The sequence below is a fragment of the Lactonifactor longoviformis DSM 17459 genome, from assembly GCF_900129135.1.
GTDB classification, from domain to species: domain Bacteria; phylum Bacillota; class Clostridia; order Lachnospirales; family Lachnospiraceae; genus Lactonifactor; species Lactonifactor longoviformis.
Genome location: NZ_FQVI01000005.1, coordinates 9437 through 124779, shown reverse-complemented (window position 1 = coordinate 124779; position 115343 = coordinate 9437). Strand labels below are relative to the sequence as shown.

The 115343-nt window shown below is 45.9% G+C and carries 105 protein-coding genes, 1 pseudogene and 2 other annotated features (1 of these 108 cut by a window edge); of the genes and pseudogenes, 11 read left to right on the top strand and 95 right to left on the bottom strand.

Translation table 11 applies throughout. The annotated features are described in order from the left end of the window. The 4 genes in view from BUA56_RS07210 to BUA56_RS07195 are tightly spaced (each overlapping or abutting the next) and all read right to left on the bottom strand, a layout consistent with a single transcriptional unit that may run on beyond the window. Window positions 1–640, bottom strand: partial view of a hypothetical protein gene (locus tag BUA56_RS07210; protein ID WP_072850386.1) — the 5' portion only. 590 nt of this gene lie to the left of the window's left edge; only the first 640 of its 1230 coding nucleotides appear in the window; the start codon lies at window positions 638–640; its stop codon lies beyond the left edge, outside the window. Further along, window positions 627–1520: an ABC transporter ATP-binding protein gene (locus BUA56_RS07205; protein WP_072850384.1), complete on the bottom strand. Its 894-nt coding sequence runs from the start codon at window positions 1518–1520 to the stop codon at window positions 627–629. The genes BUA56_RS07210 and BUA56_RS07205 overlap by 14 nt, the downstream gene beginning before the upstream one ends. Next, window positions 1505–2272 (bottom strand): hypothetical protein, encoded by a 768-nt coding sequence (locus tag BUA56_RS07200; RefSeq protein WP_072850382.1) that lies wholly within the window; start codon window positions 2270–2272, stop codon window positions 1505–1507. Before BUA56_RS07200 ends, BUA56_RS07205 begins: the two co-directional genes overlap by 16 nt. After that, complete coding sequence (locus BUA56_RS07195; RefSeq protein ID WP_072850380.1) at window positions 2269–2787, bottom strand: RNA polymerase sigma factor; 519 nt, start codon at window positions 2785–2787, stop codon at window positions 2269–2271. The genes BUA56_RS07200 and BUA56_RS07195 overlap by 4 nt, the downstream gene beginning before the upstream one ends. 178 nt (window positions 2788–2965) lie before the next feature. On the opposite strand from BUA56_RS07195, the gene BUA56_RS07190 reads away from it, so the two are divergent. Next, window positions 2966–3730: a DUF3784 domain-containing protein gene (locus BUA56_RS07190; RefSeq protein WP_072850378.1), complete on the top strand. Its 765-nt coding sequence runs from the start codon at window positions 2966–2968 to the stop codon at window positions 3728–3730. Window positions 3731–3819: 89 nt separating this feature from the next. Here BUA56_RS07190 and BUA56_RS07185 read toward each other — a convergent pair whose 3' ends face one another. The 7 genes from BUA56_RS07185 to BUA56_RS07155 form a co-directional block, all read right to left on the bottom strand. Beyond that, on the bottom strand, window positions 3820–4869 hold the full coding sequence (locus BUA56_RS07185; protein ID WP_072850376.1) for a DUF4179 domain-containing protein: 1050 nt from the start codon (window positions 4867–4869) through the stop codon (window positions 3820–3822). 11 nt (window positions 4870–4880) lie between these two features. Then, on the bottom strand, window positions 4881–5378 hold the full coding sequence (locus BUA56_RS07180) for an RNA polymerase sigma factor (protein ID WP_072850374.1): 498 nt from the start codon (window positions 5376–5378) through the stop codon (window positions 4881–4883). 151 nt (window positions 5379–5529) lie between these two features. Next, a complete protein-coding gene (locus BUA56_RS07175) occupies window positions 5530–6417 on the bottom strand; it encodes a DUF445 domain-containing protein (RefSeq protein WP_072850372.1) in 888 nt (295 codons plus the stop codon). Window positions 6418–6568: 151 nt separating this feature from the next. Continuing rightward, complete coding sequence (locus BUA56_RS07170; RefSeq protein WP_072850370.1) at window positions 6569–7744, bottom strand: iron-containing alcohol dehydrogenase; 1176 nt, start codon at window positions 7742–7744, stop codon at window positions 6569–6571. Between the two features lie 109 nt (window positions 7745–7853). Then, window positions 7854–8204 carry a winged helix-turn-helix transcriptional regulator gene (locus BUA56_RS07165; protein WP_072850368.1) on the bottom strand — a complete coding sequence of 117 codons (351 nt, stop codon included), beginning with the start codon at window positions 8202–8204 and terminating at the stop codon, window positions 7854–7856. Beyond that, entirely contained in the window at window positions 8176–9273 is a 1098-nt protein-coding gene (locus tag BUA56_RS07160) for a GGDEF domain-containing protein (protein WP_207650919.1), read from the bottom strand. The genes BUA56_RS07165 and BUA56_RS07160 overlap by 29 nt, the downstream gene beginning before the upstream one ends. 97 nt (window positions 9274–9370) lie before the next feature. Beyond that, window positions 9371–11479 (bottom strand): EAL domain-containing protein, encoded by a 2109-nt coding sequence (locus BUA56_RS07155; protein ID WP_072850364.1) that lies wholly within the window; start codon window positions 11477–11479, stop codon window positions 9371–9373. Window positions 11480–11715: 236 nt separating this feature from the next. Between BUA56_RS07155 and BUA56_RS07150 the strand changes: the two genes are divergently transcribed. Genes BUA56_RS07150 through BUA56_RS07140 form a run of 3 tightly spaced genes read left to right on the top strand, consistent with a single transcriptional unit; the run spans window position 11716 to window position 13349 of the window. Further along, a complete protein-coding gene (locus BUA56_RS07150; RefSeq protein WP_072850362.1) occupies window positions 11716–12333 on the top strand; it encodes a GNAT family N-acetyltransferase in 618 nt (205 codons plus the stop codon). A 42-nt stretch (window positions 12334–12375) separates the two neighbouring features. Further along, window positions 12376–12600, top strand: a complete 225-nt coding sequence (locus tag BUA56_RS07145; protein ID WP_072850484.1) for a nucleic acid-binding protein — start codon at window positions 12376–12378, stop codon at window positions 12598–12600. 44 nt (window positions 12601–12644) lie between these two features. Further along, on the top strand, window positions 12645–13349 hold the full coding sequence (locus BUA56_RS07140; RefSeq protein ID WP_072850360.1) for a DUF5714 domain-containing protein: 705 nt from the start codon (window positions 12645–12647) through the stop codon (window positions 13347–13349). Window positions 13350–13430: 81 nt separating this feature from the next. On the opposite strand, the gene BUA56_RS07135 is transcribed toward BUA56_RS07140, so the two are convergent. The 13 genes from BUA56_RS07135 to BUA56_RS07075 all read right to left on the bottom strand — a co-directional run bounded on the left by BUA56_RS07135 (window position 13431) and on the right by BUA56_RS07075 (window position 27646). Further along, window positions 13431–14852: an aldose epimerase family protein gene (locus BUA56_RS07135; protein ID WP_072850358.1), complete on the bottom strand. Its 1422-nt coding sequence runs from the start codon at window positions 14850–14852 to the stop codon at window positions 13431–13433. Then, window positions 14849–15727, bottom strand: a complete 879-nt coding sequence (locus tag BUA56_RS07130) for a dihydrodipicolinate synthase family protein (protein ID WP_072850356.1) — start codon at window positions 15725–15727, stop codon at window positions 14849–14851. Before BUA56_RS07130 ends, BUA56_RS07135 begins: the two co-directional genes overlap by 4 nt. 12 nt (window positions 15728–15739) lie before the next feature. Further along, window positions 15740–17176, bottom strand: coding sequence for an aldehyde dehydrogenase family protein (locus BUA56_RS07125; protein ID WP_072850354.1), 1437 nt, complete (start codon window positions 17174–17176; stop codon window positions 15740–15742). Between the two features lie 18 nt (window positions 17177–17194). Next, on the bottom strand, window positions 17195–18199 hold the full coding sequence (locus BUA56_RS07120) for an NHL repeat-containing protein (protein ID WP_072850352.1): 1005 nt from the start codon (window positions 18197–18199) through the stop codon (window positions 17195–17197). A 10-nt stretch (window positions 18200–18209) separates the two neighbouring features. After that, on the bottom strand, window positions 18210–19055 hold the full coding sequence (locus tag BUA56_RS07115) for an SDR family NAD(P)-dependent oxidoreductase (protein ID WP_072850349.1): 846 nt from the start codon (window positions 19053–19055) through the stop codon (window positions 18210–18212). Between the two features lie 14 nt (window positions 19056–19069). Then, window positions 19070–20128, bottom strand: coding sequence for a lactonase family protein (locus BUA56_RS07110; protein ID WP_072850347.1), 1059 nt, complete (start codon window positions 20126–20128; stop codon window positions 19070–19072). Window positions 20129–20139: 11 nt separating this feature from the next. Next, window positions 20140–21093 carry an ABC transporter permease gene (locus tag BUA56_RS07105; RefSeq protein WP_072850345.1) on the bottom strand — a complete coding sequence of 318 codons (954 nt, stop codon included), beginning with the start codon at window positions 21091–21093 and terminating at the stop codon, window positions 20140–20142. Beyond that, complete coding sequence (locus tag BUA56_RS07100) at window positions 21086–22597, bottom strand: sugar ABC transporter ATP-binding protein (protein ID WP_072850343.1); 1512 nt, start codon at window positions 22595–22597, stop codon at window positions 21086–21088. Before BUA56_RS07100 ends, BUA56_RS07105 begins: the two co-directional genes overlap by 8 nt. A 2-nt stretch (window positions 22598–22599) precedes the next feature. Continuing rightward, window positions 22600–23580 carry an ABC transporter permease gene (locus tag BUA56_RS07095; protein WP_072850341.1) on the bottom strand — a complete coding sequence of 327 codons (981 nt, stop codon included), beginning with the start codon at window positions 23578–23580 and terminating at the stop codon, window positions 22600–22602. A gap of 59 nt (window positions 23581–23639) precedes the next feature. Continuing rightward, complete coding sequence (locus BUA56_RS07090; protein ID WP_158640989.1) at window positions 23640–24752, bottom strand: sugar ABC transporter substrate-binding protein; 1113 nt, start codon at window positions 24750–24752, stop codon at window positions 23640–23642. Between the two features lie 99 nt (window positions 24753–24851). Then, window positions 24852–25526, bottom strand: coding sequence for a dihydroxyacetone kinase subunit DhaL (gene dhaL / locus BUA56_RS07085; protein WP_072850337.1), 675 nt, complete (start codon window positions 25524–25526; stop codon window positions 24852–24854). A gap of 21 nt (window positions 25527–25547) precedes the next feature. Next, window positions 25548–26540 (bottom strand): dihydroxyacetone kinase subunit DhaK, encoded by a 993-nt coding sequence (dhaK, locus tag BUA56_RS07080; RefSeq protein ID WP_072850335.1) that lies wholly within the window; start codon window positions 26538–26540, stop codon window positions 25548–25550. A 98-nt stretch (window positions 26541–26638) separates the two neighbouring features. Continuing rightward, the gene (locus tag BUA56_RS07075; RefSeq protein WP_158640988.1) at window positions 26639–27646 is read right to left on the bottom strand and encodes a LacI family DNA-binding transcriptional regulator; all 1008 of its coding nucleotides are present in this window, start codon (window positions 27644–27646) and stop codon (window positions 26639–26641) included. 268 nt (window positions 27647–27914) lie between these two features. Here BUA56_RS07075 and BUA56_RS07070 point away from each other — a divergent pair, with 268 nt between their 5' ends. Continuing rightward, window positions 27915–28721, top strand: coding sequence for an SDR family NAD(P)-dependent oxidoreductase (locus tag BUA56_RS07070; protein ID WP_072850333.1), 807 nt, complete (start codon window positions 27915–27917; stop codon window positions 28719–28721). 305 nt (window positions 28722–29026) lie between these two features. Here BUA56_RS07070 and BUA56_RS07065 read toward each other — a convergent pair whose 3' ends face one another. The 8 genes from BUA56_RS07065 to BUA56_RS07030 all read right to left on the bottom strand — a co-directional run bounded on the left by BUA56_RS07065 (window position 29027) and on the right by BUA56_RS07030 (window position 38435). Continuing rightward, on the bottom strand, window positions 29027–30361 hold the full coding sequence (locus BUA56_RS07065; protein ID WP_072850331.1) for a hypothetical protein: 1335 nt from the start codon (window positions 30359–30361) through the stop codon (window positions 29027–29029). A 35-nt stretch (window positions 30362–30396) separates the two neighbouring features. Continuing rightward, the gene (locus tag BUA56_RS07060; RefSeq protein WP_072850329.1) at window positions 30397–30804 is read right to left on the bottom strand and encodes a VOC family protein; all 408 of its coding nucleotides are present in this window, start codon (window positions 30802–30804) and stop codon (window positions 30397–30399) included. 8 nt (window positions 30805–30812) lie between these two features. Further along, window positions 30813–31640 carry a carbohydrate ABC transporter permease gene (locus BUA56_RS07055; RefSeq protein ID WP_072850327.1) on the bottom strand — a complete coding sequence of 276 codons (828 nt, stop codon included), beginning with the start codon at window positions 31638–31640 and terminating at the stop codon, window positions 30813–30815. An 8-nt stretch (window positions 31641–31648) separates the two neighbouring features. Further along, window positions 31649–32539 carry a carbohydrate ABC transporter permease gene (locus tag BUA56_RS07050; RefSeq protein ID WP_084067732.1) on the bottom strand — a complete coding sequence of 297 codons (891 nt, stop codon included), beginning with the start codon at window positions 32537–32539 and terminating at the stop codon, window positions 31649–31651. 60 nt (window positions 32540–32599) lie between these two features. Then, complete coding sequence (locus BUA56_RS07045; RefSeq protein WP_072850325.1) at window positions 32600–33958, bottom strand: ABC transporter substrate-binding protein; 1359 nt, start codon at window positions 33956–33958, stop codon at window positions 32600–32602. 126 nt (window positions 33959–34084) lie between these two features. Further along, window positions 34085–35722 (bottom strand): response regulator, encoded by a 1638-nt coding sequence (locus BUA56_RS07040; protein ID WP_139249473.1) that lies wholly within the window; start codon window positions 35720–35722, stop codon window positions 34085–34087. Window positions 35723–35741: 19 nt separating this feature from the next. Next, window positions 35742–37559, bottom strand: a complete 1818-nt coding sequence (locus tag BUA56_RS07035; protein WP_072850320.1) for a sensor histidine kinase — start codon at window positions 37557–37559, stop codon at window positions 35742–35744. A 15-nt stretch (window positions 37560–37574) separates the two neighbouring features. Then, a complete protein-coding gene (locus BUA56_RS07030; protein ID WP_072850318.1) occupies window positions 37575–38435 on the bottom strand; it encodes an AraC family transcriptional regulator in 861 nt (286 codons plus the stop codon). A 224-nt stretch (window positions 38436–38659) separates the two neighbouring features. Here BUA56_RS07030 and BUA56_RS07025 point away from each other — a divergent pair, with 224 nt between their 5' ends. Next, window positions 38660–39928: a uroporphyrinogen decarboxylase family protein gene (locus BUA56_RS07025; protein WP_072850316.1), complete on the top strand. Its 1269-nt coding sequence runs from the start codon at window positions 38660–38662 to the stop codon at window positions 39926–39928. Window positions 39929–40061: 133 nt separating this feature from the next. On the opposite strand, the gene BUA56_RS07020 is transcribed toward BUA56_RS07025, so the two are convergent. The 7 genes from BUA56_RS07020 to rpsL all read right to left on the bottom strand — a co-directional run bounded on the left by BUA56_RS07020 (window position 40062) and on the right by rpsL (window position 47969). Then, a complete protein-coding gene (locus BUA56_RS07020; RefSeq protein ID WP_072850314.1) occupies window positions 40062–41279 on the bottom strand; it encodes a diaminopimelate decarboxylase family protein in 1218 nt (405 codons plus the stop codon). Between the two features lie 14 nt (window positions 41280–41293). Further along, window positions 41294–42946 (bottom strand): ribonuclease J, encoded by a 1653-nt coding sequence (locus BUA56_RS07015; RefSeq protein ID WP_072850479.1) that lies wholly within the window; start codon window positions 42944–42946, stop codon window positions 41294–41296. Further along, window positions 42903–43076 (bottom strand): hypothetical protein, encoded by a 174-nt coding sequence (locus BUA56_RS23295; protein ID WP_207650918.1) that lies wholly within the window; start codon window positions 43074–43076, stop codon window positions 42903–42905. The genes BUA56_RS07015 and BUA56_RS23295 overlap by 44 nt, the downstream gene beginning before the upstream one ends. A 287-nt stretch (window positions 43077–43363) precedes the next feature. Beyond that, window positions 43364–44557, bottom strand: a complete 1194-nt coding sequence (gene tuf, locus BUA56_RS07010) for an elongation factor Tu (protein WP_072850312.1) — start codon at window positions 44555–44557, stop codon at window positions 43364–43366. Window positions 44558–44703: 146 nt separating this feature from the next. After that, complete coding sequence (gene fusA / locus BUA56_RS07005) at window positions 44704–46821, bottom strand: elongation factor G (protein WP_072850310.1); 2118 nt, start codon at window positions 46819–46821, stop codon at window positions 44704–44706. Between the two features lie 14 nt (window positions 46822–46835). Beyond that, the gene (gene rpsG, locus BUA56_RS07000) at window positions 46836–47306 is read right to left on the bottom strand and encodes a 30S ribosomal protein S7 (protein WP_207650920.1); all 471 of its coding nucleotides are present in this window, start codon (window positions 47304–47306) and stop codon (window positions 46836–46838) included. Window positions 47307–47552: 246 nt separating this feature from the next. Continuing rightward, window positions 47553–47969 (bottom strand): 30S ribosomal protein S12, encoded by a 417-nt coding sequence (gene rpsL, locus BUA56_RS06995; protein WP_072850306.1) that lies wholly within the window; start codon window positions 47967–47969, stop codon window positions 47553–47555. Between the two features lie 273 nt (window positions 47970–48242). On the opposite strand from rpsL, the gene BUA56_RS06985 reads away from it, so the two are divergent. Continuing rightward, window positions 48243–49241 carry an N-acetylmuramoyl-L-alanine amidase family protein gene (locus tag BUA56_RS06985; RefSeq protein ID WP_072850302.1) on the top strand — a complete coding sequence of 333 codons (999 nt, stop codon included), beginning with the start codon at window positions 48243–48245 and terminating at the stop codon, window positions 49239–49241. 56 nt (window positions 49242–49297) lie between these two features. Here the strand turns inward: BUA56_RS06985 and BUA56_RS22935 are convergent, their stop codons facing one another. The 35 genes from BUA56_RS22935 to BUA56_RS06805 form a co-directional block, all read right to left on the bottom strand. Further along, entirely contained in the window at window positions 49298–49438 is a 141-nt protein-coding gene (locus tag BUA56_RS22935) for a hypothetical protein (RefSeq protein ID WP_158640986.1), read from the bottom strand. Between the two features lie 28 nt (window positions 49439–49466). Further along, window positions 49467–51560, bottom strand: a complete 2094-nt coding sequence (locus BUA56_RS06980; RefSeq protein WP_084067730.1) for a serine/threonine-protein kinase — start codon at window positions 51558–51560, stop codon at window positions 49467–49469. A 14-nt stretch (window positions 51561–51574) separates the two neighbouring features. After that, on the bottom strand, window positions 51575–53530 hold the full coding sequence (locus BUA56_RS06975) for a lysozyme inhibitor LprI family protein (RefSeq protein ID WP_072850299.1): 1956 nt from the start codon (window positions 53528–53530) through the stop codon (window positions 51575–51577). Window positions 53531–53624: 94 nt separating this feature from the next. After that, window positions 53625–54326, bottom strand: a complete 702-nt coding sequence (locus BUA56_RS06970; RefSeq protein ID WP_072850297.1) for a LytR/AlgR family response regulator transcription factor — start codon at window positions 54324–54326, stop codon at window positions 53625–53627. 13 nt (window positions 54327–54339) lie between these two features. Further along, on the bottom strand, window positions 54340–56034 hold the full coding sequence (locus tag BUA56_RS06965; RefSeq protein ID WP_072850295.1) for an ATP-binding protein: 1695 nt from the start codon (window positions 56032–56034) through the stop codon (window positions 54340–54342). Between the two features lie 97 nt (window positions 56035–56131). Further along, the gene (gene rpoC / locus BUA56_RS06960; RefSeq protein ID WP_072850293.1) at window positions 56132–59836 is read right to left on the bottom strand and encodes a DNA-directed RNA polymerase subunit beta'; all 3705 of its coding nucleotides are present in this window, start codon (window positions 59834–59836) and stop codon (window positions 56132–56134) included. 14 nt (window positions 59837–59850) lie between these two features. Beyond that, window positions 59851–63693: a DNA-directed RNA polymerase subunit beta gene (rpoB, locus tag BUA56_RS06955; RefSeq protein ID WP_072850291.1), complete on the bottom strand. Its 3843-nt coding sequence runs from the start codon at window positions 63691–63693 to the stop codon at window positions 59851–59853. A gap of 270 nt (window positions 63694–63963) precedes the next feature. Further along, window positions 63964–64464 carry a signal peptidase I gene (locus tag BUA56_RS06950; protein ID WP_158640985.1) on the bottom strand — a complete coding sequence of 167 codons (501 nt, stop codon included), beginning with the start codon at window positions 64462–64464 and terminating at the stop codon, window positions 63964–63966. Then, window positions 64461–64673, bottom strand: a complete 213-nt coding sequence (locus BUA56_RS06945; protein WP_072850287.1) for a hypothetical protein — start codon at window positions 64671–64673, stop codon at window positions 64461–64463. Before BUA56_RS06945 ends, BUA56_RS06950 begins: the two co-directional genes overlap by 4 nt. An 81-nt stretch (window positions 64674–64754) precedes the next feature. Continuing rightward, window positions 64755–65378, bottom strand: a complete 624-nt coding sequence (locus BUA56_RS06940) for a TasA family protein (protein WP_207650917.1) — start codon at window positions 65376–65378, stop codon at window positions 64755–64757. Window positions 65379–65429: 51 nt separating this feature from the next. Then, window positions 65430–66128 carry a SipW-dependent-type signal peptide-containing protein gene (locus BUA56_RS06935; protein WP_072850282.1) on the bottom strand — a complete coding sequence of 233 codons (699 nt, stop codon included), beginning with the start codon at window positions 66126–66128 and terminating at the stop codon, window positions 65430–65432. A 30-nt stretch (window positions 66129–66158) separates the two neighbouring features. After that, the gene (locus BUA56_RS06930; protein ID WP_072850280.1) at window positions 66159–66965 is read right to left on the bottom strand and encodes a SipW-dependent-type signal peptide-containing protein; all 807 of its coding nucleotides are present in this window, start codon (window positions 66963–66965) and stop codon (window positions 66159–66161) included. A 74-nt stretch (window positions 66966–67039) separates the two neighbouring features. Next, a complete protein-coding gene (locus tag BUA56_RS06925) occupies window positions 67040–67747 on the bottom strand; it encodes a hypothetical protein (RefSeq protein ID WP_072850278.1) in 708 nt (235 codons plus the stop codon). A gap of 305 nt (window positions 67748–68052) precedes the next feature. Beyond that, window positions 68053–68724 carry a hypothetical protein gene (locus BUA56_RS06915; RefSeq protein WP_072850274.1) on the bottom strand — a complete coding sequence of 224 codons (672 nt, stop codon included), beginning with the start codon at window positions 68722–68724 and terminating at the stop codon, window positions 68053–68055. Next, entirely contained in the window at window positions 68721–69224 is a 504-nt protein-coding gene (locus BUA56_RS06910) for a signal peptidase I (protein WP_072850272.1), read from the bottom strand. Before BUA56_RS06910 ends, BUA56_RS06915 begins: the two co-directional genes overlap by 4 nt. Before the next feature lie 63 nt (window positions 69225–69287). Further along, window positions 69288–75353, bottom strand: coding sequence for a VWA domain-containing protein (locus tag BUA56_RS06905; RefSeq protein WP_072850270.1), 6066 nt, complete (start codon window positions 75351–75353; stop codon window positions 69288–69290). A gap of 234 nt (window positions 75354–75587) precedes the next feature. Next, complete coding sequence (locus BUA56_RS06900) at window positions 75588–76808, bottom strand: AfsR/SARP family transcriptional regulator (RefSeq protein WP_072850268.1); 1221 nt, start codon at window positions 76806–76808, stop codon at window positions 75588–75590. Window positions 76809–76883: 75 nt separating this feature from the next. Next, window positions 76884–77318 carry a hypothetical protein gene (locus tag BUA56_RS06895; RefSeq protein WP_072850266.1) on the bottom strand — a complete coding sequence of 145 codons (435 nt, stop codon included), beginning with the start codon at window positions 77316–77318 and terminating at the stop codon, window positions 76884–76886. Window positions 77319–77335: 17 nt separating this feature from the next. Beyond that, window positions 77336–78571: an AfsR/SARP family transcriptional regulator gene (locus BUA56_RS06890; RefSeq protein ID WP_072850264.1), complete on the bottom strand. Its 1236-nt coding sequence runs from the start codon at window positions 78569–78571 to the stop codon at window positions 77336–77338. 214 nt (window positions 78572–78785) lie between these two features. Further along, entirely contained in the window at window positions 78786–79718 is a 933-nt protein-coding gene (locus BUA56_RS06885) for a MucBP domain-containing protein (RefSeq protein ID WP_207650916.1), read from the bottom strand. A 15-nt stretch (window positions 79719–79733) separates the two neighbouring features. Beyond that, a complete protein-coding gene (locus BUA56_RS06880) occupies window positions 79734–80474 on the bottom strand; it encodes a hypothetical protein (protein WP_072850260.1) in 741 nt (246 codons plus the stop codon). A gap of 11 nt (window positions 80475–80485) precedes the next feature. Next, window positions 80486–81184: a hypothetical protein gene (locus tag BUA56_RS06875; RefSeq protein ID WP_072850258.1), complete on the bottom strand. Its 699-nt coding sequence runs from the start codon at window positions 81182–81184 to the stop codon at window positions 80486–80488. Between the two features lie 210 nt (window positions 81185–81394). After that, window positions 81395–82516, bottom strand: coding sequence for a GH25 family lysozyme (locus BUA56_RS06870; RefSeq protein ID WP_072850256.1), 1122 nt, complete (start codon window positions 82514–82516; stop codon window positions 81395–81397). Next, window positions 82513–82977 carry a phage holin family protein gene (locus BUA56_RS06865; RefSeq protein ID WP_072850254.1) on the bottom strand — a complete coding sequence of 155 codons (465 nt, stop codon included), beginning with the start codon at window positions 82975–82977 and terminating at the stop codon, window positions 82513–82515. The genes BUA56_RS06870 and BUA56_RS06865 overlap by 4 nt, the downstream gene beginning before the upstream one ends. Before the next feature lie 143 nt (window positions 82978–83120). After that, a complete protein-coding gene (locus BUA56_RS06860) occupies window positions 83121–84434 on the bottom strand; it encodes a hypothetical protein (protein ID WP_072850252.1) in 1314 nt (437 codons plus the stop codon). Beyond that, on the bottom strand, window positions 84434–84739 hold the full coding sequence (locus tag BUA56_RS06855; protein ID WP_072850249.1) for a hypothetical protein: 306 nt from the start codon (window positions 84737–84739) through the stop codon (window positions 84434–84436). The genes BUA56_RS06860 and BUA56_RS06855 overlap by 1 nt, the downstream gene beginning before the upstream one ends. Then, window positions 84732–84920 (bottom strand): hypothetical protein, encoded by a 189-nt coding sequence (locus BUA56_RS06850; RefSeq protein WP_072850247.1) that lies wholly within the window; start codon window positions 84918–84920, stop codon window positions 84732–84734. The genes BUA56_RS06855 and BUA56_RS06850 overlap by 8 nt, the downstream gene beginning before the upstream one ends. A 13-nt stretch (window positions 84921–84933) precedes the next feature. Then, complete coding sequence (locus BUA56_RS06845) at window positions 84934–87648, bottom strand: hypothetical protein (protein WP_072850244.1); 2715 nt, start codon at window positions 87646–87648, stop codon at window positions 84934–84936. Between the two features lie 43 nt (window positions 87649–87691). After that, window positions 87692–88048 carry a DUF6711 family protein gene (locus BUA56_RS06840; RefSeq protein ID WP_072850242.1) on the bottom strand — a complete coding sequence of 119 codons (357 nt, stop codon included), beginning with the start codon at window positions 88046–88048 and terminating at the stop codon, window positions 87692–87694. 30 nt (window positions 88049–88078) lie between these two features. Continuing rightward, window positions 88079–89746, bottom strand: coding sequence for a phage tail protein (locus BUA56_RS06835; RefSeq protein ID WP_072850240.1), 1668 nt, complete (start codon window positions 89744–89746; stop codon window positions 88079–88081). A gap of 44 nt (window positions 89747–89790) precedes the next feature. Then, window positions 89791–90129: a hypothetical protein gene (locus tag BUA56_RS06830; protein ID WP_072850238.1), complete on the bottom strand. Its 339-nt coding sequence runs from the start codon at window positions 90127–90129 to the stop codon at window positions 89791–89793. 47 nt (window positions 90130–90176) lie between these two features. Next, entirely contained in the window at window positions 90177–90479 is a 303-nt protein-coding gene (locus tag BUA56_RS06825; protein WP_072850237.1) for a hypothetical protein, read from the bottom strand. A gap of 37 nt (window positions 90480–90516) precedes the next feature. Next, window positions 90517–90942 (bottom strand): hypothetical protein, encoded by a 426-nt coding sequence (locus BUA56_RS06820; protein ID WP_072850235.1) that lies wholly within the window; start codon window positions 90940–90942, stop codon window positions 90517–90519. Window positions 90943–90983: 41 nt separating this feature from the next. Next, entirely contained in the window at window positions 90984–91382 is a 399-nt protein-coding gene (locus tag BUA56_RS06815) for a hypothetical protein (RefSeq protein WP_207650915.1), read from the bottom strand. Between the two features lie 353 nt (window positions 91383–91735). After that, the gene (locus tag BUA56_RS06805) at window positions 91736–92089 is read right to left on the bottom strand and encodes a hypothetical protein (RefSeq protein ID WP_084067723.1); all 354 of its coding nucleotides are present in this window, start codon (window positions 92087–92089) and stop codon (window positions 91736–91738) included. Window positions 92090–92272: 183 nt separating this feature from the next. Between BUA56_RS06805 and BUA56_RS06800 the strand changes: the two genes are divergently transcribed. Together BUA56_RS06800 and BUA56_RS06795 are read left to right on the top strand one after the other, a co-directional pair. Next, entirely contained in the window at window positions 92273–92710 is a 438-nt protein-coding gene (locus BUA56_RS06800; RefSeq protein ID WP_084067722.1) for a helix-turn-helix domain-containing protein, read from the top strand. A 20-nt stretch (window positions 92711–92730) separates the two neighbouring features. Further along, complete coding sequence (locus BUA56_RS06795) at window positions 92731–93153, top strand: ImmA/IrrE family metallo-endopeptidase (RefSeq protein ID WP_341443405.1); 423 nt, start codon at window positions 92731–92733, stop codon at window positions 93151–93153. A 54-nt stretch (window positions 93154–93207) separates the two neighbouring features. Here the strand turns inward: BUA56_RS06795 and rplL are convergent, their stop codons facing one another. The 14 genes from rplL to BUA56_RS06725 all read right to left on the bottom strand — a co-directional run bounded on the left by rplL (window position 93208) and on the right by BUA56_RS06725 (window position 105405). Further along, window positions 93208–93585 carry a 50S ribosomal protein L7/L12 gene (rplL, locus tag BUA56_RS06790; RefSeq protein WP_072850226.1) on the bottom strand — a complete coding sequence of 126 codons (378 nt, stop codon included), beginning with the start codon at window positions 93583–93585 and terminating at the stop codon, window positions 93208–93210. Window positions 93586–93617: 32 nt separating this feature from the next. Then, window positions 93618–94112, bottom strand: a complete 495-nt coding sequence (gene rplJ, locus BUA56_RS06785) for a 50S ribosomal protein L10 (RefSeq protein WP_072850224.1) — start codon at window positions 94110–94112, stop codon at window positions 93618–93620. Window positions 94113–94164: 52 nt separating this feature from the next. After that, window positions 94165–94307: a sequence feature (ribosomal protein L10 leader region), on the bottom strand. A gap of 65 nt (window positions 94308–94372) precedes the next feature. Next, window positions 94373–95065: a 50S ribosomal protein L1 gene (gene rplA, locus BUA56_RS06780; RefSeq protein WP_072850222.1), complete on the bottom strand. Its 693-nt coding sequence runs from the start codon at window positions 95063–95065 to the stop codon at window positions 94373–94375. Window positions 95066–95190: 125 nt separating this feature from the next. Next, complete coding sequence (gene rplK / locus BUA56_RS06775) at window positions 95191–95616, bottom strand: 50S ribosomal protein L11 (RefSeq protein WP_072850220.1); 426 nt, start codon at window positions 95614–95616, stop codon at window positions 95191–95193. 75 nt (window positions 95617–95691) lie between these two features. Next, entirely contained in the window at window positions 95692–96207 is a 516-nt protein-coding gene (nusG, locus tag BUA56_RS06770) for a transcription termination/antitermination protein NusG (protein ID WP_072850219.1), read from the bottom strand. A 16-nt stretch (window positions 96208–96223) separates the two neighbouring features. Next, window positions 96224–96430, bottom strand: a complete 207-nt coding sequence (secE, locus tag BUA56_RS06765) for a preprotein translocase subunit SecE (RefSeq protein ID WP_072850218.1) — start codon at window positions 96428–96430, stop codon at window positions 96224–96226. A 23-nt stretch (window positions 96431–96453) separates the two neighbouring features. Further along, the gene (gene rpmG / locus BUA56_RS06760; RefSeq protein WP_072850217.1) at window positions 96454–96618 is read right to left on the bottom strand and encodes a 50S ribosomal protein L33; all 165 of its coding nucleotides are present in this window, start codon (window positions 96616–96618) and stop codon (window positions 96454–96456) included. 220 nt (window positions 96619–96838) lie between these two features. After that, window positions 96839–97444: a hypothetical protein gene (locus BUA56_RS06755; RefSeq protein WP_072850216.1), complete on the bottom strand. Its 606-nt coding sequence runs from the start codon at window positions 97442–97444 to the stop codon at window positions 96839–96841. Further along, a complete protein-coding gene (locus BUA56_RS06750) occupies window positions 97404–98777 on the bottom strand; it encodes an ABC transporter permease (protein ID WP_072850215.1) in 1374 nt (457 codons plus the stop codon). The genes BUA56_RS06755 and BUA56_RS06750 overlap by 41 nt, the downstream gene beginning before the upstream one ends. Then, window positions 98774–99652 (bottom strand): ABC transporter ATP-binding protein, encoded by an 879-nt coding sequence (locus BUA56_RS06745; RefSeq protein WP_072850214.1) that lies wholly within the window; start codon window positions 99650–99652, stop codon window positions 98774–98776. Before BUA56_RS06745 ends, BUA56_RS06750 begins: the two co-directional genes overlap by 4 nt. A 71-nt stretch (window positions 99653–99723) precedes the next feature. Beyond that, window positions 99724–100962: a HAMP domain-containing sensor histidine kinase gene (locus BUA56_RS06740; protein WP_072850213.1), complete on the bottom strand. Its 1239-nt coding sequence runs from the start codon at window positions 100960–100962 to the stop codon at window positions 99724–99726. Then, on the bottom strand, window positions 100950–101645 hold the full coding sequence (locus tag BUA56_RS06735; protein ID WP_278320847.1) for a response regulator transcription factor: 696 nt from the start codon (window positions 101643–101645) through the stop codon (window positions 100950–100952). Before BUA56_RS06735 ends, BUA56_RS06740 begins: the two co-directional genes overlap by 13 nt. Window positions 101646–101709: 64 nt before the next feature. Further along, a complete protein-coding gene (locus tag BUA56_RS06730; protein ID WP_072850212.1) occupies window positions 101710–102723 on the bottom strand; it encodes a bile acid:sodium symporter family protein in 1014 nt (337 codons plus the stop codon). Window positions 102724–102822: 99 nt separating this feature from the next. Beyond that, window positions 102823–103063, bottom strand: a binding site (T-box leader). Window positions 103064–103146: 83 nt separating this feature from the next. Beyond that, window positions 103147–105405, bottom strand: coding sequence for a glycogen/starch/alpha-glucan phosphorylase (locus BUA56_RS06725; protein WP_072850211.1), 2259 nt, complete (start codon window positions 105403–105405; stop codon window positions 103147–103149). 157 nt (window positions 105406–105562) lie between these two features. On the opposite strand from BUA56_RS06725, the gene BUA56_RS06720 reads away from it, so the two are divergent. After that, window positions 105563–106438 carry a helix-turn-helix transcriptional regulator gene (locus BUA56_RS06720; protein WP_072850209.1) on the top strand — a complete coding sequence of 292 codons (876 nt, stop codon included), beginning with the start codon at window positions 105563–105565 and terminating at the stop codon, window positions 106436–106438. A gap of 48 nt (window positions 106439–106486) precedes the next feature. On the opposite strand, the gene BUA56_RS06715 is transcribed toward BUA56_RS06720, so the two are convergent. From BUA56_RS06715 to BUA56_RS06690, 6 genes are all read right to left on the bottom strand, one after another. Beyond that, the gene (locus BUA56_RS06715) at window positions 106487–107566 is read right to left on the bottom strand and encodes a LacI family DNA-binding transcriptional regulator (protein ID WP_341443404.1); all 1080 of its coding nucleotides are present in this window, start codon (window positions 107564–107566) and stop codon (window positions 106487–106489) included. Beyond that, window positions 107547–109034 carry a 4-alpha-glucanotransferase gene (gene malQ, locus BUA56_RS06710; RefSeq protein ID WP_072850204.1) on the bottom strand — a complete coding sequence of 496 codons (1488 nt, stop codon included), beginning with the start codon at window positions 109032–109034 and terminating at the stop codon, window positions 107547–107549. The genes BUA56_RS06715 and malQ overlap by 20 nt, the downstream gene beginning before the upstream one ends. Before the next feature lie 11 nt (window positions 109035–109045). After that, complete coding sequence (locus BUA56_RS06705; protein ID WP_072850202.1) at window positions 109046–109885, bottom strand: carbohydrate ABC transporter permease; 840 nt, start codon at window positions 109883–109885, stop codon at window positions 109046–109048. Beyond that, complete coding sequence (locus tag BUA56_RS06700; RefSeq protein WP_072850200.1) at window positions 109885–110727, bottom strand: carbohydrate ABC transporter permease; 843 nt, start codon at window positions 110725–110727, stop codon at window positions 109885–109887. Before BUA56_RS06700 ends, BUA56_RS06705 begins: the two co-directional genes overlap by 1 nt. 56 nt (window positions 110728–110783) lie before the next feature. Further along, on the bottom strand, window positions 110784–112115 hold the full coding sequence (locus BUA56_RS06695) for an ABC transporter substrate-binding protein (RefSeq protein WP_072850198.1): 1332 nt from the start codon (window positions 112113–112115) through the stop codon (window positions 110784–110786). A 203-nt stretch (window positions 112116–112318) separates the two neighbouring features. Then, a complete protein-coding gene (locus tag BUA56_RS06690; RefSeq protein WP_072850196.1) occupies window positions 112319–113992 on the bottom strand; it encodes an alpha-glucosidase in 1674 nt (557 codons plus the stop codon). Window positions 113993–114120: 128 nt separating this feature from the next. Here BUA56_RS06690 and BUA56_RS06685 point away from each other — a divergent pair, with 128 nt between their 5' ends. Then, entirely contained in the window at window positions 114121–114987 is an 867-nt protein-coding gene (locus BUA56_RS06685; RefSeq protein ID WP_072850194.1) for an AraC family transcriptional regulator, read from the top strand. Window positions 114988–115048: 61 nt separating this feature from the next. Here BUA56_RS06685 and BUA56_RS06680 read toward each other — a convergent pair. Further along, window positions 115049–115343, bottom strand: a pseudogene (locus BUA56_RS06680) (N-acetylmuramoyl-L-alanine amidase family protein); the annotation flags it as partial.

Below are 115343 nucleotides of genomic sequence, written 5' to 3'. Positions count from 1 at the left end.
GAAATACAGATGCCACAAGAATGCACACAACAATTGCGGCACCCATGATTACCACCATTGTAAACTCTATAGTTTTGCTCCATCCTGTCTGGTATCTGTATTCCAGCGGAATCTCCATTTTCTCAAACTGTTGTATATAATAAGCCTTTTCCTTATCGCTGAAGCTGCTGCTGTACTCCCCATACAGCCACTCCCTCAGATGTTCTGTCCGGTTGACATAAAACTGTTGTGCATCCTCGGGACCCAAACGGTCCGCCATATAATAATCATTTTCCCGAAAACTGCAAAAAGACTGGTTAATCAAATCCCTGATGTCTGCGAACCCCTGTCTTTTGGCATACCCTGTATTGCTGAGCCCTCCGCCTTCCAGGGCATATTCGGGGTCCGACGTGATGCGGGCATTGGCCTCGAGCACCCGGGCAATTTTTTCCTCTGTGACAGGGCCTTCCCACTCCTTTTTCATTTCTTTCAGATTATGAATGGCATGAATGCCCCGTTCTTCTTCCCCCCGGGGATTTACCCACACCTCACTTCTAATATAAAAGGCACCCAGCATCCAGATAAGGTAGACGCAGAATACTCCCAGCGTCACTTTTGTGCTGAGCCTGCCGGTTACCTTTTTCAGCTCATACTTGTACATGTTCCTCACCTGCTTTCTCTCCGAAATAGTATAAAAATGCATCCTCCAGACTCAGAGGGCTCTGTACAGCCTGGGGGCAGGGCTGTACCTCTGATAAAATCCGTAGTCTTGCCCCTTCTGCCTCTATTTTCAGATTGGATACGCAATAGCGTTTTCTATAGATTTCTGCCTCCTGTTTCCCCATCACACACTCCCATACTTTTACTCTTCGGGAGATGCCCTCTATCAGTTCAGCAGGGGAACCGGAGTCTATAATCTGTCCTTCTCTCATAAAAAGGATCTCATTGGCGATGGATTCCACGTCAGAAACGATATGTGTGGACAACAGGATAATGCCTTCCTCTGCCAGTTCGCTGATCAGATTCCGGAAACGAATCCTTTCTTTGGGATCCAGGCCGGAAGTAGGCTCATCCAGAATCAGAAGCCTGGGACGGTTCAGCATGGCCTGCGCTATGCCCAGGCGGCGTTTCATTCCTCCGGAAAACTTTTTAATTTTCTTCTTTCTGACGTTTTCCAGTCCCACCTGGCGAAGCAGGTCCTCAATCCTTCTTTTCGCTGCTACAGGTTTTATCCCTTTGAGGGCGGATATATATCTGAGATAATCCTCCGGGGTAAATTCCGGATAATATCCGAAATCCTGGGGCAGATACCCGATCACTCTGCGGTACTCCTCTCCCATGGAAAAGATATCTCTGCCCCCCCAAAGGATCGTTCCGCTTGTGGGATTCAGCAGAGTGCAGATCATTCGCATCAGTGTCGTCTTCCCTGCCCCGTTTACCCCCAAAAGCCCGTATACTCCCCGATCCATAGTAAAAGACACGTGATTTACGGCCTTCATATCTTTAAACTCTTTCGTCAGATTTTTTATTTGTAATTCCATATCCACTCTCCTTCACAATACCGCGCGGTAACTCTTACCGCCCGCATAATCACATAAACAAGAAAAATCATAGAAACCGCAACCAGCAGCAGCCACACCGGCAGAGCAATGGCCCGGTACAGCCTTTCCATAATAACCACCCGGTACCAGAGAAAGGACCATATGGTGCAGAGACCTACAGCCATCAGCTGGGAATTCATTTTCACACTGCACAGGACAGCAAAGCAGATACAGCAGGTCACATTAAACGGCACAAGGAAATTAATAACAGCTTCATAAAGGGAAATTCTTATAGTTGCAGCCGTGAAAATAAAAAATATACTTGCCAGTATAAGCTCTGCCATCCCTATGAGCAGCACCCTTGCTATATAAACCTTCTTCAGTCCGTAATACGTAGCATTTTCTATCTCTATGGTTCTGGTTCTCAGGTTCTTCCATAGCTCCGGAATCAGTGTCATGCCCAGAAGGGGAACCCATACACTGAAGCCGCTGTACGGAAGCGCCCCATGTTTCTGCCAGTGCAGAGTCAGCCACAGCAAAAAGTAGATACCAATCTGCAGAACCCACATGCTTTTATTGATAAACCGGAGCTGAACTGCTAAAAACTCTGCTGGCGTTATGCTCTCTTCTTCTGCATACCGGTAAAATGCCTGTTTTGACAGAAGACAAGTCTCCTCTATTTTTTCTGTCCGAACCTCCGGTCCTTCCGGCTGCCGGATCGTCATATAGTCCCGCTTCTTTCCCTCTTTCATAACAGTTCCTCCTTTCCCAAAATCTCCCTCAGGCGTTCCTTGCCAGCCTTTATTCTATATTTCACCAGAGGAAGTCCGATTTCCTGAATCTTCGCGATTTCCTTTAGCTTCAAATCCTGATAATAGTGAAGGATAAGGACATCCCTCATCTCCTCCGGCAGCTGGAGCAGGGCCTGTTCCATGGCAAGGGAATTAATTACTCTGTCTAAGGGCCAAACAGACTCTTCCGGAACAGATTCCAGAGGTTCCTCCTTCTTTTTTCTGTATGTGTTTTTGCATAAATTTCCTGCAATGACGTAGAGATAATTTTTAGCCTTTCCGTAGTGCCGGTAGTCCGAGAAAGAACGGAAAAACCGTTCAAATGTATCCTGGGCAATATCCTCTGCTTTACCCTGATCATTTACATGGTAATAGGAATATTTGAGAATAGCAGGGTAATATTTTTTCACAAACTCTTCTACAGCCGATTCATCACCGGATTTCATTTTCTGCAGGAGAAAAAAGTCCTGGTCCAACGCTGCACCTCCTTTCAGGATTTTTTAGAAAGCGCTCTCTATTAGGTATAACACCATAGAGGTAAAAAAAGATAGGATACTAATGAATTTACATGCCTCTTATGTTACAATCAATTTAACATGCAGACTCAGGGACCACAAGCTGTGCCCTGTATACAAAGAAAGGATATGGAGCTCTATGTTATGGCCTATTATCATACTGTTCGCTGTACTCTCAGCTGTTCTGCTCTCGGGAAGAGGGGGCTTTCTGATTGCGGGATACAATACTTCAAGTGCCAAAGAAAAGGCAAAATATGATGAAAAAAAGCTCTGCCGTGTTACCGGGACAGGGACAGCACTCATTACCGCCCTGCTTTTGCTCTCCGCTTTGGAGGGATTTGGATATTCCCGTGTGTTTCCTATCATTTTGGGTGTGGGAATTCCTGTCATAATCATTGGAATGCTCATTGCCATGAATACCATATGCAAGAACAAATCTCCCGTCTCCGTGCCTCCCAAACCCAGAGATCTAAAAAAAGAAAAGCGCTCTAAGGCGCTTATTCTGGGATTTGTTGCAGTCACTTTTTTGCTGGTGGGTATCACTATGTTTACCGGTTCACTTACCATTACTCTGGATAACAGCGGAATCTCCCTCCACACATCCGGGTGGGAGGATAAGGAAATCCTGTACAGCGATATCCAGTCTATTGAATACACGGATCAGCTGACACCGGGGCGGAGAGTATTCGGGCTGGGAAATTATGTGCTGCGGGCCGGGGACTTTAAAAATGACCGGTTCGGCAAGTATGTGCTCTATTCCTATAACCGGTGTAAAGAATATATTATTTTGGAAACACCGGAAGGCACAGTGGTATTCAACGGCAAAGACAGCGGAAAAACAAAAGAAGTGTATCAGGAAATTCTGAACCGGATTCCCGGTATCGTGCCGGCTGCCGATAACTAAATAATCCTGAAACTTTCTTTTTGTAAAATACATAAGCAAAAAGGCAGCGTTTCCCCACTCAGAACCGCTGCCTTTTTGCTTATACCTTACTATTCCAGAGCTATCTCAACCATATCTGACTCTGTCAATTCTTTCTCTCCTGTATCAGCATAATCCGCCCGGATGAAGAAGATTCCTGTGATGTCATCTGCATCCACTACCTTTGCAAACCCCTCGCTGGATTTGAAAATACCATCCTCTTCTGACGACATTCCCGGGCCGCCTCTAAAATCTGTCACAATACTCCCGTCTCTCATACGGAATCCCGCCAGTACCGGCGTCTCTTCCTCCGGATCTCCCTCCCAGGATCCAAAATAGGCAGTGCAGGAAATAGGGGACACTTCCAGACGGTCAAGGGTTACCGGCCCATAACCCGGAACTTCTTTGTTCACCTCAATCTTTCTGGTTGCCGCACCTACCTGGACATCCCATTCCAGGTTCCAGGTCCCCTGGCAGGTCTCAGTCTCCTGCAAATGGTTATCGTAGGCGCTGATGCCGTTAAAATCCGCCTTTACCCTTATAGCTCCAGGATCCATCTCTCTGTCAAAGCTCCCGTAATAGCTGCACAGATACACACCCTCTTCCTCCGTTTCCTCGAAGCTTCTGCCGCTGATGCCAAATCCCGCGTCCTGGCCCTCCACCCGGATATCAAACTCACGGAAGGTATCGTCCTCCGTCAGCTTGATTTTGGGATTCTCATTTATCACCTTAAACCAGAAGTAAATATAGCGGCTGTCCGCTATGGTCTGTATACTCTCCACAGTAATGCCGTTATCCGCAGCAGATGACGCCCCGTCAGTTACCATCCCCTCCCCGGAGAGCTTCGTTTGCTGTTCCTCAGAAGCCTGCATCTCATCCGCCACATTTTGATGCCATCCGGCCAGAGACATCGCTCCCACGGTTACAGTTCCCAATACCAGGGTAGCGGCTATGGCAGCCGCAGCCGCCCTTCCTGCAGTCCATCTCCTGAAAACAGTCCGTTTTTTCTTCCCCTGCTGCTGGATCTGTTCCAGCGCATCCTCCGCCTTTTGCCATACGATGTCCGGCACCTCTACCTTCCGTTTCAAATTTTCCATATAATCTTTCTCTCTATGTTCCATACTCCGTCCTCCTATTTCACCTGGGGATATTCCTGCCTCAGCTTCCCTCTTGCCCGCGCAAGTCTGGACTGGACAGTACTTTCCTTCACATCCAGAATCTCACTGATTTCCCGAATCTTAAAGCCTTCTACATAGTATAAAAGCACCGCGATCCTGTACTCCTCAGGAAGCATATACAGCAGTTCCCGCCACTCTACCATAGAAAAGTCTTCTTCCACCGGAATCTCAGACAACTCATCTTCGAGGTAATAAACCTTCCTCTTTCTCAGCATATCTTTACACTTATTGATGAGAATCCTGGTAAGCCAGGTTCTGAAATATCCGTCTGTTTTTAATGTATCCAGCTTCTCGTAACAGGTCAGAATAGCTTCCTGTATGGCATCCGCCGCGTCCTCATCATTTTTCAAATAGGATATGGCTGTCTTATACATATTTTCCATCTGAGAACGGATGAGGTGATCGAATGCTTTTTTATCCCCATTCCTTGCTTTTTCTACCAAATCCTTCATAGGTTTCCTTTCTGCTGCTGCAGCAGTCTCTTGTAAGCGCTTATACTCATTAGACGGACCATGTACGCAAATAATCCCCGCTTATTTATTTTTCCCAAACATTTATACAGCAGATATCTGGATTTCTTCCCAAGGTGAACCTGGAGTCAATCTATAGGAGAATGTTCAGCAGCCCTATCACAAACCCGATCAGGGCACCCAGATTAACAATCATATTCAGCTCATTTTTCATAACAGACAGCACCAGTTCTTCCAATTCTTTGACTCCCATATTCTGAATTTTCTCGCGGATGGTCTCGGCAATATGGAATTCCTTTACAATATCATCGGCTTTGCTGTCGATCATCCTGGTATATGCCTGTTCTATAATTTGTTTTATATCAATCTGCTCATACTTTCGGCCCAGTTCCCTGAGATCCTTTTCCTCCCCTTTGCATACCTCCTCATAGATATAGGTACGGATCTTATCCCGTCCCTCTCTCTTTATATACTCTGTTATCTTATCCCCCATGGGCTTCGCAAATGCGGCAATGGTATTGTCATTAATAAACATGGCCATCACGCCAAGATCCATGCCTTTTAATGCCCCGGCGCCTTGGGTTGCGATAACATTGCCCAGCTCTATCTTATCTATCCCTTCTGCTGCCTTGTCAGTGATATAATCTACCAGCTGTGCTTTATAGACCTCATAAGTCTCACTGCTCATACAAGAGGCCGCAAGGTTCCTTACCGTTACCTCCTCTTTGCCGCCTGACAAAGCACTGAGGGCACCTCCCGATACAGCCTCCTTTACTCCTCTGGAAAGAAGGATCTGCTTTATCTCGCCCTCCCCCAGCAGAGAACTGCCCACCGCTCTCCCCACGGCTTCGGCCAGCGCATTCTTTCTTCTGGGGATAATCCCCGGGGTAAAGGGCAGAGTAAACCGTCCTGCCTTTATGGGATAGTACGGACGAAACAACATCTTTACCGCTATATAGTTTGTAAAATATCCGATCGCTGCTCCTATGACAGGGCCTGAAATTATATGAATCACACTCATTTTTGTAACCTCCAATTCTGTTTCTTCTCCGATGTAACAACACCGCTGTCAATTTTACTCATATAGGAATGCCCTGTCAAGACCGGTGGAGAGATCAAAAAACACCGCCTTATAGAGCGGTGTTTCCAAGTTTCTTGTTCCAGACAAGTGCCTACAGCATAAGCCGGTAGATATTAGCAACGTCTTCCTCGTTCAGCTTCACAAAGCCGCCCAGATTTCCTTTTCTAACATCGCCCCAGCAGGCAGCATGGGCCAGCTTTTCAATATCCTCTTCCCTGGCTCCCAGTTCCTCAAAGTTTTTCGGCATGCCGATGGAGCTAAGGAAGTTCCTGAATGCCTGGATGCCCGCCTTCGCAGTTTCCTCCGGATGGGCGAAATCCATCTGGCATCCCCAAACCCTGGAGGCTGCCTGGGCAAACCGCATCACATTGTGTCCCATATTGTAGGTCATAACCGCAGGCATAACCACTGCCAGTCCGGCCCCGTGGGCACAGTCATAAAGGGCGGAAAGCTCATGTTCCACATCATGACTGGTCCAGTCCTGGGTTCTTCCCACGCCGCAGGAATTATTGTGGGCCATCATACCCGCCCACATGATATTGGCCCTGGCCTGATAGTCATCCGGATCCGCAATTACCTTCGGCCCCTCATGAATCATAGTCATCATAAGGGCCTCTATCATGCGGTCCGTAACCTCAACATCCTGGGTATTGGTCATATAACGCTCGTATAAATGAGCCATAATATCAGTAATGCCGCAGGCGGTCTGATAAGGGGGAAGTGTCTGGGTCAGCGCCGGATTCAGAATGGAAAACCTGGGCCGCAGCCCTTCGCCGGTTGCCCCTCTCTTATACATGCCGTCTTCGCAGGTAATTACAGAGTCGGGAGAACCCTCGCTTCCCGCCGCACTGATGGTGAGAATAGTTCCCACGGGAAGAGCCTGTTCTACCAGCTTACCCTGGTAATACTCCCAGAAGTCGCCGTCATAAACTGCCCCCGCTGCGATTGCCTTGGAAGAGTCGATGGTACTCCCTCCGCCCACTGCCAGGATGAAGTCGATCTTTTCCTTCTTGCAGAGCTCAATTCCCTCATAGACCAGCCCGCTTCTCGGATTCGGCTTCACACCTCCAAGTTCCGCGTAGGTAATTCCCTCTTTTTCAAGAGATGCCTTTACTCTTTCCAGAAGACCGGTGCGTATCACGGAGCCTCCTCCGTAGTGAAGCAGAACTTTCGTACCTCCAAATCTTTTCACGTAATGTCCCGCTTCCTTCTCTGTATCTTTGCCGAACACAAAATATGTCGGTGCATAAAATGTAAAATTATCCATGTTGTCCTCCTGTACTCTCTCATTATTTTTTCATTATAGATTCCTCCCCGATTTGCCGCAAGAAGGCACTTTCATCTGCCCAGGTTACCCTTTGGTTCCCTGCCTTATGTCAGCAGCACTGCCGGTTCGTTATCTCGTACCTGCCGTCCTCATTCCTGCTGCCCCACTCGCACATCATTTCCAGTATAGGGTACAGTGTTTGACCATGCGCTGTGACAGAATATTCCACCTGAACCGGCGTGGTAGGGTATACTTTTCTGGAAATCACCCCATCCTCTTCCAACTCCCGAAGCTGGCTTGTCAGCGTCTTTTTAGGGGCTTTCTCCAGAAAATGCAGGATCTCGCTGTAGCGCTTCGGCCCCTCCTCCTGCAGATAATGCAGAATCAGGGGCTTCCACTTTCCTCCGATAACTTTCAGCGTAATTTCCATCTCACAGGTAACTTTTATTTTCTGCGTCATGACACCTCTCCTTGTAGTTTCGTTTATCTTCATACATATATTCGTCAGCTTTTTTCATACTAAAGATGAAAGACTCCAGACCCTTTTCTCTCTGGACAAAAGCCCCCACCGCTGCCGCAATCGGAATCTCATTCTCTGCATTGTCCTGTTCCAGTTCCCGGACAATGGAAGCAACGGAATCTTTCCAGGATGCCTCCCCAATCAAAAGGATCATGAATTCATCACCGCCCAGACGGTATAAATCTTCTGTCCCTGGAAATACCTTCCTCAGAATTCCCGCCACCCTCAGGATTACGCTGTCACCGGCAGCATGCCCTTTCATATCATTTACCTGCTTCAGATTATTGATATCCATGGTAATGCACGTCATGGGCAGCACCTTTTCCCAGTCAGCCTGAAATTCCTGCTCTCTCTTTGCAAGATATGCCCTGTTTTTCAGCTTCGTCATATAATCCACATAGGCCATCTGGGAGTACAGTTCTTTTTCTTTTTGTTCCGTCCGGAGCCTCTGTTCCATCTCCCCCGCCTCGTACTGCTGTTTCATCTTCTGTATGAACTGGAAAATCACAATATATGTGAGCGATATAGCGATCAGCACAAATGTAAATACGGGCAGATATTCCTTCCGTTCTCTGATTGGTGCAGGATAGCCCATGAGCACATAGATCATGGCATAAAAGGTAACGGATAAAAGTGCCAGACTCCCCCATCCCTTTTTCTGGGTTTCCTGAATCTCCAGATACTCTTTGCGCACTCTCCACAAAAACATGTAAAGCACGGAAAACATCAGAAGGTACTCTGCAGCCAGCAGTCTGTTATTCTCTACATCGAGATTCAAAACTATATTGAACGAATTGCAGAGCCCCATAATCACAATCCCAAATAAGTCTGCGCTGCAAAAAGTAAAGACATACCGGAAGTCCCGGTATACGGACAATTGCCCGCAGAGCAGAAAGGAAGGAACCGTCAGGCAGATCGCTGCTGCTGCCGGAGTCTTCAGTCCCAGCCGCAGTCCCATCACATAGAGGCCAAAACATAAAAGCAAGATAAGGGCAGAACCGATCAGCATCCTTCTGAGGGGATATCTGTGCTTGCAAAGAATGAGAAAGCCTAGTAATAGAAATATACAGGATAACAGGCATTGAATGGTATTGTACATGGCTCTTTTACTCCTTTGGGCTGCCGGCTTGACTCTTAGAGTCTATCTGTGGGTCCTTCATCCTTTTCAACTGCTCCAGCGGCACGGCCGGGCTGTACAGATACCCCTGGTATAAGTCACACCCCAGCTTTTTTAGGGTATCCCTTATCTCTTCTGACTCTACGTATTCGGCAATCACCTGAAACTCCAGACTCTTGCCCAGAGAAATAATAGAGGCAATGATTTCCTGGTTTCTGCTGTTCCCGGCAATTCCCCTGACAAGACCTCCGTCCAGCTTTACCGCATAGAAACTATTGTGCTGCAGATATTTCAGGCTGGTGCTTCCCATACTGAAATCATCCACCGCGGTCTGGATGCCTGCTGCTTTCAGACGGTTAATGTGCGCCGGTATCTCCTCCATTTTATCTACGGAGGCTTCTTCCGTCACCTCAAGGCAGTAGTGGCCGTTCACTCCATAGGTATCTGCCATGCGGAGCACTCCCTCCGTAAATTTAGGGGAGTTCAGCTGATCTGCCGATACATTAGCAGAAACTGTAACATCCCATCCCAGATCCAGCAGTTCCCTGCATACTCCCATGGAGATTTTGATCACACAGTTTGTCATCCTGTCAAAAAAACCATCCTCCTGAGCCAGGGATACTGCCAGAGGAGGGTAAACATTTTCTCCCATATACTTCCACCTGAGCAGAGCTTCTGCCCCCACCAGGCCCCGGCTGCTGTGAAACTGCGGCTGAAACTCCAGGGGCAGTCTGTTCTCCTCTACATCTACACGGAGCTGTGCGGCCATATTTCTGGCCAGAAGTCCGATGCTGTCATGGCGGTCCAGAAGAATAACCTTCCGTCCCTCATTCTGGCTTTCCTTCACAAGTGCCGTCAGCTCATTCAAGAGCAGTTCCGCCTGATTCTTCCTTACCCGTTCAGCAATTTTTACAAAGGGTGCATAGACAGCTGTTCCCGCCGCAACGATTACAAGCTGTACCAGGACCCCTCTCCAGGATCCCGAGGCCAGATAGCCGCTGAAAAATACCGGTGTGGTCCAAGTTACAGTCTTGTGCAGGATTGGCAGAAACCCTGAGGCAGCAGCCCCGTAAGCAATCAACAGAGAAAATATTGGCGTGAGAATAAAAGGAATCACCATAACAGGGTTCAGGACCACCGGCATCCCGTAGACCAGTATTTCATTAATATTAAAGAAAACTGCGGGTGCGGCAGAACGGGCCAGATACCGGTTATCTCTGCCCCGGGCGAACAAAAGAAGCGCCAGCAGCAGGCAGATAGAGGCACCGCAGCCTCCAATTAGGGCGTAATTATCTAAGAAAGATTTGGATATGACAACCCCTGACAGCGTATCATTGGGAAGCAGATAAGTCTGTGCCACCTGCTCCAGGGCATTCCCCCCATGGATACCGAAGGCCCAAAGGAAATCCAGAACAAACACATACAAAAGCCCTGCACCCAGGCCGTCATTTATATCATGGAATATATTTACAATAATGGTTGTAATCAGATCATTCAGATTCTCTGCCTGGAATGACTTTTGTATCATCAGATTAATTCCGATAAAAATGAGGGAGCAGAAAAGCAGTGGATACAAAGATGCCAGAGAGTTCCGGTAATCCACATCTGTTCCCGGAGAGCGGAACCGGTATTCCTTCGCCATCCAGGTGTAAAACAGATAAAAGAGCCGCGTTCCCGCTATCGCGGAAAACATTGCTGTAAAGACCCCAACAGGTCCCAGATCGCTTAATTCCATAGAGCCGCTGGCTGCCCCGAAGCTGGCAGCAAAGCAGACCACAGATACTACCATCGCCATCACTCTGAGAAAAGGATTCCTCTCTTTCATAGTTGAGGAATAATAATAGCTGATACTCATTACAAGGTAGACAGACATAAAGCCAACGGTAGAATCAAATGTAAAATTCAATATCGTCAGGAAAAATCCTCCGCCCCATTCCTCTATAAAGGACTGAAAGATCGCTAAGGGAAAATTACGGAACAAAAGGGCAAAGGATCCCAGCAAAAGTACAGGGATCAGCAGTATAAAGCCCTTTCTAATGGAAGAAAAAATATTGTTATTTTCAATCTTATATATAGTTCTCAGTATCTTTGTGTACATACGGCCCCTCAATCTCTGCAGTTCTTTTCCTGTCCCAGTCAACTACTACTATACCATATATTTTACCTTTCCTGTAACTGCCTTTCAACCTAAATTTTATGCTCCCCCAATAGTATGGAAAGAATATAAAAAGATTGACAAGTAATGTACACTATTCTACACTGACGATAACGGCTCTTGTCCGCCTTATTTGGATAAGTGCAGTTCAATTATTAGAATGAGCAGGGAATGCATTTATGGAATTGGAAATCCGGGAACTACAGCATAAGGACTATAAAAAAGCCATACAATTTGCTATCACAGGCATGCACTTTGATTGGTATATGGACAGTCCTCTGCTGCTGTATTTATATGGCAGATACTTTTGGTATCTGGAGATGGGCCGTGCTACACATATCATTTCGGCCTACGCAGGCGATGAATTTGCCGGCGTATTGCTTGCAGAAATGAAGGGCAGAGATAAAAAATACCGAACCTTCTGGAGTCTCTTGTATGTGAAGGTTTTCGACTTTTTACAGCATCTTTTTTCGAAAGATGGTGTGGGTGTCTATGATAAAGCGAATCAGGAAATGTTTATACAATATCGCAAACAGAACCTTCCGGACGGTGAAATCGTTTTTTTGGCTGCAAACCCGGAACTAAAAATAAAAGGAATCGGCAGTTTTCTTCTCAGAGAATTCGAGCGACGGGAAAAGGGGAAAAAAATATACCTTTATACGGACAATGCATGCACTTACCAATTTTATGAGCACAGAGGATTTGAACGTGTGGGTGAAAAGGATATTATCTTAAAATTGGGTACGAAAAAAGTGGAACTTCAATGTCTTTTGTATAGTAAAGTAACAGACAGTTAAATCTCTGTGATTATTTTTTCAGTGAAGGGAGGTGACATGGCTATGAGGAAATGTATCAGATGTGGCACGGAGATGGTTGAGCATTGCTCCATAAAAGTAGAAGGTGCCGGATATGGTATTGTGATGGCAACAGACGACAGAAAGTTATTCCCCAATCGGATCGGCAAACCACAGGTGGCGGTTTGCCCGGAGTGCGGGGAGGTTTCTATCTACATGGCTGATGTGGCAGGGAAGCTTGGAAATACGCCGGTTCCGGAGTCTCGATGAATAAGATACCGAAAAGTTTTGAGCATAAAAGGAGGAAGAATACGATGCAGAAAAATAACGACGAATGTTTAATCTGTAAAGAACGGTTGGTTTATCTGGAGAAAGCAGAACAGATGGAGTGTGCCCTGTGCCATAAGATTGAAACCAGCAACTGCCGCTGTGCAAGCGGACATTATGTGTGCAGTGAATGTCACATGAAAGGTATCGACAGCTTTTTGGGGGTATGCCTGAGTGAAACTTCAAAAAATCCTTACGATATCCTGCTTAAGCTGATGACTCTTCCTTCCTGTCATATGCATGGACCGGAACACCATATTTTGGTGGGCAGCAGCCTGTTGACCGCCTATAAAAATGCCGGCGGCGGGATAGATCTGCAAAAGGCACTGCTAGAGATGCAAAGCCGCGGCCGCCAGGTACCCGGAAGTATCTGTGGATTATGGGGGAGCTGCGGCGCCGCAGTCAGCACTGGAATTACTGTCTCCATTATCACCGGAGCCAGTCCTTTGTCAGAGGAATCCTGGGGATGGTGCAATGAGATGACATCTCGTGTTCTGGCTCACGAAGCGAAAATCGGAGGACCCCGCTGCTGTAAACGTAATTCAACCATTGCTGTATTGGAAGCCACAGACTTTATCCGGGAAAAATTTGATGTCCGGATGGAGAAGCCGGAAAAAATCATCTGCGGCTACACTGCTAAAAACAACCAGTGTATCGGTCTAAGATGCCCTTTCAACCCGCAGAACCCATAGAAATACATAAAAATGTGTACGTAAAGGAGGAAGCTTCCGTATAAATCAGCAGAAGTCTTCCTCCTCAAAACGATATGCCTATTATATAAAGTGAATGCTGTCAGGATCGAACCTGTCCCTTTTCTTCCTCTCTCCCTCTGCGTATCCCAGCGCCAGTACAGAGAAGGGCACATATCGGCTGCCGCATTGCAGATATTCAGACAATGCATCCACCCTTTCCTGGTCGGGATAGAATCCCAGCCAGACACCGTCAAGCCCCTCTTCCTTTGCCCCCAGGAGAACGGTCTGGGAACAGGCCGCCAGATCTTCCACCCACCAGCTGTTGCCCTGTTTATCCAGCCTTACTTTCTCCCGGTTCAGACATGGGATAATGAGCACGCCTGCCTCCTTGGCAGGCCCGGCATAAGGACTCATCTTAGAAATTGCCTCCCGATCCCGGGGAGCCGTTACTATATAAAATTCCCATTCCCTGTTATTTGCCGCGGTGGGAGATGTCATAGCATATCTGAGAATCCGCAGAATCTTTTCCCTTGTCACCACTCTGTTTATAAATTTTCTGACAGAGGTCCTTTTCTCTATGACTGACTGTTGGTACGTTTCCCTGATTTTTCTGTCTGTGGAGGCAGTCTGAACCGTCACGCTGTAAGCGATACTATCTCTCTGCCCCGCCTCAAGGATCCGAATCCCTCTCTTTTGATAGGGATCAAAGCCCTCCTCTGTTCCCGCAGCCATTCCGTTGCACGGCTCCATGCACAGATAGGGAGCATCCGGTCTGGACCACAGGGAAAAATGGCTGAAGCCGGGATAGTCCAAAATGATTCTGCTGCTGTTCCTTGTGTTCCCCACAACAGCCCTCTCAGAGACCAGCCCTTCAAAATTCCATGCTCCCTCTTCAAACATATCCCTGGTCAGGTTGACCCGTCTGGTCTCCTTCAGCCATGGAACCGGGGGGCCGATTTCCCTCCCATCTATGAGAGGATAGCGGGGAGCAGTCTCGGGCTTATCAAATTCTATATAATAATCCTCATAGCTCTCATCCGCGGTCAGGGGAACCCGGAAGCCAATGTGTTCTCCGATGGAATAGGGCATTGGGCCTTCGGAGCGATTATGGACATACTGCTCGGTCAGCAGTACATTTTTGTCCAGGGTATAGACAATCTTCAGCAGAAAGTCAAAGGGATAATACTTCCTTGTCTCTTCCCCTGCGGCAAGGGTGCATATGATCTGATTTTCATTCCGCCGGACATCAAAAATCTGGTTTCTCGCAAACCCGTGCAGAGGCATCTCGTATTCTCTGTCTCTATAAAGATACCGGTTATCCTTCCAATCTCCAACAGCGGGGAAGAGCAGAGGGGAATGTTCCTCCCAGTACCGGGGATCCCCCTGCCAGATGAATTCTGTGCCGTCTTCCCGGCTTTGCAGTGACACCACCTCAGCCCCCCGGGAAGCCACCGTCAGGGAGAGAAAGCCATTGCTGACGGTATATTCTGTCCCCTCTGTCATCCCCCGTTCCTCTTCAGATATTCACAGATCCGCTTTCCCTGTTCTATCTGGGCTTCTGTGACAGGCCCGCTTGGACGTTTCAGCTGTCCGCACGGCACCTCCATACAGGCAAGTGCCGCTTTTATCGTGGGAAACAGCCCTGTCTCATTGAGCATATCCTCCACATCATTGATCTTTCTCTGATAGCGCAGAGCAAGTGCATAGTCTCCTGCCTTTACCGCCTCATAGAGCTTCTTTGCAAAAGCTCCTGTCAGATTAAAGGTACCCCCGATGGCACCGTCTGTCCCCATAAGAAGAGCGTGCAGAAGTACATCGTCAAAGCCCGTAAAAATAGAGGCCTCAGGGCATCTCACTCTCACCCGGTCCAACAGATAATAATCATTGTGGGTATATTTCAATCCTATAATATTGGGATGTTCCAGAAGTCTCACAAGCATCTCTTCCGTAAAATCAACCTTTGAAAAAGATGGGATTACGTACACAAGCAGAGGCAGAGGGATATGATCTGCTATATAAAGATAATGATTTACAATCTCCTCCTGAGAATATCCGTGAAATACCGGGGGCACCAGAGCTGCCGCCGTATACCCCAGCCTGTGGGCTTCCTCCGCAAGTTCCAGAATTTCCTCATCTGCCAGCGCTGTAATATTCGCAGCCAGGTCAGCTTTACCAGATGCCTCATCCGCTGCAATGCGCAAAAGGTCTTTTACCTCCTTGGTGGTCATCTTAAACCGTTCTCCCATAGTTCCGCCCACAAAGATCCCATCTGCTCTGCAGTGGTCTGTGCTGTGGCGGATGACCGCTCTGGTTCCTGCCTCGTCCACAGAACCATCTTCCTTAAATGCTGTCACAATTGCCGTATAGATACCCTGCATTTCCGTCACCTCCTACAGTACTCCTTTTAAAATGTAGTTCTTTTCCTGGGTCAGTTCCTCCAGAGTCCGGGATATCCCCTCCCGGCCTATCCCGCTTTTCTTGTAACCGCCGAATGCAAGATCCGGGGTCCGGTAGGCACTTCCGCCGTTTATGACATTTCCCGCTGTTTCCAGTCTGGAGGCAATGGAGACTGCCCTTCCTGTATTTCTGCTGAAAACCGCTCCGGAAAGGCCGTAGCAGGACTGATTGGCCAGGGCAATAGCCTCCTCCTCAGAGGTTACTGTGATAATGGGAAATACCGGCCCGAAGACCTCCATATCCCTGGCCACATCCATAGCGCCGGTTACCTCATCCAGCACCGTGGGCTCAAAGAAGGCTCCTCCCAGACGCTTTCCGCCCAGGATACATTTTGCCCCCTGACTTACGCACAGCGCAACCTGTTCTTCCACCTGGGCTGCGGCACTTTCGCTGATTAAACAGCCTACACTATTCTCTGCATCCAGAGGATCTCCGATTTTCACTTTTTTCAGCCTTTTCACCAGCTTTTCCACAAACTCCTGCTTCACGGCCTGGTGAATCAGAAAACGCTTGCTGGCACAGCATATCTGTCCGGCATTTCCCATCCGGCTGCCCACGGCCTCCTCCACCGCCAGGTCAACGTCAGCGTCGTCCATTACGATAAAAGCATCATTACCTCCCAGCTCTAAAAACACCCTGGTAAGGTTAGCCGCAGCTTTCTGATAGATATCCCTTCCTACCTCTGTGCTGCCTGTCATAGAAATCGCATCCAGCCCGGGGTTCCTGCACAGGCAGTCTCCCGCCACGCTTCCCTTTCCGGTCACCACCTGGGCCGCGCACTTTGGCACCCCTGCTTCATACAGGAGCTGAACCATGCGGATAACCGCAAGAGGATTATAACTTGGAGGCTTAATAATCACAGCATTTCCCGCCACAAGAGCAGACATTACCTTGTGGGAATACAGATCTACCGGATAGTTAAACGGAAGAATAATGGCCATAACTCCAAGGGGTTCTCTTCTCGTAAATACGATATCCTTTTCCTGATTCCCCAGGGTGCTTCCTCCGGGAAGGCAGTTTCCGTACAGATGCGCAGCCATCTCACAGTATCCCCGGGTCACCCTGGTGCACACAGTAATCTCGTCCTCTGCCTCCCCCAGAGTTTTGCCCGTCTCCAGCGTCAGCAGCCTGGCGATCTCATGCCTCTGTTCCTCATACAGCTGTATATACTTATAGATAATCTCATTTCTGTTTGCCTGGGAAAGTCCTCCCCACTCCTTCAGCCCTTGTCTGGCTGCAGTGACAGCTTCGCTGATGTATTCCTCCGGGATATCCGGCACTGTGTCTATCACAGAGCCATCCACAGGGTTTGTGATTTCCAGCTTTTTCAGACCTTCCCCAATCTCTTTTCCATTTATATTTACCAGCATACAATTCCTCCGTTCTTCCTACATTTTTTTCAGCCGCATAAGGGAGTACGGCAGTTCCTCACTCAGGGTCATCATGAAGAGATTTCCTCTGGAATCCCCGCAGAAGCCGTGAGTCATCAGGGGTGACATATAATATCCCAGCTGGGCCACAACTTCAATGTCATAATTAAATATAGTAATGCCGCCTCTCTCCCCTACATAGATATACTTGCTGTCTGCCCATATTTCTGAAGGCTGATACAGCCCTTCTGAACAGTAAGCCAACAGTTCTCCATCCTCCCGGAATACCTGGATACTGTTGCCCTCCCGGTCAGCCACCCAGATTCTATCCTCTTTATCCGCCCATAAACTGTGCATTACAAAAAACCTTCCCGGCCCCGTCCCCGGAGCCCCCCAGGTATGAAGAAGGGTTCCGTCAGGAGCAAACTTATGCAGTGCACAGTTGGCATAGCCATCGCTCACAAAGATGTCTCCCTTTGATGTCTCTGCGGCACAGGTTGGACGGTTAAAGGGCGGAGCAGCGTGGGTGATGGTCTTAATACTCTCAATAAAGCTCCAGTTCTTTTGATACGGAAGATTCATAGGAATCACCGTCCCGCTGCTGTGCATTCTCCACCAGGCATCTCCCTGGTATCCGCTGTCGCTGGGCACCCCGTAGTTTCCCAGATCCCGGATCAATTCTCCCTCCATGGTCAGTTCCCGGATCACATGACTGTTGGAATCCGCACACAGAAGGGTCTGCCGGCTGGTTACAAATACAGAATGTATGAACTGAAACAGCCCTTTTCCGAAATCCCGTACATAATTTCCGTCGGGATCCACCACAACGATGGGATGGTCTCTGTCCCGGGTAGCCAGGTATAGATAATCGTTCCGGTCACAGCATCCCGTGCAGGCCGGCACATACTTTAAAAAGTCCGGAAGCTTAAGGAAATCCTTATCCAGCTCATAGGCATGACTTCCATCCTGAAATATCGTCTTAGATCTTGTGTCCCTCTCTCTGCTGCCTTTTACAATCTTCATCGTCTCTCACCTACCATCTGCGCTTAAAATTGCACCATGTTTTAAATTCCTCATCTGCTTTGGGCCTGTTTTCCGGTATTCCAGGCAGTGATGCGGCCCCGTCTACCACCAGATTGGTGCCTGTGATATAGGCAGCCTCATCGCTGGCAAGAAATGCCACCGCATTTGCCACATCTTCCGGTGTACCCATCCGCTCTAAGGGCAGCTGCTTCCAAAGGTTATCCAGATCCTCAATCTCCTGTTCACAGACCCCTTCTTCCCGCATCTCCTGGCTGGTCCGGACTCTGATGGGCCCCGGGGATACACAGTTTGCCCGGATCCCATAGGGTGCAAGATCCAGCGCAAAGGTCTGGATAGAGCGGATCAGCCCGGCCTTCAGCCCTCCATATAGCTCATCATAGGGAAACGCCCGAAGCCCCCTGCAGGAAGAGATGAAAATTATGTTTCCCTTTATTCCGTTCTCTCCCATGATTCTTCCCGCCTCCCGGGCTGCCATCAGATAGGAACGGAAGTCCAGATTGATGAGAAAGTCAATGGTCTGCTCATCCATCTCATAGATACTGTGAACCAGCGACTGGCCGGCATTGCAGACCAGAAGATCCAGTCCCCCCAGCTCCTCATACGCCTCCCGCACAAATTCTTCTGCCGTCCCCTTCTCATTCAGGGCTGCTCCATGGCAGAAGCACTTCACCGGATATTGTCCTGTAATTTCTTCCACCAGGGCTTCTGCCTGGACCTTTCCCCTCCGAGAGCTGTAGGTAAAAGAAATGTCATACCCCTCTCTGGCCAGTCTTCTTACAATTCCCCGTCCAATTCCCCTGCTTCCGCCGGTAATTGCCGCTTTTTTATTCCTCATGTCTCACTTCTCCTTTATTCTTTTTCTCCGCACAATACACAGGCCGCCCCCGGAATAGGTACTGTGTCACACACCTCTACTGCGCCCAGTCTCTTATCCAGACGAAAGCTCACAAGGTTTCCTGAGTATTGGTTTGCTGTCAAAATATATTTGTCATTCTCTGTAATCGAGAACATTCTGGGATGGCATCCCCCTGAGGGGAAAAGCCGGGGCGGTTCCAGGATTCCGCCTGCTGTTATGGGAAACAGGGACAGATATCCCTCCTCCTCTTTTCTGCTGCCCCATGCCCTTGTAGATGTCACGAGCCAGCGGCCGTCAGAGGTTACCGCTATCTCCCCTGCAATATATTCTCCGGTTTTGCCGTCTCCCAGCAGAGAAATCCTCTGCATCTGCTGCAGTTTCTTTTCCTCTGTCCATTGAAAGGCATATACCATATTCTCCATTTCACAGACCAGATAGAGCCGGCAGCCCCCCGGATGTGCAGCCAGATGCCTGGGTCCGTCCCCCGGGCAGACCTTTACTTCCCCCATCTTCTGAGGTCTCCCCCATCTGAGGTCATAGAGAACAATCTCATCTGTACCCAGATCCGGAACCAGAAGCATTTCTTGTTTCCCCAGCAGGTGCACTTCATGGGGATGGGCCTTATTCTGCCGCTCCCCCACACTTCTTCCCCGGTGCACAATTCTGTAAGTATCCGGAAGAAACCTTCCCTCCCCGTTCAGGTACAGCATTCCGATATCACCGCTCTCGTAATTGGCATAATAGATGCGTGTCCCGTCTCTGCCCATGCTGATATGGCAGGGGCCCTCCCCCGGTATTTCTTTTTCATCTGTCAGTCGGGGAATGCCGCTCATTGAGTCCCGGTATACCGATACCCAGTTTCTGTCCTCTCCCTCATTTACTGCGCACAGAAGGCCTTTCTCCTTGTTCCGGGCGAGAAATCCCGGATTGCTGCATTCCCTCTGAACTCCCCTTATCTGTAACTTTCCTGTATCCTCGTCTAAACCGCAGACATAGATTCCCCCGCCGTCCGTTTTGCCAGTGCAGGTCCCTATCCATACTTTTCTGTCCATCGTCTCACCTGCTACATCTTATTTTTAATGGAGTCTATATACATCATGACAAAAATGATCAGCGCTTTGGCGATCTGGAAGAGATAAATGTCTGCTCCCATCATAGTAAGTCCGTTCTCAATGACCGTCAGGATAAGAACCCCGGCGAATGCCTTGGGAAATACGCTTCCTTCGCCCCCGGCCAGGGAAACTCCCCCCAGAACCACAGCAGATACCGCGGTAAACTCATATCCGTCTCCCAGCTCACGGGTAATGCTTCCCAGGTTCACAGAGATCAGCATACCGCCCAGCCCGGCAAAAAAGCCGCTGATGATAAAGGCCGCCAGTTTATAATTTTTCACATTGATTCCAAGCTTTTCTGCTGCGGCATAGTTAGAGCCCACAGCCACCAGTTTTCTGCCAAATGTACTGTAACGCAGGATAATCTGCATCAGAATCATAACTGCTAATATGAATACGATAAAACTGGAAAGTCCGAATATCTTTATATTTCTGAAATTCAAAACCTCCTGCGGCATATTGATTGCAACCGTGTTCGTCAGCTTTACTACAATGCCCACAAGGGCCAGCTTCATAGATAATGTCACCAGCCAGGCATTCAGTTTTACCCGGGTTACAAGCAGGCCGTTTATGAGACCTATAAACCCTCCCAGAAGAGGCATTAATATCATGCACAGATAGGGATTCCACCCGTGATTCACCATAAGCAGGGCGCTCACCGACGCTGCAAATCTGCAGTTAGCCCCAACCGAAAGATCCAGCTCTCCCACTATCAGTGCAAAGGTAAGTCCGATTCCTATTGATAGCATAAGCGTTGAATTTCTCAGGATAGTAATCCAGTTCGTAGAGGTCAGAAAATGCTCTGACAGAGACGAAAAAACAATAATTGTGATTACACCGAAAATGTAAACCGCATGGTTAAGGGCTGTCAGCTTCAAGTTTTTTATATTTATGCTATTATTCATTTTGGCCCTCCTTAATTCCCAGACAGAGATCCATCAGATTCTGTTTGCTGATATCCGTTTTTCTGACTTCGTCCGTAATCGTTCCATTTCTGACAATAAGTACCCGGTCACACAGGTTGAGGTTCTCTTCAATCTCTGAGGAGACCATGACAACGGCGCATCCCTGACGGGCCAGCTCCAGGATCTTCCTGTGTATAAATGATTTCGCATTCACATCAACCCCTCTGGTAGGCTCATCTATAAAAAACACATCCGGATTCTTCCCTATGCATCTGGCCATGATAACCTTCTGCTGATTGCCACCGCTTAAGGTTTCCACCAGCACGTTTTCATCCGGTGTCTTAATCTGCATTTCCTCAATCATTTTTATTGAATATTCATGTTCCTTCTGTACATCCATCATTCCATTAGAAAAGTTCCTGATATTGGCCATGGTAATGTTTTTCCAGATGGGCATGGCCATAAACAGCCCGTCATAGTGCCGATCTTCCGTCACGTAGGCACATTCCTCCAGAAGCTTATGTCCGCTGATTTTAAGCATTTTGCCTTCTTTGTTTCTCTTATAAATTGCCCCGCTGTCCGGCTTATCCAGGGCAAAGATGCTTCGTATTATCTCCGTTCTTCCGGATCCCAGCAGCCCCCAGAGTCCCAGAATCTCTCCTTTATGAACTGAGAAATTAATGTTCTTAACCGCCGGATAGCAGTTCAGGTTCTCAATTTTCAGAACCTCTTCCCCCTCATTTTCTTCCCCCTGATTCACTACGGTCTCTACTTCATGACCGGCAATTCCCGTAATCAGTTCCCTGGTACTCACCTCCCGAATCCGGAAGTCTCCTGTCACCTCGCCGTCCCGCATGACAACGGTCCTGTCACAGATTTTCAGCACCTCGTCCAGAAAGTGGGTAATATACATCACGATTTTCTGCTGTTCCTTCAGCTGATGAATGATCCGAAACAGATTCTCCTTTTCCTCCAGGGATAAAGAAGAAGTAGGTTCGTCGAACAGTACTATCTCAGCATCCCTCACCAGGGCCCTGGCAATCTCTATCATCTGTTTTTCTCCCACTGTAATATTTTTCGCCAGCTCCCTTGGGTTCACCTGTGCGCCTATCATGGAAAGATACCTGGAAGCGTCCTCATACATTTTTTTATACTGCAGGCGCCCCGCCTTTGTATAGTCCTTCAGGTTATAGATAAAGACATTTTCTGCCACTGTAAGATCCTTGAAGACTACTGCCTCCTGATGAATCAGGGCAATCCTGTTTTTTTCAGAGTCCTTCTGATTTCGGATCTCCGTCTTCTCCCCGCCGATGTAATATTCTCCGGAATCAATAGCGAGTTCTCCGGCCAGGGCATTCATGAAGGTGGATTTTCCCGCTCCGTTGATGCCGATGATCCCCAGTACAGACCCTTTATCCGCTGTTATGGTCACGTCGTTCAGCGCATGCACTCCGGGAAAATATTTATGTAAGTTTACTGCTTCAAAATACGATCTGCGTTCCATCTCTATGCCCTCCTTGCTTTTGCACGGATGGTATCAAAATAGGTAATAAAGATAAATACCATACCTTTTATAATCTGTATCGAATAATAGTCAATCCCAAAGAGCACTAACAGGTTTGACAATCCGTTGATAATAAAGGCACCTGCAAATGCGCCCACTGCGGTTCCCACACCGCCTTTAATGCTTGCCCCGCCCACAATCGCCGCGGCTATGACATCCAGGGACGTAGAATCTGACGCAAGTGACAGGGAAGAGGAAGCTATCCTGGCGGTTAAAACAATCGCCGCGATTCCTGACAGGATTCCGGAGATTAAAAACACCTGAATCTTTACCTTATCTGTCCTAATCCCGCACGCCTGGGCGCTTTTCTCATTGGTGCCTATAGCATAAATGCAGCGGCCGAACCCTGTCTTCGTTAAAACGAACTGCAGAACAATCAGGCAGAGGATCATCACCGCAATATTGGCATGGACAGGCCCGTAATATTTTCCAAAAAGGCCGGTGAATTCCTGGGGCACAGGAATACTGCTGGACTTAGTAACCTTCAGAGAAAGTCCGTTAGCTACCAGCATGGTAATCATGGTTGCCACAAACGCATTTATCTTCAGCTTTGCCACAGAAAATCCGTTAAACAGCCCTGCCAGAACTGCCACTGCCATAATAGACAGAATCCCAAGCAGTATGTTGTTTGTCTGACGCATCACCAGAGCCCCGATGCAGCCAGACAGCATCATCACAGAAGGAATGGACAGGTCGATTCCTCCGCTGACCATCACATAGATCTGCCCCGCAGCCATAATCGCCACGGCACTGCACTGGATAAGGATACTGGATATGTTTTTTGCCGCATAGAAACCTGGTTTGGCGAACGCGATAGCCAGCAGAAGAGCTGCCCCGGCTGCCAGGCTGGCTAAAATAAATGTTTTGTCCCTTCTGTTCATAAAGGCATTTTTCTTTTTAGCACAGTACCTCTGTATACTCATTTGAAACCTCCTTCAGGTTCCCGGGCAGCACAGGGCTGCACCGGGGGCATTCTGTCGTTCTATTTTTCTGTCTTCTTTACATAGTCGTATACCCAAAAATAGTCTTTATCCAGCAGCGGCTGTATATTCTCCGGAGTAATGGCTTCTGACTTCACAAAGAAGTCCCCGGGCTCCTCCCCCAGCGCCAGCTTTACTGCATTGTCAATAGTATTAGTAGATACTTCAGGCAGATTTTCATATCCCGTAGCATCCAGATAACCTTCCTGTATCATATTCAGTCCGATCTCGCAGCCTCCTGCAGCAGCCAGATACATATGACCCTCCTCTCCTGTCTTTATCCACTTGCCAAGGCCTTCCAGAACACTCTGGACCCCAAGCATCAGGTCTTCATTTGGGGTAAAGATAAGATTGGCATCCGGATTAGCCTGCAGGGTTGGCGCCAGTTTATTCATAACAGTTTCCACAGACCAGTTGCTCTCAATGTCTGCCGCGATTGCCGCTCCATTGTCCTTTACTGCAGCCTCGCATCCTTCCCCGTATCTCATTGCATTCTGGTCTTTAAGATCACCCTGTACCCGGATCACTTTGATGTCTTCCGCCGATATTCCGCTCTCAATCATTTTCTTAATGGCAGCGTCCACAGAGACGTATGCAGTGTCGTAGGTGTCCGGCGCTACGGTAGAGTCAGCCTCAGGACCGCCCGGCGTCAGTCTCCGGCAGAAAGAGATGAATTTTTTCCCCGCGTCATGTGTCTCGGTGATAGAGGACCATATGGCGGTTGTGTCAATGGCTCCTGAAACTACCACATCTACATTCTGATTCAGCAAGTCCCGGATCTGCGTCTCCTGGGCAGCAGCATCATCTCCGGCTGTCGTCTCGATCAATTTTACCTTCACATCATTTTTCTCATTGTATTCATCCACGTACCATCTCAGATAATCTGCCATGGCAGACCAGGCCTGTGTTCCCAGAGATGGCCAGGCGATTCCTACAGTGACTTCTGTTTTCTCCCCTGACGCAGAGTCCTTGCTGTCTGCTTCCGTTTTCTTTTCTTCTGTTTTCGGCTCTGTTTCCTTTCCTGCGTCATCAGCGGATGAGCATGCGGTAAGGGGACAGGATACCAGCGCCATTGTCAATACAGCGGCCATTACTTTTTTAAAATTTCTCTTCATACGTTTAACCTCTCTTTTTTTACTATTTATTTTCTGCCTCATATCTGCACTGCTCCGGATCAGTGTCGCGATACCATATGGCATACTAACCAGTTACTCTTAGATCTGCTTGCTGTCTTTCGCAGCGGATGCTTTATCCTCTTCCAGGATAAAGTCTGCCAGGCATTCTAACTGCATGGCCATAGTAACGGCTCCCGGATCCAGAAAGCCCACAGATTTGTCCTCTCTGTAGCTTGCCCTTCCCTTCACTGCCTCCATATCTCTCGTGCTTTCTGCACCCTCCCGGGCGGCCCGGGCCATTTGCCTCAGACATTCCCCGCTGTCTTTTCCTTCCTCCAGTCCCTTTGCATAAGCAGAGGCTGCAGGATACACCGCATCCAGCATAGTCTTATATCCCAATTCTGCATTCCCCCGGGACCGAATAGCCTCTGCCCATCCCTGCAGGATCTCTCCCAGAAGTCCCTGATCTATGCTTTCCCGGTTCTCCAGAAGGCCAGCTGTCTTCAGATATGCACTGCCGTACAAAACCCCTGAGGAGCCCCCCATAGCGGACATCATGGTCATGGCTATATTTTGGAAGAGCTCCTGGTAGGTTACGCTCTCCCATTCTTTTGACTTTTCCAGCAACTTTTCAAATCCTATGGTTAGATTCAGCCAGTGATCGCCGTCACCCGTAGCAGAATCCAGTTCTGTAATGTACTCCTTATTTCCCCGAATCACTCCGGCTGCCTTTGCAAGATACCGGAGATAATCCTCTTTGTATAGATGAAACATATGATCGTAATCCTCCTTCCTTTACTGCAGTGTCATTGCCGGAGATGCGCACGGGGCCTGCAGCAGCCTCTTCAGTTCATCGTCCAGCTTCAGCATAGAGAGCGAACAGCCCGCCATCTCCAGGGATGTCATATAATTTCCCACATAAACCCGGCAGGCACAGATCTCCTTCTGTACCAGCAGTTTTTTCACACTGGCCGCCAGTACATAGAGTTCCATCAGAGGCGTTCCCCCCAGTCCGTTAATCATAAGCGCTGCTTCACAGGAACGGTAATCCAAGTCCTCCATGATTTTCTCCAGAAGAATCTCTGCCAGTTCATCCGCTGTTTTTACACCTGATTTCTGTATTCCGGGTTCCCCGTGAATCCCCATTCCTATCTCTATCTCATCCTCTCCCAGGGAAAATCCTGGTTTGTCCAGCCCCGGCAGGATGCAAGCGCTCATAGACATTCCCATACTTCTCACATTGTCCGCTGCCTTTTGGGCAGACCGCTTTACCTGCGTCAGATCGGCACCTTCTGCCGCCCGCGCCCCCGCAATCTTATGTACAAATACCGTGCCTGCGATTCCCCGCCGTCCCGTAGAATATGTGCTGTCCGGTACGGCAACATCATCCTTTACCACTACACTTTCCACAGAAATTCCCTGGGCTTCTGCCAATTCCTTTGCAATGGAAAAGTTCATCAGATCCCCGGAGTAGTTTTTCAGGACTACCAGCACGCCGGCCCCTGTATCAATATCCTCTATGGCTTTCAGCATCTGATCCGGGGAGGGAGAGGCGAACAGATTTCCTGCCACCGCAGCGTCCAGCATTCCCTTACCTATGTAACCTGCATGGGCCGGCTCGTGCCCGCTTCCTCCCACAGACATAACCCCTACTTTCCCCTTTTTCTTCTCCTTCAGAGATACCACCCTGTGTTCCCTGAACCACTGGAGTTCCGGATGGGCAAATACGAACCCCTCCAGCATCTCATCTACAATGTTCTGTGGTTCATTCATGATTTTCTTTACCATATTCTGCTTCCTCCTTCTTTTGTGGAAACGCTTCCATATTTTCCCTTTTTATAATCCAGATAATTATCTGGATTATAAAATAACCTTTGTCCGGACTATCAGGATAAGTCGATCTTAATCTTGGACGGCATATAATATTTTCTGGCAGGCAGTTCGGGATCTCTTACGCGCTCCATCAGCATAGCGGCTGCCAGGCTGCCCATCTTCATAGGATCCCGTTCAATATAACTGTATCTCAGCTCCTCAAAGGTATCCAGCTTATCAAAAGAAATACAGTTGATATCCCTCCCCAGCTCCAGCCTTGCATCATAAACCGCTTTGATAAATCCTATGGTCGTCAGGTTGTTTGTAGTGAAAAATGTTTTTGGATATTCCCCTGACTGCAGAATCTTTTTCGTCATCTCATATGCGGTCTGCGTGGTAAAGTCTCCCTGATATACCTTTTTCTGATCCAAGGGAATACTATTCTCCTCCAATGCCCTTAAATAACCTTCATACCGATCCCGGGCTGTCTTTGTATTAAGATCCCCTGTTATAATTCCGATATCTCTGCAGCCCTCCTGGATCATGGCTTTTGTTGCATTATAGGCTCCCGCCACATTATCAAAATATACCAGGTCCCATTCATAAAAATCCAGACCGGAATCCATAAAGACGACCGGGATATGCAGAGAGTGGATCAGCTCCTTGTATTCCTTGATTTCTTTTAGATCCATATCATTGATGGATGGAGTGATAATGAGCCCCTTTAGCTTCTGCTGCTTTAGTAAATGAAGCTTTCTCTCTTCTTTTTTAAAATTCTTATTGGAATTGCACAGGATCAAGAGCAGTTCACTTTCCTCCAAGACTCCTGAAATTCCCTCTACCGCAGCGGCAAAGTATGGATTATGTGCCTCGGGAACAATGACTCCCACCATATTGCTGTCCTGTCTGGCAAAATTCCTGGCCGTGGCGGAGGGCACATAGTCACAGTTTTCTATTACTCTCTCTATCTTTTTCCTTGTCTTTTCACTGACATACCCGGTATGATTCAATACTCTCGATACCGTTGCCTTGCCCACACCGGCCTTTTCCGCAATGTCTTCAATTGTCATTTTACTCTGCACGTATATACTCCTTTTGTGGAATCGCTTCCATTTGCTATATATGTACATTATCACAGGTTTTTACATTTTTCAATAGTATTTTTATACAATTTCACGCAAATCATTTTGTCTAAATCGCATATTTCAAAAGTTTTTCTAGCCATTTTATTGTTTTTTCTACTATTATATGATAATTTAAATATATACTCCTGTCCTTTGACGTGGAAACGCTTCCATTTATTCAGACAACTATACACATTATGTACTGAACAGAAAGGAGCACCGCTCTATGGATTTACATCTGAAAAATAAAATTGTAGTAATAACAGGGGGAACCGCCGGTATCGGAAAGGCTGCGGCCTTCCAGTTTGCTGAGGAAGGCGCTTTTGTAACCGTATGCTCCCGCTCCCCTGAAAAAATCAGAAGTTTTCTGGAAGAGGCCCGGGAAAAGCACTTATCTGTCTCTGCGACAGCTGCAGATATCTCAGACCCCAAACAGCTGAAAAATTTTATTGAGGAGGCAGGCAGCACCTATGGGAGAATTGACGTATTATTTAACAACGCGGCCCAGAGTCATATGTGCTATCTGACTCAGCTTGAGGACAGCGCATGGGATTCCGTTGTGGCTTCCAACCTGTCTTCCGTCTGGAGGGCGGTTATATATGCACTTCCCTACATGAAAGAACACGGCGGAAGCATTCTATCCACCAGCTCACTGGCTTCCAGAATCCCTACCACTTCTATCGGTGCCTACGGCGTGACAAAAAGCGGAATCAATGCCATGACAAGAATGCTGGCCTCGGAACTTGCTCCGTACAACATCCGGGTAAATGCAGTTGCCCCCGGAGTGATAGCCTCAGACATGGTTAAAAATAGTATTTTAAAAAATAAGGGAATGCATTATCTCTGCCATACCTCTGTCTTGCAGAGACTGGGAGCACCCGAGGAAGTGGCCAGGCCGGTAGTATTCCTGGCATCTGACGCCGCCTCATTTATTACCGGAGAAATCCTGGATATCTCCGGAGGCAAATTCATCGTCCAGGATCCCTGGGCGCCGTGGGAGGATTTTGGGGTGGAGAGACCATATAATGTTTAGATTAATTGCGTTGGGGACAGATATAGAAGGGGGCGGCGGATACAGGTCCGGGCAGGTTAACTCAATGCTTCCGATAACCAGGAGAGAGAGTCCGCGTTGGGGCGCTGCCTGTGCCTCCGGGAGGGATGCCTGTTTCCCGGGGACGATTCCGCAGAAGTGTTAGAGAGTCTTAGACAAAACCGGGATTTCCGCAGGAGATTTTTTCGGCAGTCCAGGCCGAAAAAAAGAGAGAATGCCCAGAGAATGCACATAAAGCATTCTCTGGGCATGCGAACGGTGCTCCGGAGGGGATTCCCCCTGTCACACTATCCCAAATCCACTTCTATCCCAAAGACCTCCCCCACTGCCTTCATCTGATTGCTTCTCTTCCCGGTCAGTACAACCACATGGTGAGAGCAGATCCGTTCCATCATATCATATCCGTCAGCCACCTTGATAAGTCCCCCGTTCCGGCAGTCCGATCCCGGATACTGGACATATTCCTCTAAAACAGCCTTCTCCACAAAAATCTTCTCAAAGTCTCCGTGCAGCTTGCACAATGTAACATCCCCGGTCTCAACCTCTGCATCCACTGCCACGCCATTTTCGCCTACCAAATCCCAGGAATGCCAGCCAAGTACCGGCGGGCGCAGGGTCCACTTTCTGGACATACACTGGGGTACGCAGCCCAGATAACCGCAGTGCACCAGAAGTGCGTGATCATCCGGATCCGGGACATCGGGGAATTCCTGAATTTTCTCATGGGAGAGCGCAGGCATCCCAGAGAGGAAAGGATAGATATTGGTGGTAAAGATTGCGCTGTCTATCGTCTTTCCCATTAGATACTGTGTCATCAGAGAAGAAGTATCTCCCTCGCACACCCACATAATCCCCCGGTCCTGATACAGGAGGTTCCATGCAAGGCAAGGAGTTGTATCGCTGAAGTATGCTTCGTTAAGGCAGTTTACACCGCAGCCCACAACGTCTCCCTCTGCATCCGTCTCCTCTCTCAAGGCCAGGAACATTTTAATCGCCCCCAGCACCGGACGCTCATAGGGGATCTCTTCGGGGAAATTCCACCGCTTCAGCTCCCGGCGCGCATCATCATCGGATATAGATTTTGCCTTCTCTCCCAGAGCCTTGTACGACTTTCTTACTATAGTAATCCCAAATTTTTCCTGCATGCTGCGGGTACATTCTTCATTCCACCAGTAAAAGATCTTAAACTGCTCCGGGATCAACCCATCCCCCGGCGTATCCTGGAAAATCAGGAATTTCTGATGTTTCATCTCCCGCTTCAAGGCCAGTGCCCGGAACACTGTTTTTGCCAGTTCCACACTGTGGGGGTTAAATACCTGCAGCCCCTTTGACTTCATATAGGCAACTGCCTCCCAGTCAAACATCAGGGATACTCCAACTGTTGTGGTTAAAACAATCACCGGAAGATGAATCGTATCCAGAAGGGTGTCTATCTCCTTATATACCTCCACCCATAAGACCGGAAATAAAACAGCATCTGCCTCAGGAACCGGCTCCCCAACACTGACCGGGTCCAAAAACTCCACTTCCTCCCTGTAAATGTTCTTCAGGGCATCTAATATCCGGTGAAACTCCTTGTCCTCCACACTGGCAAACTGCAGCGGCACAACTCTTGTCTTCATATAAATAAACCTCCCATCCTTCAGAATCTTTAGTTTTACAGCACTTTGCAATACTCTACCTTTTCACCGCCGGCCCCGTACACCAGAAAATACTGGAATCCGTTTTCCCAGAATTCCGGAACTTCCACTATGCCTTCGATGATATCCATCCCCGCCTCTTTGGCATGAGCAAACTCTTTTTCCAGATCCTCTGCCTCATAGGCAATATGATCGATCCTTCCGCCGTGCGTCTCAACATCTGCGGCCTCGTCACTCCCCGCCGGACGCTGTATCAGCTCGCACATTACTTTTGTATCCCTGGAATATACGAAGATAACCCGGCTTCCCTGGGCGGTGAACTCCGCCTTTTTTTCAAAATCAGACTTCTCAATATACCATTCTGCTGCAGCCTCAGCGTCCGGAACCAGAATACCGATATGCTGCAGTCTTTTACTTTTCACCATACTCTCACCTATCCTTTCACTGCTCCTGCCGCCATACCGCTCTCTACCTTCTCCTGGAATATCAGATAGATAATCAGGATAGGCACTATGGAAAGCACTATGGAGGCAAACATTGGTCCGTAACTGGTAAATCTCTCTCCCTGCAGGCCCAAAAGCCTTACCGATATGGTTTTCATAGCCTGATTTGTCAAAAGGGTATTGGCAAATATAAGCTCATTATATACTGCGAGGAACGAAATAATCGCTCCTGTAAAAATCCCCGGGCTTGCTATGGGGAAGATGATCCGAAAGACAATTCCTGTGGTACTGCACCCGTCCACAATGGCCGCCTCATCCAGCTCTTTGCTGATCCCCTCTATGTATCCTGTAATGAGATAAAAGCTCATAGGAAAGTTAATGGCTGCGTAAAGCAGAATCATAGGCCAGTATTTATCCCGAAAGCCAAAGTTAGTAAACATGGTAACAATGGGAATCAGCATGGCATACGGAGGAATCATAAGTCCCAGCAGGTAGTACAGACGCAGTGCGCCGGAAAAGCGAATCAGTTTTCTTGCCGCCACATAAGCTGCCATGGTTACAAAAACCACCACCACCATGCACGCTCCAAAAGAGAAAATAAAGGAATTCAGAACTGCCCGCAGGATCCCCACATCGAAAATAGCAGATGTATAGTTGCTCCACTCAATTTTCGAGGGCAGGGCAAACATGGTATTCCATATCTCTGTATTTGTTTTAAAAGATGATACCACAGTAAAATATATCGGATATATAAAGATAAGGAAAAATACTATGGCAAACAACCGGTAAATAATATCTCCTGCTTTTAATCTTTTCATGCTGTCACCTACTCTTTCTGTCCTCTTGCAAACAATCCTGTGAGCAGTACGCTTGCCAGGAAGGAGGCAATAATCAGGAATGAACCCATGGCATTAGAGTAACCATAATTGTTATAGGTAAAAGCATTTTTATAAAGCAATGTACCAAACACCTCTGATGCGCTTCCGGGTCCTCCCCCTGTTGTAACATATACCATCTCAAACGTAGTGATCGAACCCACCACACAGTTCAGCAGAAAGATCTGGAAACTGCTCTTTAACATGGGAATCGTTATATAGCGAAGCTTCTGCCAGCCTTTGGCGCCGTCCACCTTAGCCGCCTCATACACATCCTCGGGAATCGCCGTAAGGCCCGCGGAGAATATCAGCATATTAAACCCCGCATAGGTCCAGGCATTAATCACCGTAATGGCATAGATAGCATAGGTCTGGCTGCCCAGAAAGTTGACATTTACACTGTCAAAGCCAAGACCGTGTATCAGGGTAGCCAGCGGACCGCCTTCCGGATACAGCAGGAAGTACCACATAAGGGCGATGGCCGTCCGACTGATAACCTGGGGCATGAAATAGCTGGTCTTCAGCAATCTTTTTCCTCTTAATTTAGACTGAACAACAGTTGCCAGAAATACTGCCACCGGCAGAATCAGGATACACCCTGATAAGATAAAAATTCCAACATTGGTTAATGCGGTAAAAAACTTTCTGTCTGCGAATAGTGCAAGATAATTTTGGATGCCCACAAACTGAAGAGGAGAATTGGGGATTCCGTTCCACTTAAAGAGCGAAAGCCGGAATACTGAGATCATGGGATAAATAAAAATGAAAGAATACAGCAGAAATGCCGGCAGACTTAACAGTATGGCCTCTATTTTCTTTCTCCTGCTCATTACGCCAAACATAGGAAACACCTCCTTTTAATATGGCGGGAGAAATTCTCCCGCCATGCTGTACAAGATCTGCTAATTACTTGCGTTATACGTATCTACTTCTCCCTGGATCCTGTCGGCGATATCCTTTGCCTTATCCCCTGAGAAAATGGTTGTCACTTCTGTTCTCACTACATCCAGCAGAGAGGTCATAGGTGAGAATTGTTCGATTTCCCCTATCATATTAGAAGCTTTTCCATAGTACTCATTGAATTCTGTGGTCAGAGCGTCTGCCTGGATCGTCTCCCCGAATGTAACCGGATAGGTCCCTGCACCTGCCTGTGCCTCATACAGTCCCTGATAATACTCCTGGGAGGTAAAGAATTTCAGCACACGAACCGTTGCGTCATAGTCCGGATCCCCCGGCTGGGAGGTCATAGCCATAAAATCATCCGGTCCGCCCATCCATTCATCTTTGTATTCCGGTTTTTCCTCAAAATACGGGAATCCCTTGCAGACAATGTCATCTATATTGGAAAACTCATTGATCGTTGCAATGTTCCAGGAACCGCTGAAGATAATAGCCGCTTCCTTATTTTCCAGCTTCGCCAGCTCACCGTTGGCATCATAGGCAAGGTTGTTGTCCCCGAAAAGTCCGTCCTCCTGCCATTTCTGCATTTTCTCGATCAGCCCAAGCATCTCCGGATCATTCCATGCTTTCTCATTGTCAATTAAATCTGTCTTCAGCTGATCTCCGTAGTATTTCATAGAGAGCGCTGTGAGGAAATGTCCCGCACGGTAATTGTCTTTTGCTCCGAAGGCCATGGGAATATAGCCCGCTTCAATCAGTTTTGGAGCCGCCGCCTCAATTCCTTCCCAGGTTTCCGGCATTTCCATTCCCAGTTCATCAAAAATAGCCTTGTTGTAGAAACAGCAGACACCGTAGGGAGAAGTGGGAAGTCCGTAGGTACCCTCGATTCCATAGGCGGAATAGTCTACCGGCGCAAAGAGTGCGTCAATATAGTTCTCCGTCCATGACGGATCCTCTTCCAGCAGAGAAGAGATATCTGTCACCACGCCGTTTTTCACATAATCTATATTTGCCGCATAGCCGAGAAAATTAAATACTTCAATGGGATCTCCCGAAGCCACAGAGGTCTTAAATAAAGTGTCATGGGATTCTTCATCGGATATAGATACGTCCTCCAGTTCAATGTCCTGATTCTCCTCCTGGAACTTTGCTACCATATCCATGAAATATCTCTCACGCACACTGTCCGGGTTGCTGAATCTGGTAAGAATCCTGACCTTCACCTTTCCATCTTCTGATTTTGCAGTTTCCTCCGATTTCTTACTGCTGTCCTTGGAATCCCCTCCGGAATTCCCGCAGCCGCTGAGAACAGATACTGCTAAAACGGATGCCAATAAAACGCTGATAATCTTCTTTTGCATAATACCCTCCCTGTTCTTTTTTTGAAAACTTTAACTTTTTCGTACTGCAGTACTTAGGATAGGTTTATCATACAGGGATTCCCCCTAAAACTCCATGTGCTGCTTTTTTCTGTTTTTGTAAATTTTTTAGGTGGTACTGCTTTCACTGTTCCTTGTCTTTAAATGTTTCACCTGTGAAGGTGATACCCCGTAATATTTTTTAAAGCAGCGGCTAAAATAGTATTCATCGCTGTATCCCGCCAGGGCAGCTGCCTCCCTCACTTCAATTTCTTTTCCCAGCAGCAGTTCCCTGGCTTTTTCCAGACGGACCATGGATAAATACTGCATCATAGTCACTCCCATCGCTTTTTTAAAAATACCGCTTAAGTAGGCGGGAGTGACTCCCACCTGTTCCGCCACCTCCGCCTGAGTCAGCTCTATATCGCTGCAGTGCCGCTGCATATATTCGCATGCTTTTCCCACAATGGGCATATTTTTCCCGGCTGCTGCCTGCGTGCTCTTGCTTTCGATCAGCGCTTTTACCATGCCGCAGAACCACTCTTTTATCTCTCCCAAAGTCATCAGGTATTCAAACGCAGCCTCCAGGCTTTTGTATTCTCCCATAAATCTGCGGATTTCCAGACCCGAGGCAATGCACGCCTCGGAGATCCCAAGGAGCAGTCTGTTGGCATTCATGGAGATACATTCGTAGTTGCACTGTCTCCCGATCATCTCGTCAAAAATCATCCGGATCATCCGTTCGCAGCCCATGGGATCATTTTTCCCCACACAGTTCTGTACCTCTTTAATCTTTGCCGACGAAACCCGGTAATGACTGTCTCCTCTTTTGTCCACGTCTTCATAGCCCATGGTCTTTTCCCGGAATGCCTTGGTGTTGTTCAGCGCACAGACGGCTTCCGTATATGCGTTTACCAGCTGCCGGATCCCCTTTTTGCGGCTGCTGATTCCGCACCGGATGACGGTTTCCAGCTTCTGCTCCAGCAGTTTACGCACCTGTTCCATTACCCCCTTAACGCCTTCCCTGCTGTCCCTGACAGACCATTCTTTAAATAAAATACAGTAATTATTAAAGAGATCAAAAAGTACGGTAAAGCCCTCCCCCTTATCCATCACACGCCGGCCGGCCTCATAGATCTTCTGGCTCTGCTCCAGCAGAGGCAGGCTCTCCTGTGTATAGAGCTGAATGCGGAAAACAGAGAGAGTATACTCTGCATCCGTATCCACTCCCGCCTCACCTGCCTGCACGGCAATCTCATCTGCGATCTCTTCCTGTATTCCATACTGAAAAATATCGCTGAAAAACTTTGCCTCCATAATAAGCCGTGCATCGCTCTGGCCCAGTGAAAGATTTTCTAAAAGCTTATGCTCCCTCTTTTCCTCCACCAGCTTGTCCCTTAATTTTTCCAGCATTCTGGTGAATTCTTCTTCATTCACCGGTTTCAGAATATAGTCATATACCCCGTATTTGATCGCCTGCTGGGCATAGGCAAAATCACTGTGCCCTGTGAGGAAAATAATATGAATGGGAAGATTTTCCTCCCGCAGCCTCTTCACCAGCTCAATTCCGTTCATTCCGGGCATGGCAATATCAACAATTGCCAGGTCATATGCACGCTCTGTGATAAGTCTGAGTGCCTCCCCGCCGCTCCCCACGTCATCCTCCACCTCATAACCCAGTGCATTCCAGTCAAATCCCAGCCGTATTCTCTTTCGTATCAGCATCTCATCGTCCACAATAATCACTTTAAACATTTTCTTTTTCATCCCTTCTTCGGCCACAGCGTTAACTTGTATAATCCTCCCTTGTGGGCAGGAAAATTCTGATTTTTGTTCCCTGCGCCAGAGGCAGTATCTTGAGCCCGTACCGGCTTCCAAAATACAGCTTTATTCTTTCATCGGTATTGCGAAGCCCGAAGCTCTCCATTCTGAACCCCCTGCTCTCCCCGGAAAGAATACTTTTTCTTGTCTTATCATCCATTCCCATCCCATTATCTTCTACCTCGATTACCATCCCGCGCTCACCGGCAAAGACGCGTATGCTCAGCAGTCCGCCCCCGCTCATCTCCTGAAACCCATGGTGAATGGCATTTTCCAGAATAGGCTGAAGGGTAAGCTTACAGATAAAATGATTCTCCAGCTCAGGCTGACAGGTAATCTCATAGGTAAACTTTCCGGGATAACAGACCTTCATAATCTCCAGATAATTTGAGGCAATATCCAGCTCCTGTTTTACGGTGATAATCTCCTTTCCTTTGTTCAATACCCCCCGGTAAAATCCCGACAGAAGCTGAATGGTGTGAATGGCAAGCTTCTTTTCGTCCATCACAATAAGCCCGCAGATACTTTCCAGAATATTGTAGAAAAAGTGGGGTGTCATCTGCATCTGGATGAGAGATAGCTCCGATTCTCTTTTGTCTTCCTCCTTCTCAACAATCTCCAGCAGAAGAATCTCTGTCTTATCCACCATCCGGTTAAACTCAGAAGCCAGTGTCCCCAGTTCTCCCCCGTCCTTTACCACCACCCGCTTATGGTAATCCCCTTTTCCAATCTCAACAATGGTCTGGGTAATCTGGCTGAGGGGCCGGGTAATAGATTTCACCAGGAATTTCACTAAGACCAGACTGCCCAGAAACACTGCAATTCCAAGCAGCACCATGGTCACCGCATACACCGTCACACTTGTGAGATAAATAGATTTTGAGACCTCACTGACTGCGGTCCAGTTCTGCCCCTTGTATTCCTTCATAAAATACCAGGCGCCTTTATCCTGGGCCATTATAAAGCCGTCCTCATCCGGGTTTTTAGCACCGGCAGCCTTATACCACCGCCGGTCCTCCAGAGACTGGTACAGCAGCGCTTCATCTCCCGCCAGAATAATATGATTATCCCTCTCAAAATACATCTTGATCCCGTCACTCATCACTGTCTCATAGAGCCGGCTCAGTTCTCTGTTGGGAATCTCTATCTCCACCACTCCGATGAGCCTGCCGCTTCCCATACTGTAAACCTTTCTCACATAGCTGATGCAGTCCGCATATGACTTTGCCTTAGACTGTTTCCAGGGACTCTTGTGCAGTTCTATAAGCTCTGACTTCTTGTCTGATTCGATAAACTCCTCTACCCGGTCCATCTGCGTTTGAAGGTACTCCGCCTCTTCCACCAAATCCTCATTGGCATAGTAATTACCCTTTAAATCATAAAATGTAATAGCACTATAGCTGGACTTCTGCCCGATATAGCTGTTAATCACCTGCTGTATGAGTACATATTTTTCATGCTGTTTTACAATATCCCCCTGTAAAAACTGGCCGGAATTCTCCAGCAGGGTCTGGCAGCTCTCCCCCACCAGTACGGATACCGCATCATTCTCCACTCCCTGAAAAAACATGTCCATCTTCTCCAGTACCATCTCCAAATCCTTCTTTGCCGAGGTAGAAGTGGTAGCTACCAGCTGTTTCTGCAGAATAATAAACACACTGCTGACAAAACAGATGGTGGTAACAATCATGAGCGCGGCGATAACCATAACAATTCTCTCCGCAATATTCTTCCGGTAGAACTCTTTTTTGACCCTTTTCATCCATTCCTTTATATGTATCATATCGTACCTGCCCTCTCATACTTTGCTGGTTTTATTCTTCATCCGGAATTGCCTTGGAGTCATGCCTTCCCATTTCTTAAACGTATTGCAGAATGCACTCTCACTGTAAAATCCACAGCGGAAACAGATCTCCTTCACCGGAACCTGTGTGCTCCACAGAAGAAACTTTGCATTGTTGATTCTGGATAAAATGATATATTCATGTGGTGTAAATCCTGTCTCTCTTTTAAAAAGCCTGGTAAAATAATACAGGCTAAGATTCACATTAGAGGAAAGACGTTCCAGGGACAAGCCCTCCTCACACAGATGCTCTCTGATATAGGCCATGCTCTCCTCAATCACACCGGAAAACTGGGAATTCCCGATAGCGGCCTCCTGCGCCAAAACCAGCTCTGTGAGGAGCTTCATAATATAGCCGGACATTACAATCTCCTTGATGTTCTCTCCTTTGTGAAACAGCTGGTACAGACGGTTTAGTTCCGCCTCGAACTTCACCGGATTGGGCAGAGTTATCACACTGCACTCCTTCTCCGCAATCATCTCAAAATATTTTCTGCTCATAGGTCCGTCAAAGTGGAGCCACAGCACCTCCCACTCCTCCTCGGAATAATAGGCATGGGACTGGTAGCAGTCCAGCAAAACCACCTGCCCCTCCTCTGCCCTGTATATCCCGGAGTCAGAGCATACCGTGCAGCTCCCTTTTCTGATATACATAATCAAAAAACTGTCAAAACTTTCCCTGTGCAGAAAATAATCCTTTTCATAAAAGAAGTGGCCAGTCACCAGAGGATAGAAAAACATTTCCCTCGCCTGCGTACTGGGTGTGTAAACAAAGTATTCCGACTTTCTTTTCACTTTTTCTTCCCGGGCCAGCATTGTCTTCACCGCCTTTCATTCTTTCTGTACTCTCTACTTATTATTATATTTGACACCACGGATGCGGTCAATTTGAATCTATTATTATTAAGAGCAATTTTTTGCAATTAATAGGCAAATTTCTATAATGACTTTTTCTCCCTCCCCTTTATAATAAGACTCAACAACACCTGTTAATTGCGGTAAATATCCTATACAACAATATGAAAAAAGGAGAAATGCATATGACTTCCAGAGAACGATTAATTGCAACTTTAAATCATCAGACACCAGACAGACTTCCCCTGGATCTGGGGGCTACCAGCCAGACAGGCATCAATGCCAGCTCCCTGTATCAGCTGCGCAAAGCTCTTCACCTGGACGAACACAGATTGAAAATCATCGAACCCGGACAGCTTCTGGGAGAGGTGGAACAAGATCTCCTGGATCTCCTGGGTGTAGATGTAGTTGGCCTGTTTAACACAACCAATTATTTCGGCTATAAAAATGACAACTGGAAAAAATGGGAGATGGATGACGGCACTCCCGTGTGGATGGGCGGCGGCTTTGCCTACGACCGGGATGAGACCGGAAAGCTCTATGTCTATCCACAGGGCGACACCAGCGCCGAGTACAGCGCCATCCTTCCCAAAGGGGGAACCTTTTTTGACTGTGTTCCAAGAGAAAAATTTGACTGGGATCTGGAGGAAGAGGATCTGACACCCCTGGAAGATTTTAAAGATGACTTCTCAGTGGTATCCGATGAAGAAGCCCGTTACTGGGAAGAAAAATCAATTGAATTATATGAGAATACAGACTACGGGATCGTAGGCATGATAGGGGGCGGCGCCCTGGGTGACGCAGCCGTCATCCCGGGACCGGGGATCAAGCATCCCAAGGGCATCCGCCGGGTGGATGACTGGCTTATGGCCCATTCCATGTACCCGGATTACATCAAGGCCGTATTCCGCTACCAGACAGATATCATGCTCAAAAACCTGGAAATATACCGCCAGGCCGTAGGGGACCGCATCCAGGTAGTCTGGATCTCCGGAACAGATTTCGGCAACCAAATGGCCGGTATGATGAGCCTGGAAACCTTCCGCGAGCTATACAAGCCTTTTTATAAAGAAATCAACGACTGGGTACATCAGCACACAAGCTGGAAGACCTTCTACCACACCTGCGGCGCCGTCTCCAGTTTTCTGGATGATTTCGCAGACATGGGCCTCGACTGCCTGAATCCCCTGCAGCTCTCAGCAAAGGGAATGGACGCTAAGACCATCAAAGAGAAATATGGAGATAAGTTTACCTTCTGGGGAGGGGGCGTTGATACACAGAGGACACTGCCCTTCGGTACACCGGAGGAAGTGCGCAGAGAAGTGCGGGAAAGAATTGATATCCTGGGAAAAAACGGCGGATATGTGTTTAATACCATACATAATATCGTGGCAAATGTTCCGCCGGAGAACCTGATTGCTATGTATGAGGAGGTTATCGGAAGGAAATTGTAGGTTTGCGTATGAGAAGCTCGATATAAATTAATGGGCGGGGCTTCAACGGTCAAGGTAGGCGCTTAAAGCGCCGTTCATCCTGACCGTTGAAGCCCCGCCTGGCTTTGCTGCTTCTATGAAATAGGAAATCCTGTCATCCTTCAACTTTCCCATTAAGGTGCAAGAACAATTCTGCTGGCTGAGGCTGGGTAGAAAATTGCATGGGTGACAACACGGCTGCATACGCACCAGCATTTGTTATAACTACAATATCACCGCATTCTAAGTACGGCATTGTAATATCCTCTGCAATTACATCTGTCGCTGTACAAAGATTTCCAACCAAATCAACTTGTTCAAATGGTTTCTTTTGGCTCAATGCATTAAATTGGAAAGCGGCTGTGCTGGTAAATAGCGGCTCGCTTCCTTTCGGAGATGGATCCAATGAATAGTGTGCAACCAAACGGGCTAACGAGGGACGAACAAAGCCGTTCAGCGTATTTTTCAAAAGAATGTATGTTTTCCCATAGGATACTTTTCGGTCTGCTACTTTCGTTACATATACGCCCGCTTTTCCAACAATATAGCGGCCTGTTTCAATAATAATCTTTGTATCGGGAAACGAATTGCGAAATGTGTCTAACGCAGTATTAACCGACTTACTTAGTTTGTCTATATCCAAAGGGACATCTTCAGCAGCGTAAGGAATGCCCATACCCGACCCCATATTAACAAACGAAAGATGGGTGGAGTTAACATCTTGTATACGCTTTGCTACTTGGAGGACACTTTCATAATATGCCGCAAGAATATCAGCGTTCAATTCCTGACCGCGCAGATGTACATGAATACCCGTAATCTTAATATTAGAAAAATCATATTCTTTTATAAAAGCGATTGCCTGTTCTTCATCAATTCCAAATTTAGAAGATATCCCATTTCCCCCATAAAAAGAAAAACTTGGGTTGATTCGCAAACCAATTTCGGCTATGAAATTTATTCGTTCTGCTGCCATCTGAATTCTTTTGATTTCGTCAATACTGTCTGCAATAAGGACCGAAGATTTGATTGCACGCTCAATATCTTCCATTGATTTTCCCGGAGCAGAGTAATAGATATTTTTTTTTTTCACACCAGCGGCAAGAGCTTTGCGGACTTCTCCTGCGCTTGCAGCATCTGCGCCAAACCCCTGGGAAAAAACACTTCGGAGGACATTTACATTAGAATTACATTTAATGGAGTAAAGGAACCGGATATTAGGAAAATGCTCTTTTAAATCTTGAGTTCGCGCGACAATTTGACTCTCATCATACAAATAAAAACTGTCATATCGTTTTGCCTGTTCTTTCACCACATCTTCATTATATGCCATAATTAGCCTCCATGTTAAACTTCCATAATAACCGGCAGTACCATAGGACTCCTCTTAATCTTTTTCCAAAGATAATGATCCATCCCATCTCTGATCTCTGACTTTATATACCCCCAGTCTCTGCTCTTCCTGCCCTCGCATTTCTCGATAGCTTTCAGAGCAACTTTTCTCATCTCCCGAATTAGTTCTTCTGATTCCCTGATATACACAAAGCCTCTGGATATGATATCCGGCCCTGCCAGAAGTCTGTTGGTTCCTTTTTCAAAGCTCATGGTAACGATAATGATCCCGTCCTCGGACAGACTCTGCCGATCCCGAATGACTATATTGCCCACATCGCCCACTCCAAGGCCGTCTACGTAGATGCCCCCTGCCTGTACTTTCGAGGTGACTCTTCCCCTCTCCTGGGACAGTTCCAGAACATCTCCTGCATCCAGCACAAACACATGATCCTTTTCTATTCCCAGGTCCTGCGCCACATTGGCGCCTGCAAGCAGATGCCTGTACTCACCGTGGACAGGGATTGCATACTGTGGTTTTAAGAGAGAATAGATGAGCTTTATCTCTTCCTGGCAGGCATGTCCCGAGACATGGGTATCCTGGAATATAACATTTGCACCTTTCCTAGCCAGTTCATTTACCACTCTGGATACCGCTTTTTCATTTCCCGGTATAGGTGTGGAGCTGAAAATAATGACATCATTTGGTTTTATCACTACCTTTTTGTGGGTGGAATCCGCCATACGGGACAGTGCAGCCATTGCCTCGCCCTGGCTTCCGGTGGTGATAAACACCAGTTTCTCATCCGGGTACCGGTTCATCTGCTCCACTTCTATCAGGGTGTTTTCAGGAACCGTTACGTATCCAAGCTCCTCAGCAATCTTAATCACTGTCTCCATACTCCGGCCCTGCAGGATAACTTTTCTTCCGAATTTATATGCGGTATTCATAATCTGCTGCACCCGGTCAACATTGGAGGCAAAGGTCGCCACAATAATCCGGTTTTCCTTATTCTCTGCGAACAGCATATCAAATGTTTTTGCCACCTTCGTCTCCGATGGGGTAAAACCGGGGCGCATAGCATTTGTGCTGTCACACATCACTGCCAGAACTCCTTTTTTGCCGAGTATGCCCATACGCTGCAGATCAATGGCTTCCCCAAACAGAGGGGTATAATCCACCTTAAAATCTCCGGTGTGGAATATCATACCCGCCGGCGTATAGATAGCCAGTGCCGCTGCACCTGCTATACTGTGATTTGTCTTGACAAATTCTATGCGCAGTTCCCCAAGATTCACACAGCCCCCCTGCTTGACCACCTTACGCTTCGTCTTCTTCAGAAGCTTTGCTTCCTCCAGCTTATGCTCAATCAGACCCATGGTAAGCCTGGTGGCATAGACAGGTACGTTAATCTGAGGCAGAATATAAGGCAGTGCCCCAATATGGTCCTCGTGTCCGTGGGTAATAACGAAGCCTTTCACTTTCTCCCGATTCTGTACCAGATACGTTACATCCGGAATCACCTTGTCAATCCCGAGCATGTCATCATCCGGAAAGGAAATCCCGCAGTCTATCACAACAATGGTTTCCCCATATTCTATAGCCGTAATGTTCATGCCGATCTTATCCAGACCTCCCAGGGGAATAATCTTTACCTCTTTGCTCATTTTCAATTGTTTTTCTTTTTGATTCAAATAATACCTCTTTTCTTTTTTGTTTTCCTTGCTCTGTCAGCCATTTTGGCAGACTGCAATTATAGTTACTTTTATTTACTATACTGTCTGCATTTCTTTTCATAAAACAGCCCTATCCGATTGGGAAAAATAGATATGACCACTTTTTAAAAGCCTGCGCAATGATCTCTCATAGCTGCACCACAATATCTTTTCTCTTTCTTCACGAACAAACAATTAGATATAGTATACACCTCTTTGCCGAAAGAAGCAAGCCCATCCCGAAGTGCCTCTCGTTGATAGGCCAGAAATATACCGTTTACGCCGCTGCAAAGCATTTTAGTTTTCAGAATTATAAAAAGGCCTCCGAGGAAATCCTCGGAAGCCTTGATATTTACGAATAATGGACAATTACTCAATAATCTGAGCAACACGTCCTGATCCTACAGTACGTCCACCTTCACGGATAGCGAATGTAAGACCCTGATCCATAGCGATTGGGTGGATCAGTTCGATTGTCATCTCTACGTTATCGCCAGGCATGCACATTTCTGTACCAGCTGGTAATTCGATAACACCTGTAACGTCAGTTGTTCTGAAGTAGAACTGAGGTCTGTAATTGTTGAAGAAAGGAGTATGACGTCCACCTTCATCTTTTGTCAGAACGTAAACCTGAGCGGTGAATTTTGTATGGCATTTGATGGAACCTGGTTTTGCAAGAACCTGTCCTCTTTCGATTTCAGTTCTCTGAACACCACGAAGCAGAGCACCGATGTTATCACCAGCCTGAGCCTCGTCAAGTAATTTACGGAACATTTCGATTCCAGTTACAACTACTTTACGTGTCTCTTCTTTGATACCAACGATTTCAACTTCTTCAGATACATGCAGAGTACCAGCTTCTACTCTACCTGTAGCAACTGTACCACGTCCTGTGATAGAGAATACGTCCTCTACAGGCATGATAAATGGCTTGTCTGTATCTCTCTGAGGATCTGGAACCCATTCGTCAACAGCTTTCATTAACTCAAGGATCTTATCGCCCCATTCGCTCTGAGGATCTTCCAGAGCTTTTAAAGCGGAACCCTGGATGATAGGAGTATCATCGCCTGGGAATTCATACTCGTTCAGTAACTCACGGATCTCCATGTCTACTAACTCAAGTAATTCTTCGTCATCTACCATATCACATTTGTTCATGAATACAACGATATATGGTACACCTACCTGACGGGATAACAGGATGTGCTCTTTTGTCTGAGCCATAACACCGTCTGTAGCAGCAACAACTAAGATAGCGCCGTCCATCTGAGCAGCACCAGTGATCATGTTCTTAACGTAGTCAGCATGTCCTGGGCAGTCAACGTGTGCGTAATGTCTGTTCTCTGTCTCATACTCAACGTGAGCTGTAGAGATAGTGATTCCACGTTCTCTTTCTTCGGGAGCTTTATCGATATTTTCGAAAGCAACAGCCTGACCTGTACCTAATCTTTCGTGAAGAGTCTTTGTAATAGCAGCTGTTAAGGTTGTTTTACCATGGTCAACGTGTCCGATGGTACCAATGTTACAATGCGGTTTGTTTCTTTCAAATTTAGCTTTAGCCATTTTGAATGTCCTCCTTAATACATATGCGCCCCTCTGGGCAAATTGTTTTTTTTCGCTATTTTACTACTGAACCTGCTATCCTTGATTATATTGCAAAACAGGGATATTTGCAAGGAAAATTTAACAAGTTATAGGATAAAACGGGATTATTTCCCTATTGCAGAAATAACTTTTTCCTGTACAGACTTCGGTACCGGCTCATATCTGTCAAAGAACATGGAGTAGTTGCCTCGTCCCTGTGTTCTGGAACGCAAGTCTGTAGAATAGCCGAACATCTCAGCCAGCGGAACGAATCCACGAATCATCTTGCCGCCTCCGATGTCGTCCATACCCTCGATACGGCCACGGCGGGAGTTGATATCACCGATAACATCACCCATGTAGTCCTCCGGAGTAGTAACCTCGACTCTCATAATAGGCTCCAGCAGTACAGGAGCAGCTTTCTGCATTGCTTCCTTGAATGCCAGAGAACCGGCAATGTGGAATGCCATTTCACTGGAGTCAACCTCATGGTAAGAACCATCGTATACAGTAGCATGAATGCCAACAACAGGGAAACCGCCCAGAGATCCGGCCTTCATAGCTTCCTCGATACCCTCTCCTACTGCAGGGATGTATTCCTTCGGAATGGCACCGCCCACAACTGCGGTATCAAACTTGTACAGTTCTTCACCGTTGGCATCCATAGGCTCGAATCTAACTTTACAGTGTCCGTACTGTCCGCGTCCACCGGACTGTTTGGCGTACTTGCTGTCAACATCTGCAGATTTTGTAAAGGTTTCTTTGTAAGCAACCTGAGGAGCACCTACGTTTGCCTCCACTTTAAACTCACGCAGAAGTCTGTCCACGATGATTTCCAGGTGAAGCTCACCCATACCGGCGATGATTGTCTGTCCGGTCTCCTTATCTGTGTGTGCGCGGAAGGTTGGATCCTCCTCGGCAAGTTTTGCAAGAGCCTCGCCCAATTTACCCTGTCCTGCTTTTGTCTTAGGCTCGATAGCCAGTTCGATAACTGGTTCGGGGAATTCCATAGACTCAAGAATAACGGGATGCTGGTCATCACATATAGTATCGCCAGTAGTTGTGAATTTGAAACCGATAGCGGCTGCAATATCTCCTGCAAATACTTTATCTAACTCAGCTCTCTTATTGGCATGCATCTGAAGGATACGGCCAACACGTTCTTTCTTATTCTTAGTAGCATTTAATACGTAAGAACCGGAATTCATAGAACCGGAATATACTCTGAAGTATGCCAGCTTACCAACGAATGGGTCTGTCATAATCTTGAATGCCAGCGCGGAGAATGGTTCGTCGTCGGAAGAATGTCTCTCGATCTCGTTTCCATCCAGATCAATACCCTTGATTGCGGGAATGTCTGTAGGAGCCGGCATAAACTCAAGGATTGCGTCCAGCAGTTTCTGAACACCCTTGTTTCTGTAAGCGGTACCGCAGCAAACCGGAATACAAGCACATTCGCAGGTTCCTTTTCTCAGAACCGCTTTCAGGCTTTCTACAGACGGCTCTTCCCCTTCCAGGTACTCCATCATCAGGTCGTCGTCCAGCTCACAGATTTTTTCAACTAATTCTGTATGATACAGTTCTGCATCATCCTTCATATCTTCGGGAATATCTGTGATTGAGATGTCTTCGCCCTTTTCATCGTTGTAGATGTAAGCTTTCATCTCAAACAGGTCAATAATTCCCTGGAAATCGTCCTCTTTGCCGATTGGCAGCTGAAGACAGATTGCGTTTTTACCTAATCTTGTCTTAATCTGATCTACTGCATTGTAGAAATCAGCTCCCAGAATATCCATCTTATTGATGAATGCCATTCTGGGTACGTTATAGGTATCAGCCTGACGCCAAACGTTTTCAGACTGAGGCTCAACACCACCCTTTGCACAGAAGACACCGACAGCGCCGTCTAATACACGGAGTGAACGCTCAACTTCTACTGTAAAGTCAACGTGTCCCGGAGTATCAATAATATTGATACGGTGTTCCAGAGCACCCGGCTTAGTCTTACAGTTTTCCTGTAAAGTCCAGTGGCAAGTTGTAGCGGCTGAAGTGATTGTGATACCCCTTTCCTGCTCCTGTTCCATCCAGTCCATGGTAGCAGTACCTTCGTGTGTATCTCCAATTTTATAGTTAACACCGGTATAATATAAGATACGCTCGGTCAGAGTGGTCTTACCCGCATCAATGTGGGCCATAATACCAATGTTCCTGGTTCTCTCTAATGGATATTCTCTTCCAGCCAATGGATTTTCCTCCTTTAGAATCTATAATGAGCAAATGCCTTATTAGCTTCTGCCATCTTATGCATGTCTTCTTTCTTCTTTACAGATGCTCCTGTATTGTTCATAGCATCTAAAAGCTCATTAGCCAGTCTATCTTCCATTGTCTTTTCTCCTCTTTTGCGGGAGTACAATGTAATCCAACGAAGTGCTAACGCCTGACGTCTCTCAGGTCTTACTTCGATAGGCACCTGGTAGGTAGCTCCACCGATACGTCTTGCCTTTACCTCAAGTACAGGCATGATATTGTTCATAGCTTCTTCAAATACTTCTAATGCTGGTTTTTCAGCTTTTGCTTCAATCTTAGCGAATGCTCCGTATACAATCTTCTGAGCTACACCCTTCTTACCGTCTAACATAATGTTGTTGATAAGTTTGGTAACTACCTTGTTGTTGTACAGAGGATCTGCCAAAACGTCTCTTTTTTGAGTATGTCCTTTACGTGGCACGTTACTTCCCTCCTTAATCATTCCATTGATATAGCAGAATTCATCTGCTTTTGATTAAATCATAGGTACTCACATGGCGTATTCACACCTACTATGTGTTCGCACTCGGTAAATTCTCTATCGATAAACCCGCAGCCACCGCTAGGTTCTTCTGGAATCCCGGTACAAATGATAGCGTTTTGTGATTCTATTGATTTGTTTAATTAGTTAGTCCGTATTACCAGTGCTTTTCTGGCCTTCGGTTAATTATTTCTGTTTTGGTCTCTTAGCACCGTATTTAGAACGTGCCTGTCTTCTATTAGCAACGCCTGCAGTGTCAAGTGTTCCACGTACGATATGATATCTGGTACCTGGTAAGTCCTTTACCCTGCCGCCACGGATCAGAACAACGCTGTGCTCCTGTAAGTTATGACCTTCTCCCGGGATATAGCTTGTTACTTCGATACCGTTGGAAAGACGAACTCTGGCAATTTTTCTAAGAGCTGAGTTAGGCTTCTTAGGAGTCGCTGTCTTAACTGCTGTACATACACCTCTTTTTTGTGGTGATGACATGTTTGTGGATTTCTTCTTTAAAGAGTTGAAGCTCTTCTGAAGTGCCGGTGCAGTAGACTTCTTTACAGATGTCTGTCTTCCTTTTCTTACTAACTGATTAAATGTTGGCATTCCAATTCACCTCCTGTATTATTTTCTTCCTTAATTCTTTGGAATATTGTGGCTGCTGGTTGTTATTCCTGTGAATAAAAACCTTTTTTGGGCGCACGACTAGCGTGTAATTCCATGCGCACTTATGTATTATAGCTTTTGCAGCAAGTCGTGTCAAGGAATTTTTTGCAAATTTTTCTTTCAAAAGCCTGATTTTCCCAAGATTGTTGACGCTTGCGCCTGAATACTATAAAATAAGAAGCACAAATACAAAACGTTTAATTGGAGGTACCTATGGATCAGTCGCCGCAGAAAAGGCCTAAAAATGTAGTTATTCTCTGTGCAGTGCTGGGGGTTGCAGTGCTGGCAGTTGTTCTCTTTCTTCTTATTCCAAAGCTTACCGGAAGCAGCAGGGATTCCCGCAGCAAAAATGCTGATGCAGGGAATACAGTCCTCTCGGAGAACGAGGACGCCGATGCACTGTCAGACGCCCAGGAGAATGCCGATATTCCGGAAACCCCAAAGAAGGAGGAGGAACCTGAAACCATAACTGCTACTCCTCCGGAGGAATCCAAAGAAGCACCGTCCCAGACCCAGGAGACACCCGAGGCTCAGACACCGGCTCCCCAGGAACAGCCGGCGAGTCCTCCTGAGCCTGAGGGAAACGGGCATATTGTTGCGGTTGATGCCGGACATCAGGCCCAGGGAAACAGCGAACAGGAGCCCATCGGCCCGGGGGCCGGGGAAACTAAGGCAAAGGTCGCGTCCGGAACAAGCGGAAGCGTATCGGGCCTGCAGGAGTATGAGCTCAATCTTCAGGTTTCCCTGAAACTCAGAGACGAGCTTCAGGCAAGAGGGTATGAAGTAATCATGATACGGGAAACCAACGATGTGAATATCAGCAACGCAGAGAGAGCCCAGATTGCCAATGGGTCCGGCGCGGAGATCTTTTTGAGAATTCATGCCAACGGTTCTGACGACAGTTCCGTGAACGGCGCGCTCACTATGGCGCCTACCTCCGGAAATCCCTATGTCAGCAATATCGCTGCAGCCTCTCAGAAGCTCTCCGGGGATGTACTTGACTGCTATTGTGCAGCCACAGGATTCAAAAAGCGTTCGGTCATGGAAGTGGATAACATGAGCGGCATCAACTGGTGTACAATCCCTGTTACTATCGTAGAGATGGGATTTATGTCTAATCCGGAGGATGATGCCAGGATGGCGGATGAAGCTATGCAGTATCAGATGGCAGAAGGTATTGCCGACGGTGTGGATCAGTATTTTACGGAATAAGTTATATCAAAACACCGGAGCCGGGGTGATATGCCCCGCTGCTCCGGTGTTTTTGTTCACTCTTCCTGCCGGATATCCTCCAGCAGTCTTTTTCTCTGTTTTTTGAATACCTTCTGCAGTACAGCCGTTCCCAGAAGGCATAACGCCATTCCCGCTATCCCGCCGTAAAACATAACTGTTCCTGTGGTAATTGCCATATATGCTCCCCCGCTTTCCTGATCCCTCTCAAGTTATCCATCCGCCCTTAACTGCCTGCTGGTAGAGTTCCTCCAGGCGCTTCATCTGGGGATCCGTCTCATTATTGTCCAGCTGCTTCCGGTATAATTCCTCAGCCTTCTCATAATACTGGCCAAATTTCTGGTAGCTTCTCCTGCTGTTTTCTTTTTCTGCCTGCCGGTCAGCCTCCAAAAATGCAAGATTTTTATAAATGCGGTAATCTTCCCCATATGTTTCCAGCATGCGTCCCAGTTCCTCCTGAGCCAGGTCAAATTTCTTCTGCTGACGGTATAAGGCTGCCAGATTCTCATCTGTAGTGTATGTCCCCCAGCCATTGTCCCTGATGCTCAGCAGCGTATCCGCCGCTTTTTCTATATATGTGTTATCCTGGCTGTATTCCGCCATATCCATATATGCCTGGGCCAAGCCCTCCAGCACAGCCACCTGCTGTCCGGCAGGCAGACCCGCCTTTGTCTTTTCCAGCAGAGCAATTTTTTCCAGGCACCCTTCCTTGTCTTTTCCAGCACTGTCAATGGCCCTGCAGGCCATCACGCAGGCCCGCATACGAGTATAGTCATCCGCCGCCTCTTCCAGGCACTGCACAAAATATCCCTTCGCCGCTGTATAATCCTCTTTCTGAAACGCAATCTCACCCTTCACATAAACCAGGTCTCCGCTGTCTGCCCCGTTCTCCTTCGCTTCGTCCAGAGCCTTTTCGGCAGCGTCCAGATCCCCGCCTTTGGCAAGTGCGATGGCGTAATCCCGGTAATAGTCACTGTTGCGGCTATCTGCACGAATCGCCTTTTCGTAGCTTCTGGCCGCGTCAGGATATTTTTCTGTATGTTCATACGCATTTCCCAGCAGATAGTACACATTCCCCAGCATCTCATCCTGTTCCAAAAGCCTGCTGTCCGTAAGAATTGTGCCCGTAATGTACAAAATATTTTCCTCATACTCGCCCTGGGCATTCAGAGCTGCTGCTTTCTGATAGTAAGCGTCTATCTGGTGGGGAAATACCTTAAGTGCTTTTTGATAGAACGTTTCGAACTTCTCAAAGTCTGCTTCCTCAATGCTGTGGGATGCCTCTTTTATATAGCCTTCATATTGCCGGGCTTTGTCCTGCTCCATCTGGATATTTCCTCTGACTGTAAGACCCCCGCACAGTAAAAAGACTGCCCCCAGGCCTCCGTAAATCACTCTTTGGCGGAATACCAGCCTCTGATACCGTTTATCCTGCCTTCCCATGCCCTGAATGGCCAAAAGAAGCTCTGAAGCGCTCTGAAACCGCTGTTCCGGCCTTGCCTCCAGGCATTTCATTATTATGCCGGCGAATACCTCGCTGATTGTCACAGACGCCCCTGAGACACCATTTTGTCTCTGCCTCTCTCCCGGCCCCTGGGATTCTCCCCGGGAAGCTCTGTACTCTCTGATATCTCTGATATCACCCGGCCGTCTGGCAGGTATCCTTCCTGTCATAAGGTGATAGAGCGTTGCTCCAAGGCTGTAGATGTCCGCACGCGCATCTACTGTACGATATTGACTTTTTTCTTTCACAGATCGATTGTGCTTTGCAGCGGCAATCAGCTCGGGGGCTGCATAGCCGGGGCTGTAGCCATACACTCTGGTACCCTGTCCGTTCAGCACTGCTGATACGTTAAAGTCAATCAGACAGATATTTCCCTCCGGTGTCAGCATAATATTGGCCGGCTTAATGTCGCTGTGCACAATGGGGGGCTTCCTGCTGTGGAGATAGCTTAAGGTAGAGCATATCTGCACCGCCCACCCTGCTACCTGCTTCTGGGAGAATGTCCGCCCTTTATCCAGATATTCCTGAAAGGAATGACCGGGAATAAAGTCCATTACAGTGTACACATCCCCGTCTATCTCCAGAAAATCCAGCACCTGGGGGATGCAGGAATGACGCAGGTTTTTCAGAATATCTGCTTCGATTCTGCTGTCTCTGAACCCCAAAATGCTGCTGTTGATCTTTTTCAGCACAACTTCTTTCTGCAGGCGCTTGTGATAGGCTTTATAGATCGTGCCGCCCTTCCCGGCGCCGATCTTTCCTATTATGTCATAGGTGTCCGAAATACGTTCCAGCATAATTTATTCTTCCCTTATACTTCCGGCAGCCTGTCTGCCAGTTCATATACTCTCTCTTTTGTCATCTGGGCCATCTTGCCCGGTATCTCAGTTGCCAGTATAGTGCCGCCCTGATATTCCTCCTGAAGCGCCTCTGCGGCAGCATCCTTGCTCTCAATCCAGGCCCGCTCTTCAGACTTTAAGACCTCCTGTTCCTGGGGGCTTATATGGTTCATGAGCTCCTGATAAACTTTGTTCAGTTCACCGTCCCATAAATTATAGATCTCAGTGCACTTCTGCCCCATCTCTGCATTGGAGTAACTGTTCGTCTGAAGATCCGCATATATTTCACTGCATTTACTCTCGATCTGCGCGATCTCCTCCTGGTACTGCTTCTTCAGTGTCCCCGCAGCCGGCGCCCCGGCTGTAACTGGTTTGTCAAATCCATACTTCTCTTTGTTCTCTGCCAGCTTTGTTTCATCTGTACTGTCAAACTGAACAACCGCAAATGCAGGCCGTGTCTGGCTGTATCCGGTAACTTCCGTTGTCACAGACACAAGGTCCGTGGTGTCCTTCTCATTTCCTGAAAGCTTCTCCTCAAAGGGATTGGGTGATTTCACCTCTTCCAGGGATGCCAATATCCAGTTTTCCGCCGCCAGCTTTTTTCTCTGCATCTCTTCGAAATAGCTGTCCATCCAGGTACAGGAAAAACCGTATGGGGAGAGTTCCTGGTAAAGTCTGTCTTTTACATCTGTACTGCTGTCACTTGTCATATCTGCAAGAAGTTTCCCCTGTACATAGGTCTCCTGGCCCTGAGGGGATGCGGCGGCCTTCTCCCTTTTCTCTGCCAGTATATCCCTCAGATACACTCCCGTATCTTCCTCCAGGTGCAGCCTGCAGACTACTTTTCCATTCTCTACCGTTCCCAGAAGGAATTGGGTGAAAGCCGTGCGCTCTCCGCTTGTGCCGTACACGCCGTATGTATGGCTGATGAAGCCAAGGTAGGTTATCCCGCTGTTTACCTTTAAAAAGGCCTGTACCTTTTCCTTATTCCCCTCACTGGGGAAGGTATTCCTGCAGGGAACTCTCAGTTCCTCTCCTTCCAGCTTTTTCACCTGTCCATCCACGGCCTTGTAGATATCCGCCTGCAGCCAGTTATACTGGTATTCCTCCGGTATCTGACGGGTATAGAGCACCGCCATCTCATCCGTTCCGTCGTTATCCATATCTGCATAGGCAATCCCCAGGATTCCTCCCTGGGCTTTCAGGGTATTCTGGTACTCCTCTGTATATGTGTTAAAGTTACTTACTTCCTCCTGTGTTCCCAGTGCTTCAAGATTCGGGTATTCCGCGGCGGCTCCTTTCATCTCACTGAATGGGAATTGAGTGCTTAGAGTATTCTTTACATAGTCCATGTAAACCTGATGCGGGTCCTCCGCCTGGGGCTTTGATGGTTTGGTCTCTGTTCCGGCCTCCTGTGCAGGTTTATCCTTATCTGTCTCCTCATCACGGGTGTTTGACGGCTTTGACGGCTTAACAGGAATTTTATTGTCATCCGCCCATTGCTTTAACGCATCTGCCCCTATGAGATCCTCTGTCTCCGCGTATATGGTTTCTGCCTCCGCATAGAGTATCTCTCCGGCTGACGCTCTTTCTTCCTCAGGCAGATCACTGATCTTTTCCATTGCTATGGTAATCATCTTTTTAGCACCTTCCTCATCCTTCAGCCCCCGGCAGGCCCTGGTCAGACCCACATAAGCATCCGCATTGGAAGGATCAATATCTGCGGCATCGCCGAATGCGGCTTTCGCCTGGTCGTAATCCATCTCATCCAGATATTTATTTCCCAAATCCAGCTTTTCCTGAAGGTGGCCGGCCTTTGTCTGATTCACCCCCAAAATCACTCCCAGCACGATTATCAGCACTATACAGGTCCCCCCTATGCTTAGAGGAAGAATCAGCTTTTTATTCCATTTCCCAGGATATCTCATAATAGACAACTCCTTTCTGCCTGTAACGTTTACCAACCTTCTGTCTGTTCTGTAATTATATCACTTTTTCCTCCGTCACTTTAGACAAAGTTTCTTAAAGTTTAAAGTACTTCATAAAAGCTTCCTTGGACTCCTGATACTTCGATCTGCTCACCGGTACCTTTTTGCCTGATTTTAGGATAATTCCCTCCGCAGAAAGATATTTAATATAATTCATATTAACCATATAACTCTTATGGCATCTGAGAAAACCCGGAAGTTCCATGGCTTCCAGTTCATCCAGCTTCATATATACTTTATAGACCTGATTTCTCTCGTATATGTACAGGATTCTCTTATCGCTTTCTACATATACAATGTCTCTGCTGTCCAGCTGATGGAGAACCCCCTTAATATGAAGCGTCACTATATTTTTCTTTTCCTTGTCCCTGACCTCCTCACACCTTCTTAGGGCGTCTCTCAGCCGATGTTCTTCCACAGGCTTCAAAAGCAGTGCCACAGGCCGGACCCGGAAAATATCCTGTACATATTTAATGTATCCTGTAATAAAAATAATTGGAATCTCCGCACAAAAATCTTCAATTTTTTTTGCTGTGTCTATCCCATTTTCGTTGTCCAGCTCTATATCTAAAAAAACAGCGATGACATCCCCACGCTCTTCTTTCAGCCATTGAATAAGGTCTTCGGCGCGCTGAAATACAGCAATCTGCGCCTCACCCCCATATATCTCCATGACCTTCTCTTTTAATCCTTGGGTCACCTCAGTATCATCATCACAAATCGCAAATTTCTTCACATTCTCATCCCCTCTAATATATCTTAACCATTACTGTAACAGAAAACAAATGGTCCTTCTCCTCAACCTGAAGTACGCCATCGTACTTCTCCACCATACTGCGCACAATCTTCATTCCAAACCCATGATTTTCTTTGTCTTCCTTTGTAGTGGCAAAATGATTTTCTATAGAGGAATATCCCTCATTTTCTGTATAATTGTCAATTCTTATTTCCCAGAAATTAGCCTGAACTGCAGTTCTCAGATAAATGTACCCGGAACCGGCAGGCCCTTTCCGGCAGGCTTCTATGGCATTGTCCAGAAGATTGCCCAGAAGCCCCACGGTATGTATATCCTCCATCTGAGACTCCTCTGGAAGAAGGACCTGTATATCAGTCAAAATATGAAACTTTCTGCACAAATGCAGCTTGGAGTGAAGCATGGCATCCACAGGGAAACTGCCTGTGATCCCCTCATCGATAGCCGCGTCGCACTGTTCCAGCAGTTCCTTTTCATATCCCTCTCCCTCTGCCCTCTGCTGCAGCCACCTACGGACACTGCGCACCTGCTCCGCCAGCTCTTCAAATTCCTGCTGACCTTCCTCCCAGTGCATAAGCTGCTGTCTCAGCCAGGCATTTTCCCTTTCTATCTGCTTCTCATGGTAAAAAAGCATGACATAAACACTTGCTAAAAAAAGCATCACAAGCGTAAAAATGTAAATCCATATCAGATAACGCCCGCTCACAATTAAAGCGGCTAAAATGCCAAAACTGAGGAGACAGGCAATCAGCGATACGTCCCTGACCAACCGTTCCCATCTGCTGACCGCAGGCCTCTCTTTTTTGGGGGCCAGGGACACCTGCTTCACAGAATCTACTGCCCGGTCAAGCGCCTGCTCCAGCTGTTCCCGGTATGCAGATGCCTTGTCATGCTCCCCTGCTTTTTCCATACGGTCAATCACCGCAGCATGGTTAGCCAGGTCATGGCGCATTCTTTTTATAGATTCCTGGGACTGATAGTATTCCTGATAGTAGCGGGACTGCTCCCTGAGGCTGGCCTGAAGGATCTCATTCTCACGCTTCTTCCCGGCCCTCCTGCTCCAGAGGAATCCCAGATAGGTATAAAGGATCTGCGTACACATACCAAAAAAAATTACATCCATAATCAGGTTGCGCTGCATACTCCTCATATCCAGTGCTATCACCATGGCAATCATAAAAACCTGAAGCAGGAACAATACCTCAATTACCTTAATCTTAACTTTATAAAATACTCTGTTCTTACAGCAGATAACCACTGTGGCGAAAGAAAGCAGCAAAAATACCACGCCCACGCCCCATAGGGGAGATACGTCTCCTGAGTCTGTATAAATCAGGACATTCCTGCCGGTCACTCTAAAAAAAAGCATACAGAGTATCCGGTACACGACATTTGAAATCCCATCATAGAATTTATATAATAAAAAATTCCGGAATCCATCCCAGGTAAATGCCGTCAGGAGCAAAAACATAACAACAGTATCTGCGATAATCAAAGCTGCGGTCAGACTTATGTGCGTCACCGTACCCTGATTGCAGAAAATCTGAAACAAAGCGATATAGCCTGCAGTCACCCGCCTGCCCCACCTGCGGTTCTCCCTGTAGTTCTCTATATAGGCAAAGAGATACAGGGATATTAGGACATTTATGAGAGCCACAGCTCCGCCTGCTAATAATTGATATCCACTCATCTATTCCCTTTTTATGCATCTGTGCCCCCGCACTTTTGCATCTGCGACAAAAAAAGCGGGAATTCCCCAGGAATTCCCGCCCTTTATACTTTGATCATTACTCTTCTGTGTCTTCAGAAACTAACATTTCTTCATCTTCAGTCATATCTTCTTCCGCTTCGTCCATAAACATCTCAGCGGCGGTCTCATCGTCAATTTCATCCATATCCAGTTCAAAGTCTTCTTCGAAAGACAACTCATCATTTTCTTCCATATCCGTGTCCAGCTTCACGTCTTTATAACGCTTCATACCGGTTCCGGCAGGAATCAGCTTACCTATGATTACGTTTTCCTTCAAACCAATCAATGGGTCTACCTTACCCTTAATGGCGGCCTCTGTCAGAACCTTTGTTGTCTCCTGGAAGGACGCTGCAGACAAGAAGGAATTCGTTGCCAGTGATGCCTTTGTGATACCCAGCATCACCTGCAGGCCGGTTGCCGGCTCTTTGCCTTCAGCTGCCAGTTCCTCATTTTTTTCCTCGTAGTCTAATACATCTACCAGAGTTCCGGGCAGGAAGTCTGTATCTCCATTATTTTCAATGCGAATTTTTTTCAGCATCTGGCGAACAATAACTTCAATGTGCTTATCGTTAATCTCTACACCCTGCAGACGGTATACTCTCTGAACTTCCTGAATCATATAATCCTGTACGGCACGTACCCCTTTGATTTTCAGAATATCGTGAGGGTTAACGCTACCTTCTGTCAGCTCGTCGCCGGCTTCCAGATACTGGCCGTCCTGGATCTTGATCCTGGAACCATAAGGAATCAGATAGGTTTTGGAATTACCTTCTTCATTATCTGTAACAGTAATTTCTCGTTTTTTCTTCGTGTCTTTAATATTGGCAACACCCTTGATCTCTGTAATAATAGCGAGACCCTTCGGCTTTCTTGCCTCAAAAAGCTCCTCCACACGGGGAAGACCCTGTGTGATGTCTCCGCCGGCCACACCGCCGGTATGGAAGGTACGCATGGTCAGCTGTGTACCTGGCTCACCGATAGACTGTGCCGCGATGATACCTACAGACTCACCTACCTGAACCGCCTCGCCGGTTGCCATATTGGCACCATAGCACTTAGCACACACACCAATATGTGACTTACAGGTAAGAATCGTACGAATCTTAACGGAGTCAAATGGTTTCCCCTGAGCATTTATGCCCTCTTTCATAACTCTGGCCGCACGCTTGGGAGTAATCATATGATTTGCCTTGACAATAACTTCTCCCTTGGCATTCTTAATGGTCTCACAGGAGAATCTTCCCGTAATACGTTCCTGAAGGCTTTCAATCTCTTCTTTGCCGTCCATAAACGCTTTTACCCACATGCCCGGAATCTCATTCTTATCCGCGCAGCAGTCAACCTCACGGATAATCAAATCCTGGGATACATCAACCAGACGTCTGGTGAGGTATCCGGAGTCAGCGGTACGAAGCGCAGTATCGGACAGACCTTTACGGGCTCCGTGGGCGGACATAAAGTATTCCAGTACGTCCAGACCTTCACGGAAATTGGACTTAATCGGAAGCTCAATGGTATGACCGGTTGTATCTGCCATCAGTCCACGCATACCTGCCAGCTGCTTGATCTGCTTATCAGAACCACGGGCGCCGGAGTCAGCCATCATATAGATGTTGTTATACTTATCCAGACCGTCCAGCAGTGCTCTTGTAAGCTTATCATCCGTATTCTTCCAGGTCTCAACAACTTCCTTGTAACGCTCCTCCTCTGTGATAAGACCACGCTTATAGTTCTTGGTAATCATATCCACAGTATCCTGAGCATTCTGAATAAGCTCTGGTTTTTCCGGCGGCACAGTCATATCGGAAATCGATACCGTCATGGCAGCCCTTGTTGAATATTTGTAACCCATAGCCTTGATATCATCCAGCACTTCCGCTGTCTTCGTAGCTCCATGGGTGTTGATAACTTTCTCCAGAATCTGCTTCAGACCCTTTTTGCCCACATGGAAGTCAACCTCCAGAAGAAGCTCATTGCCCTCAACACTTCTGTCTACAAATCCCAGATCCTGGGGCAGAATCTCATTGAACAGAAAACGGCCCAGTGTGGACTCTACATTGCCGCTCAATATTCTTCCGTCCGGCATAGTTTTTGTACAGCGTACAACTATCCTGGACTGTAGGGTGATAACCTGGTTTTCGTAAGCCAGTATTGCCTCATTTACATTTTTGAAATGCATTCCCTCGCCTTTGTAGCCCGGTCTCTCCTGGGTCAGATAGTAGATGCCAAGCACCATATCCTGAGAGGGAACAGCCACAGGGCCGCCGTCAGAGGGCTTCAGCAGGTTATTCGGTGAGAGAAGCAGGAAACGGCACTCTGCCTGAGCTTCCACAGATAAAGGAAGGTGCACAGCCATCTGGTCTCCGTCGAAGTCAGCATTAAACGCGGTACATACCAGAGGATGCAGCTTAATAGCTTTACCTTCTACCAGGATAGGCTCGAATGCCTGAATGCCCAATCTATGAAGAGTAGGAGCACGGTTCAGCATAACCGGATGCTCTTTAATCACCTCTTCCAGCACATCCCACACCTCAGGCTGGAGTTTCTCAACCATTTTTTTCGCATTCTTAATGTTATGGGAGGTACCGTTTGCTACCAGTTCCTTCATAACAAAAGGTTTAAACAGCTCAATGGCCATTTCTTTCGGCAGACCGCACTGATAAATCTTCAGCTCCGGTCCTACTACGATAACAGAACGCCCCGAGTAGTCTACACGCTTGCCCAGCAGGTTCTGGCGGAAACGTCCGGACTTACCCTTCAGCATGTCAGACAGGGATTTCAGGGCACGGTTTCCAGGCCCTGTCACAGGACGGCCCCGGCGGCCATTGTCTATCAGCGCATCCACAGCCTCCTGAAGCATTCTCTTTTCGTTCCGGACGATAATATCCGGAGCGCCCAGCTCAAGCAGTCTCTTCAGACGGTTATTTCTGTTAATAATACGTCTGTATAAATCATTCAAGTCAGACGTTGCAAAACGTCCGCCGTCCAGCTGTACCATAGGGCGAAGGTCCGGAGGAATGACAGGGATAACTGTCATAATCATCCACTCGGGACGGTTTCCGGATTCGCGGAACGCCTCCACTACCTCCAGGCGTTTAACGATACGTGCACGCTTCTGCCCTGTAGACTCTTTCAGACCTCGTTTCAGTTCTGCTGACTCTTTCTCCAGATCAATGGCTTCCAGCAGTTCCTTAATGGACTCTGCCCCCATACCCACACGGAAATCATAGCCCCATTTTTCTCTGGCATCCTGATATTCCTTTTCTGTAAGAACCTGTTTGTACTGCAGATCCGAATTGGCCGGATCCAGGACAATATAGTTGGCAAAGTACAGAACCTTTTCCAGTGTTCTCGGAGACAGGTCCAGAATCAGTCCCATTCTGGACGGGATCCCTTTAAAATACCAGATGTGTGACACCGGAGCAGCCAGTTCAATATGGCCCATGCGCTCTCTGCGGACGCTGGCCTTTGTCACCTCAACGCCGCATCGGTCACAGACAACGCCTTTGTAGCGAATCTTCTTGTATTTTCCGCAGTGACATTCCCAGTCCTTGCTTGGGCCGAAGATTTTTTCACAGAAAAGGCCGTCTTTTTCCGGTTTCAGGGTTCTATAGTTAATTGTTTCTGGTTTTTTAACTTCGCCTCTTGACCAATCTCTGATTTTTTCAGGAGATGCCAATCCAATTTTTATGGCATCGAAGGTCATTGGCTGGTAAACTTCTTTATTTGTTGTTTCTGGCATTTATGGTTTTCCTCCTACTCCTCATCGTCAAGAGTTTCTTCCAGGTCTAAGAATGCATCATCTTCTTCGTCGTCCGTTTCTTCCACGTCTACGAGCTCTTCTCCTTCGAATTCTTGCTGGCTGAAGCCAAAGTCACCGAAGTCCTCATTCGGCTTTTCTCTTTTGTCGCCCTCGATGATAGAATGCAAATCTGTTTCACCATAATCAATTGTTTCCATAATCTCTACTTCTGTCTGGTCTTCTCTCAGCACCTTCACATCCAGGCCTAAGGACTGGAGTTCTTTTAAGAGAACCTTGAAAGATTCAGGAATTCCGGGTTCAGGAATATTGTCCCCTTTGATAATTGCTTCGTAAGTCTTCACACGGCCAATGACATCATCTGATTTCACCGTCAGGATTTCCTGAAGGGTATAAGAAGCACCATAAGCCTCCAAAGCCCAAACCTCCATCTCTCCGAAACGCTGTCCGCCGAACTGAGCCTTACCGCCCAGAGGCTGCTGTGTTACCAGGGAGTACGGGCCGGTAGAGCGGGCATGAATCTTATCGTCTACCAGGTGGTGCAGTTTCAGGTAATGCATGTGTCCAATGGTAACCGGGCTGTCAAAATACTCTCCCGTCCTTCCGTCACGAAGTCGTACTTTACCGTCTCTGGAGATGGGAACTCCCTTCCAAAGCTCTCTGTGATCCCTGTTCTCATACAGATAATCCAGAACCTCGGGAAGCAGTTCTTCTTTATGCTTCTTCTCAAACTCTTCCCATTCCATATTGACATAATCATTCGCCAGATCCAGTGTATCCATAATGTCGTTCTCATTGGCTCCGTCGAATACAGGCGTGGCAATATTAAATCCAAGGGCCTTGGCCGCAAGGCTTAAGTGAATCTCCAGCACCTGTCCGATGTTCATACGGGAAGGCACACCCAGAGGATTCAGTACGATATCCAGAGGACGGCCGTTTGGCAGAAACGGCATATCTTCCACAGGCAGCACACGGGAGACAACGCCCTTGTTGCCGTGACGTCCGGCCATCTTATCACCAACAGAAATCTTTCTCTTCTGAGCAATATAGATACGGACTGCCTGGTTTACTCCGGGAGACAATTCATCGCCGTTCTCCCTGGTAAATACCTTGGCATCAACAACAATACCATATTCACCGTGAGGCACTTTTAAAGAAGTGTCACGGACTTCACGGGCTTTTTCACCGAAAATCGCCCGGAGCAGTCTTTCCTCCGCTGTCAGCTCCGTCTCTCCTTTAGGAGTAACCTTGCCCACCAGGATATCTCCTGCGCGCACCTCTGCTCCAATGCGGATAATACCTCTTTCGTCCAGATCCTTTAAGGCATCGTCACCTACGCCGGGAACATCTCTTGTAATTTCTTCCGGTCCCAGCTTGGTATCTCTGGACTCTGCTTCATATTCTTCAATGTGCACAGACGTATACACATCGTCCTGCACTAAACGCTCACTTAACAGAACCGCATCTTCATAATTGTAGCCTTCCCAAGTCATGAAGCCGATCAGCGGGTTCTTGCCCAATGCCAGTTCCCCCTCTGAAGTGGAGGGTCCGTCTGCGATTACCTCGCCCTCTTCTACTCTGTCTCCTTTAAAGACAATAGGTTTCTGGTTGTAGCAGTTACTCTGATTACTTCTCAGGAATTTGGTCAGACGGTATACGTCCTTGGTTCCGTCATCATTCTTTATTGTAATTTCCTTGGATGTGGATCTCTCCACAACACCGGATTTTCTTGCAACTACGCAGACACCGGAATCTACGGCAGCCTTTGACTCCATACCTGTTCCCACCACAGGGGATTCTGTTATCAAAAGGGGCACAGCCTGACGCTGCATGTTGGAACCCATCAGCGCACGGTTGGCATCGTCATTCTGAAGGAATGGAATGAGGGCAGTAGCCACGGAGAACACCATCTTAGGAGATACGTCCATGTAGTCAAACATCTGACGCTCATACTCCTGTGTCTCATCCATGTAACGTCCGGATACGTTCTTATGCACAAAGTATCCATTCTCATCCAAAAGCTCATTGGCCTGTGCTACATGGTAATTGTCTTCTTCATCCGCCGTCATATAAATTACTTCGTCTGTTACCCGGGGATTCTTAGGATCCGATTTATCAACCTTTCTGTAGGGGGCCTCTACAAATCCATATTCATTGATACGGGCATAGGAAGCCAGAGAGTTGATCAGACCGATGTTAGGACCTTCAGGCGTCTCAATAGGGCACATTCTTCCGTAATGGGAATAATGTACGTCACGCACCTCGAATCCTGCCCTGTCTCTGGACAGACCGCCGGGACCCAGCGCAGAGAGACGTCTCTTGTGGGTCAGCTCACCCAGGGGGTTATTCTGATCCATAAACTGGGACAGCTGGGAGGAACCAAAGAATTCCTTCACCGCCGCTGTTACCGGCTTAATATTAATCAGGGACTGAGGAGAGATTCCCTCAATATCCTGTGTTGTCATTCTTTCTCTTACTACTCTTTCCAGTCTGGAAAGACCAATGCGGTACTGATTCTGAAGAAGCTCTCCGACCGCTCTGATGCGGCGGTTGCCCAGATGGTCGATATCATCGTCATTTCCGAGGCCGTACTCCAGATGCATGTTATAGTTAATGGAAGCCAGAATGTCTTCCTTTGTAATATGCTTTGGAATGAGTTCGTGGATATTTCTTCTTACAGCTTCCTTAATATCCTCGATATTCTCATTTTCTTCCAGAATTTTTTTCAGGCATGGGTAATATACTAATTCTGTGACACCCACCTCTTTGGGCTTCACATCCACAAAGTTAGTAATGTCTACCATCATGTTGGACAGGACCTTAATATTGCGTTCCTCTCCCTGAATCCATACATAAGGCACTGCTGCATTCTGGATGTCGTCTGCCATGGACTTGGTAACCTCCATGCCAGCCTCCGCAAGAATCTCCCCAGTACTTGCATCGACCACATCCTCAGCCAGCACCTGACCTGTGATTCTGTTCTTCAGCATCAGCTTTTTATTAAATTTATAACGTCCAACCTTTGCCAGATCGTATCTTCTCGGATCGAAGAACATACTCATGATCAGGCTCTCTGCGCTCTCTACTGCCAGAGGCTCGCCCGGACGGATTTTTTTATATAATTCCAGCAGACCTTCCTGGTAGCTCTCAGAGGTATCCTTTGAAAAGCTGGCCAGAATCTTAGGCTCTTCCCCGAAAAGCTCTACAATCTCTGCGTTGGTTCCATATCCCAATGCTCTGATAAGAACAGTGATGGGAACTTTTCTTGTTCTGTCTACACGTACATAAAACACGTCATTGGAGTCTGTTTCATATTCAAGCCATGCACCACGGTTCGGAATAACGGTAGAGGAATACAGCTTCTTTCCCACTTTATCATGTGCGATAGCATAATAAATACCGGGAGAACGCACCAGCTGGCTTACGATAACTCGCTCTGCACCGTTGATAACGAAAGTGCCGGTTGCAGTCATTAAGGGCAGATCGCCCATGAAGATCTCGTGCTCGTTAATCTCATCGTTTTCTTTGTTGTACAGTCTGACTCTGACTTTTAAAGGAGCCGCATAAGTGGCATCGCGTTCCTTGCATTCTTCGATCGTGTACTTTATTTCATCTTCGCACAAAGTAAAGTCAACAAATTCCAGGCTCAATTTTCCGCTGTAATCTGCGATTGGAGATATATCTTCAAAGACTTCTTTTAAACCTTCGTCCAGAAACCACTGGTAGGAATCCTTCTGCACTTCGATTAAGTTGGGCATTTCCAGCACTTCTTTTTGTCGCTGGTAGCTCATACGCATGCTCTTTCCGGTTGCTATTGGACGGATTCTGTTTTTCTCCATTGACGTGTCACCCCTTGTATATTTTAAATTTATTATAACATCAGCCCACGGCATTATTACGAGTAGGCATATCTTGCCATAATAGTGCATTTTTTACTGTATCACAAACTTTTCAGCCTGTCAACATCTAATTTTTCTTTTTTATTCATTGTTTTGCAAGAAAAACAATCGGGGACGTTGTCTATGATGAAGCAACAACGTCCCTTATATTAAACTTTAACCCCTGTATTCTCTGCCGAAGGAGTCCCATTCCTTTGCCTGCATATACACTCATTCTCTTTTCGCTTTCCTTGGTGTAAGGAGCGAGCCCATATACCACAGCAAAATAGCTATTATAAATAGGAAGATTCCCGTCACAGTTCCCGGCGTAGAACGGATAAACCGGGCATAATTTCCCAGAAGAGGAATCTTAAACATTACCTTTCCCACCAGCCGCTGAAAGGCCACCGGCTCCGCGTCCTGCCCGCTGTTGGCATCACCCTTGGTGCGGAAGATCTGTTTGTCCTCATCTATCCCCACCACCCGGTGCGTGGTGACTGCATCCGAGGTGCTGCTCACCCGGAAGGTAATGACATCACCCTCCTGCACCTGTCCGGGTTCCAGGGGTTTTACCAGAACCAGACACCCTTTGGGATACTCAGGCTCCATACTCCCGCTGATCACATCGTATACATGATAGCCCATAATTTTAGGCACTAAAAAAGGAATGGATATCAGGATGATTCCTAATACAATGACAGTGCCGAGAATATTAAGTACTCTTCCTATCATTTCCATTCCTCCATAGTTTCTAAATGTTCAGATCCCACTGCAGAGTCTAATAACTTGATTAATTCTAAAGCACTTCGAAAAGGAACTTTCTTTTTTTGTTCCACCCAGGTCACAACCCCCTGCCAGGTATGATTCTGAACGCATTTTATTTCGACGATGAAACTCTGTCCCGCCGCCTCAATCACTTGAGTTTTGTGTTCTTCACCCATACTTCATTCCCTTTCTGCTTTTTCTTATTATGCCCCCAGCCGGCCTGGACGGACGGTTGGGGGTATGTAGCTTTTGTTCAATTATTTTGCAGGCTCAATAGTACCTGTGTTATTCCATCCTATAATCATATTAGTATCAGCATCCCGGATAATATTTCCCTGGCCATCCTCAAAATTGTCTGCCTGAATTAACTCTGCTACAAGATTGATTTTAAAGGTTGCCTCAGACACTTCATTGCCCCATGTTGCCGGGATAACAACTGTTGTAAACAGTGGCTGTGATGTTTTACTTGCTTCATCGCCTGCTGATAACTTAACATTGTAATAATAATATCCATCAGGACCCTTTTTCCAATTGCTTCCTATGTCCAATCCGCTCTCAATTGCATCCGCATAGCCTTCATAGTCATCCAGCCCGTCAATCTTCATCTCTACTCTCAAATACGCATCCTGCGAATCATCAGCTAAAGTCACAGTCGGCACCTTGTTCAAAGTATCTCCCGGCTGGATATCTCCGTATTCAATACCGTCATCCGTCTTATCGCCGTCTGTAGAATCTTCATCTAAAGTACCATCAACTTTGCCTAAAGTAATAACATTTGTTTTTTCATCTTTATCCGTAAAGTACATCAATGTTCCGCCGATTCCCAGTACAGCAACCAGGGCAACTGATGCAACAACTGCTGTGAGTTTTTTTCTGTTCATCATATTATTCACCTTTCCTTGTCATTTTAATTTGCTTTCCTTCCGTTATAATTAAAATTCGTCCGGATAAGCTCCTGCCATTGCTGCCTGCGCATTTTCAAATCCTTCTGTCTGTACCAGATACCCCTGAAGTTCAATGTTGAAGTTGCTCATAATGTAGTTGGATGCCGGATCCTCATCTGAATAAAGGCTTGCATTGAACTGTTTATTGTCATACTGCGCCTGTGTGATTGCTTTATTGTCAATCACTACTTTGGAGAACAGATCCTGTGTGGTTTCTCCTGCCGGAAGTTTAACATTATAGTAAGCAATTGTTTTGTCATCATTCAGTGTCCACTTATCTCCGAAGGTAACATTGATAAATTTATCTAATGCTGCGTATGTAGTTGCGGTTTCTCTGTCAGCACCTACATATTTAATCTTGATAGCTACCCATGCATCTGCAGCTTTGCCTTCCTCTGTAACTGTGGTGTTTTTAATTGCAGGGTCCTTAGGAATCTCTAAGCCGGGAGTAAAGTTTTCCGCTAATTTCTCTCCTAATTTGCCTTCTTCAATTCCTGCTGAACCGCCGCCGAAGTCTACATTATCCCATTCGGGTTCCTTCAGTTCTCCGGTAAGGCCTGCTCCCATGGTAAATACGTTCTGTTTTTCCTCCGTCTTCTGGCTGAAGTATGCTAATGTACCGCCAATTCCGACGATTGCAACCAATCCCAGTGCAATTAATGATTTTCTTAATTTTTTATTATTCATATCGGCTCTCCTTCATCTTCTAATTAACTATTATTTGTTAAGTCCTGCTAAAGCCTTCAGTTCAACAACGCCCTTCTCAAGTGTTAAATCTGCGGACTGCACAGCATAACCAGTTACATCAATCTGGAACTGAGGTAATACAAATGCATCAACCACTTCACCATTGCTGTCAACAAATGTTACAGATGTATCCCCTACTTCAGTGGTAGAATCAATGGGGTTTGATGTATCAGGTACATAGTTTCCATTTTCATCTGTCACATAATTTCCGTTTTTATCGGTCTGTACAGGATATACAGTTGTAACTTCACTCTTCTGATTCCACTCTTTTTTAATGCCATAGTTAACTGTTACCTGATCAAATACTGCCGCGGTAGGATTGCCGGGTGCTATCTCTGCATTGTAGTTCAGGAAAAGTCCTTTTGTACTGTCTGCCGTTGTAGAATCTACTACCCAAGCCGGATTAAATCCATCTTTAAATGCGCCTGTTGCATCTTTGTACTGTACCGTAGCATATTTTTCTACGAACGTATTATAGCTGATTGGGTTATTATTGTGATCATAGAACTGAATCTTCACACCTGCATAAATTGAAGTGCTTGAATCAGCCTGGTTTGTAATTACCGGGTTCTTTGCGATAGCCTTACCTGGTGTATAATCTTCTCCACCCTTCCACTCGGTCTCTGTAATGGTTGTTTTCAGGTTGTCACTTCCGGTAAACATATTCTTCTTAGTCTCTGTTACCTGTGATAAATAAGCCAATGTACCGCCAATTGCCAATACTGCTGTGAGAGCCATTGCTCCAACCGTTGTTGCTAATCTTTTCTTGTTTGCCATAATCTTATCCTCCATTTTCTGATTTTATTTAATTTAAATTCCTCTATAATAAAAAGATATTCTCTTTTTAATACTTATTTGGTGGTGCCCTTCACAAACTTTAACATCTCATTTTCAGGTTCTTTGACATATTCCGACTGAATTGCGTATGCCGTTACTTTGATGCGGAACTGAGGGAACAACCCTGATGCCGAATCTGGCATAAGCTCTAAACTGATAGGTACCTCTGAAAACAACGGTGCAGATGAAGTATCCTCTCCAGGAGCTAAAATTTCTTTATACATATAAAGCTTATCTGTAGTATCCGTAGCGAGTTCCTTCCAGTGTTCTGTATTAAAAGTGATCCCCGCAGACGTTAAATACCTGTTTTTGAATTCCTCGTATGTAACCTGTGCATCTGTATCATCTATAAATTGTACTTTAACAGCTGCATATATCGGAACTCCTGTTTCTTTATTCCCGCTGTTCTTTACCTGGGGATTCTTTGGGATTATTTCTCCGGGTACATACTGTGCAGCCTTTTCAACCCCCAGAGCCTTTAATGCATCCCCCGTAATTCCCGGCTTAGCGCTCTGACCATTTGATGTTGACTCATCCGCAAACTCATATCCGTCCCAGCTGGGCTCCCGCAGCAACAATGATATCTTCTTATTAGATGCAAAAGTATTCTTCTTTGTTTCCGTGACATCCCGCAGCAATGCAAGTGTGACTCCTATTCCCAAGACTGCTACTAAAGTATATACTATCAGAAACTTTAACCTCTTCTTATTCTTCTTTATCATTCCACATTCCTCTCTTCCGGAGTGTTTTCACTTTATACGTTTATTATGAACTTTGGAAGTCACATTTCGGTCACATACCTTTATTTTATTTTAAGTTTCCATGTTACCGTAGAGACCTGTTCAAAAATTTCTTTTATGTTTATATTATGGCCTTTGTCAGTCACACTGCGGTCACATAATACCGTATTTACAAAAACATTTATTGCACTTTTTTCGCTATAAGCCCCAAAAAAAGCTGCAGCAAAAACGCATCTCTGCGTTTTCACTACAGCCTTTCTATAACAATATTCGCCTATCAGGGCCTGCTACTTTGTTGCAATGAGCCCGGCTCCATCTACATGCACACCCTCCCAACTATCATCCACCGAGCCGTTCTGTTTTGCAGAAATTCCTTCAGCCAAAACCTGTAGCTCAAGATAACAGTCAATTCCCCTTGGAAGTTCACCATTGTATGCAATTTCCGAAATCAACGAATCAGTAGATTCGCCTGGAGTCAGGGATTTTTTGTAATAATAATAAGTATCTGCACCTTCTCCCGTAGTTACCCACTTATCACCAAAATCTCCTGCCATTGTATACTCCAGTTTACTGTCTTCAATGGTAAACGGAACAATCTCTCCGTCTCTGTCCCCCCCCAGGTATCTGAGAATGGGGACCAGGCGTACCCTCACATAAGTATCGCCGGTGGGAAACTCATCTGATGTAAGATTTTTAATCTTAACATCTTTAGCAACTTTGTTTCCTGTCTGAATCTTTTCAAAAGTATTTACATTCTGTAAACCTTCCTTAGACTCATTCTCATAATCATTTCCATTTTCTACTACTGCAATGTTTACAGCAGTTCCCTTAAAATCATTTGTTGCCGGTTCGGATTGCGTCTTCAAAAGTGCCAATGTCACGCCTATCGCACAGGTAAGCACCAGAACTGAACCAGCTGCTGCCATAAATACTCTGGCTTTTTTACTTAGCTTTTTCATGATTCACCTCCATCTTCACCCTTGTCGTTTTTGTTCAACCAATCCGGCAAAAATGTTAAAATCAGGACTACAAGTATCAGTGTGACAAGAAGAATCATTCCGGTTCTGGTGTTTGCATAGACTGCAACATATCCCATATATGGGATAGAGAATACCGGTTTCCCAATCACAGAGGAGAAAGCAACAGCCCCTCCGTCTTCCGTATTGTTGGCGTCCCCTTTTGTCTTAAAAGACTGATTCTCTTCATCAATTTCTATTACCCGGTGAGTTACCACAGTATCCTCACCAATGTTAAATGTAATAGGATCTCCCACCTGTACCTTCTCCGGGGATACCTCATCGATATAGACAAGGCTCCCCACATGGTACGTAGGCTCCATACTGCCGCTCAATACTGCCAAAGGCTTTAAACCAAATACTCTTGGCAAAAACAATGCTGCTACAAATGCTATAAGTACAACGAGTAATATTGTTGTGACCCACTTATATGCTGTTTTCATAAATTTATATTTCCTCCCTGCACTTACATGATTTCCATTCGAATCCATTATAACATATCTTCATTATTTCGTGAACTCGTTTACCACAGAGGCCACATCACTGAGCCACTTCCAATCAGACTTCAACTCATTTTCAAATGCAACTGCAGCTTTATGACTGTTTGCATACGCGTCATATGTTCCGTCTTCTGTTCCATAAAAATCACATTTATTGTTCTTATCCTCCAGCTTTTCACCGATAAATAAGTTTACTGCGTTTTCATGGTCAGCAATCTTGCCGTCATAATTATCAGTTACCTCTGTCTGGGTATATTTACTGGACCATTCCGTCTGCTCTGTTATTGTATAATATCCCTTTTTGAGTCCTGAAAGAGTATCCGTATCTGTAAGGTTGCCGCTGTTGGCATCAAATCCCAGCACTGCATAGTAAGTATCTGTAATCTCTGTCCCAGGGGTTTCTCTTCTGTCCACTCTGAACACAAAGCTCTGCTGAGAATTAATTGCCTGAACATCTGTATACTGCTTATTAATTTCTTTTGTAATATCCAGCTGTCCCTTTACAACATGAATCGTATAAACTCCATATTCCTTACCTGCATCTTTTTCATTGACTCCTACAACAGTGCTAACCACGTTTCCTCCGGATGCCTCTGCCGAAGCTGAACCGTCACTCTTAGGCTGGAATTCTACTTTTAAGTAAAATTCCTGGTCAAATTCAGGTTTCATATTTTCCCATTGCTGAGCGATGACTTCCTTCGTACACTCCTTGTCAGAATACCAGGTCATTTTAAAGCTTCCTGTAGCTGTGGCGCTCTCAAAGGTAACCTTACTGCCGTTTACAGTGTTTGTAACTGCGTTCTCATCAAAAATCCTGGCAATCGAAGCCGCGTCAACCGGAATGCCGTCACCCCAGAAAATTGTGTTCTCAGCGTTCTTAACCTGAAAAGCAGCTTTAACATTAACGGTAGGTTCCGGAAGAACTGCCGTTCCAAGCCCTGGTGCTTCAATAACTGAATCCGGTGATACATTCGTTGCTACATCATTGCCTCCGATAAAGGTGTCTTTCGCTTTCACCTTAAAGCTTCCGGACCATCCTCCGCCCTCTGCTGTCTTTATTGTTTCACCCTTCCAGGTAATTGTGTAGCACTCTTTTCCATTAATTGTCTCAATATTTACATAGCCGCCCTCAAGCTCATAACCATCCTTGCCCTGTTTTTTAGCTGCATCGATCATAGCTTTAGTTACTGTCTGATTGTCAGCTGTTACTATCTCAAATCCGGGTGAGACAACGTCTTTAATAGTTGCATTTGCAATGTCCGTTGCCTTTGTGATCGTAGATGAGATTTTTTCAAAAATCTGTTCCAAGTCAGAAGCCTCATCCGTTGTGAAGCAGTATTCCGGACTGAATGCTATTTTAGTGGTAATCCATTCCTTGGTAGACAGCCATTCATTAGATTGATCTCCGTCATTATCCTTGAGGCCTAATCCAACAACAAACACCTTCACGCCCGCCTCTTTTAAGGCATTAGCAGCATTCTCTGCATAAGACCTTAACGTGCTTTCCGACGCACCTCCACTTTCAGGTTTACCATCTGTAAATAAAATTGCATATTTCGGGACTTTGCTAGTGCTGTCAAAAAGGTCTAATGCCTCTTTAAGCCCAAGATCCGGCCGGGTTCCCCCGTTTGGTCTCAGCTGGTTAACGGCCTCCAGCAGTACTCCTGTATTACTGCTTGCTGTAATTAGATCTGCATCTCTGGACTCACTTGCCGCAAATGATACTACACCAATCTTACTCTCTGGTGAGCGTGCTCCTGTATTCTCTATAAAAGCACTGGCCGCATCCTTCAATGATGTCATACGGGCAATCCATGTATATACATAAGAATAATCACGGTCTGTCATGCTGCTCCATGAACTATTCGAATAACGTTTCCACTGTCCATCAATATATTTGATAGGATTCTGATACGATTTATTATAATAATATACTTTACTCGTCACCATGTCATCTCTGTCTACCTGTGTATAGGAAGTAATATAGCTGTTAGACGAAGCACCATTCCCATATCTCATGGATCCAGATCGGTCTAATACCATAACGGTATCAGCAACTCCCCCTATAGTGGAGGATGAACTTTCCAGCAGTTCTGAATGAGCATTAATGTTAATATTGTAAATTCTGTTGTCCCAGCTGCCCTGCTCTTTTGCCAATTCTGCAGTCTTACTGTACTTCAAACTGTTATCCAGGAATTCATCCGGAGTATAGTTTATAATTTCATGAACTTCTTCATCAGTTGTATTTTTCAGTGTTACATTCCCGTCTTCATCTACGATCACTTTCCAGATAATATTTCCCGTAACATAACCGTCGGGCGCTGCCACCTCTTTCATGGTCAGCTCGCCTTTTGGAAGTCCCTCAATTCTCACCTCGCCTTTTTCATCAGAGGTACCCTCGCCGACGATTTCACCGTCCTGGTTATATACCTGGAAAACTGCGCCTTCTAGTTTTTCATTCTTTGTATTTACCTTACCAAAAGTCAGAACCACCTGACGAACATAAACTGTAAACTGATGATCCGCCGCGCCCTGGTGAGTAGGACTTAAATTAGTAAATTCAGTGTGGGCCGTAATATTTTTGCCACCTGCTGTTACAGTGAGCTTAATATCGGAATCTTTTTTCGGTGCATACTGAGATGTGTCATTGCCTATCTCTGTTCCGCCGTTCACTGCAGTATAATCGCAAGTCAACTCTGGCTTACCGGTAGAAGGCTCGGGAGCATTGCCGCTGCTGTGCCCCCATGCCACAGAACCGTCAACCCTTTCTGCAAGGTCTGTTGTCTCTCCTAAGAAGATTTCTGTGTCGGTACTGTTCACTGTAGGTGTCCATACGTATAATGTTGCATCTTTTCCATCCACATTCAGGTCATCCACTCCATTAGTCTTATCAACGGATGCTGTAACTTTAGCAGTAATTGTAAATACTGTATCTTTGGTAAGACCTGTAGTGTCAATGGATTTGCTGCTCCATGTGCCTGAAGTATCTCCAGCCTTTACTGTGTATTTTCCAACCATTTTGCCGTCTTTGTCCTTAACCGTGTAGACAATGTCAGCAAAATGATTGTTAGTCCCATTAACATTGTAGGACTCCCCTCCAATCAGATAAGGGATACTGCCTGAAGTACCTTTCAGGAACTCTTCTACTGACTGCCAGTCATTTGTGATATAGATACTGCGATCCTGCGTTTCATAGTCATAAAGCAGTTCTACATCAACCAGCGGTTCCTCGAACGCTTCTACTTTTGTTCCATTGCCTCTGTACACCGCAGATGTATTCTCATTGGTAGGTACATTATTTCCTCCGATAAATCCATCGGCTCTCTTTACATTGAATTCAATAACAACCTTTTTCCCTCTGGGTTTCCCGTTGCCATCATCATCCGTCACGAAATTCTCGCTGTAATTAAAGCCTGTAACAGACACCTGTTTTCCATTAACAGAAATATTTCTCTGCGGTATCTCTGTCCAGTTATTTCTATCTGCCCACTTGTCATTGCCTTTATAATCTACAATATACGCTTTCACATTGGAAATGTTGTCAAAGTACTGTGTCACATAGTCCTTTATAACAGTAGAAGAATCCAACTCTATTTTGGGCGTTTCTATGCTGCCCTGTATTTTTTCAAATATCTCTGTCAATTCCTCTTCATTACCAGCCACAAGATAGTATCCCTGATTACTGCCGGCGCCAGTGTTGCTCATACTTCTCGCATTCGGATAATTACTGGAAACCAGGTTCATATACCGGTTAGTGGGAGGGTTAGATACACTGTCACTGTTACCGGTAAAATTATAGCTCATATCATCAGGATCGCCATTATCCAATACACCTATCGTATAAACTGTGGCACCGCATCCTCCTGATGCAGTAATAGGACTCTTTATCTGTCTTGCATAATCAATAGCGCTATTTGCTGTAGAATTATAAAAACCATTAGTAGAGTATCCAGGTCTGCCATCGGTAAACATGACAACAACTCTATTTCTTTCCCCTGTTTTTGTATCGTTTAAGAATAAATTCTGTGCCATTGACATTCCATACTGAACATATGTAGAACCGCTGGCAGCAATATTATTCTTAGATGACAGAATGCTATTTAAACCGTTCGTCGTAGACATATCCTTGAAAGCATTCCGGTATTGAGAAGTGGAAGGATTACTCCGCCTTGTACTTCCGTCAAAAAGCACTCCTTCATTCGAATATCCGACTACCGCAATCCTGTGATCAACTTCGTTTTCCAGCGCATTCTCAGCTACCAAATTTGCGAATTTTTCCACAGAATTCTTTAAGGCCTGTTGTCTGGAAATTACCTCGTACTCATAGAACTGGACCACATCGTAATTCTGTGCCCTGCCAATGGAATTGTATGAGCCTTCCAGTACCGGATATACATACACATATCTTCCGCCTGTTCTATACCTGTAGTAATCAATGTTATTAGCATCCCGTCCATACCACGTAACCGACTGGTAGGTGCCATCAGCTAATTTTATGGAGTAGTTCCCTGACGAGAAACCATAATTGTAATTTCTATTTGAATAGTATCGTGTTCCTTTTACTTCGGTATATGAATACATATCCTTTGTTGTCATACTGCCAGATTCATCTAATACTAATACAATATCCGTAGGAATTACCTTATCACTACTGCTGACAGTTCCTGTGGCATATGCCTCTAATTGAATATTATAGTCATCGCCATCCTTAACAGCTTTCTTCCTTAACTCCAAACCATTATCCGGCTGTACATCTCTTGCCGATGCACTAGCAGTTCTAAGTCTGTTCTGCTGCGTCAGATATACCGGACCCAAAAGAGGTCCTGCATCTGTAAAAGAAACACATGTTATCCCTTTGATCTCCTCCCCGTCTTCCACATTCTGGAGAACCGTCAATGTGTACACAGAAAAATCATTTGACTCAAATTCTATGTTTGTAACCGTGCCGTCTTCTGCGGCAGCAAACGCTTCTTTTTCTTCTGCCGTTCCATCATCTTTTTGATGAATAAGAGCTAATGCGCCATCCTGCGGCAGTTCAACCCCTTCTGTAACCTGCAGGCTGATATTAACTGTACCGTCTGGTTCTATTTTTTCTCCATCTTTATAAAAAGAAATATCGTATGGAACCAATTTTAAAATTGCCTTTTGTGCATCACCCAGCATTTCCTGTATGCTAGTTTCTATTTGGTTATAATTTTCTATATCAGTTATCTTTTCTACCTTAAGCTCCGCCCCCTGAGGCAACACCCCCATCTCGGACACAGATGCCTGAACCCGAACCTCTTCGTCGCTGTATTCATATGTTAATACAGGCGCCTGTTTCCAGGTAATAATAAGAGGCAGATAACTGTCCATAGTAAAGCCTATTTCATCTACACTGCCGTTATCGTTCTGCACAAGATCCCTGATTCTGTCCTGCATGTCATTGACCGAAAGATTCCCTGTACTGTCGGCAGCTTCCTGAAGCTGATATAATTTTAATTCTTTACTGTCCTTCAAAGAATCCTTATAGGAATCAGGTACATTTTCATTTTTAAAGGAGAGTGTTACATCAATACCGCCTTCAGATGGTATAATTTCCTGTCCGTCATACACAAAATAGATATCATAAGCAAGAAAAGCATCTATTGCAAACTGATCCTGTACAGACTTTTCTGCCATATATGCTGAGATACTTGCATATCTGTCCTTCTGTTCCTCATCACCTTTACTAATAAGACGAACCTTCAGTTCAGAACCGGTCGGAACTGCTTCAGGGCTATGCAAATTGACTACTGCCTTAATCTCTCCATCTTCATAGCTATATTCTGTCTGTGAAGATATCTCCTCGTCCTCCGCCGTATCTTTCACATTAACATCAGACAAAGGCTCAGGGATATCTGTTAACGAACTTTGTTCCTCTAACCCGTCATCTTCAGGCTTAGAATCCGTTGTTTCTCCTTCCGCAATATTTTCCGTATCCGTCTGCTCTGCAGACGCATTCACTGTCATTTGAGGAAATACCGTGGTAACCAGCAGCACCATACACAAAAGTCCCGCGATATATCTCATTATCTTCTTATCTGCTCTCATAACGTTCCCCTTTCCTATTCCTTTATTTAAATCGAAATATGTACCTGAAGCATTCTATTTCGTTACCTTCATGTTGCAGGCATAAAACTGCTTTTTAAGTTTTACAACTGTACTATACCAATTTCAAGTCACACATTGGTCACAAACGCCAGGTTTTCAGATTTTTTTTCAGCAAAAAAGAGAACGTTATGTGACTGATAACATTCTCTTCCCATACCCCTGTTTCTATACCGTTTACAGCTTACTCAAGTCTATTTCATCCACACTGTACTGTATCTTAATCTTTGTCTTTTCATCAGAGGAATAAAACCGGTTCTGTATCCGCTCCATGACCATCATAGCCGTCTCATACTGGCAGGTGGGCAGCATAATAATGAACTGTGTGCTGCTGTATCTGGAAATCACATCTCCTGTCCGCAGGGAGCTAAGGAGCACCTGCTGCATGATATCCATTCCCTTATTAATAATATTGGTATAGGCGGCACTGTCCTTCTTTACACCTATAGAGGGATACAGGGTAATCAGGGACAGGTAGATAGACATCCCCAGGCGGCCTGCCCGCCTTATCTCCAGATGATAGGACTTTTTAAAAACTCCATACTCACACAGGAAGGCCCCCCTTCCGTCGTCATCTGCCTTCAGTTCTTTTTGTATCTTACTCAAATCCAGCTCCTGTTCGTGCTTCTGCTTCAAAAGGGTTTCATATACACCTCTGAGTTCCTCAGAAGGCCTTACTCCCAGGTTATCGTAGAGGAGATCCACTGTCTTCTGGTAGTGTTCAATGGCAAGATTCTGCTTATTCTGGCCGATTAAAGCTTTAATCAGCCAGCAGTGCAGCTCCTCATCCAAGGCATCCAGCTCAATAGCCCTGCTGCAGATCTGAGACATCTCATCGTATCTGCTGTGTTCCTCCAGCAACCCCGCCAGACGCTTCACCGCCGTCAGAAACATAGAGTGATAATAGGTAGCAAGAGGCGCCACCCAGTATTCCCCTGTTAATTTGGGAAGAAAGGCTCCCCGGTAAAGGCGGACTGCTTCTTCCAAAGCGGCAATCTCATCGTCTGCATTTTCTTCCCTGGGGGCGTCTTTGCATAGCTTTTCAAATTCCTCCGCGTCAATTTCTATATGTAGTTCCGGATTCCAGGTATAGGTACCTCTTCCGGTAACTATAAAATCGGTCCTGCCCCACTCCTTTTTCATAATCGTCCGCAGCCGGTACATCAGATTTTTCAAAGCACCTGCCGGGTTATCACTTCCGTCATCGTGCCACAGGGCATCTCCCAGTTCCTGGATTGTTATATTTCTTTTTCTATGACAGAAAATATAGGACAGCAGCTTTGTTACCATCTCTGAACGGATCTTCTCCTCATCCAGAACTTCGTTCTGACCGGAAACTTCAAATCGTCCGAAAAGACGGACATTCCATATTTCATTGTTCTGCTTTTCTGTTTCCATCCACATCATCTCTTTTCTGTCCTAATTTCGTGTTTCTAAAACTATATGTCCCAGCAAGGGGGGGTCTGAAATAATCTATGCATCAGCTATCAGTTTTATCAAATCCAAATCGCTGTTAAATTCACCCACAACTTTTCCCTCTATGTTTTTTACAATACCCTGCATACTGGTATGCTGTCTGGATGAAACTACAATGTCTAAGGTTTTAATACTGCCTTCCCTGGCATGTATTTCAGATGCCTCTTTGTAACGTGTCGGGTTTCCGCAGAAGCCCGAATGATTCTCGCCTGCCTTCTCTTCATGAAATGTCCTCACTTTTTGGTACGCCTGAGGCGTCCCAATCCTGTTCAGAGCCTCCTCAATTACCAGTATAAGATTAGTCATATTATAAAAGGGAAGTTCATGTTCCAATCCAACCCCGCATATGGTCCCCCGGATTTCATCTTTATCCTGTTCATCCACACATACGCGGATACTGTTAACCGGAAACCCGCCTAGATACTTCTCCACACATCCGCCTCCCTGCTTTATCGCTCAATCCGATTTCTGTTTAATTCAATCTCATCTACACTGTACTGAATCTTTACTTTAAGTTTCTTATCTCTGGTATAAAAATTATCCTGTATCCGCTTCATAATCATTTGGGAGGCATCATACTGGCAGTTGGGAAGCATTACAATAAACTGATTGCCGCTGTATCTAGATATGACATCCCCTGTCCTGAGGGAGGATATAAGTACCGTTTCCATTACCCCCATCCCGTTGTTGATCAGTTTCAGATACGCCTCACTGTCTTCCTGTACATCGATAGACGGATAAACTGTAATCAGAGAGATGTACACAGGAAGTCCCAGCCTGCTGGCTCTGCGCTGCTCCAGATGATACGACTTTTTAAATACGCCGTACTCGCATAGAAATGCTCCGCTGCCGTCATCCTCAGACTTTAATTCATCCTGGATATTGCCCAAATCAAGTTCCTGTGAATGTTTCTGCTTTAATAATTCCTCATAGACCTCCCGGAGTTCTCTGGAAGGCCTGACCCCCAGGTTATCATACAGCATATCTACTGCTTTCTGATAATGTTCCAGGGCAAGATTCTGCTTGTTCTGACCGATTAACGCCTTTATAAAACAACAGTGCAGCTCTTCGTCCAGCCCGTCAAGCAGGATTGCCTTTTGGCAGACCGTTCCCATCTCCTCATAGCGGCCGTTTTCCTCCAAAAGAGCGGCAAGGGCCTTCACCGACGTAAGATACATAGAGTGATAATAGGTAGAAAGAGATGCCGCCCAGTATTCTCCGCTGAGTTTAGGAAGAAACGGCCCCCGGTAAAGTTTAACTGCCTGAAGCAGACCATCAATCTTTTCCCCGCAGCTTCCCCCGGCATTGGCCCGTCTGCAGAGACGTTCAAATTCCTCTGTGTCGATCCATACCGGAACCTCAGGGTTCCAGCTGTAGGTTCCTCTTCCTGTCAGTATAAAATCCAGCTCTCCCCATTCCTTTTTCATTATATTTCGTACACGGTACATCAAGTTCTTTAATGCGCCTGCAGGATTGTCACTTTTATCATCATGCCAAAGTGCCTCTGCCAATTCCATGACAGTCACCTTTTTACGCCGGTGGCAGAAAATATAAGCCAAAAGCTTTGTCATCATCTCAGATCGAATCTTATCATCATCCAGCCTGCCTTCCCTTCCGCTGACCAGAAACTCACCAAACATATGAACTTTTAATATGTAGTTATCATCCATCTTTTTATTCCCCATCTGACCCTGCTTCACTGTGCGCAAATTCTTATCGTCTTCGTTCTGTATTACAGTATAACAAAAACCCTGGCGGTTTTCCAGTCCGCTCAGGCAGTTTTCGGTACATTTTATGCAGTTTTGGATATACGAAGTGTATAAATTTACGCAAAAACAAGGTCCGGAATCAGATACCAGACCCTGTTGATAAACTTTTTTCGCAAAGCTAACTTTACTTTTACATCTTTCTGCGCCGCGCCAGAATCAAAGCAGCTGCACCTAAGACAAGGACGCCTCCCCCAGCGATTGCAGAATAGATCCATTTGGAATTATCTTTCTTTAATTCTTTATCAGCCAAGGGCACTTCTTCGTCTTCGATGGTTGTGGTATCCTGATCCTCATTATCTTCTCCGCCCCCAGGATTCTCTGCCAGAGGAACCTCTTCGTCCGGAATTGTCGTTGTTCCCGGTTCTTCCGTTGGAGCAGTTGTTTCAGGGGTTGTGGCCTCAGGTGCTGTGGTGGTGCCAGGTGTTGCGGCGGCCCCCGGAGTCGTGGTAGTACCAGGTGTACCGGTTTGGGTTACTACATTTGTTGTGGTAGGCCCTGGTACTGTAACTGTATTTGTCTCTGTCACAGTCTCAACTTCCGGACCATTTGCCGTGTATGTAAATGTAATTTCTACGTTACCGCTGCTAATAACAGCAGTTTTTACATTTTCATCGGCAGTATATCCAGTAACTGTCACAGCCCTTTCCGTCCTTGAATCTCCCACATTACACTCCTGAAATTTGGGCGCTGCTACCGAGGAACCCTCAGCATCTACATAATTCACTTTATACATTACAGAATCAACCAGCCTTGCATACTGAGCTACATATACCGTTCTCTTTGTCACGGTATCCTCCACTTCAGGGCTCCACTCCGTAAAATAATAACCGTCTTCTTCCTTAATTCCAACGTCACCAGCCTTAGTGAACTCTCCATATGCCTGCTTGAACGTTATACTTGATAAACCTTTTTCATCACTTGTTTCAAGTGTCCCATGGGAACCCGCCTTAAATACCACATCATAAGTTCTGCCTTCAGCATAAACAGGAACAGCAGAGCAAACCATCACAGCGAGCACGCTAACTGAAAGCAATAACTTTATTCTGTTTTTCAGTTTATTCACTGTCCTCATCATAATCTATTCCTCAACTTTCTTTTTCCGTTTTGCTGCAGCCAGAACTATACATACAAGACTGAGCCCTGCTAAAACGAGCAAGGCTTCCACCGGAAATTCATCTCCGGTCTTGACAACCTTTGTTATTGTCTTTCCTGCTCCAGTAACTGTTTTGGTATTCGTAACGGTCTTTCTTATTTTACCAGGGGTACCTTCATCTTTTTCCACACTGACAATAAGCTGAATCTGGCCATCTTTTTCCTGATAATCGTTGCCTGTGGAATCCCCATCCAGTGTAATTGCGATTTCCACATCTACACTTTCGCCTTTTTTCAGCGAGGCAAGCAATATATTATTATCCTGCTCACTGCCCGGTTCAGACACCAGGAATTCTTTTCCGAGAGATGCGTTTTGCTCACTGCCAATTACAGCCGCAAAAAAGTTTTCCCCATCCTTTGAAAGATCAACTGTATAAATTGCCTGCTTCCTGTTCTTACCTTCGTCAGCTATATTAGACAGTAGTTCTGTCCTCAGATAAAATTTCATCTGCTGATAATCATCATTCTTTAAAGTTATTGTTTGAGTTCTGGTTTCCGCAGGCTCCATATTTGTAAAACCTTCTCCCGTTCCTGCCTCTTGTTCCGTTACAAATTTTGCTGCATCCCCTGTAAAAGTTATAACCTCATCTGCTGCCATAGCAGTGGTTGCTGTTCCGAGGACCAATAGAGCTGCCAGAACAACTGAAAAAACATTCTTTTTAATCATATTCGTCCTCCTTACTGCTCTTCTATTTTCGTTATATTGCCATTTGCATCAATTGTCGCTTCCATGCCCCATTCTGCAAGTATTGCATCATCACCAGCAGTCGTCTGTATAGCATCTACATCAAATGTAATTTGAGAAGAAAGACCAGAATAATGATTACTATTTTTAGTTGCATCAGTAGTACCAGAACCTCCAGTTAATATGCTAAACTCCGTCATCACTTTAGAGGTTTCAGCTCCGGGTTCAAGTACTTTTTTATAATAGCAGTAGATATATTCCCCATATTCCTGATCCTCTACAAAAAACCAATCATCGGCTGACCCTTTGGTAATCTCTATTTCTTTCGCAGAATATAATGATTCTTCCGAAGAAACCTTATCCCCCAGATCAAACACTTTATTTCCATCGGCATCAAACCACGCCTTATAAATAGTAATTCTCAAGTACATATCCTTACTTCCCACGTTCTGTGCATACACATTTTCCTTTACTTTGTCTCCGGGAAGCCCTACATAACTAAGACCATTTGGAATTATCTCTGCTTTTTTGTCAGGATCCACATCCTCTTGAAGCAATTTAACATCCAGATTCGAGGTTGAAATCTCTCTGTCTGTTGATGTAGTTGCTTGTATAGCAGCCATCGTCCCCCCTATAATAGTCGCAACCATCATGATTGCTGCCGTAATTATGAGCGCTATTTTCTTCTTCATATTCCAGCTCCTTTATATTAAAATCTAAAAACATGTTTAGAATGATTCACTATCTGATTGTATTATAGCCGGAAATTGTCACACGCAAGTCACACGTAAAGCATTTCTGTGACCGAAAGATGAATAAATCTGCTCATTAATTGCCCAACTCACAACAATACTGTCAATACGATTGAACCCCGTCTGCTTCTTATACATATATTTTTTTACCTATAGCCCCAACAAGAATCTCCATGTGTTTTTCCCTCCGGTCAATTCTCCATCAGGCAGTTTCAGGCCAACCTTCTGTTTCTGATATTGTTTAACCCCCAATTCAAATTTGGGACCGGCAATGCCGTCTACATTTCCCATTGGAAATCCCAAGGCACTGAGCCGTTCCTGAACCATGCGCACCGCCTTGTGTGTTTGGTTAATAAATCGGGAAATTGTGGGAGTATGAGATAATGTTTCGGGTCCTGGGATTCCATCCAAACCAGCACCTACTGCAAATTGCAGCCTGTAGATCCAATGCTGCGGAATTATGCTGTCACACTCTGGTCCCCAAATACCGTCTGCTGCTATTTCATAATAGTTCTGCGCCTTGATGAGTGCTTGCTTTGTGCATTCTCCAAAAGCATCATCTATCTGCAGGGATCTCCCGTCTCCGTCTGTCCAGCCTTGTTTCTTTAAAATTTCCTGTATCTGACCAACCTGCCGGCCAATGTCACCATTTTGTATGATACTTTTCATTGATACAGATTCACCGCCAATAAAATCTTTGTAACAATAATTCATATCCACCCGCCCTTTGATACCCGGCACTGCGCCGGCACTTGAATACTGCCATATAGCCATATCGTTTCGGCCGGGTTCAGCAGAATATCTGGCAAACCAGAGATCATAGGGGACATTAAAAAACATCGTACGCATATAATCCAGATTCGCATAGTTCATTCCCATATAGCCCATTCGTTCTACTTCTTCGCAAAACGCCACTGCCATATCGGTAGCCAGCGTTCTGGTAATTGTTACCCCATGTTTCCGGGCATAGCTGACGGTGTCATATTCTAGGTCAAAACTCACAGGGTACTTTATCTCATACGGCCTCAATGCCTGTATACAATACTGGGCTTCCCGCCTTGCCATATCAGCAGTGTATGCATAACTGAACCAATACGCTCCAAAGGGGATCCCTGCGTTTTGACACCCCTTTGCATTCGCGCAAAATTGCTTATCAATATTATTCTTTCCAAACCCCGCCCTCAGCATTGCAAAGCGTATACCGGAAGCCTTGACCTTTTTCCAGTCAACGGCTCCCTGATGATAACTAACATCTACTCCTCTTACTATCATTTTTTATCCTCCGAGGCCACATTTTCTTTCTCTTTATTGACAGCCTGATCTGCTACCTCCAAACCATTCTGTAAAATCATAGGCACTTTATAACCTGCTTCTATAAAATTCTCACATATAGACCGAATCTCGTTTACCAATAGTGACGCCAATACAAACCATCCAAGCAACGTAGTAACATGCAGATTTATTTGTAAAATGCTGCCCACTTCTATAAACACTGCACTGGCGACAAAAGCAACCAGTATCATCAGCCAATATCCTAGTTTTTTAAGTACCCCTTTCCATCCGGAAATGGAGTTTTCTTTGTGTGCGATCCGGCTCTTCATCCATCCAGTAATCCAATCGGCTATGTTTAGTAATAAAAATGCCGCAAAAAGAATCCAATGTTCACCAAAAACCCTTACTAAAACGGCTGCTGCTGCTCCGGCAACCGCATTATACGAATCAATTACTTTCATTCTGCACCTCCCTTCATGTCCTTTTTATCAATTGACTATCTTCCAAATATGTCAGATTCAATAAAAGGGACCAGCTTTTCGTCTTGAAACAAACGATGAAAGCAGCCCCTTTTAGCATATCATATAGCCATTAGATGTTTATATTATTTCCAGGTGCCAATACAAATACAACGGAACGTACCGGACGCAGCAGTCGTCTGTTTGTTCGGACTAATGGGATATACACTGCCGGCCCATGCATTCATACCCCCATCATTCCAGCACAGCCAATATGCTCCTGTAGAGTCTAAAGTAATATTTCTATACTGAATATCTTTAAATGTGATAGGCATGTTTCCCAGACCATTAATTACTGCATAATATAAGCTAGAATTTGTCCACGCTATGCTTGTAGTAAAAGATACATTTTTCCACATAACTGCAATCGCCAGGCCGTTAGAAAACTTCCAGCATTTCCCGCCGTTAGCGGAAACCAGTTCCACGTCTACTTTACCCGAAATAGCGTTTAGTATCTTAGAAAATGCGCTTGTATATGTATCTGCAGCCGCAACATCTCCTGTCTGACTTCCTTTTACGAAACCGGTAAGCGGAGCATTTACATGTTGAATATCCCCTGTTATACAATACTGCGTACCATCATACATCATTTCCACAAACATATTTGGTGATATATACCCGGCCGGGACTGCTGCACCCTTGTAATAAATAGCCTTTGCTCCGGTACCGTTAATGTTTAATGTGGGGTTTGCAGCTGTACATCCATAGGTAAATTTAACCATTGCTCTTGCCCCGGTACTTAACTTAAACCCTGAAAGAGATGCCGTCTTAGCAGCTGTTGCAGAGGCTGTTGAGCAGATGCAAAAATGATTAATATTTGCCGAGCCGTCAAAGTCTATTCCGTCAATTGTCTTTGCCGCCGTTAATTTTGCTGCTGTTGCCGCATTTATCGTCCCCGGTATCTGTGCTGCAGGTACCTTTGCTGAACTGTCAAGGGCTGCCACCCCATTTGCTCTGCCCTTTTCAGACTGCAGCACCGGGCCTGCTGTTTCCATTTCTTCAAGCTTATTATTTATTCTCTGTATGGCAGCATTGGCCCCAGTTGCCGCCGTGTTCGCGGCTGACGCCTGACTTGCCGCATTTGCCGCCTCCTGAGACGCTGTTCCGGCCGCCGTAGATGCCTCTGAAGCCGCCGTATTTGCTGCTGCTGTGGCAGCAGTCATAGCTGCCGCGAACTCTTCCATCACCTGTTTCACCACATCTGCACTGAGTTTTCCCATATTTTCAACCATATCCTGATAGGTTGCCATCCGCTTTACTACCCCGGGCGAAAAACACATATAGCACGCCATGCCATCCGCCGCATTACTGTCACCAGTTAAGACAATTGCCCACTCACCAGGGAGAAGCTTCTGAGGGTCAAACCTTGCATAATCGCCTCTACGATTTTGAATTGCCATTAATGATCACCTGCCTCCAAACTCTTTACTGTTGTATGAATCCCTTTTTCCTGCAAATCCTTACACATCTCCTCTACTGTTCCAATCTTCTCCACCTTTTCTTCTTTACAGCTTTGTTTTGAAATAATAGCCGAAGCATATAGTCTGCATTTAACTGCTCTGATATTTGCTAATACTCGTTCTAATATAAGCTCCATGGTATCAGGAGCCAGTCTGTGTTTCTCCATCAGCTCCTGTATCACTTGTTCACATTCAGACGTAGTGTTATCTATTACCACTGATAAGGTAACATCAATTTCATTCATTCCTTCCACCTGCACTTCCTATGTTTCTCTCTCCCAATGTTATTTCCGACTTCATTTCTTCATCTGTCAGAATCCTTTCATCCAGTTTAATTACCACATAGCCCATGGCAGCATACGCCTCTATCATTTCTGGCTGTATATAAAACTCAATATTATCTTTTCTTGCCTTATATAATGTCATACTATCTCCTTTTTTAAATTGCCGTAACCATTAACCCCTTTTCAAAGGTCAAAGTTCTGTTTGTATATGACCAAGAAACCCCTCCATCGTCCAGGGCCTCAATTTCAAGATCAGTGGCAACGAATATGCTGCCACTTTCTCCCGTAGTTACCGTAACATCGGAATTAATGCTGGCATAGGACGCCACCCCAATATCACGGCTAAGCAGAGCCAGGATTCCTTTTCCTGCAATACGAGTCCCATAAGTACCTGTACTGGCAGCAATTGTGTTAAACGCCACATAACCCGTAAAATCTCTATTAGATTCCCCGCCTTGCATATATCCATTGTCAATCTGCACCCAATGCCATCCATTGTCAGACATTATTTTCCCTGTGAATGTCCCGGTCGCAGCACTCAGCATTCCTGAAAATGTCCCGGTCGCAGCACTCAGAGAACCTTTAAATGTACCTGTTGCCGCATTCAATGCACCCCTGAATGTGCCTGTGGCTGCATCCAGTGAGCCTGAAAAAGTCCCCTTCTTTACATTGATTCCATCTTTATCCCATATACCAACCTGACTTCCCGAGGCATCCTGTACTTTTAGCACGCCCCCTTGATTGCCGCTGCCCCCTAAAGTTAATGTGCCTCCTTTTATTCTATCTGCCGACATTTCCCCTGCTCTAATCCAGTCAGCAGTAATGCCGATAGCTGATAAGACATTAACCACTGCGTTACCCGAACTGTCCATTCCGGCGTTCCAGTTTTTCCCTCCATCGGTAGAAACCGCAAAAGCATTTGCCGTCATTTTCCAGATAGTCTGTGACTCCTCCAACGTTGGTTTATTATGCATATAGTAAATGATCGAACCATCGTCTTGTATCTCTTCTGTCTTATAGACTCCAAAGGCCTGTGTCATCAATGACGTAAGCATTTGAACTGCGATGTTATAATTGGAAATTTGGTTCTGTGTATTTTTCTTGGCTTCTACAATCGCTTTTGTCATATCTGAATAGGAATCTGCCTGATTTCTGGAAGGTGTCTCTGCACTGCATTGAACACTCTGGTATCCTCCCGGTTGAAATATATGCCGGGTTATAAAACTTTTATAAGAATTCTGTTTTCCATCCGTAATGAAGCATAGATCCCCAGCTTCCATCGTAGGATCGCTCAGGCAAGAACAGCTAAAAGGTCTGAAGCACAGTCCAACTGCCCTGCTTCCGATAAATTCCGCCACAGACATAACTTCATCCGCATGTATTAATTTATTTTCACTAACAGATAATACATACCCTTCGCTTCCATATAGGAAACTTTTCTCCTGTTCATTTTCCCCTGCCGTAACTTTAATGCCAGTAACAGCAACATTATCGGTACTAATGTTCAATGATGAAACCGCAAAAATATGATGAAAAGTTTCCATGTTCTCAAATACACCGGCATCATGCGTGTGACCAGCATCGTAATGGTTAAAATCTCCGCCATCTGCAAAGTCCCCAGTAAAATACGTTACCGGCAGTTTACCCGGCTCTGCCTTCTCCCAGTTCCTTCCGTCTGAATCCGAAACTAAAATTATTCCGGATCCGCTCCCAGTCCCATCCGCTACGCTGAGATTTATCGTGGAGTCCCCGCACACCAGCGAGCTTGTTCCCAAATAACTTTTATTAGTCGGCGTTTGAAGAACATTTAGATATAAAATCCCCGGCTCCAAAAGAAAAAGCTCAAACTTTAAAGCATATTGTTCTTCTGTTTTATTATAAGCTGTGTATCCTTCCCAACGTATTTTGAGAAAACGCCTGCCCGATACCGCCCCTTCCTGCCGATACAGATAGTACATAGCCCCATCCCTGCGACATACCTTTAACTCCTCTGCTGAGCTGCTCAATCCTATCCAATGGTTCCCCGATACATATAATGTCTCGCATGTTTTACCATTGAATTTGAACCATGACACACCTGCAATCGTATCTGTTCCATCATCTTGTTTAACATTATCTCTTAAACAAGACATACCAGTTGTTGTATTCAAATAAGGAAACAGCTCAGGAAGCACTGCGCCTTTATCAAATCTCCCGCCGTCAATCAGTCCCATATCAGCAAACGCTTCCGTATTATACCAGCCTATAACAAGGCGTCCATATTCGTCACACCTGGCAAACTTACAGCACCTCTGGGCACACCAGGAGATTACCTGTAAGAAAGTAAGAGCCTCATCATCCGGACGTTCCCTAACCGTTTCCGTACTCCCATCAAAAACTGTGCTTAACAGCGGTGTTCCGCAGCACTCACAGGCATCCCGGACAATTTCTCCAATGGTTGCCGGATACTGTAAAGTACTTGTACGGTATGATTTCTCAAATTTACACAGATTGTCCAAACATTCCAATTTTATGACCGCTCCATCATAGCTGGTTTCGTCAACGGTATAAATTCCCTTTTGTATTTTTTCTGTTTTCCCATGAAACGATAACCCTACCAGCGCAGTCACAACGGCTCCATTAAAATTATACTTCGAAAAATTTTCGTCTATATTATTCAGTGTAAGGGAGAACTTATTAATAATTGCAGCTCCAATATCAAAACAAGAATCTCCGGAAACCGCATCTTCAATTTTAAATCCATTCTCCCATATATCCTTATTCTCAATATGCAGTTCCCTGCCATCTGAAAGGACAATTTTGACATATAACTGATAATTTCTATTATCCGTACTTAATTGCCGCCGGAACTCATTTGATACATTATTCATAACTTCCACCCCAATTTAATTAAAAGCATCTGTATCACCTGCCTCATCTTTCATTTAGTTCAAAGGATATGGAAGAGTATCTCCTTTGATTTACTGTCCATGTCTTCATAGGTGCAGACCGATCTCCCACGTAAAATGTCCTCGTCTCCTCCGCACCGCTCATAGCATCCGGATATTTAATCTCTACGTATTCGGAATTAAAGCTTTTTAAAATAGCAGAAGCCTCTTCCTTTGTCGGATTGTTCCAACTAAGGGACAACTTCCTTTTTTGACTGATTCTATTATTGTGCATTACTGCATCCTGCGTTCTGCCGGAATCTCCTCCAAGGATATCCTGAAGTCCCCACTCCAACGTAGAAGGAGTTTTTATCTGCTCACCATTTACATAAAGCATTGCCATAACTTCACCATTGTCCTCCCTTTCGACTCGTTACATTTCCGCAACTACACTGTACCTTCTTCCATATTTTTCTTTGCCCTTCTGGACTGTTCGATATAGAGTTTCTGAATCCGCCATAAGTGTTACTTCTACCACAGGTGTACCGCCGTATGCTGTACCTTTAGAAACCATCATAGCCTCAATAACAGCCTCCTTAACTCCGGCACTTATTGATTCTATAATCTGGCTGTTATTCACAACCGCTGACTTTCTGCCAAACGTGCCTACCAGTTCTGGTCCTCTTTCTCTGGCAATAAAGGCTTGCCCCATATTAGGAATTATACCGCCTCCCGCCAAATGAGGAATTGAAGGAATGCTAATATGAGGTAATGATATCCCAAATGAACTCCATCCTGTAACCTCTTCAATTGCATCTGGCAGGTCCAGATGAATACTCAACGCATCTGCAATCCTATTTACTACATTCTCCACTCCGTCCAGCAGTTTGTTTAAGCAGGTAATCACTGCGTTAATCGGAGTTTTTACAATAGAAGATAAGCTGTCCCATATTCCTCCGAAGATCTCTTTAATTCCATTCCAAGCCTTAGACCAGTTCCCGGTAAATACCCCCTGAACAAACTGTATAATACCTTGGAGTACACGTTTTATTCCATCTATAGCCCCCTGCACTCCTTGAAAAAATACATTTAAAATCTCGCCTAAAAAGCCAAAATTCTTTGACCAATCGGCATTAAATATACTGCTTATATATGCTGAAACCGCCTGCAGCTTCTGCACAATCATAGTCCAAACAGCAAGAACTGCATCCTTACACCGTGTCGCAATATCCACAATACCGGCCCATACCACATCCCAATTGTTGAAAAACCAGGTAATATTCTCTACCAAAGTGGTAACCCAGCCTATAATACCGCTGATTACCTCAAGAATTATTGTAAAAGCACCCGACACCATCACAATCAGGGTAGAGCCTAAAATGCCTGCAATCCACGTGATCCCTGTTACCACCATTTCAAAAAGTGATTTCAGTCCGCTGGATTCATAAAAACTATAGAGGGTCATACCAAGTTCCTGTAAGTTCTGTATCAATGGCTGCAGTCCCATTTCCCATATCATTGACCAGGCCCCCTGTACAGCACCTGAAATCAACTCCCAGGCCCCCGTCATACCGTCCCGGAAGGTTGCGGACGTAGCCCACAGGTCTGCAATGCCAAGAGCAATCAGAGCCAATGCACCTACCACGAGTGCCACCGGACCGCTTATGGAAGCAGCAAGACCTGTAAAAGGCTTCGTGATTGCCGCACCCATTTGCGCAAAGGTTCCCCCTTCTCCAAACATACTTGTTAAAGCTTCACTTGTTGCCAGGCTCTCTATCTTTTCCTTTACCTTGTCAAAATCAGCATACATAGATTTTATTTGGCCTACCGTATCTGAAGCACTCTTGACACTGTTTGCCATTGATTCATAAAGAGACGTGACCTTTTTTATGCTTTCTCCTATCTTGCCAAATCCTGACTGCGCACTGTCCGTGCTTTTTGCTAAAGACTTTACCCCTTTTTCCAGTCCCTTGACTTGTTCCTGATTCATTGCCCGCATGACGGTTAATATTTTGTTCAAATTTACCTCTAGCTGTACAAGCTGGGCATTAATCTTTCCGGTCTGAATATTCAGCTGTAAATCTAAATTATCTTGTGCCATATAATCACCACACTTTCATGGTACTCTTGGCACTCTAAAATTTTCTATGCTTTATCAAACTTTTTATTAAACGCTGCAATCCATTCTTTAAATTTATCTTCCGGCGACATGGTTTCCCCTTCCTCCTTCAGAGAAAATGCATGCCGCGCATACTTAGCTTTTTTGGGAAATAGAGCTGCCTGTATGGCATTTACAATATATAGGCCGTTGAGCCAGGCTGCGTAATCCAGCATGTCTGCCTCTTTTTTCTCTCTTCGGATATATTCCTCTTGGTATATCATAATGATTCTTGGGTTCATGCTCCAAAAATCCCCATACGGTATGCCGAACCTTAATGCCGCAGGCAGCCACACATCATATATGGTATCTCTATAGCTGAACACTTTCTCACTAACTTTGAAAGCTTCTCCTGCATCCGGGATTCCTTCTTCTATTTCTTGTCCCCGTTCACTCCGAGGAGTTTTTTGAAAAAACCCGAATCTTCTACCGCCTTATTAAAAGCTTCATAAATATCCTCAATTTTACCACCGCCAAGAACGTGCTGCTCACAAAGATGCTCCGCTTCCTCACGGCTGCAGTTTGCACAGACACCTACAAATGCAACTGCCAGAGAGAATACCTTTGCCTTCTGGAACATCTCAATGACAGAAAACCCCATATCCTCCATATGCACCATATCTTTAAAGCTAAGCTCTGCCACAGAGTAATTTTTTTGATTTATTTTTATATTCATGTTCTATCTCCCATCTGAATTCGTTTTATTCTGCCTTTTACGCCTTGGCTGCAATTGTAATCTTGGATGCGGGAGCTACGGAAATTGTCATCTCTCTGACCCCATTGACCTCACCCTCATTGATAAAGACTGTATGCTGTCCTTCCCAGCTCGCTACACCGTCCACGCCATCTTTGCCCATGGAAATCCTGTAGCGTAAGCTTTTTCCTGCTTTTCCGCTGACAGTTGTATATGCTTCCAGTGTGTAGTTCGCCACAAAATCCATGGCCTCCATCGTCTGTACACCTGGTACAAATGTCTGAGTATCATCTTCCAGATCTGTGGTCTCCACCTGTTCAGGAGCCCCTCCCAGCGCCGGATAAGATTTAATCCTGCATAGTTTTGTCCATGTAGTTCCGTCCTCTGACGTCTCCAGAATTGTATTAATAGTACTTACTGCTTTTTTTGCTACTTCTCCTGCCATATTTAAGCATCCTCCTTTAAATTGTTATTCTTTTGTCTCTTTTAAGATAAATCTCCGTCACAGATAACCCTGGTGTACCGGGCACTGATACAGAAAATGTTTCCGGTATCAGGAACAGTTACTCTTTGTGGTCCCAGGCTTCTGCGAAAGAGCATCTGCTGCATTTCAGCACCTGCCAACGATAAAATATTTCTGGCCAAATCTGCCTGCTCCTGTCCCTCTGTATAAACAGTAATTTTAATCACAGGTTCTACAGCATTGTCCATATCCTCCAAATCAGCGGCCTTTAAACTGGCCGGACAATCTTCGAGGCTGACATCCATATATGGAAATGCTGCCGGGAGGCCTATGGTTTCTTTGCCAGCATTCTGGCATACACCTTTCACCGCAGATGTAAGACGGTTATATACCGTATCAAAATAATCCTGCAATATCATCACCTACCTTTACTATTGGTGTTTTCTATTCACCGACTGCAGGTTATTCGTCCTGTTATAGAATTGTAGAAATTTAATGCGCCGCATTTTCTGCACTTGATTTCAGCATTCCCGGACACCTTGCCCAACAGTCTGTTGCACGGCTGCCCGCGGCTGTCTGTTCCTGCACACCTCATAAATACTAAACCTCTTTTGTCTGCATTCAAGTCCATGTCTCTTCTGCCTTTATCCTTCTCACCCACAATCCAATACCTCCGTTTCCAATGGCCATTTAGAAACACCGAAAGAAACAAATTTTATATATTCATGTCCTTTCGATGATATTATTATATCTGTACCTGATGTCCCGGAGGTGTTCACATCCTCTTTCTCTTATGTAACAGATAAAAAAAATACCTCCGTCTGTCATAAAACGCGCTTTGGCTGCAGGGAATTTCTAAGATATCCCGAAGATACCAAAATGGTTTCTCATAGCAGACTGATTTGATGATAAAATTTCCCAGTTCCTCATCCGCCTCTAAAGCTGCGGTCTCAATTATACGGCACTTATTCTCCAATTCTGACCTGCGGACTGCATCAGCGCAAACAGCCGGTGACCTCTTTTTAAGTTCCTCTACCCATTCCGGATACTGTTCACAAAAAGCACTTAATTCCTTAAAACGTTTACTGCTTATCCCATATTCATTTAGTTTTAATTCTCTCCTGTTCACTATTACCCCTCCAATTTACATATTGCTATACCGTCATGAAATCTAATAAAATAGGATTGTCAGCGTATTTTATACTTTAATCCTATTTTATAGGATTGTCAATATATGGATATTATTTTATAGGATTTTTATTGAAATTAATCCTATAATATAGTATTATCATTATAAAAGGAGGTCATTGCCATGACAGGGGAAGAGCAAAAAAAGATATTTTCTAGAAATCTAAATCATTTTATATCCATAAGCGGGAAACAGCAAAAGGAGATTGCTAAAGATCTGGGAATAAGTCCAACAACATTCAATACCTGGTGCGTTGGCAAGGTAATCCCTCCCATGCCCAAGCTTCAGAAGATCGCCGACTATTTTAGTATTACTAAATACGATTTACTGGAGAGTGGTGCAGGTGAACCGCAGTTAACGAGACGGGACCAAAACGATATCTCCAAGCGGCTGGAAGCCATGCTGTCTGAACTGGAAAGCCGTCAGAGCGCGCTTATGTTCAGCGGAGAGCCACTGGATGATGAGACAAGAGAGCTGCTTACAGCTAGTCTCGAGAATAGTTTGCGGATTGCAAAGATTAATGCAAAGCAGAAATTCACGCCTAATAAATATAGAAAGTAAGATGAGGGGACGTGGTTTTATTGGATATTAAAAAAATAGTCCAACATTTACAAAAAAAATACCAGACCAACAGCCCTTTTGAGATCGCCGCTTCCATGGGAATACTGGTAATGCGGGAGGAATTGGGAAGTATTCGGGGATACTACAATAAAGTTCTGCGTCAGAAGCAGATACACATTAACTGTAATCTGGATGAACATGCTATGTTATACACTGCTGCCCATGAACTCGGACACGCTGTTCTGCACCCTGACTCTAATACCCCATTTTTATTTGCAAATACGTATTTATCAGTTAATAAGCTGGAGATGGAGGCCAATAAATTTGCCATGGAATTATTGATCTGTGATGAACGGCTGAACGAATTCCCGGATTCCAGTATAGAAAGTCTGTCCAGAATATTTGGTTACCAGGAACGGCTGATTGAATTGCGGCTAAAATAAAAAGCTGTACCTACCCCCGCAGAGGTATGTACAGCTTTTATATTTTCACCAAAATTATTTCAGAGTAATCTTAGCGCCTTCGCCTTCCAGCTTAGCTTTCAGATCTTCTGCTTCTGCCTTAGATGCAGCTTCTTTGATTACCTTAGGAGCTCCGTCTACTAATTCTTTTGCTTCTTTTAAGCCTAAGCCGGTAGCTTCACGAACAACTTTGATAACCTTAACTTTGTTTGGTCCAACTTCTGTTAATTCTACGTCGAACTCATCTTTTTCTTCTGCTGCTTCAGCTGCGCCTGCGCCTGCTGCTGCCACAACAACACCTGCTGCTGCAGATACACCAAATTCTTCTTCACATGCTTTTACTAAATCATTTAATTCTAATACGGATAACTCTTTGATAGCTTCAATAAATTCAGCTGTTGTTAATTTTGCCATTTTATTTACCTCCAATAATTTAATTTTATAGTTTAGTTTGCTGCTTCTTTAGATTCTGCAATCTGGCTGATAACACGAGCAAAGTTTGCGATAGGTGACTGGATGCTTCCAAGCAGTTTTCCGAGAAGTTCTTCTCTTGACGGGATTGCTGCAAGTGCTTCCACACCGGCTTTGTCGTAATATGCGTCTTCCACGACACCTGCTACTAATTCCAGCTTGGGAGCTGTTTTAGCAAACTTAGCGAGGATTCTGGCAGGAGCCGTTGCATCGTCCTTGCTCACTGCAAGAGCGTTGGTTCCTTCCAGATGTTTGCATAACGCTTCACAAGATGTTCCCTGGAATGCAAAGTTCATCATTGTGTTTTTGTATACTTTGTATACAACACCAGCTTCTCTTAATTCCCTACGCAGTTTTGTGTCCTGTTCAACTGTCAGTCCGCTGTAATTTACTAATACGATACCCTGGGCATCGGCAATAGTGGCAGCGATCTCTTCTACGACTGGTTTTTTCAGTTCTACTTTTGCCATGAATTGGTGCACCTCCTTATAAATTTTAGTGTACCGCCGTCGGATTTTCCATTATAGCAATGAAAAAGCCCTCTTTATCCGAGGACAAAGAGGGCGCATTGATTCTTATCTAAAAGAAAAAATCATTCCTCGGCAGGCGGTTTCATCCTTATGCCATACGGCACCTGCTGTCTTCGGCAGTGATATATGATAATTCATATAATCCTTTGGTATTGTATCAAAAGCCGGACGGGCTGTCAATACATTTTGTTGCAAATCTATTATACTAACTTAACAGGGTTGATCTTAACGCCAGGTCCCATAGTCGGAGCGATGGTAACACTCTTTAAGAAGGTTCCTTTTAATGCGCTTGGTTTCGCCTTGTTAATAGCATCCATAAGCGTCTGGAAGTTGTCCGCTAACTGCTCCTCTGTGAAAGAAGCTTTTCCGATTGGCACGTGAATGATGTTTGTTTTATCAAGACGATACTCAATCTTACCGGCTTTAATATCATGAACAGCTTTGGTAACGTCCATTGTAACAGTTCCTGCTTTTGGGTTAGGCATCAGGCCTTTCGGACCCAGGACACGTCCCAGACGTCCTACAACACCCATCATGTCAGGAGTAGCAACTACAACGTCGAAGTCCAGCCATCCTTCGTTCTGAATCTTGGGAATCAACTCATCCCCTCCTACGAATTCAGCTCCTGCTGCCTTTGCTTCCTCTGCTTTCGCATCCTTAGCAAATACTAATACGCGAACCTTTTTGCCGGTTCCGTGAGGAAGAACAACAGCACCACGGATCTGCTGATCTGCGTGACGTCCGTCACAGCCTGTTCTGATATGAGCTTCGATTGTCTCGTCAAACTTAGCTACAGCTGTCTTCTTTACTACTGCAACAGCTTCAGCTGGATCATATAATTTGAAGCGTTCCACTGCTTTGGCAGCTTCTACATATTTCTTACCATGTTTCATCTTAAATAACCTCCTAGTGGTAATTGCGGGAATTTCCCTCCCACGTGTCGTAATTATACGGTATCATCTCTCAGTGATTCCTCTCATGCCCGGAGCATGAATCAATGAGGCCGGAGATGGGTATCTTAATCTTCTACAGTGATTCCCATGCTGCGGGCAGTACCTGCAACCATGCTCATCGCTGCTTCCAAAGATCCTGCATTTAAGTCCGGCATCTTTGTCTCTGCAATTTCCTGAAGCTTAGCTTTAGAAATTGTAGCAACCTTTGTCTTGTTAGGAACACCGGAACCTGATTTAATATTGCAGGCTTTCTTCAGTAAAACTGCAGCCGGCGGAGTTTTTGTGATAAAGCTGAAGCTTCTGTCTGCATAAACAGTGATCACTACAGGGATAACTACATCGCCCTTGTCAGCAGTCCTAGCATTGAATTCTTTTGTAAACTGTACAATGTTTACACCATGCTGACCCAGTGCAGGTCCAACCGGTGGTGCTGGTGTTGCCTTTCCAGCAGGAATCTGTAATTTAATATAGCCTTGAACTTTCTTTGCCATTTTGGCACCTCCTAATGTGGTAATGTCGGGGATTTCCCTCCCACGAGCCATCCGTCAGGACAGCCCTTCCTTTTGTTACATTTTTTTAACTTCTGCGAAACTAATTTCTACCGGCGTCTCGCGGCCGAAGAGCTCAACATTGATGGTAACAATCTGCTTTCCTTCATTGATACTCTGAATCACTCCGGTAGTATCCTTCCATACGCCTCCGGTGACAACCACGCTGTCTCCTTCTGCAAAGTCTACCTGAAGATCTGCTTCATGAATACCAAGAGGCTTCATCTCTTCTTCTGTAAGCGGCACTGGCTTGGAACCCGGTCCTACAAATCCGGTCACACCTCTGGTATTTCTTACAACGTACCAGGTGTCATCGTTCATAACCATGTTCAGCAGCACATATCCGGGAAACATCTTTTTCTGGACCTGTTTTTTTACGCCGTTTTTAAGTTCTACAACGTCCTGCATGGGAACACGGACTTCCAGGATCTGATCTTCCAGATGTCTGTTTTCAATTGTCTTTTCAATGTTGGCCTTTACTTTGTTCTCATACCCTGAATAGGTATGGACAACGTACCAATTTGCTTCTGACATATAATCACCCTTGTCCTTACCTGATTAAGAAATTAATTCCCTCTAAGACCGCACTGTCAAGAACTGCAATGATAGCACCCAGGAGCACAGTAATCACCACAACGGCAACTGTCTGCTTTCCCAATGTCTTTTTGTCAGGCCAGATAATTTTCTTGAATTCGGTTTGGAGTCCCGCAAACCAGCTCTTTTTCTGAGCTTTCTCTTTCTTTACTTCTTCTGCCATGGTTTCACCTCTCGCGGACCGGATTATTTGGTCTCTTTGTGCATTGTGTGGGTCTTACAGAATTTGCAGTACTTTTTGGTCTCCATTCTCTCTGGATGATTTTTCTTTTCTTTTGTCATGTTGTAATTACGTTGTTTACATTCCGTACATGCCAATGTGATCTTTACGCGCACGACTTCCACCTCCATGTGTTCAATATCGCTGGTAGTTCACGTTCTACCAAGTTACAACGGACTTTTCTCCGCCTGCTGCGGTTACCATACCCGCAATTTTAGGCATAAAAAAAAGACCTACTTCCATGTCGCTTGTCTACTATATCACATATTTTCCCCTGAGTCAAGCAACCGCGGCGATTTTTGCCATGAAAAATATCCCCCGGACAGTATACAGGCAGCAGCAATGCTCTCTTCATTTTTGATATTTTGTTATAAGCATACTCAGAATCAGCAATACCCCTGCAATGCAGAGCAGCACAGGCTTTTGTCCCCCGGACTGGGCTGTCATACCATTGAGAAAAAGCAGTCCCATCTTATCAGGACCCCCGAACAAATTGGCCAGGTAATATCCCAGGGAAACCAGATACCCGGCTATATGATTCCGGGATATGACAGCGCCCAGCAGTCCAAAGCTTCCCAGGGCCGCTGCCGAACAGAAGGTTCCCGCAGTATAGGCCCAGTATGGGAACTCACAGTGTCCGGCCCTAAGCACTGCCCCAAAGGCCAGAATACAAAGGTACGAAGCTATGCATGCCATACAGATCCGCGCCCCTAAAGTTGTCCAGTGAGCCTTGGGGCGGGCAGCTGTCATTTCCCGGATTTCCTTCTCCTGCTCCGGCGCCGCCAGAGCGGGAAACAGGAGAAAGCCAGCCAGAGCCACATATCTTTCCAGACAGTCAGCGCTGTATTGGGCATCCAGATACGTGACCCCGTGGAGAAACGGGATGCATGCGAACAAACCGGCGGTCAGGAGTAATTTATTTGCGATGCAGAGCTTGAAATTTATTTTCCAATACATGATTCCTCTCTCCGTTTCTTCTTTTTCTACTGTAGACTGCTGCAGTCAGCCCCACAAATAGCGCGGCTAATCCCACCAGGAACAGCCGGTTGGAACATATGATATTGTAATTTTTTTCAATCAGTTCATATCCCCCCAGCATATTATGGCGTATGTTCAGATCAAATAGGGAATATTCACCGCTTAAGCTGCCCGTATTCTGCAGAGCCAGAAAAAACACAGCACTCTGCACAAAGACTGCGGCAGGGGTACCCGTAAGCACGGTCAGAAACATGCTGGCTGCTGAGACTGCCAGCAGGGTAGGAAGAAGCCATGCGCCAATATACCTGCAGAATCCCAGATAGTCCACAGCAGCCTGCATGTTCCTCCCATATTCCGCCAGAGGCAGAAGGCTCTCCAGGGACAACAGAAGTACAGGGATGAGCATCATAAGAATGCACGCGCCGAATCTGGCTCCTATGATTTTCCAGCTGCCCGCACTTCTCACAGCTATCAGCTCTCCCATCTGATTTTTTTTATCCCTGAGGAACAGTCCTGTCACCACAAACGCAGGGAGTATCCCCAGCATAATTCCCATATAGTCGCAGTAAAGCCGGGCGAATGCACCTGTAATGCCGTCCTTCTCTGTCAGGTCTTCGAACCGCTCCACGGCCTCTTCATAAGAAACCTCCGTGCTGCCGTAATAGGCCTTCAAGAGGCTTAGGCTATAGTTGGAATCCTTTCCTATCATATCTTCCATATCCCCGGCGATCTCCAAAAAACGTGCAAAACTAACCCGGGACACAAAGGTCTTTGCGGCATCCTTCCCATCGTCTTGCTCTGTTTCTATTATAAATCTGCCGCCGTCTTCCCTGATAGTAAAGGGGCTGTCCCCTTCTTCGTTGTCAGCAGGTATCTCCACATAGACTGGATTTGCAGGGAAATAGCCCCGGGGCATATGTTCTATCTCCTCCGGCGAATGGCCGGTAATTTCTCTGATATATCCCGCAACCTTTTCCTGTTCCATTCCGCCTAATGACTTTTCTTTATAATATCCCAGGGGATAGCAGGCATAGAGGTTACTCTGATATTCCCGTACCATGGTTTGCACAGCTCCCGCTATTACCTTCTCCTGAACTTTCTGATCCGTATCCAAATCCGCCTGTTTCTCCCCATAATAGGACTCCCCTTTACGGGGCTGATGCAGAATGCTCCCTTCCCTGGAGCTGCTGCTTATCTCTTGCCTGGTAACCCCCTGAAACTGCGTCTTCCAGTTTATTAATATTATAAGGACAAATCCCCAAAAAAGAATGCTTTTACTGAGCTTTCTGCACTCCCTGGCCAATAGCTTCATCCGAGTCCCCCCTTTTCCTGGCTGCGTATCAGAACCATATAGCCGTTCTCCACATTTCCCCCACAGCGTTCTGCCTTCGGATCTGGTGCTTTATCGGCTAATATTTTCAGGCGGAGCTCTTTCCCCTGTCCCTGTATCTCCAGCACCTCACACTTTTGTCTCCATGTCTCTTCCTCCGCCGCAGGCACCTCCAGCTGCCATACCTTCCCCTCTGCCTTTTCGGCAAGTTCCCGGCAGCTGCCCCGGAACAAGAACCTGCCCCCGTCAAGCACAGCCGCCTGCCCGCAGGCAGCCTCCACATCCCCCGGAATATGGGTGGACAGCAGGACTATTCTGTCTCTGGCAGACGCTGTCAGAAGGCTGCGGAAACGGATACGCTCTTCGGGATCCAGGCCTGCCGTTGGCTCATCTACGATCAGAAGCTCCGGATCTGTCAGCAAAGCCTGGGCGATTCCCAGACGCCTCTTCATCCCTCCGGAGAGCTGTCTTACTCTCTTAGCCGCCTGCTCCTCCAGGTTTACCTGCTTAAGCAGCGCTTTTATCCGGGGTCTGTAAGCTGCACGGGGGAGCTCTGAAAGAACAGCCAGATATTCCAGAACCTCGGTCACACGCATCTCAGGGTACACAGCGAATTCCTGAGGAAGATAGCCGATTCGTCTGCGATACTCCTTAATATCCCGTATGGGGCTGCCGTCCACCCGGATTTCCCCTGCATCTGGTTTCAGGATAGAGGCAAGGATCCGCATCAGCGTCGTCTTTCCTGCTCCGTTTTTTCCCAGAAGCCCGTACATTCCAGGCTCCAGCCTCCATTCCAGTCCGTTTAGCACCTGCTTTTTCCTGTACCATTTCTCTATTCCAAGCATCTCAATACGCATAAAAAAATACTCTCCTTTCCGCTGTCTGCATCAGCTTAAGGAGAGTATAACGAACCCAGGTCAAAAGTCTGTCAATTTTTTAAATATAATTCGTTGGACATTTCTTGGGAAACGGAATAAAACACCGCAGTAACGGCGGCTCCTCCCCCTGGTCTGTTCTCCAGAGTCAGAGAGCCCCGGTGAGCCCGACAGAGAACTTTGCTGACATACAGGCCCATCCCCACATGCCCCTGTTCTCCCTCTTTCTCTCTGGAATAGAAAGGAAGGCAGGCATTGGCAGCCTCCTGTTCCCCGAAACCGGGGCCGTCGTCCTCCACTTTTACGGCACATGCCTGCCCTTCCTCCACCCCGGTAACGGTAACTGTCACTTCCCGGGAGGCAAACCGCAGTCCGTTTGCCGTAAGATTTTCAATCACACGCCTCATCAAAGCGGGATCCGCAGACAGGCAGAAATCCCTTTCCGGAAGTATAAGCTTCAGGCTTTTTCCCGCCCGTTCAGCCAGAAGCTCCAGCTCCCTCTCCATCCCCCTGGCCCAGACCTGAACCTGAAGCTTCCCGGGGCTTAGGCGCACCTCCTCCAGACTCATCAGATCCCGCATAGAATTCACATAGGACTCCATACGCTCGGATGCCGTCCGGACCATACCCGCATATTTTTCTGCCTTTGGAAAAGTCAGCTCCCCTTTCGCTGCGCTTTTTTCCAGATACTCCGCCGCGCCCTGAATGATAGTAATGGGAGTGCGCAGATCATGGGCGATTGAAGCATTTACTTCCTTCCTCTCTTCCAGGATCCTCCACATCTTCTTTTCATTTTCTTCCAGAGCGCTTCTCATCTCCTCAAAAGCCTGACAGAGCTGTCCAAGCTCATCCCCGGAAGAATAAGAAACCGTAAAATCCAGGTTGTTCTCTGCGATTTTCTGTGTGCTCCCGGAAAGAAGAGTCATTGGTTCTTTCAATTTCCTGCGGTAAAACAGACAGGCAGCCGCGGCAACTCCGCCGATGCTGTAAATAACAGGAAAAATTATGTTCCCTGCGCCTGCCGCCTCATATAAAAACTTCTTCCCCCCATGCAAGTCTTCAAATTCATACTCCCTGGGATTTACTTTCAGCTCCCCGCTCGTCTCCCCTATCTCTAGGGTGTAGCCCTGAATTAGGAGTCCTCTTCCCTTCTCCAGACGGTTCTGCAGCGCCCGAAGGCCTGACAGGGTCAGGACCGTCAGCAGGACAACCAGGATCAGCATAGTTCCCATAAGGAGCATAAGGCTTTTCCGAATCGGCATGTTCTTAAATGCTTCTTTTATTTTTCCCATGTATATCCCACTCCCCATACCGTTTTAATCGGGTCCTCTATTTTCCCTGCGGACAGTTTCTGGCGTATCTTTCGGATATGCTCTTTGATTACCTGACTGTCTCCCTTTCCTTCAAATCCCCGTACTCTCTCATAAATTCGCTCTTTATCAAAAATCTGGCCAGGATGAAGGGAAAGCAATTCGATAATCTCAAACTCTGTTTTTGAAAATTCTATCTCATGATCAGCCCCGTAAATAAGGTGCTTATCATAATCAATCACAAGGTTCTCCTGAATGCGGCAGCCGGCCCCCAATGAATGGATATCCCGGCTGCGCTCTTCCCGGATAAGATGTGTCTTTACCTTCTGGGCAAGAACATCCAGATGAAACGGCTTCATAATATAATCATCCCCGCCCATGCGAAGTCCCTGTATCTGATCCTGATCCGTTCCTCTGGCAGTGAGAAAAAGAATCGGGCTCTGGTAAAATCTGCGGATCTGCCTGCAGAACGTCAGCCCATCGGTTCCGGGCATGTTGATATCCAGCAATACCAGGTCCGGTTTCCTGCCAAGAGCATGCATTGCCTCCTCCGCATTTTGAGCCGTCAGTACCCGGTAGCCCTCCTCTGAAAAAAAATCAGACAAAAGCTCTCTTATCATCGCCTCGTCGTCTACAATTAAGATACAGTATTGTGTCTGATGCACGCCTGCTCCCTCCTTCCTCTCCCTACTATACCACAGAAATGTCAATTTTTCGTCAATCCATAGATTACCGCAGTCTCGTTCGGCCTATGGCTGCACCGGACTTTTCCGGCATACCGGGCAGTTCCCTTTCTGCTTTTTTTGCATCTTTTCTTGCGAACCATCCGGCCAGAATGGTTCCTGATATAGAGTGCCATACGCAGGAAACCGCACACGCCATAGCTGCCTGGGGAGCTGTTGCAAAATGAGCTGCTGCCAGATTCGTAGCCAGACCTGCATTCTGCATTCCTACTTCAATGGCAATGGTGCGCTTTTTAGCCGTGCTCATCTTTGTAAGCATCCCCACACCGTAGCCTAACAGATATCCCAACCCGTTATGCAGAAATACGGCAAGGAAAATCACTACCCCTGACTGAAAGAAGTTACTTCCCTGAAGAGCTATGACGCCCCCTACAATCAGAGCAAGACCAATCACAGAAATCCCTGGCATAACCTGCTGTATATCTTTAAACGCCTTTCTCTCCCCCCAAAAGGTATTGAGAACAAATCCTATAAATACAGGAATAATTACAGACTTTAATATAGAAAATAGCATAGCGGCAGCATCCACCTCAATTCTGGTTCCGGCCAGCAGAAGCACCATCATAGGCGTCATAATGGGGGATAGCAGAGTAGATGCCGTAGTCATGCCTACAGAAAAGGGAACATCTCCCCGGCAGAGATATGACATAATATTAGAAGAAACCCCTCCCGGACAACACCCCACTAATATCAGGCCAACAGCAATCTCGTTTGGAAGATGCAAAGCTGTGGCCAGACCAAAGGCAAGAAACGGCATAATAAGATATTGTGCGGCTGCACCGATAAATATATCCAGAGGCCTTTTGGCCAGAATCCTGAAATCATCGGTCGATAAAGTTAATCCCATACTAAACATAATAATACCCAGAATCAGACTCTGATTATTTCCCTGTACCCAGGAAAACAGATTTGGTAGAAAAAAAGTTACAACTGCCACCGCAATGACAAAGAAAGATGTGTGATCTGATAACCATTTGCTGCTTTTTTTGGCTGCATTCATTTTCTCATTCTCCTCTTCTATGTGAACTGACACTCCCGGATGCCTGTCTTCCCCTCTCTGCAGAGCAAAGCGCACGCCAAAAAAGCTTCATCCCTCAATCTGAGGGACGAAGCTTAACTCCGCGATACCACCCTGGTTCTAAAACTAAACGATAGCTCTCACTGCGTACGTGTTCATACGCCTGTCCTGTAACGGGGACGGCCGGCAAAGCTTACTTTATACAGGTTCAGCTTTACTTCTCCGAGATGATTTTCCATAAAACCCTGCACATTAACTCCCACCAGCCGTTAATTCTCTGTGCTGCCTGATCTTATCTACTTTTTCTCTTCCTGGAATTTCAGTTCTTTATTTATTTCGGTTTTATCATAGTACTGCCCGTGATAAAAGTCAAGAAAAATTTTAATTATCCATTATCCAACTAAATTAAAGCCTCCAGATATCCCTGTTGTACTCACTGATGGTTCGGTCAGAGGAAAAATATCCTGCCTTTGCAATATTCACAAGCATCTTCTCTGCCCATGCTTCCCTATCCTCATAATCCCTGTATATCCGCTCTTTTGTTTCAATATAGTCTCTCAGATCCAAAAGCGTCATAAACCAGTCCTTTTGGATCAGCTCTGCGTGGATTCGGAGAAGATGGTATGGATCTCCTGCCCGCATCATCTCAGGGCTGATGATAAAGTTCAAAAGCTCACGGATCAGCGGGTCTTCGATATAGTAATCCGCTGCCCTATAATCGGATTTCTCGTAGTGTCCGATGACCTGACGGCTGGATTCCCCGAAGATATAGATATTTTCATCCCCCACCAATTCATGAATCTCTACATTTGCGCCGTCCTCCGTCCCAATGGTAACTGCCCCATTCAGCATAAACTTCATGTTGCCGGTACCGGAGGCTTCCTTCGAGGCAAGGGAAATCTGTTCTGAGATATCACAAGCGGGGATCAGCTTTTCTGCCATAGAAACATTATAGTTTTCTACCATTACCACCTTCAGATATGGGCTTACCTGGGGATCTCGGTCAATGATCTCCTGAAGGCATAAAATCACATGGATAATATCCTTGGCAATGGTATAAGCAGGCGCTGCCTTTGCCCCGAAAATCACGGAAACAGGCGTTTCAGGCAGGTTTCCTTTTTTAATCTCCAGATATTTATAGATGACATACAGTACATTCATCTGCTGGCGCTTATACTCGTGAAGGCGCTTAATCTGTATATCATAGATGCTGTTTTCATCCAGCTGTACGCCTAATGTCTTTGCCAGATAGGATTTCAGTTCCTTTTTATTCTCAGCTTTAATCTCCAGAAGCCGGTTTTGCACCTTGCGGTCACCTTTCAGGGACAGCAGTCTCTCCAATTCGGAGGCGTCTTTTTTATACCCGGTCCCTATGCAGGTATCCAGAAACTCCGTCAGTCTTGGATTGCAGTGAAGGAGCCATCTCCGGAACGTGATTCCATTAGTCTTATTATTGAATTTTTCCGGATATATTTTGTAAAATGCTTTCAGTTCTACATTTTTAAGTATCTCGGTGTGGAGGGCTGCCACTCCGTTTACACTGAATCCATAATGCATATCCATTCTGGCCATGTGCACCCTGTTTTCTCCGTCAATGATCTGTACCTGGGGATCCTTGTAGGTATGCGCCGCTTTCTCCGCCAGCATGCGGATGATAGGCATCAGGTGGGGGACAACCTCCTCCAGATAGGATACCGGCCACTTCTCCAGCGCTTCCGCAAGAATGGTGTGGTTGGTATAGGCACAGGTCCGGGAAACAATCTCTACGGCTTCCTCCACAGGGATACCCTTGTCCGTGAGAAGCCGTATCAGTTCCGGAATCACCATAGAGGGATGGGTATCGTTAATCTGGATCACCGCGTGTTCGTACAGTCTGTGAAGATCATAGCCCTTCTCCTCACAGTCCTTCAAAATATACTGAGCACCGTTGCTTACCATAAAATACTGCTGGTAGATGCGCAGCAGTTCCCCGTCCTCGTCGCTGTCATCCGGATACAGGAATAAGGTCAGGTTTCTGGCAATGTCCTTCTTATTAAAGGAAATACCATCCCCTACTATGCTGTCATCTACGGTGTCTACATCAAAAAGATGCAGTTTATTGACACCGTTTTCATACCCAATGACATCAATATCAAAAAGCCTGGATTTTAAGGTAAAGTCTTTAAAAGGCACCTGAAATCCAATTCCGGTGTCTGTCAGCCAGCTCTTTTTCTCTATCCAGGGGTTGGGCATCTCCTTCTGCTGGTTCCCCCGGAACACCTGTCGAAACAGCCCCAGATGGTAGTTCAGACCGATACCGTCTCCATTCAGCCCCAGCGTGGCAATAGAATCCAAAAAGCAGGCGGCCAGTCTCCCAAGTCCTCCGTTTCCCAGAGAGGGTTCCGGTTCAAACTCCTCAATTTCTCCGAAGCTTATGCCCGCATCCTCAATATATCTCTTAACCTCATCATATACCCCCAGATTAATCAGGTTATTGCTGAGAAGCTTCCCAATCAGAAACTCTGCGGATATATAATATACCTTTTTCTCTCCGTTTTCCCCCTGCTGCACCTTTTCTGCCGCACACGCCTTTACCGACTCAAGAAGGGCACAGTATATCTCCTCCATAGCTGCCTCTCTGATATCCTTTTTCAGTAATCCCTGAAATCTCTCTAAAAATTCCATCTCTTCACCTCATTTTTATGGTAGCACTTGTATGTTACCGTTCACTCAGTTCTCAATAGCTCTTTTACATATTATACGTTTATTATCCCCTGATTTCTTGCATTATTCCAGAAAAAAGTGATACAATACTATCATATCACCGTAAAAGGAGCCAAACATGAAAGCCTTTGATTACGAATATTATCACGAGACAAAGCCTCATGTGAATCCCCGCTTTCCCTACAATACTTATCTGTGCACCATTCCTCTGGACTTTACTGCCATTTCCACCCACTGGCATGATGAACTGGAGCTGATAATCATAAAAAAGGGGCAGGGCAGGACAGATGTGGATCTGATTTCCCATGAGGTACAGGCAGGTGATATCATACTGGTGCTGCCCGGGCAGCTGCACTCTATATCCCAGCTTTGCGATCAGCATATGGAATACGAAAACATTCTTTTTGACACCCGGCTACTCTACGCCCAGCACCCTGATATCTGCACCACAGAATATCTGCGGCCTTTTTTTGAGAGAAGGTACTTCGTCCCCTCCCATATTCACAGCGGATACCCTTATTATCCCAGTCTTTATGCGTGCATCGAAGAACTGGACGATATATGTTCCAGGCAGGAACCCTATTATGAACTTTTTATAAAGAGCATCCTGTACCGCTTCTTCTTTCTTCTTTTCTCGGCACAGCCAAGACAGGAAGTCAGCTATGCAAGAGAACAGAATATTCAGCGGATGAAGAAGGTCCTTACCTTTGTGGAGGAAAATTATATGCATCCTGTGTCCCTCTCAGACGCCGCCGGATTTCTCAATTTTAGTCCGTCTCATTTTATGCGGTTTTTTAAGCAGAATATGGATATGACCTTTACCGAATACCTGAATGACTACCGACTGTCCATCTCTGCCAAATATCTTTCCGAGACAGAAGAATCTATTCTGTGGGTTGCGGAACAATGCGGATTCTCCAATCTTTCCTACTTTAACCGCCTCTTCAAGAGAAAGTTTAACATGACCCCCAGAGAATACCGCAGTGCCAGATAACGATTGAGACGTGAGGGACATCCCTCACGTCTCAATCACTTGTATCGCTTATCCAATTTTCCTTGTAGACTCCCGTTTCAGAAGCTCTCCCTCAAACTTCTTGTTCGGAGCTTTTTCCTCATGCCGGATCATATAGAAGAGATTTTTAATGGAACTTTCCGCGATCTCTTCCAGCGGCTGCTTTATGGTTGTGATAGAAGGTTCATAATAGAAAGTCTCCGGCAGACCGTCAAATCCTGCAATAGAATAATCCTCAGGTACTCTTCTTCCATTTTCAAAGACTGCCTTACAGGCTCCCACTGCCACCATATCGGAAATCGCGATGACCGCAGTGAAGTCCTTCTCCCGCTCCATAAGCTGCTGCATCATTACATAACCGCTTCGCCTGGAATACACTTCACAGTCTTTTGGAGTGTAGACAATCAGATCTTCATCTATGGGAATTCCGTGCTGGGAGAGGGCACTTTTATAACCCTCCATACGCAGCCTGCCAATGCTCTCATCGTCTTTTTGGGCAGACAAAAGGGCGATCCGCCTGTGCCCAAGGCCAATCAGATAATCCGCAAGCCTTCTGCTCTCTCTCTTGTCATCCACTGATACAAAAGAATACAGGCAGTCCTCCACAGAATTATCCAGTTCTACCGTACTTACTACAAAGGGCACTTTCAGCTGCCTGAGCGCCTCCTCGCTGTGTTCCGAGAACCCTCCCAGAAATACAATCCCCATGAGTTTTTTTTCTTTGGCCAGCCCTATGGCAACCTCTATCTCATCCTGATTATTGTCTATGTGCTGGAGAAAAAAATCAAATCGTTCATATTTTATCTCTTTTTCAAAGACTCGTATCATACTGGAGAAAAAAGGATTGTCTATGGCTTTTACTAAGATTGCTATGGTTTTGGATTCCGTGCGCTTCAGGTTACGGGCACTGTTATTCGGAATGTAATTGTACTCCTTTATGATATTTAATATATGGTCCCTTGTCTCAGGGTTAATATCCGGATGGTTGTTAATAGCACGGGACACCGTACTAACCCCAACTCCGCAGAGCCTTGCAATATCCTTAATTGTGACTTCCTCCATGCCAGCTTCCTCTCCTCCTGCTTTGTCATCAGTAGTTACCTCTACCACTAATTATAGTTAATTTCCGTATTTTTTCAAGCAATTTTGGATCGGTTTGGCCTTTCTGCAGTCTCCATCTCCAGTTTCCTCCCACTGTGGAAGGCTGATTCATACGGGCTCTGTTGTCTAACCCCAGATAGTCCTGCATGGGAATGATGCATATTTCAGCTACACTCATCATAGCCAGCCGGATAAAATCCCAGTGGATCTCTTCCCGGGGGGGCCGCCAGTTCCCCATGTAATCCCGGCAGTACTCCAGATCCTCCGGGCAGAGATTCTGATACCAGCCGGCAATGGTCTCATTATCATGGGTGCCTGTATACACCACACAGTTAGAAGTATACGTATGGGGCAGATAATTGCTGGCCTCTCTGGAGTCAAAGGCAAATTCCAGTACCTTCATTCCCGGGTACCCCGTATCCCTTACCAGCTTCTCCACACCTTCCGTGATAAATCCCAGATCCTCTGCAATGACCTGTATCTCTCCCAGCGCCTTCTGTATAGCCTGAAATAGTTCCAGACCCGGACCATCCTGCCATTGGCCGTGCTCTGCGGTCTTATCCCCAAAAGGAATGGCATAATATTGGTCAAACCCCCGGAAGTGATCGATCCGCACCACGTCATACCACTCACTGCAGCATCTCATCCTCCGGATCCACCACTCATATCCGGTCGCCCGGTGACAGTTCCAGTCATACAGGGGGTTCCCCCACAGCTGTCCGGTGGCCGAAAAACCGTCAGGCGGGCAGCCTGCTATGGCTGTTGGAAGTCCATCCTCCCCGAATTGAAACAACTCCCGGTCAGCCCATACATCCGAGCTGTCCAGGGCCACATAGATAGGAATGTCCCCAATGATTTGCACCCCCTGCCGGTTGGCATAGCGTCTAAGCTCATTCCACTGTCTGTAAAATTCATATTGTACAAACTGGCAGAAGTAAATATCCTCCCCCAGCTCCCTCCGGCAGGCCTCCATGGTATCGGGATCTCTGTCCCGCAGTTCACGGGGCCATTCCAGCCAGCTGACATGGTTCATTTTCTTCTTTATTGCCATATATAGGGCATAATCCTCCAGCCACTCCCTCTGCTCCGCCAAAAAGTCCCTGAACTTTTGGCTTTCCTTCAGTCCGCTCCTCTGGCATGCCGTCCTCAGCAGTGTCTCCCTGCCCTTATGCAATTTTTCATAATCTGCATATTGGGGATCTTCACCAAAGTCCACGGCTCTGCATTCTTCTTCTGTCAATAACCCCTGCTGTATCAGTGTCTCTAAATCAATAAAATAAGGATTTCCTGCAAAAGTGGAAAAAGACTGATACGGAGAGTCTCCGTAGCTGGTAGGCCCCAAAGGCAGAATCTGCCAGTATCTCTGCCCCGCCTCTCTTAAATTGTCGACAAACTCATATGCACTTTTCGAAAAACATCCAATGCCATATTCCGATGGCAGGCTGGAAACAGGCAGTAATATTCCACTTGATCGCATTTACAATTCTCCTAACCTTTTACTGCGCCAGCAACTACACCTTCAATGATATACTTCTGGCAGAATAAATAAAATATAATAATCGGTATAATTGACAGCACCAGCAGCGCCATCAAAGAACCATAGTCTTTCGCCCCGTAGGACCCCATCAGATACTGGACTACTACGGGAATGGTTTTATATTTTGTGGATACCCCGATCACCAGATATGGCAGCAGGTAGTCATTCCATACCCACATTGCATTTAATATTGCCACTGTAATGGCTGTCGGCTTCAGTATAGGAAATACAATCTGAAAGTACGTCTGTATGGGCGTACAGCCGTCGATCATAGCCGCCTCTTCAATGTCCAGTGGGATGCTCTTTACAAAGCCGCAGAACATGAACACCGAAAGCCCTGCCCCGAACCCCAGATAAAGCACCACCATCCCAAGAGGATTATTAAGCTTTAAGGTATCTGCAAGCTTTGACATAGTAAACATAATCATCTGGAAGGGTACGATCATGGAAAATACAAAGGTATAATATAAAACTGAAGAAAGCTTATTTTTTACCCTGGTGATGTACCACGCCGTCATAGAGGTGAATAAAACGATAGCAAACACAGAGAATACAGTGATAAACGCCGAATACCCAAAAGCCTGAAAAAAACCGGTCTTGCGGATTCCCTCCGTGTAATTGGTAATGCCCGCGAACAATTCTCCTCTGGGAAAGCTAAAAGGATTCTCACTGATATAAAGCTTTCCTTTAAAAGAGTTCATGAGCACAAAGAAGATAGGTGTGATAAAGGCAATTACCAGCACAATTAAAAGGCATAGAATGCCTGTATCCGCCGCTTTTTGTTTTTTCATCAGCTTTCAACCTCCTTCTTTCTGGATAATACTACCTGTGAGATTCCAATGATAGCCACGATAACAAAGAATACTACCGCTTTTGCCTGGCCCACACCCTCAAATCCCACCTTCCCGTAGAATGTGTTATAGATATCCAGGGCCATCATTGTTGTCTTATTAGACGGTCCACCGGCAGTGAGTGCCAGATTCTGGTCAAACATCTTAAAGGAATTGGCAATTGTAAGGAACAGGCAGATGGTAATGGACGGCATCACCATAGGAATCTTAATTTTAATCAATGCCTGCCAACTGGTGGCACCGTCGATTTTCGCAGCTTCCATCAGATCGGGCGATATGTTCTGCAGTCCCGCAATGTAAATGATCATAATATAGCCAATGAGCTGCCAGTTCATAAGGATTACCAGCCCCCAGAAACCATACTTGGCATCCATGAGCATAGTGACCTGATATTTGGCCAGTACACCGTTTATCATAGACTGCCATATATAACCAAGCACAATACCTCCGATAAGGTTTGGCATAAAGAATACGGTGCGGAATACATTCGTTCCCCTGATTCCTCTGGTCAAGAGCAGGGCCAGCAGAAATCCAAACACATTTACGGAGATAACTGCTACCACTGCAAATCGAATGGTAAACCAAAGGGCATTGAGGAATTCTTTGTTTGTAAACGCCTTGATGTAATTATCGATTCCAACCCATTTTGCATTCGTTACTGTAGTGAAGTCGCAAAATGACAGGTATACACCCATAATAAAGGGAATCACAAAAGCAATAAAAAATGCAAGCAGAGTAGGAAGTACAAATATAGGAAAATATTTTTTTAGATTTTTATCCATTTCCTTCTCCTTATCCGGTAGTATGGGCGGACAGCCAAAGCTGCCCGCCCTGCTGCCTATTCCTGAACGGCTGCTTTCTCAGCCTTCCACTGTTCTTTTACTGTGTTTACTACATCGCTCCACTCCATGCTGCCCTGTGCATACTCTAAAAGTGCCGCCCCAAAGTTGTCTTTAAAGGTCTGGCTCGGGAAGGTCGTAAATACCCACGGAATGGACTCTTTGCCGCTTTCCATGGAATCCAGCATAGATTTCGCAAGAGGATCCTGCGGCTTTTCCTCATCGTTAAAGGTAGTAAACGGCGCTACATTGCCCAGCTTGTTGGTCATATAATCTTTTCCTGTGTCAGAATTAATCAGCCAATTCACAAAATCAATGGATGCCTTCTGGTTTGCCTCTGAGGTCTGGCTGTTAATGCTGAAGTAGTTCTCTGTACCGATGCAGAGACCCTGATTTTCTTCCCCTTCCAGGCCGGTATAGATAGGCATAAACTTAATGTTTTCTTCTTTGACTACATTGCCCTGCACCTCTCCAATCTGGCTCCAGGCCCAGTTTCCGTTCTGTACCATAGCTACCTGGCCAAGGGCAAATTCTGCCATAGAATCATTCACACCCTTGCTTCCCAGCATGGTAGGCTCTGTGCTGGAATTGTTCAGATACAAGTCAAAGGTATTTTTAAAGTTATCTGCGTAGGTAAAGTCAATTTCCTTTAAGTCTTCTACATCCTTGTCCCTGTATTCGGCATACACGGGGATATTGGCAAGATGTGTCTGCCATCTCCACTCTTCTCCTGGCAGCAGGGAGGTGGAGGCGAACACGCCTTTTATTCCCAGAGCATCTTTTTTACTCTGCATATCCTCAACAACAGCTTTCAGTTTATCAAAGCTTGTAATTTCATCAACAGAAGAAGCCGCTGCCCCCTCCATAGCAAAATATTTCTGCATGATCTCATCGTTGTAAATAATGCCGTAGCCTTCAATTGTATAGGGAACTCCGTACACCCCGCCGTCATCTCCTTTAATAGCCAGAGACGGATCGGTCAGAGCTTTATAGAAATCTGTATCGCTCAGATCCGCACAGTAATCCTTCCAGGACTGGTATCCGATAGGTCCGTTAATCTGAAACAGGGTAGGTGCATCTGACTTGGCAATCTCAGACTTCAGGGTTGACTCGTAATTACCTCCCGCTGCTGTGACAACTTTTACCTTTACACCGGTTTCTTCTGTGTATTTCTGGGCAATCTCCTCCCAGATGTCCGTAACCTCTGGTTTAAAGTTCAGGTAATATACGCTCCCCTCTGCTGCTGATGCTCCCTTTTTCTCTCCGCACCCTGCCAATGTAACAGCAGTCATTGCCATACACAGCGCTGCTGCGACCAGCTTCTTCTTCATGATGAATCCTCCTTTAATATTTTAAAGTTTCAGTTATTCTTTTCCTCGTTCGGAAACGTTATCGGTATCTTTACCGGTAACGTTTCCAATTGACGATTTTATAGTAGCACACTTTACAGTGTGCCGCAAGTTTTAAAAATAAATTCCATTATTTCTACAATTTAGCATGGTACTTTTTGTCTGTTTTATACAATAATCAATCCCTAATTTTTTTTCAGCAGGAGTACCACTGCCTGATATCCTTCCAGATACAGTCTCCCATCCCTGAATCTCAGGTCTCTGTAATTATTCAGGAGAACCCTTTCCCACTGGTCTGTGAGCATAAGTTCCTGTGATTCTTTCTGGTAATTTGCTATCACAGCTATTTTCTGTCTCTCACTTTCCCGGTAATAAGCAAAAATATTGCTGCGCTCCTCGTATGCCGGGCAAAATGTACCGTATATGAAGGTATCTTTATACTCCTCATCTTTTCTCAGCCGGATTAGCTTTTTATAAAAGGAGTATACCGAGCCCTCATCCTGTTTTTGGCTCTTTAAATTGATTTTTCTGTAATTGCTGTTTACCATAAGCCAGGGCGTGCCTTCAGTAAATCCTGCATTCTTTTCGCTGCTCCACTGAAAGGGAGTGCGGCAGTTATCCCTGCTGCGCAAATTTACAATTCTGAGGGCCTCTTCTTCACTGTATCCTGCCTCCAGCGCTGCCTGATACTGATCTTTGGAAGCCACATCGTCTACCTGCGCAATATCCTGAAAAACAACATTTGTCATCCCAATCTCCTGACCCTGATACAGAAAAGGAATGCCTCTCTGGAGAATCTGTAAAACAGCAAGCATCGTTTTGCTCTCCTCACAGTCCGGTTCCTCCATAAAAAAGGCGCTGGCACCCCTGGGTTCGTCATGATTTTCGATGATATTTGCCAGAAGCCCTATCTCCCGGGTCCTTTCCTGGCTCTCAAAGATGATTTTTTTTATCTCCTCCGGAGTCAGCTGGTTCATCTCGTACCAGTTATCTCCCGTTCGTGCAGATTCAATGCTGAAATCAAACATAGTCGAAAAGTACCCGTCTTCTCCAATAAACTTTCCCAGTTCCTCTGGTTTATTATCAAACACTTCTGCCACTGTAAATGCATTGTAACGGTCAAATGTGTTCTCCCTCAATTCTGTGAGGAATTCCCCGATTCCCTGTGCCTCCTGCAGCATGCACCGGATACTGCAGGTACCGTCCTCCCGATCTGCAGGATAATTTCTGAAGTGCAGTTCTTTTTTTATATTAATAATTGCATCAATACGGAATCCAGCCAGCCCTTTCTCCAGCCACCAGTTAATCATCTCATACAGCTTTTTCCTGACTGCAGGGTTTTCCCAGTTCAGGTCAGGCTGGGTCTCATGAAATGTGTGGAGATAATACAGGTCTGTACCCTTAATCCGGGACCATGCACTGCCCCCAAAGTTCCCTCTCCAGTTATTGGGAGGCATCCCATCCTTCCCTCTCCGAATATAAAAATACCGCCCGTACTCCCCTTCCGGATCCTGCAGTGCCTTTTGAAACCATTCATGCTCTGAGGAACAATGATTGATGACCAGGTCCATAAGAATATAGAGTTCCCTTTTCCTCGCTTCCTTCAAAAGCTCCTCCATGTCTTCAATGGTTCCGAAGACAGGGTCGATGTTATAATAATCAGAAATATCATATCCCTGATCCTTCATAGGAGAACAATATACCGGAGATATCCAGATAATATCTGCCCCCAGATCTTTCAAGTAATCCAGTTTTCCTATAATTCCCCGCAGATCCCCTATTCCGTCTCCATTGGCATCGCAAAAGCTCTTTGGATAGATTTGATATGCTACTTTATCGTGCCACCATTTTTTCTCCATTTGTTTTCTCCTTGATTTTTATCAGATTTTTATTATACTGGAATTATATCTCACATAGCTATAGGATTCTTCTGCTTTTTCGCCTTTGGAATAACATTATTTTCACCACCTGCAAAGGGAGGACTTATATGGATTCAATTTTTCAGGAAATACGGCAGAGAGGGACTTTTCTCTTCCCTTTTCAGCACTATGAAATGTATAACGAGACAGGACACTTGTTTGTCAGTGCCCATTGGCACACAGAGATAGAGGTAATCTGCCAGATCCAGGGGACTACTCTGCTTACAGTGGAGGGTACCGTATACCATGTGCTGCCTGGTGATATTTACTTCATTAACAGCGGACTGATTCACCAATTCAGATCAGAAGATCCCCAGTCTCTATACTATGCCTATGTATTTCCAATGGAGTCCCTGGCATTTGCCCGGGAGGATTACAGCCAGACCTTTTACCTGAAGCCGCTTGTGCAGGGAACACTTCTGTTTCCCACCTGCATTCCTGACGGGGCTGCCTGCCGCAATAGTATACGAGACTGTATCCTCACACTGATCGAAAAAAACAAACGGCAGTGTCCCGGATACCAGCTCTATACAAAGGCCATGCTTTATCAGATTATCAGCTGTCTGTATGAAGAGCATATGCTGGTCTCCCAGCAGAAAACTGTGCAGTCCTCCGGCTTTGATAAGTCTATTCTCTCCTATCTGGAGGAGCATTATTCTGAGAAACTATATCTGAATGAGATTGCCGGTTTCTTTCATATGTCCCCCAAATACTTCTGCAGGTACTTTAAAAAGCATTTTGGGAAAACGCTCATGGAGTATATGAATTATCTCCGAATCGAGAAGGCCTGCGGTATGCTTCTCTCCACACAGCAGCCAATATTGGACATTGCCCTCACGTCAGGCTTTTCCAATATCAGTTATTTTAACAAATGTTTTAAAAAACTTACGGGGGTAACCCCTAAGGTATTTCGAACAATGCACAGGAATGAATAAAAGGAGATGAACCGCCCCTTTAGGGGAGCAGTCCATCTCCTTTTCTTTTCCTTATTTCATACTACCTTGTTCTGGTCCATACACCTGATTCGTTTACATAATATTTACCAACCCATGCGTCTGCAACCATTTTACCGCTTGACTGGCAATAGTACCATTTGCCCTGCACCTTAATCCAGCCTGTAGCCATTGCTCCATTATCTTTCAGATAATACCAGGTGCTGCCAAGTTTCAGCCAGCCGGTAGCCATCCCTCCGCTGTTCTTCAGGTAATACCAGGTCTTTCCGTCCTTCAGCCAGCCGGTAGCCATCGCCCCGCTGCTTCTCAGATAATACCAGGTCTTTCCGTCTAACAGC

Coding starts and splice junctions, on each gene's coding strand:
- BUA56_RS07100 (WP_072850343.1), bottom strand. CDS start 22,597: ATGGAACGCAGATCGTATTTTGAAGCAGTAAACTTACATAAATATTTT.
- BUA56_RS06910 (WP_072850272.1), bottom strand. CDS start 69,224: ATGAAAACAGCATATAAGTGGGTCACAACAATATTACTCGTTGTACTT.
- BUA56_RS06720 (WP_072850209.1), top strand. CDS start 105,563: ATGAAAGCCTTTGATTACGAATATTATCACGAGACAAAGCCTCATGTG.
- BUA56_RS06860 (WP_072850252.1), bottom strand. CDS start 84,434: ATGGCAATTCAAAATCGTAGAGGCGATTATGCAAGGTTTGACCCTCAG.
- BUA56_RS06925 (WP_072850278.1), bottom strand. CDS start 67,747: ATGATAAAGAAGAATAAGAAGAGGTTAAAGTTTCTGATAGTATATACT.
- rpsL (WP_072850306.1), bottom strand. CDS start 47,969: ATGCCAACATTTAATCAGTTAGTAAGAAAAGGAAGACAGACATCTGTA.
- BUA56_RS07200 (WP_072850382.1), bottom strand. CDS start 2,272: ATGAAAGAGGGAAAGAAGCGGGACTATATGACGATCCGGCAGCCGGAA.
- BUA56_RS07150 (WP_072850362.1), top strand. CDS start 11,716: ATGGAATTGGAAATCCGGGAACTACAGCATAAGGACTATAAAAAAGCC.
- BUA56_RS07035 (WP_072850320.1), bottom strand. CDS start 37,559: ATGATACATATAAAGGAATGGATGAAAAGGGTCAAAAAAGAGTTCTAC.
- BUA56_RS06950 (WP_158640985.1), bottom strand. CDS start 64,464: ATGATAGGAAGAGTACTTAATATTCTCGGCACTGTCATTGTATTAGGA.
- BUA56_RS06730 (WP_072850212.1), bottom strand. CDS start 102,723: ATGAATGCAGCCAAAAAAAGCAGCAAATGGTTATCAGATCACACATCT.
- rplL (WP_072850226.1), bottom strand. CDS start 93,585: ATGGCAAAATTAACAACAGCTGAATTTATTGAAGCTATCAAAGAGTTA.
- BUA56_RS06905 (WP_072850270.1), bottom strand. CDS start 75,353: ATGAGAGCAGATAAGAAGATAATGAGATATATCGCGGGACTTTTGTGT.
- BUA56_RS06690 (WP_072850196.1), bottom strand. CDS start 113,992: ATGGAGAAAAAATGGTGGCACGATAAAGTAGCATATCAAATCTATCCA.
- BUA56_RS06890 (WP_072850264.1), bottom strand. CDS start 78,571: ATGGGGAATAAAAAGATGGATGATAACTACATATTAAAAGTTCATATG.
- BUA56_RS07125 (WP_072850354.1), bottom strand. CDS start 17,176: ATGCTGGTAAATATAAATGGAAAAGAGATTGGGGAAGGTCTGAAAAAG.
- BUA56_RS06820 (WP_072850235.1), bottom strand. CDS start 90,942: ATGGCAGGAGAAGTAGCAAAAAAAGCAGTAAGTACTATTAATACAATT.
- BUA56_RS06915 (WP_072850274.1), bottom strand. CDS start 68,724: ATGAAAAAGCTAAGTAAAAAAGCCAGAGTATTTATGGCAGCAGCTGGT.
- rpmG (WP_072850217.1), bottom strand. CDS start 96,618: ATGGAGGTGGAAGTCGTGCGCGTAAAGATCACATTGGCATGTACGGAA.
- BUA56_RS06745 (WP_072850214.1), bottom strand. CDS start 99,652: ATGCGTATTGAGATGCTTGGAATAGAGAAATGGTACAGGAAAAAGCAG.
- BUA56_RS22935 (WP_158640986.1), bottom strand. CDS start 49,438: ATGGCAATTACCACAGGAACAGTTATGTTTTACGGCGGGATAGCGGGA.
- BUA56_RS07110 (WP_072850347.1), bottom strand. CDS start 20,128: ATGGACAGAAAAGTATGGATAGGGACCTGCACTGGCAAAACGGACGGC.
- BUA56_RS06900 (WP_072850268.1), bottom strand. CDS start 76,808: ATGGAAACAGAAAAGCAGAACAATGAAATATGGAATGTCCGTCTTTTC.
- BUA56_RS06865 (WP_072850254.1), bottom strand. CDS start 82,977: ATGAAAGTAATTGATTCGTATAATGCGGTTGCCGGAGCAGCAGCAGCC.
- BUA56_RS07105 (WP_072850345.1), bottom strand. CDS start 21,093: ATGAATAATAGCATAAATATAAAAAACTTGAAGCTGACAGCCCTTAAC.
- BUA56_RS07045 (WP_072850325.1), bottom strand. CDS start 33,958: ATGCAAAAGAAGATTATCAGCGTTTTATTGGCATCCGTTTTAGCAGTA.
- BUA56_RS07165 (WP_072850368.1), bottom strand. CDS start 8,204: ATGACGCAGAAAATAAAAGTTACCTGTGAGATGGAAATTACGCTGAAA.
- BUA56_RS06725 (WP_072850211.1), bottom strand. CDS start 105,405: ATGGAATTTTTAGAGAGATTTCAGGGATTACTGAAAAAGGATATCAGA.
- BUA56_RS06800 (WP_084067722.1), top strand. CDS start 92,273: ATGACAGGGGAAGAGCAAAAAAAGATATTTTCTAGAAATCTAAATCAT.
- dhaK (WP_072850335.1), bottom strand. CDS start 26,540: ATGGTAAAGAAAATCATGAATGAACCACAGAACATTGTAGATGAGATG.
- BUA56_RS07050 (WP_084067732.1), bottom strand. CDS start 32,539: ATGTTTGGCGTAATGAGCAGGAGAAAGAAAATAGAGGCCATACTGTTA.
- BUA56_RS07120 (WP_072850352.1), bottom strand. CDS start 18,199: ATGAAGATTGTAAAAGGCAGCAGAGAGAGGGACACAAGATCTAAGACG.
- BUA56_RS07205 (WP_072850384.1), bottom strand. CDS start 1,520: ATGGAATTACAAATAAAAAATCTGACGAAAGAGTTTAAAGATATGAAG.
- BUA56_RS06850 (WP_072850247.1), bottom strand. CDS start 84,920: ATGACATTATATAAGGCAAGAAAAGATAATATTGAGTTTTATATACAG.
- BUA56_RS23295 (WP_207650918.1), bottom strand. CDS start 43,076: ATGAAAAGAAATGCAGACAGTATAGTAAATAAAAGTAACTATAATTGC.
- BUA56_RS06750 (WP_072850215.1), bottom strand. CDS start 98,777: ATGAAGCTATTGGCCAGGGAGTGCAGAAAGCTCAGTAAAAGCATTCTT.
- BUA56_RS06975 (WP_072850299.1), bottom strand. CDS start 53,530: ATGAGATATCCTGGGAAATGGAATAAAAAGCTGATTCTTCCTCTAAGC.
- BUA56_RS07095 (WP_072850341.1), bottom strand. CDS start 23,580: ATGAGTATACAGAGGTACTGTGCTAAAAAGAAAAATGCCTTTATGAAC.
- BUA56_RS07185 (WP_072850376.1), bottom strand. CDS start 4,869: ATGGAACATAGAGAGAAAGATTATATGGAAAATTTGAAACGGAAGGTA.
- BUA56_RS07170 (WP_072850370.1), bottom strand. CDS start 7,744: ATGGATAATTTTACATTTTATGCACCGACATATTTTGTGTTCGGCAAA.
- BUA56_RS07135 (WP_072850358.1), bottom strand. CDS start 14,852: ATGACAGAGGGGACAGAATATACCGTCAGCAATGGCTTTCTCTCCCTG.
- BUA56_RS07055 (WP_072850327.1), bottom strand. CDS start 31,640: ATGAAAAGATTAAAAGCAGGAGATATTATTTACCGGTTGTTTGCCATA.
- BUA56_RS06985 (WP_072850302.1), top strand. CDS start 48,243: ATGGATCAGTCGCCGCAGAAAAGGCCTAAAAATGTAGTTATTCTCTGT.
- BUA56_RS06965 (WP_072850295.1), bottom strand. CDS start 56,034: ATGAGTGGATATCAATTATTAGCAGGCGGAGCTGTGGCTCTCATAAAT.
- BUA56_RS06980 (WP_084067730.1), bottom strand. CDS start 51,560: ATGCTGGAACGTATTTCGGACACCTATGACATAATAGGAAAGATCGGC.
- BUA56_RS07030 (WP_072850318.1), bottom strand. CDS start 38,435: ATGCTGGCCCGGGAAGAAAAAGTGAAAAGAAAGTCGGAATACTTTGTT.
- BUA56_RS06870 (WP_072850256.1), bottom strand. CDS start 82,516: ATGATAGTAAGAGGAGTAGATGTTAGTTATCATCAGGGAGCCGTTGAC.
- BUA56_RS06855 (WP_072850249.1), bottom strand. CDS start 84,739: ATGAATGAAATTGATGTTACCTTATCAGTGGTAATAGATAACACTACG.
- BUA56_RS06825 (WP_072850237.1), bottom strand. CDS start 90,479: ATGAATATAAAAATAAATCAAAAAAATTACTCTGTGGCAGAGCTTAGC.
- rplA (WP_072850222.1), bottom strand. CDS start 95,065: ATGAAACATGGTAAGAAATATGTAGAAGCTGCCAAAGCAGTGGAACGC.
- BUA56_RS07040 (WP_139249473.1), bottom strand. CDS start 35,722: ATGAAAAAGAAAATGTTTAAAGTGATTATTGTGGACGATGAGATGCTG.
- BUA56_RS06845 (WP_072850244.1), bottom strand. CDS start 87,648: ATGAATAATGTATCAAATGAGTTCCGGCGGCAATTAAGTACGGATAAT.
- secE (WP_072850218.1), bottom strand. CDS start 96,430: ATGGCAGAAGAAGTAAAGAAAGAGAAAGCTCAGAAAAAGAGCTGGTTT.
- BUA56_RS07060 (WP_072850329.1), bottom strand. CDS start 30,804: ATGGTGAAAAGTAAAAGACTGCAGCATATCGGTATTCTGGTTCCGGAC.
- BUA56_RS07015 (WP_072850479.1), bottom strand. CDS start 42,946: ATGAGCAAAGAGGTAAAGATTATTCCCCTGGGAGGTCTGGATAAGATC.
- rplJ (WP_072850224.1), bottom strand. CDS start 94,112: ATGGCAAAAGTAGAACTGAAAAAACCAGTCGTAGAAGAGATCGCTGCC.
- BUA56_RS07025 (WP_072850316.1), top strand. CDS start 38,660: ATGACTTCCAGAGAACGATTAATTGCAACTTTAAATCATCAGACACCA.
- BUA56_RS07155 (WP_072850364.1), bottom strand. CDS start 11,479: ATGTACACAAAGATACTGAGAACTATATATAAGATTGAAAATAACAAT.
- BUA56_RS07090 (WP_158640989.1), bottom strand. CDS start 24,752: ATGAAGAGAAATTTTAAAAAAGTAATGGCCGCTGTATTGACAATGGCG.
- BUA56_RS06685 (WP_072850194.1), top strand. CDS start 114,121: ATGGATTCAATTTTTCAGGAAATACGGCAGAGAGGGACTTTTCTCTTC.
- BUA56_RS07115 (WP_072850349.1), bottom strand. CDS start 19,055: ATGAGGAATAAAAAAGCGGCAATTACCGGCGGAAGCAGGGGAATTGGA.
- rpoB (WP_072850291.1), bottom strand. CDS start 63,693: ATGGAGAAAAACAGAATCCGTCCAATAGCAACCGGAAAGAGCATGCGT.
- BUA56_RS06755 (WP_072850216.1), bottom strand. CDS start 97,444: ATGTATTGGAAAATAAATTTCAAGCTCTGCATCGCAAATAAATTACTC.
- BUA56_RS07190 (WP_072850378.1), top strand. CDS start 2,966: ATGTTATGGCCTATTATCATACTGTTCGCTGTACTCTCAGCTGTTCTG.
- nusG (WP_072850219.1), bottom strand. CDS start 96,207: ATGTCAGAAGCAAATTGGTACGTTGTCCATACCTATTCAGGGTATGAG.
- BUA56_RS07065 (WP_072850331.1), bottom strand. CDS start 30,361: ATGAAGACAAGAGTTGTGCCGCTGCAGTTTGCCAGTGTGGAGGACAAG.
- BUA56_RS07160 (WP_207650919.1), bottom strand. CDS start 9,273: ATGCTGATCGGTTCTGCCCTTATCTTGCTTTTATGTTTTGGCCTCTAT.
- BUA56_RS07020 (WP_072850314.1), bottom strand. CDS start 41,279: ATGGCATATAATGAAGATGTGGTGAAAGAACAGGCAAAACGATATGAC.
- BUA56_RS06880 (WP_072850260.1), bottom strand. CDS start 80,474: ATGATTAAAAAGAATGTTTTTTCAGTTGTTCTGGCAGCTCTATTGGTC.
- BUA56_RS07145 (WP_072850484.1), top strand. CDS start 12,376: ATGAGGAAATGTATCAGATGTGGCACGGAGATGGTTGAGCATTGCTCC.
- BUA56_RS07140 (WP_072850360.1), top strand. CDS start 12,645: ATGCAGAAAAATAACGACGAATGTTTAATCTGTAAAGAACGGTTGGTT.
- BUA56_RS06700 (WP_072850200.1), bottom strand. CDS start 110,727: ATGGATAAAAATCTAAAAAAATATTTTCCTATATTTGTACTTCCTACT.
- BUA56_RS07070 (WP_072850333.1), top strand. CDS start 27,915: ATGGATTTACATCTGAAAAATAAAATTGTAGTAATAACAGGGGGAACC.
- rplK (WP_072850220.1), bottom strand. CDS start 95,616: ATGGCAAAGAAAGTTCAAGGCTATATTAAATTACAGATTCCTGCTGGA.
- BUA56_RS07130 (WP_072850356.1), bottom strand. CDS start 15,727: ATGCAGGGTATCTATACGGCAATTGTGACAGCATTTAAGGAAGATGGT.
- BUA56_RS06835 (WP_072850240.1), bottom strand. CDS start 89,746: ATGGCACAAGATAATTTAGATTTACAGCTGAATATTCAGACCGGAAAG.
- BUA56_RS07175 (WP_072850372.1), bottom strand. CDS start 6,417: ATGAGTGTGATTCATATAATTTCAGGCCCTGTCATAGGAGCAGCGATC.
- malQ (WP_072850204.1), bottom strand. CDS start 109,034: ATGCGATCAAGTGGAATATTACTGCCTGTTTCCAGCCTGCCATCGGAA.
- BUA56_RS06695 (WP_072850198.1), bottom strand. CDS start 112,115: ATGAAGAAGAAGCTGGTCGCAGCAGCGCTGTGTATGGCAATGACTGCT.
- BUA56_RS06840 (WP_072850242.1), bottom strand. CDS start 88,048: ATGGCAATGCTTTATGTAAATGGTGAGCAGATAAAAACTCCTTCTACG.
- dhaL (WP_072850337.1), bottom strand. CDS start 25,526: ATGTTTCATCTATACAAAGAGGATTATCTCCGGTATCTTGCAAAGGCA.
- rpoC (WP_072850293.1), bottom strand. CDS start 59,836: ATGCCAGAAACAACAAATAAAGAAGTTTACCAGCCAATGACCTTCGAT.
- BUA56_RS07180 (WP_072850374.1), bottom strand. CDS start 5,378: ATGAAGGATTTGGTAGAAAAAGCAAGGAATGGGGATAAAAAAGCATTC.
- BUA56_RS06740 (WP_072850213.1), bottom strand. CDS start 100,962: ATGGGAAAAATAAAAGAAGCATTTAAGAACATGCCGATTCGGAAAAGC.
- BUA56_RS06945 (WP_072850287.1), bottom strand. CDS start 64,673: ATGGGTGAAGAACACAAAACTCAAGTGATTGAGGCGGCGGGACAGAGT.
- BUA56_RS06705 (WP_072850202.1), bottom strand. CDS start 109,885: ATGAAAAAACAAAAAGCGGCGGATACAGGCATTCTATGCCTTTTAATT.
- BUA56_RS06875 (WP_072850258.1), bottom strand. CDS start 81,184: ATGAAGAAGAAAATAGCGCTCATAATTACGGCAGCAATCATGATGGTT.
- BUA56_RS06940 (WP_207650917.1), bottom strand. CDS start 65,378: ATGAACAGAAAAAAACTCACAGCAGTTGTTGCATCAGTTGCCCTGGTT.
- BUA56_RS06930 (WP_072850280.1), bottom strand. CDS start 66,965: ATGGCAAACAAGAAAAGATTAGCAACAACGGTTGGAGCAATGGCTCTC.
- BUA56_RS06935 (WP_072850282.1), bottom strand. CDS start 66,128: ATGAATAATAAAAAATTAAGAAAATCATTAATTGCACTGGGATTGGTT.
- tuf (WP_072850312.1), bottom strand. CDS start 44,557: ATGGCTAAAGCTAAATTTGAAAGAAACAAACCGCATTGTAACATTGGT.